Annotated in this window: 102 protein-coding genes, 1 other RNA gene and 4 pseudogenes (1 of these 107 running past the window's edge); 37 read left to right on the plus strand and 70 right to left on the minus strand. The window is 42.6% G+C overall.

The features are described 5' to 3' along the window. Window positions 1–7 precede the first annotated feature (7 nt). The gene (crr, locus tag H0913_RS12160) at window positions 8–517 is read left to right on the plus strand and encodes a PTS glucose transporter subunit IIA (RefSeq protein WP_154602688.1); all 510 of its coding nucleotides are present in this window, start codon (window positions 8–10) and stop codon (window positions 515–517) included. Between the two features lie 109 nt (window positions 518–626). On the opposite strand, the gene cysM is transcribed toward crr, so the two are convergent. The 8 genes from cysM to H0913_RS12200 form a co-directional block, all read right to left on the minus strand. Next, window positions 627–1,511, minus strand: a complete 885-nt coding sequence (gene cysM, locus H0913_RS12165; RefSeq protein WP_181477327.1) for a cysteine synthase CysM — start codon at window positions 1,509–1,511, stop codon at window positions 627–629. 81 nt (window positions 1,512–1,592) lie between these two features. Beyond that, window positions 1,593–2,681, minus strand: a complete 1,089-nt coding sequence (gene cysA / locus H0913_RS12170) for a sulfate/thiosulfate ABC transporter ATP-binding protein CysA (protein WP_154639234.1) — start codon at window positions 2,679–2,681, stop codon at window positions 1,593–1,595. A 2-nt stretch (window positions 2,682–2,683) separates the two neighbouring features. Continuing rightward, entirely contained in the window at window positions 2,684–3,544 is an 861-nt protein-coding gene (cysW, locus tag H0913_RS12175; RefSeq protein WP_036949527.1) for a sulfate/thiosulfate ABC transporter permease CysW, read from the minus strand. Next, the gene (gene cysT, locus H0913_RS12180) at window positions 3,544–4,374 is read right to left on the minus strand and encodes a sulfate/thiosulfate ABC transporter permease CysT (protein ID WP_036949525.1); all 831 of its coding nucleotides are present in this window, start codon (window positions 4,372–4,374) and stop codon (window positions 3,544–3,546) included. The genes cysW and cysT overlap by 1 nt, the downstream gene beginning before the upstream one ends. Next, complete coding sequence (gene cysP, locus H0913_RS12185; RefSeq protein ID WP_181477328.1) at window positions 4,374–5,396, minus strand: thiosulfate ABC transporter substrate-binding protein CysP; 1,023 nt, start codon at window positions 5,394–5,396, stop codon at window positions 4,374–4,376. Before cysP ends, cysT begins: the two co-directional genes overlap by 1 nt. A 225-nt stretch (window positions 5,397–5,621) precedes the next feature. Further along, window positions 5,622–6,518: a Dyp-type peroxidase gene (locus H0913_RS12190; RefSeq protein WP_036949519.1), complete on the minus strand. Its 897-nt coding sequence runs from the start codon at window positions 6,516–6,518 to the stop codon at window positions 5,622–5,624. 236 nt (window positions 6,519–6,754) lie between these two features. After that, window positions 6,755–7,339: an RpoE-regulated lipoprotein gene (locus tag H0913_RS12195; RefSeq protein ID WP_181477329.1), complete on the minus strand. Its 585-nt coding sequence runs from the start codon at window positions 7,337–7,339 to the stop codon at window positions 6,755–6,757. A 101-nt stretch (window positions 7,340–7,440) separates the two neighbouring features. After that, window positions 7,441–7,872 (minus strand): GNAT family acetyltransferase, encoded by a 432-nt coding sequence (locus H0913_RS12200; RefSeq protein WP_154602716.1) that lies wholly within the window; start codon window positions 7,870–7,872, stop codon window positions 7,441–7,443. A 136-nt stretch (window positions 7,873–8,008) separates the two neighbouring features. Here H0913_RS12200 and hemF point away from each other — a divergent pair, with 136 nt between their 5' ends. Continuing rightward, entirely contained in the window at window positions 8,009–8,932 is a 924-nt protein-coding gene (gene hemF / locus H0913_RS12205) for an oxygen-dependent coproporphyrinogen oxidase (RefSeq protein ID WP_181477330.1), read from the plus strand. A 149-nt stretch (window positions 8,933–9,081) separates the two neighbouring features. Further along, the gene (locus tag H0913_RS12210; RefSeq protein ID WP_154602682.1) at window positions 9,082–10,212 is read left to right on the plus strand and encodes a M4 family metallopeptidase; all 1,131 of its coding nucleotides are present in this window, start codon (window positions 9,082–9,084) and stop codon (window positions 10,210–10,212) included. 173 nt (window positions 10,213–10,385) lie between these two features. On the opposite strand, the gene rluF is transcribed toward H0913_RS12210, so the two are convergent. From rluF to trmJ, 22 genes are all read right to left on the minus strand, one after another. Further along, entirely contained in the window at window positions 10,386–11,264 is an 879-nt protein-coding gene (gene rluF / locus H0913_RS12215) for a 23S rRNA pseudouridine(2604) synthase RluF (protein WP_154602681.1), read from the minus strand. A gap of 127 nt (window positions 11,265–11,391) precedes the next feature. Then, window positions 11,392–12,870, minus strand: a complete 1,479-nt coding sequence (gene der / locus H0913_RS12220; protein ID WP_181477331.1) for a ribosome biogenesis GTPase Der — start codon at window positions 12,868–12,870, stop codon at window positions 11,392–11,394. Between the two features lie 129 nt (window positions 12,871–12,999). Continuing rightward, window positions 13,000–14,172 carry an outer membrane protein assembly factor BamB gene (gene bamB, locus H0913_RS12225; protein WP_154602679.1) on the minus strand — a complete coding sequence of 391 codons (1,173 nt, stop codon included), beginning with the start codon at window positions 14,170–14,172 and terminating at the stop codon, window positions 13,000–13,002. Between the two features lie 21 nt (window positions 14,173–14,193). Further along, window positions 14,194–14,817 carry a YfgM family protein gene (locus H0913_RS12230; protein ID WP_181477332.1) on the minus strand — a complete coding sequence of 208 codons (624 nt, stop codon included), beginning with the start codon at window positions 14,815–14,817 and terminating at the stop codon, window positions 14,194–14,196. Between the two features lie 10 nt (window positions 14,818–14,827). After that, window positions 14,828–16,105, minus strand: coding sequence for a histidine--tRNA ligase (gene hisS / locus H0913_RS12235; RefSeq protein ID WP_181477333.1), 1,278 nt, complete (start codon window positions 16,103–16,105; stop codon window positions 14,828–14,830). Between the two features lie 213 nt (window positions 16,106–16,318). Next, window positions 16,319–17,440 (minus strand): flavodoxin-dependent (E)-4-hydroxy-3-methylbut-2-enyl-diphosphate synthase, encoded by a 1,122-nt coding sequence (gene ispG, locus H0913_RS12240; protein ID WP_036949502.1) that lies wholly within the window; start codon window positions 17,438–17,440, stop codon window positions 16,319–16,321. Window positions 17,441–17,618: 178 nt separating this feature from the next. Continuing rightward, window positions 17,619–18,569 carry a cytoskeleton protein RodZ gene (rodZ, locus tag H0913_RS12245; protein ID WP_154602678.1) on the minus strand — a complete coding sequence of 317 codons (951 nt, stop codon included), beginning with the start codon at window positions 18,567–18,569 and terminating at the stop codon, window positions 17,619–17,621. A gap of 229 nt (window positions 18,570–18,798) precedes the next feature. Continuing rightward, the gene (locus H0913_RS12250) at window positions 18,799–19,944 is read right to left on the minus strand and encodes a bifunctional tRNA (adenosine(37)-C2)-methyltransferase TrmG/ribosomal RNA large subunit methyltransferase RlmN (RefSeq protein WP_420720246.1); all 1,146 of its coding nucleotides are present in this window, start codon (window positions 19,942–19,944) and stop codon (window positions 18,799–18,801) included. A 225-nt stretch (window positions 19,945–20,169) separates the two neighbouring features. After that, window positions 20,170–20,595, minus strand: coding sequence for a nucleoside-diphosphate kinase (gene ndk, locus H0913_RS12255; RefSeq protein WP_006658631.1), 426 nt, complete (start codon window positions 20,593–20,595; stop codon window positions 20,170–20,172). Between the two features lie 288 nt (window positions 20,596–20,883). After that, on the minus strand, window positions 20,884–23,205 hold the full coding sequence (pbpC, locus tag H0913_RS12260) for a peptidoglycan glycosyltransferase PbpC (protein WP_181477334.1): 2,322 nt from the start codon (window positions 23,203–23,205) through the stop codon (window positions 20,884–20,886). 112 nt (window positions 23,206–23,317) lie between these two features. Next, on the minus strand, window positions 23,318–28,357 hold the full coding sequence (locus tag H0913_RS12265) for an alpha-2-macroglobulin family protein (RefSeq protein ID WP_181477335.1): 5,040 nt from the start codon (window positions 28,355–28,357) through the stop codon (window positions 23,318–23,320). 240 nt (window positions 28,358–28,597) lie between these two features. After that, the gene (locus H0913_RS12270; protein WP_181477336.1) at window positions 28,598–29,050 is read right to left on the minus strand and encodes an enhanced serine sensitivity protein SseB C-terminal domain-containing protein; all 453 of its coding nucleotides are present in this window, start codon (window positions 29,048–29,050) and stop codon (window positions 28,598–28,600) included. Window positions 29,051–29,163: 113 nt separating this feature from the next. Next, window positions 29,164–30,459: an aminopeptidase PepB gene (gene pepB, locus H0913_RS12275; RefSeq protein ID WP_154602673.1), complete on the minus strand. Its 1,296-nt coding sequence runs from the start codon at window positions 30,457–30,459 to the stop codon at window positions 29,164–29,166. A gap of 242 nt (window positions 30,460–30,701) precedes the next feature. Beyond that, window positions 30,702–30,902 (minus strand): Fe-S cluster assembly protein IscX, encoded by a 201-nt coding sequence (gene iscX / locus H0913_RS12280; RefSeq protein WP_154602672.1) that lies wholly within the window; start codon window positions 30,900–30,902, stop codon window positions 30,702–30,704. A gap of 7 nt (window positions 30,903–30,909) precedes the next feature. Continuing rightward, window positions 30,910–31,242, minus strand: coding sequence for an ISC system 2Fe-2S type ferredoxin (gene fdx / locus H0913_RS12285; RefSeq protein WP_154639222.1), 333 nt, complete (start codon window positions 31,240–31,242; stop codon window positions 30,910–30,912). 2 nt (window positions 31,243–31,244) lie between these two features. Then, window positions 31,245–33,095 (minus strand): Fe-S protein assembly chaperone HscA, encoded by a 1,851-nt coding sequence (gene hscA / locus H0913_RS12290; protein ID WP_154602671.1) that lies wholly within the window; start codon window positions 33,093–33,095, stop codon window positions 31,245–31,247. 12 nt (window positions 33,096–33,107) lie between these two features. Further along, window positions 33,108–33,629: a co-chaperone HscB gene (gene hscB / locus H0913_RS12295; protein ID WP_036949485.1), complete on the minus strand. Its 522-nt coding sequence runs from the start codon at window positions 33,627–33,629 to the stop codon at window positions 33,108–33,110. 112 nt (window positions 33,630–33,741) lie between these two features. Further along, a complete protein-coding gene (gene iscA, locus H0913_RS12300; protein WP_036949483.1) occupies window positions 33,742–34,065 on the minus strand; it encodes an iron-sulfur cluster assembly protein IscA in 324 nt (107 codons plus the stop codon). Between the two features lie 204 nt (window positions 34,066–34,269). Continuing rightward, the gene (iscU, locus tag H0913_RS12305; protein WP_036949481.1) at window positions 34,270–34,656 is read right to left on the minus strand and encodes a Fe-S cluster assembly scaffold IscU; all 387 of its coding nucleotides are present in this window, start codon (window positions 34,654–34,656) and stop codon (window positions 34,270–34,272) included. A gap of 24 nt (window positions 34,657–34,680) precedes the next feature. Then, complete coding sequence (locus tag H0913_RS12310; protein WP_132495564.1) at window positions 34,681–35,895, minus strand: IscS subfamily cysteine desulfurase; 1,215 nt, start codon at window positions 35,893–35,895, stop codon at window positions 34,681–34,683. 128 nt (window positions 35,896–36,023) lie between these two features. After that, the gene (gene iscR / locus H0913_RS12315; protein ID WP_036949477.1) at window positions 36,024–36,521 is read right to left on the minus strand and encodes a Fe-S cluster assembly transcriptional regulator IscR; all 498 of its coding nucleotides are present in this window, start codon (window positions 36,519–36,521) and stop codon (window positions 36,024–36,026) included. Window positions 36,522–36,638: 117 nt separating this feature from the next. Then, window positions 36,639–37,370, minus strand: coding sequence for a tRNA (cytosine(32)/uridine(32)-2'-O)-methyltransferase TrmJ (trmJ, locus tag H0913_RS12320; RefSeq protein WP_181477337.1), 732 nt, complete (start codon window positions 37,368–37,370; stop codon window positions 36,639–36,641). Window positions 37,371–37,494: 124 nt separating this feature from the next. Between trmJ and suhB the strand changes: the two genes are divergently transcribed. Then, a complete protein-coding gene (suhB, locus tag H0913_RS12325) occupies window positions 37,495–38,298 on the plus strand; it encodes an inositol-1-monophosphatase (protein ID WP_154602670.1) in 804 nt (267 codons plus the stop codon). 82 nt (window positions 38,299–38,380) lie between these two features. Here suhB and H0913_RS12330 read toward each other — a convergent pair whose 3' ends face one another. Together H0913_RS12330 and glyA are read right to left on the minus strand one after the other, a co-directional pair. After that, entirely contained in the window at window positions 38,381–39,532 is a 1,152-nt protein-coding gene (locus H0913_RS12330) for a 3-phenylpropionate MFS transporter (protein WP_181477338.1), read from the minus strand. A gap of 129 nt (window positions 39,533–39,661) precedes the next feature. Next, on the minus strand, window positions 39,662–40,915 hold the full coding sequence (gene glyA / locus H0913_RS12335) for a serine hydroxymethyltransferase (protein ID WP_036949469.1): 1,254 nt from the start codon (window positions 40,913–40,915) through the stop codon (window positions 39,662–39,664). 350 nt (window positions 40,916–41,265) lie between these two features. Here glyA and hmpA point away from each other — a divergent pair, with 350 nt between their 5' ends. Next, a complete protein-coding gene (gene hmpA / locus H0913_RS12340; RefSeq protein ID WP_181477339.1) occupies window positions 41,266–42,465 on the plus strand; it encodes an NO-inducible flavohemoprotein in 1,200 nt (399 codons plus the stop codon). A gap of 142 nt (window positions 42,466–42,607) precedes the next feature. Here the strand turns inward: hmpA and glnB are convergent, their stop codons facing one another. The 5 genes from glnB to H0913_RS12365 form a co-directional block, all read right to left on the minus strand. After that, a complete protein-coding gene (gene glnB, locus H0913_RS12345) occupies window positions 42,608–42,946 on the minus strand; it encodes a nitrogen regulatory protein P-II (protein ID WP_004921424.1) in 339 nt (112 codons plus the stop codon). Window positions 42,947–42,958: 12 nt separating this feature from the next. Then, the gene (locus H0913_RS12350) at window positions 42,959–44,581 is read right to left on the minus strand and encodes an NAD+ synthase (protein ID WP_154602667.1); all 1,623 of its coding nucleotides are present in this window, start codon (window positions 44,579–44,581) and stop codon (window positions 42,959–42,961) included. Window positions 44,582–44,622: 41 nt separating this feature from the next. After that, window positions 44,623–45,963 (minus strand): two-component system response regulator GlrR, encoded by a 1,341-nt coding sequence (gene glrR, locus H0913_RS12355; RefSeq protein WP_154602666.1) that lies wholly within the window; start codon window positions 45,961–45,963, stop codon window positions 44,623–44,625. After that, window positions 45,960–46,649: a two-component system QseEF-associated lipoprotein QseG gene (qseG, locus tag H0913_RS12360; protein WP_232368786.1), complete on the minus strand. Its 690-nt coding sequence runs from the start codon at window positions 46,647–46,649 to the stop codon at window positions 45,960–45,962. The genes glrR and qseG overlap by 4 nt, the downstream gene beginning before the upstream one ends. Before the next feature lie 146 nt (window positions 46,650–46,795). Further along, on the minus strand, window positions 46,796–48,235 hold the full coding sequence (locus H0913_RS12365; protein WP_269749694.1) for a sensor histidine kinase: 1,440 nt from the start codon (window positions 48,233–48,235) through the stop codon (window positions 46,796–46,798). A 925-nt stretch (window positions 48,236–49,160) separates the two neighbouring features. Here H0913_RS12365 and H0913_RS12370 point away from each other — a divergent pair. The 8 genes from H0913_RS12370 to H0913_RS12405 all read left to right on the plus strand — a co-directional run bounded on the left by H0913_RS12370 (window position 49,161) and on the right by H0913_RS12405 (window position 58,832). Beyond that, window positions 49,161–50,186: a methyltransferase gene (locus H0913_RS12370; protein ID WP_181477341.1), complete on the plus strand. Its 1,026-nt coding sequence runs from the start codon at window positions 49,161–49,163 to the stop codon at window positions 50,184–50,186. Between the two features lie 248 nt (window positions 50,187–50,434). Beyond that, window positions 50,435–51,061 (plus strand): response regulator transcription factor, encoded by a 627-nt coding sequence (locus tag H0913_RS12375; RefSeq protein ID WP_154639216.1) that lies wholly within the window; start codon window positions 50,435–50,437, stop codon window positions 51,059–51,061. 47 nt (window positions 51,062–51,108) lie between these two features. Then, complete coding sequence (locus H0913_RS12380) at window positions 51,109–52,635, plus strand: MASE1 domain-containing sensor histidine kinase (RefSeq protein WP_154639215.1); 1,527 nt, start codon at window positions 51,109–51,111, stop codon at window positions 52,633–52,635. Between the two features lie 106 nt (window positions 52,636–52,741). Continuing rightward, window positions 52,742–54,067: an MFS transporter family glucose-6-phosphate receptor UhpC gene (gene uhpC, locus H0913_RS12385; RefSeq protein ID WP_154602660.1), complete on the plus strand. Its 1,326-nt coding sequence runs from the start codon at window positions 52,742–52,744 to the stop codon at window positions 54,065–54,067. A 27-nt stretch (window positions 54,068–54,094) separates the two neighbouring features. After that, entirely contained in the window at window positions 54,095–55,126 is a 1,032-nt protein-coding gene (locus H0913_RS12390) for an ABC transporter substrate-binding protein (RefSeq protein ID WP_154628982.1), read from the plus strand. 260 nt (window positions 55,127–55,386) lie between these two features. After that, entirely contained in the window at window positions 55,387–57,465 is a 2,079-nt protein-coding gene (locus H0913_RS12395; RefSeq protein ID WP_154602658.1) for an ABC transporter permease, read from the plus strand. A 16-nt stretch (window positions 57,466–57,481) separates the two neighbouring features. Then, window positions 57,482–58,522 carry a ferric ABC transporter ATP-binding protein gene (gene fbpC / locus H0913_RS12400; protein ID WP_154602657.1) on the plus strand — a complete coding sequence of 347 codons (1,041 nt, stop codon included), beginning with the start codon at window positions 57,482–57,484 and terminating at the stop codon, window positions 58,520–58,522. 130 nt (window positions 58,523–58,652) lie between these two features. Continuing rightward, window positions 58,653–58,832, plus strand: coding sequence for a hypothetical protein (locus H0913_RS12405; protein WP_154602656.1), 180 nt, complete (start codon window positions 58,653–58,655; stop codon window positions 58,830–58,832). 113 nt (window positions 58,833–58,945) lie between these two features. Here the strand turns inward: H0913_RS12405 and purL are convergent, their stop codons facing one another. Next, window positions 58,946–62,833, minus strand: a complete 3,888-nt coding sequence (purL, locus tag H0913_RS12410; protein ID WP_181477342.1) for a phosphoribosylformylglycinamidine synthase — start codon at window positions 62,831–62,833, stop codon at window positions 58,946–58,948. Window positions 62,834–63,101: 268 nt separating this feature from the next. Here purL and mltF point away from each other — a divergent pair, with 268 nt between their 5' ends. Further along, window positions 63,102–64,760 (plus strand): membrane-bound lytic murein transglycosylase MltF, encoded by a 1,659-nt coding sequence (mltF, locus tag H0913_RS12415; RefSeq protein WP_154602654.1) that lies wholly within the window; start codon window positions 63,102–63,104, stop codon window positions 64,758–64,760. Here the strand turns inward: mltF and tadA are convergent. Together tadA and leuE are read right to left on the minus strand one after the other, a co-directional pair. Further along, window positions 64,757–65,269, minus strand: coding sequence for a tRNA adenosine(34) deaminase TadA (gene tadA, locus H0913_RS12420; RefSeq protein ID WP_181477343.1), 513 nt, complete (start codon window positions 65,267–65,269; stop codon window positions 64,757–64,759). The two genes, mltF and tadA, sit on opposite strands and share 4 nt — an antisense overlap. 93 nt (window positions 65,270–65,362) lie before the next feature. Further along, window positions 65,363–66,010, minus strand: coding sequence for a leucine efflux protein LeuE (gene leuE, locus H0913_RS12425; RefSeq protein ID WP_036949445.1), 648 nt, complete (start codon window positions 66,008–66,010; stop codon window positions 65,363–65,365). A 191-nt stretch (window positions 66,011–66,201) separates the two neighbouring features. On the opposite strand from leuE, the gene H0913_RS12430 reads away from it, so the two are divergent. Then, window positions 66,202–66,651: an XRE family transcriptional regulator gene (locus H0913_RS12430; protein ID WP_154602653.1), complete on the plus strand. Its 450-nt coding sequence runs from the start codon at window positions 66,202–66,204 to the stop codon at window positions 66,649–66,651. 283 nt (window positions 66,652–66,934) lie between these two features. Continuing rightward, the gene (locus H0913_RS12435; RefSeq protein WP_154602652.1) at window positions 66,935–67,195 is read left to right on the plus strand and encodes a YfhL family 4Fe-4S dicluster ferredoxin; all 261 of its coding nucleotides are present in this window, start codon (window positions 66,935–66,937) and stop codon (window positions 67,193–67,195) included. Window positions 67,196–67,376: 181 nt separating this feature from the next. On the opposite strand, the gene acpS is transcribed toward H0913_RS12435, so the two are convergent. The 11 genes from acpS to rpoE all read right to left on the minus strand — a co-directional run bounded on the left by acpS (window position 67,377) and on the right by rpoE (window position 77,158). Continuing rightward, window positions 67,377–67,760, minus strand: coding sequence for a holo-ACP synthase (acpS, locus tag H0913_RS12440; RefSeq protein WP_154602651.1), 384 nt, complete (start codon window positions 67,758–67,760; stop codon window positions 67,377–67,379). Continuing rightward, window positions 67,760–68,491, minus strand: coding sequence for a pyridoxine 5'-phosphate synthase (gene pdxJ, locus H0913_RS12445; RefSeq protein ID WP_154602650.1), 732 nt, complete (start codon window positions 68,489–68,491; stop codon window positions 67,760–67,762). The genes acpS and pdxJ overlap by 1 nt, the downstream gene beginning before the upstream one ends. A 304-nt stretch (window positions 68,492–68,795) precedes the next feature. Beyond that, window positions 68,796–69,521, minus strand: coding sequence for a DNA repair protein RecO (gene recO, locus H0913_RS12450; protein ID WP_181477344.1), 726 nt, complete (start codon window positions 69,519–69,521; stop codon window positions 68,796–68,798). 11 nt (window positions 69,522–69,532) lie between these two features. Beyond that, window positions 69,533–70,441, minus strand: coding sequence for a GTPase Era (era, locus tag H0913_RS12455; RefSeq protein WP_036949437.1), 909 nt, complete (start codon window positions 70,439–70,441; stop codon window positions 69,533–69,535). Next, entirely contained in the window at window positions 70,438–71,118 is a 681-nt protein-coding gene (gene rnc / locus H0913_RS12460) for a ribonuclease III (RefSeq protein WP_154602649.1), read from the minus strand. The genes era and rnc overlap by 4 nt, the downstream gene beginning before the upstream one ends. 282 nt (window positions 71,119–71,400) lie before the next feature. Then, the gene (gene lepB, locus H0913_RS12465; protein ID WP_132495604.1) at window positions 71,401–72,366 is read right to left on the minus strand and encodes a signal peptidase I; all 966 of its coding nucleotides are present in this window, start codon (window positions 72,364–72,366) and stop codon (window positions 71,401–71,403) included. Between the two features lie 17 nt (window positions 72,367–72,383). Next, window positions 72,384–74,180, minus strand: a complete 1,797-nt coding sequence (gene lepA, locus H0913_RS12470) for a translation elongation factor 4 (protein WP_181478773.1) — start codon at window positions 74,178–74,180, stop codon at window positions 72,384–72,386. Between the two features lie 300 nt (window positions 74,181–74,480). Then, window positions 74,481–74,945, minus strand: coding sequence for a SoxR-reducing system protein RseC (rseC, locus tag H0913_RS12475; RefSeq protein WP_154602646.1), 465 nt, complete (start codon window positions 74,943–74,945; stop codon window positions 74,481–74,483). Between the two features lie 3 nt (window positions 74,946–74,948). Beyond that, entirely contained in the window at window positions 74,949–75,899 is a 951-nt protein-coding gene (rseB, locus tag H0913_RS12480) for a sigma-E factor regulatory protein RseB (RefSeq protein ID WP_154639211.1), read from the minus strand. Continuing rightward, window positions 75,899–76,522, minus strand: coding sequence for an anti-sigma-E factor RseA (gene rseA / locus H0913_RS12485; RefSeq protein WP_154602644.1), 624 nt, complete (start codon window positions 76,520–76,522; stop codon window positions 75,899–75,901). The genes rseB and rseA overlap by 1 nt, the downstream gene beginning before the upstream one ends. A 57-nt stretch (window positions 76,523–76,579) precedes the next feature. After that, window positions 76,580–77,158, minus strand: coding sequence for an RNA polymerase sigma factor RpoE (gene rpoE, locus H0913_RS12490; protein WP_006661282.1), 579 nt, complete (start codon window positions 77,156–77,158; stop codon window positions 76,580–76,582). Between the two features lie 429 nt (window positions 77,159–77,587). Between rpoE and nadB the strand changes: the two genes are divergently transcribed. Then, window positions 77,588–79,189 (plus strand): L-aspartate oxidase, encoded by a 1,602-nt coding sequence (nadB, locus tag H0913_RS12495; RefSeq protein ID WP_154639209.1) that lies wholly within the window; start codon window positions 77,588–77,590, stop codon window positions 79,187–79,189. A 39-nt stretch (window positions 79,190–79,228) separates the two neighbouring features. Here nadB and trmN read toward each other — a convergent pair whose 3' ends face one another. Then, window positions 79,229–79,963, minus strand: a complete 735-nt coding sequence (trmN, locus tag H0913_RS12500) for a tRNA(1)(Val) (adenine(37)-N(6))-methyltransferase TrmN (RefSeq protein ID WP_181477345.1) — start codon at window positions 79,961–79,963, stop codon at window positions 79,229–79,231. 159 nt (window positions 79,964–80,122) lie between these two features. Between trmN and H0913_RS12505 the strand changes: the two genes are divergently transcribed. The 4 genes from H0913_RS12505 to srmB all read left to right on the plus strand — a co-directional run bounded on the left by H0913_RS12505 (window position 80,123) and on the right by srmB (window position 84,818). Continuing rightward, window positions 80,123–80,854, plus strand: coding sequence for an IclR family transcriptional regulator (locus H0913_RS12505; RefSeq protein WP_181477346.1), 732 nt, complete (start codon window positions 80,123–80,125; stop codon window positions 80,852–80,854). Window positions 80,855–80,856: 2 nt separating this feature from the next. Beyond that, window positions 80,857–81,774: a formimidoylglutamase gene (gene hutG / locus H0913_RS12510; RefSeq protein WP_181477347.1), complete on the plus strand. Its 918-nt coding sequence runs from the start codon at window positions 80,857–80,859 to the stop codon at window positions 81,772–81,774. A 300-nt stretch (window positions 81,775–82,074) separates the two neighbouring features. Continuing rightward, window positions 82,075–83,280, plus strand: a complete 1,206-nt coding sequence (gltS, locus tag H0913_RS12515; protein WP_154602639.1) for a sodium/glutamate symporter — start codon at window positions 82,075–82,077, stop codon at window positions 83,278–83,280. A gap of 182 nt (window positions 83,281–83,462) precedes the next feature. After that, complete coding sequence (gene srmB / locus H0913_RS12520; RefSeq protein WP_154639208.1) at window positions 83,463–84,818, plus strand: ATP-dependent RNA helicase SrmB; 1,356 nt, start codon at window positions 83,463–83,465, stop codon at window positions 84,816–84,818. Between the two features lie 52 nt (window positions 84,819–84,870). Here srmB and H0913_RS12525 read toward each other — a convergent pair whose 3' ends face one another. Together H0913_RS12525 and grcA are read right to left on the minus strand one after the other, a co-directional pair. Continuing rightward, window positions 84,871–86,325 (minus strand): ankyrin repeat domain-containing protein, encoded by a 1,455-nt coding sequence (locus H0913_RS12525; protein WP_181477348.1) that lies wholly within the window; start codon window positions 86,323–86,325, stop codon window positions 84,871–84,873. A 160-nt stretch (window positions 86,326–86,485) separates the two neighbouring features. Next, a complete protein-coding gene (grcA, locus tag H0913_RS12530; protein WP_108478520.1) occupies window positions 86,486–86,869 on the minus strand; it encodes an autonomous glycyl radical cofactor GrcA in 384 nt (127 codons plus the stop codon). 339 nt (window positions 86,870–87,208) lie between these two features. Here grcA and ung point away from each other — a divergent pair, with 339 nt between their 5' ends. Further along, a complete protein-coding gene (ung, locus tag H0913_RS12535) occupies window positions 87,209–87,889 on the plus strand; it encodes a uracil-DNA glycosylase (protein ID WP_154639207.1) in 681 nt (226 codons plus the stop codon). A gap of 93 nt (window positions 87,890–87,982) precedes the next feature. On the opposite strand, the gene grpE is transcribed toward ung, so the two are convergent. Next, window positions 87,983–88,573 (minus strand): nucleotide exchange factor GrpE, encoded by a 591-nt coding sequence (grpE, locus tag H0913_RS12540; RefSeq protein ID WP_036949413.1) that lies wholly within the window; start codon window positions 88,571–88,573, stop codon window positions 87,983–87,985. 116 nt (window positions 88,574–88,689) lie between these two features. Here grpE and nadK point away from each other — a divergent pair, with 116 nt between their 5' ends. The 3 genes from nadK (at window position 88,690) to bamE (ending at window position 91,826) form a co-directional block, all read left to right on the plus strand. After that, the gene (gene nadK, locus H0913_RS12545) at window positions 88,690–89,574 is read left to right on the plus strand and encodes an NAD(+) kinase (protein WP_181478775.1); all 885 of its coding nucleotides are present in this window, start codon (window positions 88,690–88,692) and stop codon (window positions 89,572–89,574) included. An 85-nt stretch (window positions 89,575–89,659) separates the two neighbouring features. Continuing rightward, window positions 89,660–91,321 carry a DNA repair protein RecN gene (gene recN, locus H0913_RS12550; protein WP_154602635.1) on the plus strand — a complete coding sequence of 554 codons (1,662 nt, stop codon included), beginning with the start codon at window positions 89,660–89,662 and terminating at the stop codon, window positions 91,319–91,321. 112 nt (window positions 91,322–91,433) lie between these two features. After that, a complete protein-coding gene (bamE, locus tag H0913_RS12555; protein ID WP_036949409.1) occupies window positions 91,434–91,826 on the plus strand; it encodes an outer membrane protein assembly factor BamE in 393 nt (130 codons plus the stop codon). Window positions 91,827–92,104: 278 nt separating this feature from the next. Here bamE and H0913_RS12560 read toward each other — a convergent pair whose 3' ends face one another. Both H0913_RS12560 and H0913_RS12565 read right to left on the minus strand, forming a co-directional pair. Continuing rightward, entirely contained in the window at window positions 92,105–92,398 is a 294-nt protein-coding gene (locus H0913_RS12560; protein WP_181477349.1) for an RnfH family protein, read from the minus strand. After that, a complete protein-coding gene (locus tag H0913_RS12565; protein WP_195848748.1) occupies window positions 92,391–92,825 on the minus strand; it encodes a type II toxin-antitoxin system RatA family toxin in 435 nt (144 codons plus the stop codon). Before H0913_RS12565 ends, H0913_RS12560 begins: the two co-directional genes overlap by 8 nt. A 153-nt stretch (window positions 92,826–92,978) precedes the next feature. On the opposite strand from H0913_RS12565, the gene smpB reads away from it, so the two are divergent. From smpB to H0913_RS12585, 4 genes are all read left to right on the plus strand, one after another. Further along, the gene (smpB, locus tag H0913_RS12570; protein WP_006814817.1) at window positions 92,979–93,461 is read left to right on the plus strand and encodes an SsrA-binding protein SmpB; all 483 of its coding nucleotides are present in this window, start codon (window positions 92,979–92,981) and stop codon (window positions 93,459–93,461) included. Between the two features lie 47 nt (window positions 93,462–93,508). Then, window positions 93,509–93,872: a transfer-messenger RNA gene (gene ssrA, locus H0913_RS12575) on the plus strand. Between the two features lie 181 nt (window positions 93,873–94,053). After that, complete coding sequence (locus H0913_RS12580; protein ID WP_181477350.1) at window positions 94,054–95,295, plus strand: integrase; 1,242 nt, start codon at window positions 94,054–94,056, stop codon at window positions 95,293–95,295. Between the two features lie 265 nt (window positions 95,296–95,560). After that, complete coding sequence (locus H0913_RS12585; protein WP_181477351.1) at window positions 95,561–96,079, plus strand: hypothetical protein; 519 nt, start codon at window positions 95,561–95,563, stop codon at window positions 96,077–96,079. A 350-nt stretch (window positions 96,080–96,429) separates the two neighbouring features. Here the strand turns inward: H0913_RS12585 and H0913_RS12590 are convergent. The 4 genes from H0913_RS12590 to H0913_RS12605 form a co-directional block, all read right to left on the minus strand. Continuing rightward, a protein-coding gene (locus tag H0913_RS12590; RefSeq protein ID WP_232368787.1) for an IS3 family transposase occupies window positions 96,430–97,505 on the minus strand; the annotation gives its coding sequence in 2 pieces (ribosomal slippage) (window positions 96,430–97,250 and window positions 97,250–97,505; 1,077 coding nt in all). 420 nt (window positions 97,506–97,925) lie between these two features. Continuing rightward, window positions 97,926–98,072: a hypothetical protein gene (locus tag H0913_RS18920; protein WP_181477352.1), complete on the minus strand. Its 147-nt coding sequence runs from the start codon at window positions 98,070–98,072 to the stop codon at window positions 97,926–97,928. Between the two features lie 4 nt (window positions 98,073–98,076). Then, window positions 98,077–98,814, minus strand: a complete 738-nt coding sequence (locus tag H0913_RS12600; protein WP_181477353.1) for a hypothetical protein — start codon at window positions 98,812–98,814, stop codon at window positions 98,077–98,079. 13 nt (window positions 98,815–98,827) lie between these two features. Further along, complete coding sequence (locus H0913_RS12605) at window positions 98,828–99,556, minus strand: hypothetical protein (protein ID WP_181477354.1); 729 nt, start codon at window positions 99,554–99,556, stop codon at window positions 98,828–98,830. A gap of 491 nt (window positions 99,557–100,047) precedes the next feature. On the opposite strand from H0913_RS12605, the pseudogene H0913_RS12610 reads away from it, so the two are divergent. Both H0913_RS12610 and H0913_RS12615 read left to right on the plus strand, forming a co-directional pair. Then, window positions 100,048–100,918, plus strand: a pseudogene (locus tag H0913_RS12610) (tyrosine-type recombinase/integrase); the annotation flags it as partial. Between the two features lie 104 nt (window positions 100,919–101,022). Next, entirely contained in the window at window positions 101,023–101,607 is a 585-nt protein-coding gene (locus H0913_RS12615) for an antirestriction protein ArdA (RefSeq protein WP_181477355.1), read from the plus strand. Window positions 101,608–102,025: 418 nt separating this feature from the next. On the opposite strand, the gene H0913_RS12620 is transcribed toward H0913_RS12615, so the two are convergent. Then, window positions 102,026–102,163 carry a hypothetical protein gene (locus H0913_RS12620; protein ID WP_181477356.1) on the minus strand — a complete coding sequence of 46 codons (138 nt, stop codon included), beginning with the start codon at window positions 102,161–102,163 and terminating at the stop codon, window positions 102,026–102,028. 85 nt (window positions 102,164–102,248) lie between these two features. Then, window positions 102,249–102,506: a hypothetical protein gene (locus tag H0913_RS19000; RefSeq protein ID WP_232368788.1), complete on the minus strand. Its 258-nt coding sequence runs from the start codon at window positions 102,504–102,506 to the stop codon at window positions 102,249–102,251. A 143-nt stretch (window positions 102,507–102,649) separates the two neighbouring features. Here H0913_RS19000 and H0913_RS12630 point away from each other — a divergent pair. From H0913_RS12630 to H0913_RS12640, 3 genes and pseudogenes are all read left to right on the plus strand, one after another. Next, window positions 102,650–102,913, plus strand: a pseudogene (locus H0913_RS12630) (IS110 family transposase); the annotation flags it as partial. A gap of 408 nt (window positions 102,914–103,321) precedes the next feature. Beyond that, entirely contained in the window at window positions 103,322–103,549 is a 228-nt protein-coding gene (locus H0913_RS12635) for a hypothetical protein (protein WP_232368789.1), read from the plus strand. A gap of 527 nt (window positions 103,550–104,076) precedes the next feature. Beyond that, the gene (locus H0913_RS12640) at window positions 104,077–104,385 is read left to right on the plus strand and encodes a helix-turn-helix domain-containing protein (protein WP_181477357.1); all 309 of its coding nucleotides are present in this window, start codon (window positions 104,077–104,079) and stop codon (window positions 104,383–104,385) included. Between the two features lie 197 nt (window positions 104,386–104,582). Here the strand turns inward: H0913_RS12640 and H0913_RS12645 are convergent, their stop codons facing one another. From H0913_RS12645 to H0913_RS12665, 5 genes are all read right to left on the minus strand, one after another. Continuing rightward, the gene (locus H0913_RS12645; RefSeq protein ID WP_039855100.1) at window positions 104,583–105,200 is read right to left on the minus strand and encodes a fimbrial protein; all 618 of its coding nucleotides are present in this window, start codon (window positions 105,198–105,200) and stop codon (window positions 104,583–104,585) included. A 13-nt stretch (window positions 105,201–105,213) separates the two neighbouring features. Then, window positions 105,214–106,221, minus strand: coding sequence for a fimbrial protein (locus H0913_RS12650; protein WP_181477358.1), 1,008 nt, complete (start codon window positions 106,219–106,221; stop codon window positions 105,214–105,216). Then, window positions 106,212–108,695 (minus strand): fimbria/pilus outer membrane usher protein, encoded by a 2,484-nt coding sequence (locus tag H0913_RS12655; protein WP_181477359.1) that lies wholly within the window; start codon window positions 108,693–108,695, stop codon window positions 106,212–106,214. The genes H0913_RS12650 and H0913_RS12655 overlap by 10 nt, the downstream gene beginning before the upstream one ends. 10 nt (window positions 108,696–108,705) lie before the next feature. Then, window positions 108,706–109,407 carry a molecular chaperone gene (locus H0913_RS12660; RefSeq protein WP_181477360.1) on the minus strand — a complete coding sequence of 234 codons (702 nt, stop codon included), beginning with the start codon at window positions 109,405–109,407 and terminating at the stop codon, window positions 108,706–108,708. Between the two features lie 71 nt (window positions 109,408–109,478). Continuing rightward, a complete protein-coding gene (locus H0913_RS12665) occupies window positions 109,479–110,072 on the minus strand; it encodes a fimbrial protein (RefSeq protein ID WP_181477361.1) in 594 nt (197 codons plus the stop codon). Window positions 110,073–111,567: 1,495 nt separating this feature from the next. On the opposite strand from H0913_RS12665, the pseudogene H0913_RS12670 reads away from it, so the two are divergent. Both H0913_RS12670 and H0913_RS12675 read left to right on the plus strand, forming a co-directional pair. Continuing rightward, window positions 111,568–111,882 (plus strand): annotated as a pseudogene (locus tag H0913_RS12670) (transposase); the annotation flags it as partial. A gap of 71 nt (window positions 111,883–111,953) precedes the next feature. Continuing rightward, window positions 111,954–113,165: pseudogene (locus tag H0913_RS12675) on the plus strand (IS256 family transposase). A gap of 977 nt (window positions 113,166–114,142) precedes the next feature. Here H0913_RS12675 and H0913_RS19005 read toward each other — a convergent pair. Together H0913_RS19005 and H0913_RS12685 are read right to left on the minus strand one after the other, a co-directional pair. Further along, on the minus strand, window positions 114,143–114,352 hold the full coding sequence (locus tag H0913_RS19005) for an ATP-binding protein (protein WP_181477362.1): 210 nt from the start codon (window positions 114,350–114,352) through the stop codon (window positions 114,143–114,145). A gap of 590 nt (window positions 114,353–114,942) precedes the next feature. Beyond that, the gene (locus H0913_RS12685; protein WP_181477363.1) at window positions 114,943–115,248 is read right to left on the minus strand and encodes a helix-turn-helix domain-containing protein; all 306 of its coding nucleotides are present in this window, start codon (window positions 115,246–115,248) and stop codon (window positions 114,943–114,945) included. A gap of 46 nt (window positions 115,249–115,294) precedes the next feature. On the opposite strand from H0913_RS12685, the gene H0913_RS12690 reads away from it, so the two are divergent. Then, the gene (locus H0913_RS12690) for an IS1 family transposase (protein WP_181477364.1) occupies window positions 115,295–115,343 on the plus strand; it runs 649 nt beyond the window's last position. Within the gene, window positions 115,295–115,343 belong to an annotated coding region that runs on past the window's edge; the region does not span the whole gene.

The raw sequence follows: 115,343 nt of genomic DNA on the forward strand, positions 1-115,343 counted from the left end.
AAGGTCCATGGGTCTGTTTGACAAACTGAAATCACTAGTTTCGGAAGACAAGAGTAGCAGTGGCAATATTGAAATTATCGCGCCATTATCAGGCGAGATAGTCAATATTGAAGATGTACCAGACGTTGTGTTCGCAGAAAAAATTGTTGGTGATGGTATTGCTATCAAACCTACCGGAAACAAAATTGTCTCCCCTGTTGATGGTACTATCGGTAAAATTTTTGAAACTAACCATGCATTTTCTATTGAATCTGATGATGGTATCGAACTGTTTGTTCACTTCGGTATTGATACTGTTGAACTCAAAGGCGAAGGTTTTAAACGTATCGCTGAAGAAGGCCAATCAGTGAAAAAAGGCGACGTTGTCATTGAGTTTGACTTAGCCCTGTTAGAAGAAAAAGCCAAATCAACCTTAACACCGGTTGTTATTTCCAATATGGATGAAATTAAAGAACTGAATAAATTAAGCGGTACCGTGACTGTCGGTGAAACAGTCATTATGCGTATTAAGAAATAATTGCGCTAAACCTTCAAAAACCGCTTAATAACAAACCACCAGCGACATTTTTGCCCTGGTGGTTTTTTGTTGGGTTATCTTTTCTAAACGGTTATTTATCAAAAAACGTTTACTTATCAAAAACGCCTGTCGACAAATAGCGGTCACCACGATCACAAATAATCGCCACAATCACCGCATGAGGGTTCTCTTTTGCCACTCGCAACGCACCTGCAACTGCACCGCCTGAACTCACACCACAAAAAATACCTTCACGTTTTGCTAAAGCGCGCATCGTGTCTTCGGCTTCTTGCTGATTAATATCGAGCACAGTATCCACTAATTTGCTGTCAAAAATCCCTGGTAAATATTCAGGAGACCAACGACGAATACCTGGGATTTGGCTCTTTTCAGCGGGTTGTAAGCCCACAATTTCCACATCTTGTGATTGGCTCTTTAAGTAACGACTTACGCCAGTGATGGTGCCTGTCGTCCCCATACTGGACACAAAATGGGTAATTCGACCTGCGGTTTGTTGCCAGATCTCGGGCCCTGTGGTTTTAAAATGGGCTAACGGATTATCAGGGTTATTAAATTGGTCTAAAACCTTCCCTTCGCCTCGCTTAGCCATCTCTTGAGCTAAGTCTCTCGCCCCTTCCATTCCTACTGTCGTACTCACTAAAATAAGTTCTGCGCCATAAGCTTGCATAGACGCTTTACGCTCTTGGCTCATGTTATCTGGCATTAACAGCTTCAATTTGTAGCCTTTCACCGCGGCAATCATCGCTAACGCGATCCCTGTATTGCCACTGGTGGCTTCAATAAGCGTATCTCCCGGTTTGATCTCCCCGCGTTTTTCCGCTTCGTTGATCATCGAAAATGCCGCTCTATCTTTTACTGAGCCGGCAGGGTTATTTCCTTCAAGTTTTACCCAGATTTCCGCCTCTAGACCTTCCGTTAGCCTTTGCAAGCGAACCAACGGCGTATGACCAATAAACTGTTCCAACGTTGACACTGTGTTTTTCCTTATAATAATTTTTTATTGATTGATAATATAATTAACAATTAATTCTAAAATCAATCATCCCTTATTAATCTACGCGCTTTTAGCGAGAGAGGGGAAAAATAATGGGTCTTTACCCTGATAAATTTGTGTTTGTTGGCTGCCAAGATAGTAATTTTCTCCCCTTGTAGGAACAGTACGCGCATCCTGCCATACCACGGACAAGGTTTCCTCACCCCAACCTAAAGGTTGCACCGTTAATTGCCAAAAGTGCCCTCGGGGGCCTGATTCAATGATCCTTACTGGCAATTGGTGCTTCTCATCCATTTCTTTCTGCAAGCGAATATCCCAAGGACGAATAAACACATCGACCTCCCCTTGCTGAGCGCTCACCTGAGCGAGTGGGAAGGTAAAGTTCGCTATCTGCAGCTGTGAACCGCGGATCTGCCCAGGGATTTTGTTAACCTCCCCCATGAATTCAAGCACAAAACGGGTTTCCGGTGATTGCCAAATTTCATTAGGGGTGCCAACTTGTTCGATATGCCCTTGGCTCATCACGACAATGCGATCTGCGACTTCCATCGCTTCCTCTTGGTCGTGAGTCACAAAGACACTGGTAAATTTCAACTCTTCATGAAGTTGACGCAACCAACGACGTAACTCAATACGCACCTGTGCATCTAGCGCGCCAAACGGTTCGTCTAACAGCAAAATTTGTGGCTCTACCGCTAACGCTCTCGCCAATGCTACCCGCTGTTTTTGCCCCCCAGAAAGCTGAGAAGGAAAACGCTCAGCCAAATGGGCTAATTGCACCATCTCAAGCAGCGCCATTGCTTTTTGCTTAATCGCCGCTTTTGAAGGTCGCTGTTTTCGAGGTAATACAGTCAAACCAAATGCCACATTCTCAAACACCGTCATATGGCGAAACAGCGCATAATGCTGGAACACGAAACCAACATGCCTATCTTTTGCATGTACTTGGCTCACATCCTGACCATGGAAACGTAACGAACCGTGGCTTTGCTGCTCTAGCCCCGCAATGATACGCAACAAGGTAGTTTTCCCCGAGCCAGATGGCCCCAATAATGCCACCATTTCCCCTGAGCCGATATCCAATGAGATATTGTTCAGCACTGACGTTTTACCAAACAATTTGCCAACATGATTAATTTCGATACTCATAATTAATGGACTCCTGACTCAGTTTGCTGTCGGCTTAAATGCCATTGCAAAGCACTTTTCACAATCAAGGTAATAATCGCTAATAACGCTAAGATAGCCGCAGCCGTGAACGCGCCTACCGTATTGTAGTCTTGATGAAGCAACTCAACTTGCAGAGGCAATGTGTAAGTTTCACCACGAATAGCGCCAGATACCACAGACACCGCGCCAAACTCGCCAATTGCACGCGCATTGGTTAATACCACGCCATAAAGCAGCGCCCAGCGAATGTTAGGCAGTGTCACTCGCCAGAACATTTTCCAACCCGATGCACCCAATAATGTTGCAGCTTCATCCTCTTGGCTTCCCTGACTTAACATCAATGGCACTAACTCTCTAACGACAAATGGGCATGTCACAAAAATAGTCACTAACGCCATACCCGGCCATGAAAACATCACCTGAATATCAAAGCCTTCTAACCAACCGCCAAACCAGCTATTCGAACCGTAAAAGAGTAAATAGAGTAACCCCGCCACGACAGGCGAAACCGCAAAAGGAATATCAACTAAGGTCAATAACAGCTGGCGCCCCGGAAACTGAAAACGCGTCACCAACCATGCCAGCATCACGCCAAAAACCAAGTTAACAGGTACTGTGATCAAGGCGATAAGAATTGTTAACCCGATAGCATGGAGCATATCTGGGTTACTTAAGTTGACGAGGACTTCACCCAACCCCTTCTCAAATGCAGTAATAAAAATCCAGATAATTGGCACCACCAGCAGCAATACTGAGAAAAACAGCCCAATTCCAATAAGAGCCCATTTTCCCCAATTGATATTTCGGCGTTGAGTGACTGGAAATGGTGTGACTTGCCCCATTAATGCCCTCCTAAGCGTTTACCAAAGCGGCTTTGGATCACATTCACTGTGAATAAAAGAAGCAATGACACCGCCAAAATTACCGATGCAATCGCACTGGCGGCAGGATAATCAAACTGCTGCAATTGGCTGAAAATCATTAAGGAGACCACCTCTGTTTGCCACGCAATGTTTCCGGCGATAAAAATAATCGCCCCAAATTCACCAAGACTGCGTGTAAAAGATAAAACGGTTCCTGCAATCAGCGCAGGAGAAACTTCAGGTAACACAACGCGGCGGAACGTTTGCCAGCGTGTTGCGCCTAGTGTTTGTGCCGCTTCTTCGTATTCAGGCCCTAACTCCTCCAGTACAGGCTGAACCGTTCTGACCACAAACGGAATGCTGGTAAAGGCCATCGCGACGGCGATACCTAACCATGTATTCACCACTTTGATATCGAACTGATGCAGATACTGCCCATACCAGCCTGATGTGGCAAATAAGGTCGCGAGTGTCAGTCCCGCTACCGCGGTAGGAAGTGCAAAAGGTAAATCCACCAACCCATCTAAGAACAAACGTCCAGGAAAGCGATAGCGCGTTAAAATCCATGCCAGCAACATACCAAAAACCGCATTAAACAGGCTTGCGACCAGAGCCGCCAATAAGGTTACTTTATAAGCAGCAACCACTTGAGGGTAACTGATCACAGCCCAATACTGCTGCCATGTCATATCGGAAAGCTGCACCACAAGAGCGCTTAAAGGCAATAACAAAATCAAACAGACGAAAAACAAGCTGCTGCCTAACGTCAGTCCGAAACCGGGTAAAAACCGCTTTCCTGATTTACGCATTAACGACGACCTTGTTCCATAAGTTGATCAAATTCCCCTCCCGTAGAAAAGTGGTTATTCATCACATTGTTCCAATTGCCAAATTGTGATTCCACTGTAAATAGCTGAGTTGACGGGAATTTGCTTTTATTCGCTTCCATTACCTGCTTGTCATTCACACGGTAATTAAAGCGAGTAATAATATTTTGCGCCTCTGGGGTATAGAGGTAATTCAAGTAGGCTTTTGCCGCTTTTTCTGTGCCATTTTTTTGCACATTTTTGTCAATCCACGCGACTGGGAATTCCGCCAAAATATCGATTGGAGGCACGATCACTTCGTAGTCTGATTCGCCGTATTGGCTACGGATGTTATTCACTTCAGACTCAAAGCTAATTAAAACATCCCCTAAACCTCGCTCGATAAATGAGGTTGTTGCACCGCGACCGCCCGTATCAAACACTTCAACGTTTTTCAGGAATTGCTGCATTTTTTCGCGTGTTTTGGGGCTATCTTTCCCATTTTCTTGGTTAAACGCTCCCCATGCTGCTAGATAAGTATAGCGACCATTTCCCGACGTTTTGGGGTTTGGGAATACCAGTTTCACATCACTACGAGCGAGGTCATCCCACGTTTTAATGCCTTTCGGATTGCCCTTACGAACTAAAAACGCCATTGTCGAATAATAAGGTGAGCTGTTATTCGGCAAACGCGCTTGCCAATCCGCCGGGATTAGTTGCCCTTTATCATGAAGAATTTGCACATCGGTCACTTGGTTAAACGTCACCACATCCGCTTTTAATCCTTGCAAAATGGCCAGCGCTTGCTTTGATGACCCCGCGTGAGACTGCTTGATGGTCAGTGGATCATTAGGATTTTCCTGCGCCCACTGTTTTTCAAATTCAGGGTTTAATGCCGAAAATAGCTCTCTTGAAATATCATAGGAACTATTCAGTAATTCCGTCGCGGATAGGGATGCGCTACTCATTAACGAGAACATCGCCAAACTCGCTAAGCCTGTATTTTTAAAAATTGATTTTTTCATATGATCCCTACTTGTGACTAAACCCAAACATAATCTAAAAAACAATGTATATGTTTTGGTTATAACTTTGTAGTTATCAATCATCTTTTGATATATCAAGTTGGAATAACAAAGAGGTTATAGCAATAAGCCATAAAATTCAGAGGGAATTGAAGAAGTTAATACAATGAGGAAGGTTCATTCAAGCTGCCGCTATCCGCGACAGCTTGAATTGTCACGATAAGATTATAGAGATAATAATCTTTCAATTGATGGCGCGTAGTAATAGCTGCCAGAAACGGCTTTAGTCATGCGCAGCAGATCATCGTATTTACCGTCAGTTTCACCAAACATGCTCAGTAATTGCTGTTCAATATTATGGATCGTTGCGCAGTAGGCAATAAAGAATAAACCGTGTTTACCGCTTGCCGTGCCGTATGGCAAGCTATGGCGCATAACAGAGAGTTCTTCCCCCTCTTCTTCAATCACTACGCGAGAAACGTGAGAAGTTTTATTACGTGCATCTTCGTCTAATTCAACGCTATCGTGTTTAGTACGACCAATCATTTTCTCTTGTTCATGTTCAGAGAAACGAGACCATTTTTTTAGGTCATGCTCATAGCGCTGTACCATGACATAGCTGCCACCAATGTCATCGCCTTGATTAATCAACGTCACTTCAGCAATTTCTTCGCCTTGAGGGTTTTCTGTACCATCAATGAAACCGCTTAAATCTCTATCTTCAACCCAACGGAAACCATGAATTTCTTCAACCACTTCAATGGATGAACCAAATGCTTTTAGCGCGGCTTGCGCCAGAGAAAAGTTAATGTCATGACGTAATGACTGAATATGAATAAACATATCGCGCTGAGTTGCCGGCGCTAGCCCTTTGCCGAGCGTACGAAATGGCTTTAATTCTGGTGAAACGGCGGAGTGTCCGAGCTGCTTCCAAACATCTGAACCAAATGCAATCACGGCACCAAGACGATCATCAGGGAATTTTGCTTGTAGTTTGGTTAATTCATCAACAAAAATCTTGCACCCTGATTTCACCTCTTCGAGCGATCCGGTCACCATGGCTTCAATAAAAATACCAAAACGACTATGTTCCTTCAAAATACCACTTTGGGAATGAGACATGCATAAACCCCTTAGAATGAATAAATTACACAAACCTATACTTTAAATTAGTTTATCGCATTAATAATGATTTTCACCTTGTTTTAACGCAAGAGTTGGTCAGTCTAGAAAATATCAGAAGGGTCTGACGAGAGAAAAGGATAAATAGGAATATTATCAGTAGATTAGAACCGTAAGTTATTGCCTATTAAATCGAATAACTTACGGCCTTTCGTCCAAAATCTTAGCTAAGTAACTTATTTATGCCAAATAATTTGCGACACTTTCCATGTTTTCAACACTTCATCCGCAGGCATTAAATTCTCTGGACCTTGCCATTTCCCGCTAAATTTATAAACCACTTTGCTACTTTGCGGTGCAACACACAGTACCGTCGGCACATTATCAACCGCTTCCCCTAAGGAGCATGAGCCGTAAGCCTTCTGGTAAATGTCACTAAACTCAGTACCAATTTGGGTATCCCATTCAGTGAGCATATCAGGATCATTCACGACAATACGAGATACCGTGCCTTTTTCAGGGCCAAAGACTTCGACTTCAACGTCTAAATCTTTCATAGCTTGAAACACAGAAACCATTTCACCATTTTCAAGCTGCATACCACCACGTACTGCATAGCGGTCATCCAGTTGATTGTTAATCACATCACGATCCATTGGGGTCAAACTTGTGATTGCCCCCACGCCGGCTTCTGAAATCATCAGAGGGCTATGAAACCATGTGGATGGTGAGAATAGGCTTTTACCAGCACAACCCGATAGCATCACCGCGCCACCGAGTAGAGAACCTTTAAATAAGGTTACGAATGCGTTTTGGGACATATCATCCTCTTTAGCGGGTCATATAATGCATACTGAGACCGTTCATTTCATAAAAGATTCACGCTATTTGCTAAACCTTCAAGAAAATAATCACTGGTAGTTTAGAAATCCACTTCGTGAGTCAATCTTTTCGAATAGATCAAACGCTCAGCTTGCTCTTCTTCATATAACATTTTTTCAAACATGCAGATTGCCGAGTCAGACTCTTCGCTGACCAACAATTCAATTCTGCCACAACCACGGGCTATCAATTTTTTCTCTAAACGACTCACTAACGCATTAGCAATACCGCGCCCACGAAATTCAGGATGAACGGCTAAATACACAGCGGTACCACGAATTCCATCGTAGCCCCCCATAATGGTTCCGACCACTTCACCCGATACCTCGGCGACAAGGAAAAGATCGGCGCCGCATTGTAGTTTACGCTCAATATCTAATTCAGGATCACCTGAAATTTCATTCAATTGGCAACGTTCCCACAATGTAAGCACTTCTTCATAATCATTTTGGCGAAATATGCGTATTTCCATCATCTTGTCCGTTTGAGCTAAACTGTCTGCCATTATCACTGCTTTTGATACACAATCAATAATCAATATGCCTTTTTTACCTCAACGGGGTATACTTTACCCAATTTATTTCTCCCGACGGTTTTATTAAAAAACAATGAATTACCCAGATATTGAACGCGTGAAAGCCTATTTGCAAAGCTTGCAAGATACCATCTGCCAGAAAATCACAGAATTAGATGGCAAAGAAACCTTCCTTGAACAAACTTGGGAACGCACTGAAGGTGGCGGTGGACGCAGCCGAGTCTTAACCCAAGGTGCACTTTTTGAACAAGCCGGCGTGAATTTTTCACATATTAAAGGTGAAAAAATGCCCGCTTCAGCGACAGCACATCGCCCGGAATTAGCAGGACGTAGCTACCAAGCCATGGGCGTTTCATTAGTTATCCACCCTCTCAACCCTTATATACCGACTACACATGCCAATGTGCGCTTTTTCATTGCTGAAAAAGAAGGTGCCGATCCTGTATGGTGGTTTGGTGGTGGTTTCGATTTAACCCCCTATTATGGATTTGAAGAGGATGCAGTCCATTGGCATACCGTCGCCAATGAACTTTGCACCCCTTATGGAACAGAGGTTTACCCTAAATTCAAGCAGTGGTGCGATGACTATTTCTTCTTAAAACATCGCAATGAGCCCCGTGGCATCGGCGGATTATTCTACGATGACCTCAACCAATGGGACTTTGAGTCTTGCTTTGCATTCACTCAGGATGTCGGCAATGGCTTTTTACAAGCCTATGTACCTATTGTCGAAAAACGTCGAGAGATCCCATGGGGTGAACGAGAACGCCAATTCCAGCTTTATCGTCGTGGACGCTATGTGGAATTTAACCTTGTCTGGGATAGAGGCACACTATTTGGCTTGCAAAGCGGTGGGCGCACAGAGTCTATTTTGATGTCTATGCCACCATTAGTACGTTGGGAATATGACTATCACCCAGAAGCGGGTAGCCCAGAAGCTAAACTGTATACCGATTTTTTGATCACCGGTAAAGATTGGCTCACACACAATAAATAATACAAACTTTTGTAATTAATCAGATTTCTATCTGCTGATTTTCATAATAAAAATTAGCAGGTATTGATTTAATTACTTAATTATCATGTAGTTACAATAAAATCACAACCGTTTATGATTCCATTTCGTTAAACAAAATGGAGTTATAAATGAATCAGATACTTGGTCGTTCACTATTATCACCTAGCTTAATCTCTCACTTCTATCAAGAAAGCCAATGCAATGATTTGAAATCAACCCTATTTCATATCAATGATATTATGAGCCGCACTTACACTGAAGAAGATGCGAGCTATCAACGTCAATTATTGGCTAACGCTTGTAATATCACCGGTGGTACCTACAACCGAGTGATCCGTGATGCCCAACAACGTGTAGAAAATTACACTCACAACCACTCCAGCTTACCTATTTGCCGTCGCGAAGAGATGCCAGCTGATGAGCATATGGCACATAATGATTTCGCCGTTATTATGCGAGAAGAGGATAAGGTGGCGCCGACTGTACCGGCACATCGTGTGTTCGCAGCTATTGGACTGATCCGTTCATTCCTCAAGGAGAAACTCAATATTGACCAAATGTTTGGTTGTGATGCTGATATCAATGCGGTTATCCATTATGACAAAAACTACTCCAATGCATTTTGGAATTCTCAAGCTATTTTCTTTGGGGATGGTGATGGAACTGTTTTTGGCCCGTTCTACAACGATATTGACATAATCGCTCATGAACTTGCTCATGGATACATTAGTTCACAAGCTGATTTTGACTATGTCGATCAATCTGGTGCGTTAAATGAATCGGTGGCTGACGTTTTAGGCATCATGGCGAAACAATATGTTCTAAAACAAACTGCGACACAATCTAACTGGTTGCTGGGTGAGAATTTATTCATTGATAAGAGAAAGGGGCCGGCATTACGCTCAATGAAAGAGCCTGGTACCGCTTACTATTTCACTAAATCAAATAATGACCCACAAGTGGGACATATGGACCAATATCGCGATTTACCTCGCTATGTTGATAATGGCGGTGTGCATATTAACTCAGGTATTCCAAACAAAGCCTTCTATTTACTGGCAACAAAATTAGGTGGTTATTCGTGGGAAATAGCAGGGAAAATCTGGGTTGCAGCGGTATCGGATCCAAGCGTCTCGAATACTGCGACATTTATTGAATTTGCACAAGCAACAATTCGTTCAGCGAAAAAACTGTTTGGTGATCAAATTGAATTGGCAACACGCCAAAGCTGGCTAGATGTTGGGTTACAAGTCCAATAAAAATGAAGTGCAATTTGTGATTTTCACACCATTGTCGGCCCACAGAGAGGCTGACTTTTATCTAAATCGTTGATCTAAAATCATAATAAAAAAGGCCAAGTACACACGAGTTTTTGGTAACTCATCCTCAGCCTTTTCTCACTTCAATATCTTTTATTTCGTCATTTACCCAATTAACGTTTTTTCTTTTTACGTCCTGGCTGGGTAAATTTCTTTTTCGGCGGTTCCGCATTTGCTTTCGGCTTTTGGCTACCCGCGCCTTGTTTTCCCGTTGTTTTCCCGCTACCGCTACGTGCTTGAGGTTTCGCCGCTTTTTTAGGTTTAACATCGGACTCTGATTTTTCAATCAAATTAAACAGCTCGATAAGCTCATCATCGGTTAAGTCGCGCCACTCTCCCACAGGAATGCCCGTGAGCCTCACATTCATGATCCGCACGCGTTCTAATTTCGTGACTTCGTAACCAAAATGTTCAGTCATACGACGAATTTGACGGTTTAAACCTTGAACCAGTGTAATACGGAAAACAAACGGCGCCTCTTTTTTGACTTTACATTTCTTCGTCATGGTACCGAGAATTGGCACTCCCGCGCCCATGCCACGAATGAATTCATCGGTCACTGGCTTGTTCACTGTGACGATGTACTCTTTTTCGTGATCATTACCTGCACGTAAGATTTTATTCACTAAGTCGCCGTGGTTCGTCAGGAAGATCAAACCTTGAGAATCTTTATCTAAGCGGCCAATCGGGAAAATGCGGGTACTATGGTTGACATAATCCACAATATTATCTTTTTCGCCGCTTTCGGTGGTACTGACAATCCCAACAGGTTTGTTCAACGCTATCAAGACTAAATCTTCTTCGTTGCGTGGCTCAATTAACTGCCCATTGACCTTCACCACGTCTCCAGCAGAAACTTGGTCGCCAATGCCTGCGCGTTTACCGTTAATGAACACATTGCCTTGCTCAATATAACGATCAGCCTCACGTCTAGAGCAGATACCGCTCTCGCTAATGTATTTATTCAGGCGTGTGGTTGAATTGATTTCCATGGTTTTCCTCAGTCATTAAAACAACTTAAATTTTAGGGCTGTGGCGAGCTAACAAATAATAGTAAAAAGCCGTAACAACCTAATCGGGTTACGGCTTTAGTCTGTTTATCGCGCTAACAGTTGGCGATTAACGTTTTTTCAAGTGCTGCATCAGACGTTTACGTTTACGTAATTGGGTTGGCGTCAGTTTATTTTTCTTATCCGCATAAGGGTTTTCACCCTCTTTAAACAGAATACGAATTGGTGTTCCCATCACATTTAATGAACGACGGAAATAGTTCATTAAATAACGTTTATAGCTATCTGGTAAATCAGAAACTTGGTTACCGTGGATCACAACGATTGGTGGGTTATGCCCCCCCGCATGTGCATATTTCATCTTCACACGGCGACCACGGATCAATGGTGGCTGATGTTCATCTTCCGCCATTTTCATAATGCGCGTTAACAGCGCTGTACCAACACGACGAGTCGCGGACTCATACGCTTCTTGTACAGATTCAAACAAGTTACCTACACCGCTACCATGCAGTGCAGAGATAAAGTGAATACGGGCAAAATCCACAAAGCCAAGACGCAGTTCCAGCATATCTTTGACATGCTCGCGATCTTCCGGCTTCATGCCATCCCATTTATTCACTGCAATAACTAATGAACGGCCTGCGTTCAAAATGAATCCTAGTAACGATAAATCTTGGTCAGAGATACCTTCGCGAGCATCGATAACCAGTAAGACGACGTTAGCATCTTCGATTGCTTGTAGAGTTTTGATAACTGAGAATTTTTCTACAGTTTCAGTCACTTTACCGCGCTTACGCACCCCAGCGGTATCGATGAGAATATATTCACGCTCATCACGCTCCATTGGGATATAAATACTGTCACGGGTGGTGCCCGGCATATCAAAGACGACCACGCGGTCTTCACCAAGAATACGGTTAGTCAGGGTGGATTTGCCCACATTTGGGCGCCCTACGATAGCCAGTTTGATAGGTAACGTGCTTGGGTCGAAATCATCTTCTTCGTCTTCTGGGAACTCACCTTCCGCTTCCATCTCAGCCCAGTAGGCCGCGTTAGCTTCTTCATCAGTGAGCTCGACTTCTTCGTCTTCAACCTCAATAAAAGGTTTTAAAGAGTGCTCAATTAACTGAGTGACACCGCGACCATGAGAAGCAGCAATAGGGTAAATTTCCCCAAGACCCAGTGAATAGAAATCACCAACAACAATATTGGCATCAATACCATCCGTTTTGTTGGCAACTAAATACGTTTTTTTCTTGCGGCTACGTAAGTGCTTAGCGATGCCTTCATCAGCGGGCATTAAACCTGCTCTTGCATCTACCATGAAGAGAACAACGTCCGCTTCTTCAATCGCTTGAAGCGACTGAGCCGCCATATGGGTTTCTACGCCCTCTTCTGTACCATCGATACCACCAGTGTCGATAATAATAAATTCGTGCCCTTCAACTTCTGCACGACCATATTTACGATCACGGGTCAGACCGGGAAAGTCCGCTACAAGTGCGTCACGGGTACGGGTTAATCGGTTAAATAACGTGGATTTTCCTACGTTTGGACGCCCAACCAGCGCTACGACGGGTATCATTCTTCAGTGCCTCACAACTTTAATTAACTAATAGAATTCTGAGGCTAAACTCAGAAAACAAAAAAACGAAACGGCCCCTGTATTCAGGAACCGTTTATTTTATCGATAAATTGTCTGCTTGTCAGAAAATTAACGTGTTAACAGGTAAACTGTTCCGTTTCTTGTCTGAACCATCAGTTTATCACTCGCAATCACTGGGCGACTGTGGATCCCTGAACTGTTCAGTTTATTTTGAGCCACAAAGCCACCTGTGCTGGTATCTAACCAGTGCAGATAACCTTCTTTGTCACCTACAACAATATAGCCGTTATAGACTTCTGGTGCAGATAATCCACGGTTCAGTAACTGATCTTGAGTCCATAATGTCACGCCGTCGCTCTTACGAACAGCTAGCACACGGTCGGTTTGGTCAACTAAATACAGGGTATCGCCCGATAGCACCATATCATTGATGGAGCCTAAATCACGCTTCCATAACATTTGGCCAGAACGCATGTCCAGCGCCGCTAATGTGCCGTTATAAGCAATCGCGTACACTTTGCCATCATCAATCACAGGCGTCATATCTACATCGTTCAGACGACCAATTTCTGTTGAGCTGGTGACTAAAGAGATACGTTGTTGCCAAATCAATTGACCTTGAGACAGCAGGACTGCACTCACTCGACCGTTATCACCACCAACGATAGCCGCACCGAATGCAACCGCAGGCGCAGACTCACCGCGTAATGACAGTGATGGCGTATCCATATTCACTGTCCACTTAATCGCGCCTGTCGCTGTATCCAGTGCTTGTAATTGACCATTGCTCGTATGGATAACCACCATGTCGCCACTCACGACAGGCTTGGACAAGGCTTCGCCTGCCACTTCCACATCCCACAATACTTCACCATTTTCTTTATTTAGCGCAATAACTGTACCACGCTCAGTACCGATGAAAATTTTGTCATCAGAAATGGTCAAGCCACCAGACAGTAACGCAGATAAATTGGCAGAAAGAAAACCAGTACGTTTTGATAAATCGACAGACCACAGTTCTTTACCGCTATCAAGTTCTAGCGCTTTAACTAAGCCTTTACGATCTGCAGCGTAAATTGCTGAACCATCCCACACAGGAGAAAGTTCAGAATAGAACTGCTCAACACCATTACCGACGGATTTATCCCAAACAATAGAAGGTGTAAATTGATTCTCAACCTGTGGTAATGGCGCCATCACAATAGAATCAGTTTCGCTGGAACAACCGGCAAGTAAAGCTGAAGCAACCAGGCCTACCAAAAGAGTTTTGCGCAACTGCATAGTGTGTCGTTTCCTTTCTTCTTATGAATTAGATACGTTGTTCAATTTCAGAGTCAAAATACCTCTGAGTGATTGAGAACCTTCACTTTCTAACCCCTGAGTGTATGCAGCTTTAGCGCCGGATTTATCACCCTTATGGAGTAAAGCATCCCCACGAACATCCTGTGCCGTAGCTTGCCATGACTTACCTTGGATCTTAGCAACAGAAGCGATTGCCGCATCTGCATTACCGAGTGCAAGTTGGATACGCGCTAAACGCAGGTTAATCACATCTTGCAAATCAACGGTTTTTGCTTTCGCTAATGCGTCAGTCAGTGCTTTCTCAGCACCTGCTAAATCGCCTTTATCAGCAAAAACTTGCGCCAGTTCCAGCCCAGTCATTGAACTGTAAACGTCGTTAGTTTCTGCTGCAAATTTTTGTGCAGCTTGAATACCTTCCGCTGAACCTGAGCGTAACTGAGTATTGACGGCTTCGTATTTTGCTGCACTTTCTTGCAACACATTCGACTTGTGTGATTGCCAATAGTTCCAACCAAACACACCACCGACACCAATAACCAGTCCAACCACTAAAGCAACGCCGTTGTTAGCGAAAAAACGTTTGATCGCTTCAACTTGATCTTGTTCGTTTGTATAGACTTCCACTTGTCTCTCCTTAACCTAACAGCGTGGCGATACGCGATGCCATTAGTTGCTGTGAAATAGTTTCTTGCTCACCAGTACGTAAATCTTTCAACGTCACTTGGCTATTATTGATTTCGTCCTCGCCTAAGATCAGAGCAATTTTTGCCCCTTGCTTATCGGCACGCGCGAGCTGTTTCTTAAAGTTACCGCCGCCGTGGTTAGTCATTAAACGCAGAGTTGGCAGTTCATCACGCACTTTTTCTGCAACTAACAATGCAGCTTGTTGGCTGTTTTCACCAAAAGAAGCCAGATACACATCAGCAACGGAGGTATCTGCGGTGAACTCTGGGTTCACTTCTTGAACCAGCAGAACCATACGCTCCATACCCATTGCAAAGCCAACTGCAGGTGTTGCACGACCGCCCAATTGTTCTACCAGACCATCATAACGACCACCCGCACAGACCGTACCTTGAGAACCTAGCGCAGTTGTCACCCACTCAAATACAGTGCGGTTATAATAGTCTAAACCACGCACTAAGCGTTGGTTAACGCGGTACTTAATGCCCGCGTTATCTAATAATGTGCACAGACCATCAAAGTGTTCGCGAGATTCCGCATCCAGATAGTCAAACAGCGCTGGCGCATCATTTAATAATGCTTGAACATCTTGGTTTTTAGAATCCAGTACGCGCAGAGGATTGCTATACATACGACGTTTGCAATCTTCATCCAGCTTATCTTTGTGCTGCTCAAGGAAAGCGACCAGCGCATCACGATAATTTGCACGCGCTTCTAGTGAACCAATTGAGTTGAGCTCCAGCGTGACATGCTCGCTGATCCCAAGCGCACGCCACCAGCGCGCGGTCATTAAGATCACTTCCGCATCAATGTCAGGGCCAGCCAGACCAAAAACTTCAGCACCTAGCTGATGGAATTGGCGATAACGGCCTTTCTGTGGGCGCTCATAACGGAACATTGGCCCTAAATACCATAAGCGCTGTTCCTGATTGTACAGCAAACCATGCTCAATACCGGCACGGACGCAACCTGCGGTATTTTCTGGGCGCAGTGTGAGGCTCTCTTCATTACGGTCGTTGAAGGTATACATCTCTTTTTCAACAACGTCAGTCACTTCACCAATCGCCCGTTTAAATAACGGGGTCTGCTCTACAATCGGGGTACGAATTTCGCTAAAACCATAACCCTGTAAAATATTTTTCAATGTTGCTTCGATTTTTTGCCACACTCGAGTATCTGCTGGCAAGTAGTCATTCATGCCTCGGATGGCTTGGATATTTTTTCCCACTTTATTTCTCTATTTTCAGAATTACATAAGGTCGATTATAAGAGCGAAATGTCATCAGGTTCAATCAACAAACTACAAATCCACAGTGGAATCGGGAATTATCTGTTGATTTTGGTCGCTATGGCGTAATTTTAAGAAAAAATGACCGCGATTAACACTGCTAATCACGGTGATAAATAAAAAACTGACTCATGATGAGCCAGTTTCTAAATATTATTTATCTATCTGATTAACATTTATTCGCATGCTTTCGTCTAGCATTGCCGCTTTGGCTCGAATTTTAGCTTCTAGCTGATCAATGATATTGTCATTATCAAAGCGCTCTTTTTGACGAATACCATCTTCGTAGAATCCACTCTTGGTTTTCGCACCCGCGACACCCAATGTAGACACTTCAGCTTCACCAGGACCATTCACAACACAACCGATGATAGACACATCCATTGGCGTGATAATGTCTTCAAGTCGTTGCTCTAACGCGTTCACCGTGCCAATCACGTCAAATTCTTGGCGTGAGCATGTTGGGCAAGCAATAAAGTTAATACCGCGGGAACGAATACGCAGTGATTTCAGAATATCGAAGCCCACTTTCACTTCTTCTACTGGATCCGCGGCAAGCGAAATACGCAATGTATCCCCGATACCTTCAGAGAGCAGCATACCTAAACCGATAGCTGATTTCACGGAACCTGAGCGCGCACCGCCCGCTTCAGTAATACCTAGATGAAGTGGTTGGTCAATTTTTTGAGCTAGCAGACGATAAGAGCCCACTGCAAGGAATACATCAGAGGCTTTCACACTGACTTTAAATTGATCAAAGTTCAATCTATCCAAAATGTCCACATGGCGCATGGCTGATTCAACCAATGCTTCAGGTGTCGGTTCACCGTATTTTTCTTGAATATCTTTTTCCAGCGAGCCGCCGTTCACACCAATACGAATAGGGATATTGTAATGACGAGCGCAATCAACTACTTGGCGAATTCGCTCTTCGCTACCAATATTTCCCGGGTTGATACGCAGGCAATCAACACCGTATTCCGCCACTTTTAGGGCAATACGGTAGTCAAAGTGAATATCAGCGACCAGAGGGACATCAACTTGCTGTTTGATTAATTTAAAGGCTTCTGCGGCATCCATCGTAGGTACTGATACGCGCACAATATCCACCCCAACACGTTCAAGGGCTTTAATTTGGCGAACAGTTGCTTCGACATCGGTTGTACGGGTATTGGTCATTGATTGAACAGCGATTGGTGCGCCGTCGCCAACAGGAACATTACCGACATAAATACGGGTGGATTTGCGTCTTTTGATTGGTGATTCGTTATGCATTTTTGTTTAATTCTCCGAACATCCATGTGCTCATTTTAATACCATGGCGCTCTTTAATATCATGGCATAGTGTATGGTCATTGCTTTAACGCGCCTCACTATACACAAGAAAGCAAACTATAAACTATCACAAAGAGTGTTTTAGGATATAGTTTGCTTCTTTAATTTCGTAATCTTTTTATGCTTCTGGCAACTTAAATTTAGCAGAACGTTTTGCTTTGATGAAACGGCTTAAATCAACGTCTTTACCTTGGAATTGCACAGTCACATTGGCTGGTGCACCAATGTTTAAACGATAAGGTTGTGCACCATCAAGCTCTAATTTATCGCCGCCATTCTTCATGCCGCTAAATAAAACTTTATTGTTTGCGTCACGAATTTCTAACCAGCATTGACCCGAGAAACTTAACGTTAAACCATTACCTGTTGCGGCTGGCATATCCGTTGTTTGAGAAGCATCTGCTTGGGCTCTGTCTACGGAAGGCGTTGTTTGCGGCGCATTTGGCAGCGGGATCGTTCTCACACCTTCTGCGTCGGTATTCGTTGCTGGTTGAGTGTCGGTCAATACAGGTGCAGGATCAACCAGCGGATCGGTTTGCGCAGCGCTATTGTCAGTGACAAGTGGCATATCAACTGCAATATTATTTACGGGTTCGCTATTACTTTGTTGAACCAACGCTTCATTTTGGTTCGCCATGGTTAATAGGTCTTTCTGTTGAGCATTATGGTCTTGCCACCACCAAATACCCACCATCGCGATAAGCACAATGACGATCAGCCACGTCAATTTCATTAGCCAACCTTCGCGTTTTTTACGCTTTTTGCCTAATGAGTAGCTTTGCATTGGGGAAACATTGGGAGACTGTGCGGGAACATCACTTTTTAAGAATGGGGCAATATCGTTTTCAGTAATTCCGACCATTCGTGCATACAGACGAATATAACCACGTAAAAATGTCGGCTCTACGCCTGTAGGATGAATATCTTGTTCTATTTCCTTTACCGTACTCACTTTAAGACACAGTCGCTCCGCAACCGTTTCTTGCGTTAGTCCCATACGCTCACGCGCTCGGGATAATAATTGTCCTACAGTGATAGAAGTTTGTTCGGTATTATTTTCGATAGTCATTAGCTGGCAACACTGTTTCCAAGTTTAATAAATATAAAGCAGACTTCATGCCACTTTACCCGTCTGAGCACGTTATAGTTTTCAACAACATAGTTTCCAATAACATTGTTTTTAACAACGATAGATATTATATGCCGCTTTAACTATTGTAGGCGAACCAGGGCGTTTTGCCTAACCATAAAACGCCCCGAATTATAACCTAACTCACTGATTAGATATTATCTATATATCAGACTGATTTTACCTGGATAGGTTCCCCAGCAAGGCGTTTTTTCAAGGTACGTTTCGTTCTATCAATAACATCCCCTGCCAGTTGCCCACATGCAGCATCAATATCATCACCACGAGTCTTGCGAACTATAGTCGTAAAACCGTACTCCATCAATACCTTAGAGAAACGATCAATACGGCTGTTGGAGCTACGACCATATGGCGCTCCTGGGAACGGGTTCCATGGGATCAAGTTGATTTTGCTTGGTGTGTTTTTCAAACATTCCGCAAGTTGGTGAGCTTGCTCAACGCTATCGTTAATATGATCAAGCATCACATATTCAACCGTGACACGTCCCGCATTGGCATTGGATTTCGTTAAATAACGATTCACGCTAGCTAAGAATGTTTCGATATTATATTTCTTATTGATTGGTACGATATCATCACGCACATCATCCGTTGGTGCGTGCAGAGAAATGGCCAGCGCGACATCAATCATATCGCCTAACTTATCCAGTGCAGGAACAACACCTGAAGTGGAAATGGTCACGCGGCGTTTTGACAGACCGAAACCAAAATCATCTAACATGATCTCCATCGCAGGAACCACGTTATTTAAGTTCAATAACGGCTCTCCCATCCCCATCATCACCACGTTGGTGATAGGACGGCGACCGCTAGATTTCAGCGAACCGATGATTTTAGCCGCACGCCAAACTTGCCCGATGATTTCGGAAACACGTAAGTTACGGTTAAAACCTTGCTGCGCGGTAGAACAGAATTTACATTCCAGTGCACAGCCAACTTGAGAAGAGACACACAGTGTTGCGCGATCAGCTTCAGGGATATACACCGTTTCAACCAGTTGATCGCCAACTTTGATAGCCCACTTAATCGTGCCATCGGATGAACGTTGTTCATCAGCAACTTCAGGTGCTCGGATCTCAGCGACTTCTGTTAATTTCGCGCGCAGCACCTTGTTGATATCAGTCATTTGCTCGAAATCATCGTAGCAATAGTGGTAAATCCACTTCATCACTTGGTCTGCACGGAACGGTTTTTCGCCGAGCTCAGCAAAAAATTCGCGCATCTGCTTGCGGTTTAAATCTAGCAGGTTAATTTTTTGACCGCTTTTTTCTAGCTGCCCATTTTTTTCTGGCATAGCAGATACAGCAGAAGGAGTTGCACATTGTGCATTGGTAGTCATATCAGACATTGAGTTTGCCTCGTTATTACACTTTCGGCAGTGCGAAAAGCACGACGTAAATTGGGATTGCGATTAGTCGGGAAGACTAAAAAATAAATCACCCTGTTAACGCGATGATTAACAGGGCGACATATTGTACAAATATTATAACAATAATGCTAATGCATTATTGAGAACGCCTTAGCGTGGGCAGATTTCGTCAGCAGCGAAGAAATAGGCGATTTCACGTGCAGCAGACTCTTCTGAATCTGAACCGTGAGTTGCGTTTTCAGTGAAGCTGTCTGCATAATCAGCACGTAAAGTACCTGCTAATGCGTTGTCTGGGTTAGTTGCGCCCATCAGGTCACGGTGACGTTGGATTGCGTTTTCGCCTTCTAACACTTGTAACATGATTGGACCAGAAGTCATGAATTCAACCAGACCATCAAAGAAAGGACGACCTTTGTGCTCAGCGTAGAAGCCTTCAGCTTGTTCACGAGTCAGGTGCATCATTTTAGCCGCAACGATTTTGAAGCCTGCGCTTTCAAAACGGTTGTAAATTGCACCGATTACGTTTTTCTTAACTGCGTTTGGTTTGATGATAGAAAATGTACGTTGAACAGCCATAAATAACCTCTTAGCGATTGACTTGACTTTTACTCTTTATTCTCTGCTTTGTTTCTCTTATTTAACCCAATGTTTCCACTAGGATTTCAAGAGTGGCATATGAAGAACCAAGAATATGTGCCTGTTGTAGTTTTTTATATTGTTTCTATTCCTGATGTTAGGAAGCAGAAAAATAGGGCGTTGATTATAGGGGCTTGGATTACAATTTCCTACAGTCACATCAACATTTTGTTAATCTTTTTATAGCAAAAAATTCTAGATTTTTAATTAAGTCATCGTTTTATGCTATTACTTTACCTTAAAGTTGATAGCTGTAACCTGTCCGCTCATATCTAAGACCGATATTTGGTAGTTTCCACTTTTTTCGAGCGTCAGCAAAATTGCCCCATTTTGCTCTGTATTGTTCACTTGCTCACCGTTTAAAAACCACCATTTTTGCCCTTGTCCACCTTGCGTGAGTAAACGCAGGTCTAAACTGGTTTTTCCAGGTAAGCGCTGGAGAACCTCCCCTTCGCGGATCCCTGAAATTAAGAGTGGCGGCATTTCAAGATTTAACGGCGGACAAGCTGTATCCGGCTTAGGCAGTCGATTTACCCGTTTTTCACTTGCAGGCAGCCATGACTCTACGGTAATCGGCCATAAATGGATCTCTTTTTCTTGGGCATTTGGGCAATCTGGCGCAACTTGTAGCCCCTGCTCATTCACCCATACTTTTTGCCTGAGTCCAAGAGAGGATTCTTGATCCCGAGCCATGAGTGTTGGTGGGATCGTATTGTCTAAAATCCAGCTCAAACGGCGCTGGCGACAATTACTATCTTCTTTCAGTAATGAGGTTCCCCCCGGCCAGCAGATCACGGCTTGGCTAACACTTGCTGGCCTTGAATCTTTAGGAAGCACTTCGCGAGATTGATAAATTCGCGTCAGCAGCATGTTATTCACTTGGTTCATAATTGGGATCGCTGTGGCATAGCCGAGCTGCCCTGCAACAGGTGTCGCATCAGGGCGACCAACCCAAACGCCGATAGTATAACGAGGGTTTACACCAATCGCCCAAGCATCGCGGTAGCCGTAGCTGGTACCTGTTTTCCATGCAAGATTTGGCTGTCCCGATAAGTTAGCATCAGGGACTGGACGGGCTTCTCCTGCCATAATCCGGCGAACAATCCACGCGGCACCCGGCGACATCAACTTGCGGTCGCGGATCACATCTGTCGGTCGATAACGCAGTGGAGAAACTTCACCTTGGCGAGCAAATGCACTGTAAGCTGATACTAAGTCTTCCATTCGTGCCGCCGTTCCCCCGAGGATCAACGACAAGTTAGGTTCTCCGCCAACTGGGAAACGCAGTTCTGTGCCCACATTACGTAATTGAGCGGCAAAACGCTTACTGCCATAGACATCCAGCAGTTGCACAACAGGCAAGTTTAATGAGCGCACTAACGCATCACTTACACTAACAGGGCCATTAAAGCCGCTATCAAAGTTACCGGGGCGATAATCATTAAACCGACGAGGCACATCTTGTAACAGTGACTCGGCGTGGATCAAGCCGTCATCCATGGCCAGCGCATATAAAAATGGCTTGAGTGTTGAGCCGGGCGAGCGCCATGCACTGATCATATCCACGTGACCAAAGCGACTATCATCCTGAAAATCAATCGATCCGATATAGGCTTTCACGCTCATATCTGTATGATCAACCACCAGCAATCCTAAAGAAGTCTGCTTGGGTAATTGGTTTTTCCAGTTCATCGCCATATCTTCGAGCTGCTTTTGCAGGCTAGCATCAATGGTGGTTTCCACGATGGATTCTTGAGAATCTTTGATCATCCGGCGAGCCAGTAATGGCGCTAAATGCGGATTTTTACGTGGTGCAAGCCAGATTTGCTCTTGCTTAATTTCATTGACTTTTTCAGTACTCCAAACTTGGTATTCAGCCAATCTGTCGAGTACCTTATCTCGTGCTGCTTGCGCCCGTTCTGGGTATCTATCAGGTCTTAAACGACTTGGCGCTTGGGGTAAAACCGCAAACAATGCCGCTTCACTTGCCGTCAATTTTGCAGGAGATTTATTCAAATAAACCCAGCTAGCCGCCCCAATACCCTCAATCGTGCCCCCATAAGGCGCACGGTTAAGATACATTTCGAGGATTTCATCTTTGGAATAGTGATATTCCAACTGTGCGGTACGCCATAACTGTTTGAGTTTTCCGCCAAACGTACGCTCATGTGGGTCAATCAGCCTTGCCACCTGCATTGAGATGGTGCTGCCCCCAGAGACAATGCGCCCAGAGCTCACTAACTGCCCAGCAGCACGCATTAATGAAAATGGGTTAACCCCCGGATGCTGGTAAAAATGGCGATCTTCATAGGTTAATAACGCGTCAATATATTCTGGCGAGACCTCATCCAATTTAACGGGGAAACGCCAAATTCCTTCTTTATCGGCAAAGCGCCATAACGGAGTCCCATCCCCCGCGACGACCGTGCGTGCCATCTCAATTTGCTTGATTGGCAGCGGCCAAATTTTATCTGCGGCTAAAAAGGCCAGTGGCAATACCACGACCAAAACCAGTAGCGTCCACCCAATGCGACGTAGCCATCTCTTCATTCGTCAATATACCGAGAGTTATTATTTGTTTTTATGATACTAAAAAAAGAGGGAAACACACGCTTCCCTCTTTATCTTCATCTAGTTCAATGATTCTCTAATTTAATATTAATTAACGAACCACTTCCAACTGACCATCGGAGTAACCCGTTGCACGCCACTCTGGCACATACATGGATTCCACCTGTGGTACTGGTTTGTTATATACACCCGGCGTTACCGCGCGAGCTAAGTAAACCAGTGTAGTTGGACGATATTGTTGAACTTCTACTGCCGCAACAAAACGGTCATCACGGTATTCCATGTGACGAATTTGCGACTGCTGCATATCATCAATCATCTCTTGTAGATTTGGCGCAGATTCACTGAGGTTCGCGCTGCTATTGGCTAAGTTTTGGTTTTCCAACTCTAAGCCCGCAGGTAATAAATCCACCACCAGTGCATCAGGGACAGTTTGGTTGGCATTCACTTCCAACTTCACCACCACCATTTCGCCGCTTCTTAATCTATCGATTGAAATACGGTTGCCTTTCATATCGTAGTAACTGCGTTTGATATCCAGCACATTTGAGTATGGCTTCGGTGAACGCATCGGATAACCGACAACATTCAAGCGAGTATACAGTGTGCTGGTACCGCTGTTTTCAACACTATAACCATTTACTAGCTGTTGTTTCGTTAAGAACTCACTCACTGGTTTCTCTGAAACTAATGGTGGCTCTTGACCATTTACTAGCGCTTTCCATGGTGTTTCTGTCTCATTGGCATAGAAACGACCCGCTAAGTACAGGGCATTGCTCTCTTGAGTTGAGAAATACTTCTGCGAAGTCAGGTTGTTAGACAGCGTTTGCAGTTTTTGGTCACGGGATTTTGGCATTAAGTTATATTCATTCAGTAATGCCACGATCATCGCATCATCACGAATCGCTGAGCCGTAATCACCAATGCTGCTATAACGTGCGCTCTGTTTCTTCATACCATCAATAATGGCACTTTCACCACGCGCTTTATCACCCATCAGGTTTAATGCCACACCCAGTTGAACTAACGCTAAACCGCTGGTCGCATTGTTAGCTTGACCATAGATTTGACGCAGTGCTCCTAATGGCGCTTTTTGCTGAGTTGCTAACACTAAGCCCGCATAGGCTTGGATCGCAAAACGGGATGCGTCTGGCTGATCCGTGTACGGATAACTCACTTGGCTACCATCTTGCAGATAACTTAACAGGCGTGCGTTAGCGTTATTCAATGCACTTTGCGGTACCGAGAAACCACGCTGATTCGCTTTGTTTAAGAAATCCGTCGCATACGCGGTTAACCAATACTCTTCACGCCCCATTTTATCCCATAGAGAGAAGCTACCGTCATCACGCTGCATACTCAGTAAGTGTGGGATCCCTAACTCAATCGCTTTATGGCGGTCTGCGTCAGTTTGTGAATTAATACCCAGCTTTTGCAGTTCAGCTTGTGTAGAGAACAGTGACGGATACAGCCCGCTCACGGTTTGCTCTAAACAGCCGTATGGATACGCAAACAGTTCACGAATATAACGTGAAATTTGCAGTGGTGGACGGCTCGTTAACAGAACTTGTCCTTCCAGAGTATCTTGCTGTAAATAAGCAAAATCATTGGTTGGTAATGACCAAATTTCACCCGGCTCAATCGCGGTAGCAAATGCCACAGTTTCAGCCGGTTGTGCTGGGCGTACACCCACTTTCCAACTGTTTTTGTACTCTTTCTCCGCTTCCCCTTCGACTTTTACGCCGTTGATGGTCATGGAGACTTCACCTTCACCAAAGCCATAATCGGCACTGACTGGCAGCGTCACTGTAGTACGTTTGCCTTTGGTCAGTTCGATATCACGAGTTGGTGCGCCGTCTAATTTCACCATACCCGACGATTTAAATGTGACTGTCACATTCTGCGTGTTGTCGGTCATGTTGGTAAGATCTAACGCGAAGTAAGATTTATCGCCACTCGCCATAAAGCGAGGCATCGACATTTGCGTCACTAATGGTGCCGCAACAACAACCTTACTGTCTGCATGACCAAAATCTTTTTGGTTCCATGCCTGCGCCATTAAGCGTAATTCCCCATTAAAATCAGGGATTGCCAGCGTAATTTCGCCTTCGCCATTTTTGTCTAAGATGACTGGTTGCGCTTGTTCCGCAATGATTTGCACCTCAGTCAGAGGCTTCATACCACCACGTTCCAGAGCAGCATCTTCACCATCACCACCAAAGCGCAGGTTGGCTAACTTACCTTGACCTTCAATTAAGTGACCATACACATCATATTGGTCAACGCTGTAGCGTTTACGCCCAAAGAAAGCATCGTATGGATCTGGTGTTTTGAAATCAGTGATATTCAGGACGCCCGTATCGACCGCAGACAGCAATACGTTCACTTTTTCTGGCAGTGGCTTGCCATCTTGAGCAGTGGCTTTGATCTTCACTTTCAGATCTTCATTTGGACGCATTTTTGTTGGTGCATTCAGCGCCAATGAAATCTTACGATTTTCATCAGCTAGCGGCAGATGTAATACCCCAACAGCGCGTTTAACAGTCGCCTCTTTGGAGTCATCTCCAGGACGAACAACCACCGCAGAGATATATAAATCATGGCGCGCCCACTCTTTATTCACTGGCACTTCCACATCTAACCCACCCGCTGGGACATCAATTTCCTGCCACCATAATGGTGCACTGCTCGATTCAAGCAGAATGTAACCTTTACCTGCTTTTGGCGCTTCGATGCGGACTTTAGCTTTTTCACCCGGTAAGTATGCTGGCTTGTTCAAGCTTAATTTCACTTGGTCAGGGCGAACGGAACCGCTGCCTCCGGTATTATCTTGCCAAGAGAAGCCTGCCCAGAATTGAATGCTACTGACTAACTCATTTTCAGGGTTGGTAATTTCTAAACGGAATGAACCCCAATCCACTGGGAACGAGATCTTCGCGGTGCCATCTTTGGCGATAGAAATATTTTCATTCGCCACCACTAAATCTTTCTGATCGTAGTTAGAAACCCAACCACCGCTTTCTGACCAGCTCCAGTAGTAATCGCGACGTTCGTACACTAAACGCGCCGTCAGGTTTTCTGCGGCCAGTTTATGCCCTGCCATATCTGACATGACAATTTCAAACTCAGCTAATGAATTTTCATCGACGTTATAACGCTTCGCGTAGCGGTCTGTACGGTAATCGTAGATCTCTTTTTTCTCAAAGAGAGGACGAATACCCACCAGCTTTTTCGCTGGCCAAATCGCTTGCTCAGCACGGCGAGTCACTGGGCGACCACCTGCCTCTAATAAGCTAGCTTGCAGAACTGCCGTAATCGGAGAGCGTGTTGATTCCCAGTTGCTTTGCGGCAAGGAGATCACGGTTTCACCGCTACCATCTAAGGTTAAATCAAACTCATCCAGTTTACGCGGTAAGCCTTCTTCATTCGTCGCACCGAATTCAAAGCCCGGCAATTTCGCAACCGCTTCACGATTAGCTTTCAGCAACACTTGCCCTTGCAACTGATTATCCGCTGCTGGGGCGCCGTAGAGGTAACGACCTTTAATGTCAAAGTCAACGGGCTGCGAACTTAATACCGGCTTCTCACTGCCTGTAATATCCAGCGCCATGCGCTCTGGCATAAAATCTTCAACATTAAATTTGTAATAACGTTGTGGTGAACCATCACCTAAATCAAAACGCAGTGACCAGCCACCCGTTTCAGCATTTTTCGGGATCTCTAGCTGATACTGGTACAGGCCATCTTGTTTCTCATCCCCTTGCCATACAAAGCTCTTGTAGACTTGACCATCGGTCTTTAAGACATCCACTTTGACCGGCTGAGATTTCACTGGCTGGCCATCACCATCACGCAATAAACCATTCACTAGCAGTAATTCGCCCGGACGATATAAATCACGAGGGCCGAATACAAAGAACTGTTTTGCATAGCCTGAAGGGCCTGAAATATCAAACTCAGACAGGTCTAATGCTGGCTGAGTCAGGTCAATCATACTGGTTTGCCCTTCGTGGGTTGCCAGTAATAATTTGCCGCCAGCCAGTTTGTCTAACTGGGCATGACCGTCACCATCCGTGGTGCCTTTGGTGACTAATTGGCCTTTCTCATCCAAAATACGCAGCTCAACGCCTTTAATCGCCGAACCTTTGGCTAATGATTGAGTGAAAATATCCACACGATCATGGTAGCTATGTAATGACACGCCGATATCACTGAGTGTGAATACAGTCGCAGGGAATTGATAACTGTAGCTACCCGCTTTTTGCATGATCGCTAAATAAACGCCATCTTGCTGCAGCTCTTTGATATCTTTTAATGGCAACAGAATGGATTGGCGGGTATTTTTATCTGGGTTTAAATCGAAACGCCCTGTGTAGGCTAATTCGACTTTGTCGAGGAATTCATCGGAATACCAATATTCATAGTTACTGCGGTATTGCCACATCGCGAGGAATTGCGGTAATTGCTTTTCATCGACGCGGAAAAAATTCACGTCGATTTTATCCACGTTCAGCGCAATCACTGGCAAGCCTTGTGCAACTTTGCTTGGTAGCAAAGAGCCTTTACTTGCGAAGCCAACGGTTGGAATAATTTGTGCCGTCTGGAATTTCTTCTCAAAGCTGTTGTTAATGGTGCGTTCGTTGACCGCTTTCACTCCCGGATTAACCGAAAGGTTTAATTCTTTTGATGGCGGTAAATGGCGGAAACGTAATTCCATCTGATTATCAGATAGTTCCCAATCTCCATCCAGCTTGCCTGATTTTACATCCACCAAATTCAGATACTGACCAAAATTTTGATTCGGTTGTAAAGGCACCGAGAACGTCACGACCATGGCGCTCGCACCATCTAGCTGCAATTCTGAGGCATCCAAAATTTCCAGATCTTTCCCGGCATATTTCTTCACTAACTCTTCATTGGAAAGCTTAGGTGCAGCCTGTTTTTGTTCTGCAACGGGTGCCGTTTTAGTACTCGTTTCTGCCGCCGAGGTGGAGACATTACTCTCTTTTTTCGTGGTATCGTCAGTATTATCGCAGCCCGCTAATGCCATAACGGACGCTAAGGCTAATGCTACATAACGCTTTTTCGTTTTTAGACCCGCCAATGAAGTCCAACTTGATTGTTGTTTCATTACCGCCCCATCCCTTATTAAGTTAATTTATTATGTTCATGAAGCCCAAGAAAACCCTTGAACTTAAATACGTTGCGATGATTGAGCTTAGTGTGTAATCCGCAATAATAAGTATGCGCATTAATTGAATACATAATTTAACAGAATGTAACACCAACACCTATCAGACAAAACGGAAAAAACAGCATGAAAAAATAAAGACACGGAGAAGTCCGGTCTTTATTTTGAATAAGGAGAGAATTAGGTATTTTTGATGGGAATACTGTCGCGCAAGAAGCTGCCTAATCGGCGTTGATAAAATGGCGCAACGTGCTGGGTAATAAAGTGGCTTAACCCTTTTTCGTCTTCATTAACGATGCAAAAATCAATGGATTCATCCTCATCGATATATTCGCACGCCGTTGCACCCGCTTCTTGAATAATTTCATCGATATTTTCTGCGCCTGGGACAAATTCCAACGCTATCATCAAAATATCATCAAATTGTTCATCTTCCACTTCTTGGACCGAAACAATAAACGCGCGTCGTACGATTTTATGTTGTTTAAAAAACTCACTGAGCGCCGCTGTCAATTCTTCCGGTTCTTGTTCGAGAACACTTAATTTTAATGAAGAACCTTCCGGCACCGTGAGTTCAGTAAACTGCACATCGGATTGCGAGTCTGTTGTTAGGTTTTGGGATTGTTGCGTCATTCAATATCCTCTACAACCAAAAATAATATCGTCTAAATTCAAAAACCATTCATGTTAAAGAAAAAATCGCAGGCTGCATTGACTGCACCACTGCGATTTCATTATAACGCGAATTATTTTGATTTTTTGAGAAGTAAGTTGGCTAATGTTCTCACACCAATACCGGTTGCCCCTTCTGCCCATAAACTCACTGGTGATTTACGGTAAGTTGCTGAACAATCGATATGTACCCAGTTTTGACGGTAGTTTTCAACAAAGTGAGACAGGAAGGCTGCCGCTGTACTTGCACCCGCAGTATGCGAAGGCGCTGCAATATTGTTCAGATCAGCAAAGCCAGAAGGCAGTTGTTGACGGTGGAATTCCGCTAATGGTAAGCGCCAGAATAATTCGAACTCTTCATCTGAGGCTGACATTAATTCTGCCACGAGTTTGTCATCGAAGCTCAGTACGGAGTGGTAGTCATTACCCACGGCTGTTTTCGCAGCCCCTGTTAAGGTTGCCGCATCGATTAATAACGTTGGTTTCTCTTTGCTTGCATCGATTAAACCATCCGCTAAGACTAAACGCCCTTCCGCATCTGTGTTCATGATTTCAACAGATTTACCATTACGATAACGGATAATATCCCCTAATTTAAAGGCATTACCGCTAACCATGTTGTCTGCGATGCACAGGAATAATTTTACGCGTTTGTTTAAACCACGAGTGATCGCCAGCGCTAAAGAACCCACTAATGTTGCTGCACCGCCCATATCTGCTTTCATTGAGTTCATAGAAGCAGATGGCTTAATGCTATAACCCCCTGAATCGAAGGTAATACCTTTACCCACTAAACAGGCGAACACAGGGGCTTTCTCATCTTTACCTGGGTTGTAATCCAATGCCAGCAATACTGGAGGACGGCTAGACCCACGACCCACAGTATGGATACCTGCATAACCTTGTTCTAATAAGTCATCGCCTTTCACAATGCGGTAACTGATATCTTGAGCGCCCACTTTGCACAGTAAATCAATTGAACGCTGAGCCAATTGCTCTGGGCCTAATTCTTCTGCTGGCGCATTGATAATATCGCGAACCCAATCAATGGTATTGATGCGTTGTTCTAATTCTTTGCGATCCGCTTCTTGCAGTGCTGGCCATTCGATAGTTCTCGCCCCTTTTGGTGCACGGAAACCTTGCCAAAATGCCCAACTTTTTTCTAAGTCCCAACCTTCACCCGTTAATGAAACATTGCGAATACCTTGGCTATCTAACTTACGACCAGCACTTTGTACAGCACACAGTTTACCCGGGTGCTTAAGGTGGATAGTCATGCCTTTATCGTTTGAACTTAATAGAGCGCCTTCACCCCAGCATGGTGCTGCAGGTTCGCATGTAATCATGACTGGCATAATTTGTTTGGTCATTATTTTTCTCACTTTATCCACTAAGTTGATTATTGCGGGATCTTGAATTTAGCTTATCAGTTTCTGCTATCAATCTTTGCTAATTCGCCAACTATACCCTAAAAACAGCAATATTATTGAGTTTAGTTTCTATCAGACTAATAGGTTCTTTTGAACCATTTTATTTTCTTATGCGGTTTGTTACAGGCGAAAAAAAACCGGATGCAACCTATTCAGCGCTATCCGGTTTTTATCCACGAAAATTATTCGTACTCGTCCAGCCAGACTAACAGAATAGCTTCGAGGATTTTCTCGTTCGATTTTTGTGGGTCATCATCAAAGTCTTCTAAGTCACAGATCCATTGGTGCATATCCGTGAAACGCACGGTTTTTGGATCTGTATCCGGGTAAGCATCATAGAGCGCTTCACCGATTTCACGACTGTTTGTCCATTTTAGACTCATAGCTAACTCATTCTCTAGCATGGTTGATAGTATATTTTGGAAGATCGACAACGAGGTCTTCATCCGTAACACGTGCCTGACAGCTTAGACGGCTTTCTGGCTCGAGGCCCCATGCTTTATCTAGCATGTCATCTTCCAGTTCGCTGCTCTCTTCAAGAGAATCAAAGCCTTCACGAACGATACAGTGACAGGTTGTGCATGCGCAGGATTTTTCGCAGGCATGGTCGATTTCAATTCCATTGCGCAGTGCTACGTCTAAAATAGATTCGCCCTCTTGTGCTTCGACTACGGCACCTTCCGGACATAACGTACTATGAGGTAAAAAAACGATTTTAGGCATAATTATATCTCATCCACAGAATGGCCTGACAGCGCCTGACGAATAGATGCATCCATTCGGCGAGCGGCAAATTCTTGGGATTTCTTATCCAGTTGTTTAATTGCATTTTCAATAACAGTAGGGTCTGTGCCTTCTACTGCTTGGATTAACTCATTGACCGCATTATCAATTTCTGTCTCTTCGGTTGGAGTCAGTAAATGTGCATCTTGCTCTAATGCGCTCGTTAAACTTTCAAGCACTCTTGCCGCTTCAACTTTTTGCTCCGCTAGGCGGCGCGCATTTAAATCATCTTGCGCGTTAGTCATTGAATCTTTAATCATGGTTGAAATTTCGGTGTCAGTTAAACCGTAAGATGGCTTAACTTGAATCGATGCGGCAACACCCGTGGATTTTTCCATGGCGCTCACGCTGAGCAAACCATCGGCATCCACTTGGAATGTGACACGAATATGTGCGCCACCTGCCGCCATTGGCGGGATGTCACGCAGCGTAAAGCGGGCTAATGAACGACAATCCGAAACCATTTCACGCTCACCTTGTACAACATGAACGCTCATGGCGGTTTGCCCATCTTTGAATGTCGTGAATTCTTGTGCGCGAGCCACAGGAATGGTGGTATTTCGTGGAATGACTTTTTCTACCAAGCCGCCCATAGTTTCCAAACCTAATGATAGCGGGATCACATCCAAGAGCAGCATGTCGCTGTCTGGTTTATTCCCCACTAAAATATCCGCTTGAATTGCAGCGCCGATAGCCACGACTTTATCTGGATCGATGGAGGTTAATGGTGTTCGACCAAAAAACTCGCCCACTTTTTCACGAACTAATGGTACGCGAGTCGAACCGCCAACCATCACCACATTTAAGACATCGTCATTTTCTACGCCAGCATCTTTTAAGGCACGGCGACATGCCATTAATGTGCGTTTAATATGGGTTTCAATCAGTGATTCAAACGTTTCACGGCTAACCGTACCTTGCCAATTTGGCAGAGTGATTGTCGCGGAATCAGCGTCACTTAATGCGATTTTTGTTTCAGTGGCAATGTTCAATAATTGGCGCGTTAAATGGTGATCCCCTTGAATGGAAAGCCCCGCTTGCTGTGCAATCCACTGCGCTAATACGTGGTCGAAATCATCGCCACCTAACGCCGTATCACCACCTGTTGCCAACACTTCAAAGACACCGCGGCTCAGGCGTAAAATCGAAACATCAAACGTACCGCCACCTAAATCATAAACGGCGATCACCCCTTCTTGACCGGAATCTAAACCATAAGCAATCGCAGCCGCAGTAGGTTCATTCAGTAAACGTAAAACATGCAGACCCGCCAAACGAGCCGCATCTTTGGTGCCTTGGCGCTGAGCATCGTCGAAGTAAGCTGGAACCGTGATCACCACGCCATCCATTTCACCACCGAGAGTTTGCTCTGCACGTTTTGCCAACGTTTTTAAAATATCAGCAGAAACTTGAATAGGATCCACTTGCCCTGCCGCCGTTTGAATAAATGGCAGACCATTTTCGCTAGCTGTTAACTGATAAGGTAAATCCGGGTAACGTTTTTGAATATCAGCTAATGAACGCCCCATCATACGTTTCACTGAAATCACGGTATTGACAGGATCTTGTTCGGATAATTGTTTCGCTTCCCAACCCACAATCCGGTTATCTGCTTGATAATTCACCACAGAAGGAAGCAAATAGCGCCCTTGTTCATCGGGTAATGCCGCCGCTTCACCACTACGAACAGTGGCAATCAAAGAGTGTGTTGTACCAAGATCGATCCCGGCCGCCAATTTACGTTGGTGCGGCGCGGCGGTCATTCCTGGTTCGCTAATCTGTAATAAAGACATAATCGTTTTCTCTTAAAAGTCGTCTAGTAACCGTTCTTCGAGTTGCTCAGCTTGTTGCTGTAACTTATCGAGAAAACGCAATTTTCGGACGGTATCAGCGGCTTTTTCCCACTGCATCGCATCGAGTTCTGAAACCATCAAGGCGCTGCGCGTCTGCTGCATTTGTTTGACATTTTTCATAAAGGCAGACACCCGTTCAAGGGCTTGCGGGCTATTTTCGATGTTATCTAACTCTTCGCGTAATTCGAGTTGCTCCATCAGGAATGCGGTGTCATGCATGGTATGTTGTTCATTATTTATATCAAAACCATGTAATAACAGCATATATTCCGCGCGTTTCAGCGGATGACGAAGGGATTGATATGCCGCATTGATAGTTGCAGCATGTTGGAGTGCTTGCATTTTTTCCTGTTCTGAACAGGTTGCAAAGCGATCGGGATGATATTGTCGCTGTAATTCTTGAAAGCGATGTGTGAGTTGCTCACTGTCAATCGCGTAATTAGGGGTTAGCCCAAAAAGAGTAAAGTAATCCATAAGTGCTCAGTTTCTCGAACCGGGTACCAATGTAGCTAAGCTTAGCTAAAGATCATGTGGTCATTAACGCCACGTTAGTTACATTGGTCAAAGTCATGCTCATTTGAAGACATTATACGTGAAAACTTTCACCGCATCCGCATTCACTGTTAACGTTAGGGTTATTAAATTTAAACCCTTCGTTTAAGCCTTCTTTTACAAAATCCAGCTCAGTGCCGTCTAAATAAACCATGCTTTTGCCATCGACGATGACTTTAACACCTTTGTCTTCAAAAACGGTGTCCTCTTCATTAATTACATCAGCGAATTCAAGCACGTATGCCATTCCCGAGCAACCTGAAGTTCTTACACCCAAACGCAAGCCTTCGCCTTTACCACGATTATTCAAAAAAGATTGAATTCGTTGCGCTGCACTTTCAGTAAGAGAAATCGACATTGCAAACCTCACTTTAGAAACAAACAAGGCAGATGCTAGAAATTATTAGCATCCGCCTTCAAATCATCGGTACAACTCATTATATTTAAAGTTGCATAATAAATACATCTTTAATTAATTTGAGTTTAACTATCAGTCGTGGGCTGTCTATTTTTGTTGTTTATATGCTCTAAGGTACAGCCCTTACTTACTGATATTTATCTATTATTTGCCTTGGCGTTTGCTTTTGTAATCAGCAATAGCAGCTTTGATTGCATCTTCAGCCAGAATTGAGCAGTGAATTTTCACTGGCGGTAATTCTAACTCTTCCGCGATCGCTGTATTTTTGATTGACTCAGCTTCGTCTAAGCTTTTGCCCTTCATCCACTCAGTTACCAGTGAACTTGATGCAATTGCAGAGCCGCAACCATAGGTTTTAAAGCGTGCATCTTCGATGATACCGTCATCATTTACCTTGATTTGTAACTTCATAACGTCACCACAAGCAGGTGCACCTACCATACCGCTACCCACGCTTGGATCATTGTTATCAAATGAACCGACGTTACGTGGATTTTCATAATGATCGATAACTTTTTCGCTGTAAGCCATTTTTAAACTCCTGAAACTGTCTGATTAATGGTGAGACCATTCGATGCTGTTGAGATCTACGCCTGCTTTAAACATATCCCATAAAGGAGACAGCTCACGTAAGTGGCCGATCGCACCATGAATTTGTTTAATTGCATAGTCAATTTCTTCTTCAGTCGTAAAGCGACCGAAAGAGAAGCGAATTGAGCTATGAGCCAGTTCGTCATTCATACCTAATGCACGCAGCACGTATGAAGGTTCTAAGCTTGCAGAAGTACATGCAGAACCCGAAGAAACTGCTAAATCTTTCAGCGACATCATTAATGATTCACCTTCAACATAGTTGAAGCTGACGTTCAGAATGTGCGGCGCACCATTTTCTAAGTCACCGTTAAGGTAAACTTCTTCGATATCTTTAATACCGTTCCATAAACGTAAGCGTAAACCGCGCAGACGTTCCGATTCTTGAGCCATTTCTTCTTTAGCGATACGGTAAGCTTCGCCCATGCCCACGATTTGGTGAACAGGTAAAGTTCCTGAACGCATACCACGTTCATGGCCGCCACCGTGTTGCTGCGCTTCCAAACGGATACGTGGTTTACGACGAACATACAGTGCGCCGATACCCATTGGTCCGTACAGTTTGTGTGCAGAGAATGACATCAGGTCAACTTTTAACGCAGACAGGTCGATAGGCAATTTACCGACGCTTTGGGTGGCGTCAACGTGGAATACGATACCACGGCTACGGCATAATTCGCCGATTGTAGCGATGTCCTGAACAATACCGATTTCGTTATTCACGTGCATGATTGACACTAAAATGGTGTCTTCGCGCATTGCCGCTTCTAACTCTTTCAGGTCAATTAAGCCGTTGCTTTGAGGTGCTAAGTAAGTCACTTCAAAACCTTCACGCTCTAATTGACGGCATGTATCCAGAACGGCTTTATGTTCTGTTTTACAAGTGATGACATGCTTGCCTTTTTTCTGATAGAACTGGGCAGCACCTTTGATAGCTAAGTTATCAGATTCTGTTGCACCTGATGTGAAGACGATTTCACGAGGATCCGCATTCACTAATTCAGCGATTTGATTACGAGCAATATCTACCGCCTCTTCAGCTTGCCAGCCGAAACGGTGTGAACGAGATGCTGGGTTACCAAAATTCCCATCCATTGTTAGACATTGCATCATTTTTTCAGCAACGCGCGGGTCGACAGGCGTAGTTGCTGAATAATCTAGATAAATCGGTAATTTCATTGCTCACATACTCCAAAGGACAAGACAACTTTGCCTTTAATTTTTTAATGACCCCAAAGGTGCAAGCCGCTATAGGCTGGGCTTTTTCACCATTTGGTGATCGACTGCAATTTATAATCTATTTTATATTAGGCACGAACATTGATAATGGATTCTGGCGTAATGCCGTTCGGCATTGTTTTACGCTTTTCATTATCTTGCCTATCAGCAACATCCAGAACTTCTTGGTTCTTAACCAGCTCATCAAGGCTGATGCTGCTAAGGAAACTGGTGATTCTGTCGCTTAGGTCACGCCATAATGCGTGAGTTAAGCAGCGGTCGCCATTTTGACAACCTTCTTTATTACCCTGACAACGGGTTGCATCTACGGATTCATCGACCGCAGCAATTACTTCAGCAACAAAGATTTGGTCTGCATCACGCCCAAGCAGATAACCGCCACCGGGACCGCGAACACTAGAAACTAAATCGTTTTTACGTAAACGAGAGAAGAGTTGCTCAAGATAAGAGAGGGAGATTCCCTGACGTTCAGAAATATCAGCTAAAGGTACTGGACCAGTCTGAGAGTGTAACGCGACATCTAGCATCGCAGTTACTGCGTAACGCCCTTTGGAAGTGAGTCTCATAACATAAATACTCCGTGGTAAAATATGCAGCAATTGTGACATACCTGAGTAATTTGGTCAACTATTTACCTGACTAATTTACTCAAGTATTATGCTCACTTCACCACGGCATTAACCTCATTTTTTCGCCCATTTTTCCATTGATGTCAAAATGCCGCGAAGAATATGCAACTCTTGGGTTTCTACATGGGCACGGGTAAATAAACGTCGCAGTTTATTCATAATTAATCCCGGATGCGCCTTGCGAATAAAGCCCGATTCATTCAATACGCTTTCAAGATGAACGTAGAAACGTTCTAAATCTTCAGCCGGTGGGTATTCTACCTCATCATCGGTCGATGTTTGCGTATTTTTTTCAGCAATTGCCAAATACGCCATGCGAATCTCGTAGCTAACTAATTGAACCGCCATTGCCAAATTCAGAGAACCATATTCTGGGTTGGTCGGAATATACAAATGGTAATTACATTTTTGCAATTCTTCGTTGGTTAAACCGACACGCTCACGGCCAAAAACAATTGCGACCGGTGACTCTTTTGACTGTTCAACTGATTTAACTCCACATTCACGAGGCTCGACCATTGGCCAAGAAAGTGTACGAGAACGTGCGCTGGTACCAATAACTAATTTGCACCCTGCTAATGCTTCATCGAGAGATTTTACGATTTTTGCATTACCAATCACATCACTTGCACCCGCGGATAACGCGATAGCATGAGAATCAGGTTCAACGAGTGGGTTAACTAAATAGAGGTTTGAAAGCCCCATGGTTTTCATTGCACGAGCGGTTGAGCCCATATTGCCAGTGTGTGAGGTTTCAACAAGAACGATACGAATATTTTCTAGCATGGTTTATACGTTGTCATGAAAAATTAATCGCAAGAGTCTAACACAAAATTGCTTATTGTGACGAACATCTATATACTTTGCGTCTCTTGATTTTCGTTCTTTAACATCCCAGTGGAAAATACCCATGCATCCGATGCTTAACATCGCCATACGTGCTGCACGTAAGGCTGGTAATTACATAGCTAAAAACTATGAAGATCCTCAGAACGTAACAGTAACCCAAAAGGGTGCTAACGATTTCGTCACTAACGTTGACCGTGACGCTGAACAAATCATCGTTGATATTATTCGTAAATCTTACCCAGACCACACTATCATCACTGAAGAAAGTGGCGAGTTATTAGGCAAAGATGAAGATATTCAATGGGTAATCGATCCACTGGATGGCACCACCAACTTCACAAAACGTTTCCCTCACTTCTCAGTTTCTATCGCTGTACGCATTAAAGGCCGTACAGAGGTTGCTGCTGTCTATGACCCTATGCGTAACGAATTGTTTACTGCAGTACGTGGTCAAGGCGCTCAAATGAACGGTTACCGTTTACGTATGGCTGAGAAACGCGACCTTGAAGGCGCAGTTGTCGCAACTGGCTTCCCATTCAAACACAAGCAACACGCTCCTATCTACATGAACATCATGGGCAAAATGTTTGACCAATGTGCAGATTTCCGTCGCACGGGTTCAGCAGCTCTGGATTTATGCTATGTGGCTGCGGGTCGCGTTGACGCTTACTTCGAAATCGGTTTAAAACCATGGGATTTCTTAGGTGGCGAACTAATCATGCGTGAAGCGGGCGGGATCATGACTGACTTCGTAGGCGGTCATAACTATTTAGCATCAGGTAACTTAGTCGCAGGTAGCCCACGCGTTGTTCGCGATATTCTGGCTGCAATGAAAGATGAATTATCTGAAGCATTAAAACGTTAATTTAATCCTCGTTAAATTTGCTAAAAAGGGCGCTAGTGAAAACTAAGCGCCCTTTTTATTATTGCGTTACGGTAACTCCAGTCTAAGACTGAGCCGTCACTCTTGGTCGAATAAACAGCGCAGGCACAGCCAAGAGCGCCATCAAATAAAACACGACGCCATGTTGGTCAGGCATACGCTCATAAATATACCCCACCATAATAGTAACCACCGCAAGCCCGCCTCCAGTCGCTAAGGCAGAATAAGCCCCTTGCAACGGTATAATTTCATTTTCTTTACGCGCACTAATAAATCGCATCGCCGCTAAGTGGCAAACGGTGAAGGTTCCACTGTGTAATATTTGCACAATAATTAACACAGGCAATGCAGTAAATGCCCCCATCATTCCCCAGCGGATAATCCCACACACTGCGGATAATAAAAGTAAGTTACGGGCACTCCAGCGTCGGAATAATCGATGGCTCAGCATAAAGACGATCACTTCGGCCACCACACCCAGCGACCATAAATTACCGATCACTAAATCAGAATAACCCGCTTCTTTCCAGAACAACGAAGCAAACCCGTAATAAGCGGCATGCGCACCTTGCAATAAAGTCACACAGATTAAAAACATCAGTATATTTTTATCTGCGATCAGTTGCTTGAATGAGACTTTATTTGCACCTTCCGCTTTTGCTACTCCCGCTGGCATAATCGCAGGTTTCAACATGGCTCCCAATAATAGGGCGGCGCAGCTGATCACTAATGCGACCATTATCGAGGTATGTCCCCACACCCCAGCAAAATACCCCATTGATGACGAGCCAATAATAAAGGCAATTGAGCCCCAAACTCGGATTTTGCCGTAATCAAACGTAAATTGTTTCTGCCATGTTCCTGCTAATGAGTCCCCTAATGGCACCATAGGAGCAAAAAATAGGTTTAATCCAATCATGACAAACATCAGCCACGCCCAATGGGAGCCGAATGAAAATCCAATGGAGAAAATAAGGGAAAGCGCTGCCAGTAATCGTAATGCATTGATCAGTTTGGAAGGCTCTTTAACCTGGGGAGTGATAAACATCGCACCGAGAAAACGCGCCGCAAGTCCAATACCTAACAAAAGCCCTATCATTTCTGCATCTATTCCCTCACCTTGTAGCCACACGGACCAAAATGGTAAGAAAATACTGTAGGCAAAAAAGTAGGTAAAATAATCAATCGCTAGCCAACGCGTTGATGGAATAACCATCACTCCTCCCTTATTTTCATCTTCCCCTACTATTGAGGGGTTTAAAACGGACAACAAAAAACCCGCTTTTACCAAATGTAGAAGCGGGTTTATCGTGCTAATTCACTGCACGCTATTGGTTAATTACCATTATGCGTAAACTGGGTATTTTTTGCAGATAGCTAATACTTTCTGTTTAACAGCTTCAATGGTTGCTTCGTCATTGAGGTTGTCCAGAATATCACACATCCAGCCAGCTAGCTCGCGTGCATCTGCTTCATTGAAGCCACGACGTGTAATTGCAGGAGAACCGATACGCACACCAGAAGTGACAAATGGGCTCTTCGGATCGTTAGGTACGCTGTTTTTGTTTACCGTAATGTTTGCGCGACCCAGTGCAGCGTCAGCATCTTTACCAGTAATATCTTTGTCAACTAAGTCAACTAAGAACAGGTGGTTTTCAGTACCGCCAGACACCACTTTAAAGCCACGTTTTTGGAAAACTTCTACCATTGCTTTCGCATTTTTTGCAACTTGCTGTTGGTAAGTTTTGAACGCAGGCTCCATCGCTTCTTTCAGTGCTACCGCTTTACCTGCGATAACGTGCATCAGAGGGCCGCCTTGTGAACCTGGGAATACCGCAGAGTTCAAACGCTTATACAGGTCTTCGTCGCCGCCTTTAGCTAAAATCAGACCACCACGTGGGCCCGCTAAAGTTTTGTGTGTTGTTGTCGTAACGACGTGAGCATGTGGAACAGGGTTAGGGTAAACACCCGCCGCCACCAGACCCGCAACGTGTGCCATATCAACGAACAGGTAGGCACCGATGCTGTCAGCGATTTCACGCATTTTAGCCCAATCAACCACACCAGAATATGCGGAGAAGCCGCCGATGATCATTTTTGGTTGATGTTTTTTCGCTTGAGCCGCGATATCGTCGTAATCGATTTTACCGCTTTCATCGATACCGTAAGGAACGATGTTATACAGTTTACCGGAGAAGTTTACTGGAGAACCGTGAGTTAAGTGACCGCCGTGCGCCAGGTTCATACCTAATACAGTGTCACCTGGTTGCAGCAGCGCCATATAGACCGCAGCGTTAGCTTGTGAACCAGAGTGTGGCTGTACGTTTGCGTAGTCAGCACCAAATAACTCTTTCGCGCGGTCGATAGCTAATTGCTCAACCACATCAACGAATTCACAACCACCATAATAACGTTTAGTTGGATAACCTTCCGCATACTTATTGGTCAGCTGAGAGCCTTGAGCCTGCATAACTCGTGGGCTGGTATAGTTTTCAGAAGCAATTAATTCAATGTGTTCTTCTTGACGTTGTACTTCTTTTTCCATTGCTTCCCACAGTTGTGGGTCGTAATCTGCAATATTCATTTCACGCTTTAACATTCGCTTCTCCTGCCTCAGCAATTCAATAAGGTAACAATCAATTCAACTTAATGACTGACAGTGTAAACTCTTTTTCGTCGTTGAGATAGCCCCTAAGAAAAAATATACGCAAACGATTGCATTAATTTTTTTGCTTTCAGATACCTTTAAACAACACAAAATATAATAGCGCACATTTCAATAATACCGAGACGAATATCTAACTTTGCTAGCTACCTCTAATTTTGCGGTGAATTCCCCCACTTTTTGATGCGTTAATTATTTACATTTCCCGCTAAATATTATAAGTTGCATACAAAATACATGTTTATAAATTCATAATATTATGAAAATAATTCAGGAGTACCTGTATGCTTGACCAACAAACTATCGCCACAATTAAATCCACCATCCCTGCCATCGCAGCAACTGGTCCTAAATTAACCGCTCACTTTTATGACAGAATGTTTAAACAACATCCTGAGCTGAAAGATATTTTCAATATGAGAAATCAAACGAATGGCGATCAGCGTGAAGCCCTATTCAACGCTATTTGCGCTTATGCAGTCCATATTGAAACCCCTGAAGCGTTAATTGGCGCAGTGGAGAAAATTGCCCAGAAACATGCCAGTTTAAATATCAAACCTGAGCACTACCCAATTGTTGGGGAAAACCTGCTCGCTGCGATTGATGAGCTGCTGAGCCCAGGCCAAGAAGTGTTAGACGCATGGGGAAGAGCTTATGGCGTGCTGGCGGATATTTTCATTAACCGTGAAAGCACGATTTACCGTGAAAATGCGGTAAAGTCCGGCGGATGGGAAGGTTTACGTGAATTCAAAGTCACTAAAAAACAACCTCAAAGTGCTGTTATCACCAGTTTTGAACTCACTCCGGTAGATGGTAAAGCGGTGGCGGATTATCGTCCAGGGCAATATATTACTGTGTACCTGAATGAAAATAGTTTTGAAAATCAAGAAATTCGCCAGTATTCACTCACTACTGCGCCAAATGTGAAAACCTACCGTATTGCGGTGAAACGTGAAGAGCAAGGCACCGTTTCTGGCTTCTTACATCAAAATCTCAATGAAGGCGATATTGTTCGTTTAGCGCCACCATGCGGTGATTTTTACCTTGATGTCGAACCGAAAACGCCAGTGACTTTAATTTCTGCTGGCGTCGGCTTAACACCAATGCTCAGCATGCTTAACCACCTCACCATGCACCAACATCAAGCACCTGTGAATTGGCTACATGCTGCTGAAAATGGGGATGTACACGCTTTTAATCAAGAAGTTAGCCAGTTGATATCACAACATACCCAAGGTCATTCAGCAGTTTGGTTTAATCAACCAGCGCCACAAGATCAACTGGGTGAAGATTACCAATACCGTGGATTACTGGATTTAACACAAGTTAAAGAGAAAGTGCTTCAGCCAAATATGCAATTCTATTTCTGTGGACCTGTCGGCTTTATGCAACATGTTGGAAAGCAGTTAATTGAAATGGGTATTGCTGCTGATAACATTCATTATGAGTGTTTTGGCCCTCATAAAGTATTACCGTTAAATTAATCGCAGTTATTCATTATAGTGAATTGTTTTTAAAACTTTAGTTATAAATATTTTTTAATTTTTGCGGTAACGGACTCGCATATAAATATATTATCATCCCATGTAGGATATATTTATCCCGTTACCGCATTTTTCATTCTAGTTAAATCGCTTCTTCATCCTGCTCACCCGTACGAATACGAATGACGCGAGCGACATCATACACAAAGATTTTTCCATCACCGATTTTACCGGTTTGCGCCGTTTGCATAATAGTTTCTACACAGCTTTCAACAATATCATCCGGCACAACGATTTCAATTTTTACCTTTGGTAAAAAATCCACCATATATTCCGCGCCACGATACAGTTCAGTGTGACCTTTTTGGCGACCAAAGCCTTTCACTTCAGTCACCGTCATACCCGTGATCCCCACTTCGGCTAACGCTTCGCGCACATCATCAAGTTTGAATGGCTTTATAATTGCATCAATTTTTTTCATTTTCAGTTCCTGTTATGACCAGTTTTTACGGCCAAAACCTGAGGTAATCGGATAACGACGATCTTTACCGAAATTACGCATTGTGATCCGCGGTCCAACAGGAGCCTGACGGCGCTTATATTCGTTAATATCGACAAGACGCACAACTTTGCGAACAATTTCTCTATCAAATCCGAGCTTGATAAGGTCAGCTACAGATAAATCTTTTTCTACATAACCGTCTAAGATGGCATCTAACACATCGTAAGGCGGTAAACTATCTTGGTCTAATTGCCCTGGAGCCAGTTCCGCTGAAGGTGGTCTATCAATCACGCGCTGCGGAATTGCTGGCGATATTGTATTACGATATTTAGCCAGTTCAAAGACCAGCGTTTTTGGCACATCTTTAAGGACATCGAAGCCCCCCGCCATATCACCATACAACGTTGAATACCCAACTGCGGATTCGCTTTTATTGCTGGTCGTCAATACTAAACGGCGACGCTTATTGGACATCGCCATTAAGATCACGGCGCGACAACGAGCTTGTAAGTTCTCTTCCGTGGTATCCGGTTGAGTGCCTTCAAACAATGGTTGCAATTGCGTCATAAAAGCATCAAACATTGGTTCGATGGAGACGATATCAAACTCAACACCCAGTAATTCCGCTTGCTCTTTAGCATCATGGATGCTCATTTCAGAGGTGTAACGGAACGGCATCATAACGGCTTGAACCCGATCTTTACCGATAGCATCCGCCGCAATCGCCACAGTTAATCCTGAATCAATCCCACCGGATAACCCTAAAATCGCCCCATTAAAGCCATTTTTGTTGATGTAATCGCGGGTTGCTAACACTAATGCTTGATACACCTGCGCAATTTGAGACGCTTCAGGCTGCTTCGGCTGCTCAGTCACTAATTTCACATCTTCAAAGGTGACTGTCGCCACTTGTTCCGCAAACTCAGCCATTTGGTAGACTTGCTTGCCTTTGTTTGCTAGCACTTTCGAGCCGCCATCAAACACGAGTTCGTCTTGTCCACCGACTTGGTTAAGATAGACAATCGGTAAACCGGTACGCTGAGCATGTTCCACCAGCAGATCACTGCGAATGTGCTCTTTGTTTAAATCATACGGTGAAGCATTAATGGTGAGAACTAACTCAGCACCCGCCCCTTTCACCGCATCAATCGGCTCGTCATACCAAATATCTTCGCAAATCAGTAAACCGAGCTGATAACCTTTGAATTCCACCACGCAGGTTTTTTCCGCTGCAGTGAAATAACGAGGCTCATCAAAAACACCATAATTAGGCAGCTCTTGCTTAAAGTAACGGGCTAATAGCTTGCCTTGGTAGAAAAATGATAATGCGTTATAAATTTCATTATCTTCGTACCACGGGTGACCCACGATGATCCCGCATTGACCGCTAGCTTGTTGTAAACGTTTTAATTGCGCGGTGCAACGCTCTTCAAAATCGTGGCGGAAGAGTAAATCTTCAGGGGAGTACCCTGTTAGAGCCAACTCAGAAAACATGACAATATCAGTATTTTCAGCCTGTTCTTCAACAGTTTGCAACATACGATCGCAGTTGCCTTCGATGTCGCCAACCAGCCAGTTAAGTTGTGCCAGTGAGATATTAAGCTTACGGCTCATAACGTGTTTGTTCTCCCTTAATCCTTTAGGCTATAAAGGTTTTATTCTTTAAAATCATTCGCTTCTAAATCGTGACGCCCAAGTAATTTATAAAACTCGGTACGGTTGCGTCCCGCCATGCGTGCAGCTTGGGTCACGTTGCCTTTGGTCATCTGCAATAATTTACGCAGATAATTTAATTCGAATTGGTTACGCGCCTCCACAAAGGTCGGTAGCGCCGTATTTTCGCCTTCCAGAGCTTGGCTAACGAGGGCTTCGCTGATCACTGGAGATGTGGTCAATGCGACACACTGCTCAATCACGTTCACTAACTGGCGCACGTTTCCGGGCCAGCTTGCGGTCATCAAGCACTTCATTGCATCACTCGAAAAACTGCGCACAAAGGGTTTATGGCGGCTCGCTGCTTCACGTAATAAATGATTAGCTAATAATGGAATATCTTCCGAGCGTTCATTCAACGCAGGGATCCGCAAGTTCACCACATTCAAACGATAATAGAGATCTTCACGGAACTCGTTTTTTTCCATCGCTTTCGGTAAGTTACGGTGGGTCGCAGAAATAATGCGTACATCAATATCTAAATCGCGATTACTTCCTAGCGGGCGAACTTTACGTTCTTGTAGAACACGCAGCAATTTGACTTGCAGCGGCATCGGCATATCACCAATTTCGTCTAAAAAGAGCGTCCCACCGCTGGCAGCAAAAAACAGCCCTTCACGGCTACTGACAGCTCCCGTAAACGCGCCTTTAGCATGTCCAAACAGTTCAGATTCCAGTAATTGTTCCGGTAATGCGCCACAGTTAATTGCGATAAACGGTTTATGAGCACGTGGGCTAACTTTATGAATCGCTTGCGCTAATACTTCTTTCCCCGTACCACTTTGCCCATTAATCAGCACACTCACATCCGATTGTGCCACCATATGCGCCTGCTCAAGCAAGCGGATCATCAGCGGGCTACGAGTGACAATGCCAGCGCTCCACTCTTCATCACTCATCGGTGAGGAAGATAATGCTAACGCTTCATCAATGGCTTTATAAAGCGCATCTTTATCAACGGGTTTGGTTAAGAAACTAAACACCCCGCGCTGCGTTGCCGCAACCGCATCAGGGATCGAACCATGAGCAGTGAGAATAATCACCGGAAGATTCGGATGGGCTTTTTGCACTTCATCAAACAGCGCCATGCCGTCCATTTCATCCATGCGTAAATCGCTAATAACGAGGTCGATTTTTTCTTTCTGGAGTAATTTTAGTGCTTCAGGCCCACTTTCCGCTGTTGAGACTTTAAAACCTTCACTGCTCAAACGCATACCAAGTAATTTTAGCAGGCTAGGATCATCATCCACCAAAAGTAAGTTAGCTGACTTACGGCCGGTCATTGTGCTTTATTCTCCGAGGAATTTTGTTCGGCTGGGGCTGGCTTCGTTTCTGCTGGCGCAGCAACAGCGGCTTCATCTTCTTTTTCAACTTCATTCGCATTTTTCTTACGAGAAGAGAGCTGGCGTTCGATATCCGTTAAGTTTTCTAACTTGCGGGAAGTATTATTAAGCTCAAAACGCAGCTTGGCATTATCTTCTTTTAGACGGTCAAGCTTTGCATCCATCTCCTGCTGCATACGTTTATAACGGGCATTCGCATCTGCAAGGTTGATCACTTGAACCTGCTGCTCGCGCCACAATTGCAATAATGGGCGAATTGGCGTTGGGAAGCTCAAACTATAGGTATTGATGCTATCAAGCATTTGGCGACGTTCAGCGATTGTCGGCTCAGCTGAACCTAATAGAATGTTTTTAGTAAATGAAGTAGACCAATCATTCACTTCAATCTTTTTCGCTTCAGCACGGGCTTTGTCAGCATCCATTCTGTCCACACAGCCCATCATACGTAACCAATAGAGGGCATTTTCCTGTGAAACAGGTTCTTGATTTTCCCAAATTGATTCACAAGAAGCGTAACGGTAATCCGTGGTTTTCACTTCGGGGATAACGACTTTGGCGAGAGTTTCTAATGGTGATTGACCGTTCTTCGCCACACACCCCGTTAAAATGAGCGAGAATAAAATCATTCCCAAAGGAGTACCTACGCGGGAAGACTTAATACTTGTCCCACGGCGAATTGAGATTGTTTTTGTCTTTAACAATCTCGCTTTTGTCTTCAACAATATTGCGTTACACAATACCGTCAAAAAATTTGTAGACCTGTTTTGCATTATTATTCGTTCTCTGCGGTTAAAGGCAATTCAATTCGGAAGCAAACATCCGCGGATTTATGTGGCACTAATGATAATTCACCACCCATCTGCTTAATACAATCTTGCGCGATGCTAAGCCCTAACCCACTTCCTTTGACGGCGCCTTTTCTTTGGAGGCTGCCTTGATAGAAAGGTTCAAAAATCATATTTTGCTCAGACTCAGGGATAGGCGTGCCCGTATTGGCAACCTCAATGAGTAACTTATTCCCCGTCCTGCGGCTTGAGATCCAAATATTACCTGATTCGCCACCATAGTGCACCGCATTGGAGTAGATATTATCAATAACCCTTCCGAGTAAGGTCGGTTCTGCAAGGCAACGGTCCACCTTTAAGCGAACATCAGTGGTAATATCTTTCGCTCTTGCGGGTAAATTATGTGCATTAACAATATCTTCAATAAGCTTTTTCAAATCGACTTGCTGGGCAACGGGCGGCTCATCGACTAATTTCCGATTATAGTCAAGAAGCTGTTCAATAAGTTGCTGAAGATGCTTACTGCTCTGGTCAAGAATATCAACGACCTCTTTTTGCGAGCTAGTTAACGGACCTGCAACCTCATCCGCCAACAACTCCGTCCCTTCTCGCATACTGGCTAATGGCGTTTTCAGCTCATGGGAAATATGACGTAAAAACTCATGGCGCTGGGATTCTAACCAAGCCAATCGCTCACTTAACCAAATAATTCGCTGAGCAATGATCCGCAGCTCTCTTGGGCCTTTAAAGCGGTCAGTATCATTTTCCAGAGTCAATCCTGTTCCTAAACGGTTAATCATTCGCTCAATGATTTTAACCGGGCCGATAATCATACGAGTAAATAAGGTCACCAACAGTGCGCTTAGCAAGAAGAGGATCAGTGTTTGCCAACCAAATAATTGTCCTTTATTCGCAATGGCTTTTTGAAGCTGTTCACCGCGGCTAAAAATAACCTCTCGAGTTTGCTGAACGACAGCCGTATTTTGCGCTGAGAATTGCTCTAACACTTTAGTCGTGGCTTCCATCGGTTCATTATTTTCACAACTAATCGCTTTCAGCTTTTGCAGCCCAGTAAAGAGCCCTAGCACTTCAGGTGTCTCTGGCAAAATAGTTTTTTGGCGTTCCAGCATCTGTTCATAATCAGCAAACTGCTTTTCATACTGCGTCTGTAAGGCTTTATCTTGCAATACACAATACTGGCGATAGCTGCGCTCCATTTCCAGCGCGAGGCTACTCATCGCTTCACTGCGCCGAGCATCAAGCAGCGTAGTTTTATTGATATCCGCAGCCTGGTTACTCAATTGTTCTAGACTTTGATAAGCCTGATAAGCCAATACCAATAATGGTAAAAGGACTAACCAAAAAGCCATGACCACTAACTGCCGCAATGAGCGCGGAAAAAGACGCAATTTACTCAACGCATTCATCTCTTGCCTATTTATATGTAATTCAATGGTAGCAGAACTCCCGTTAATGCGAAAAGTGCTGTTTACATTGATGATAGATAAACCAATAGACAAATAGATAGCAATGAACATGCCAAAAAAGTAACTGAAACGTGAATGATTTCAGATAAATAGATTAAATATACCGCGATTGAATGGAAGGGTTAATTTGATAGAAAGGAATGTTGATGCCCCAGAAATGGGAAGGCGGAGGGAAGAATTGCTTCTCACCTCCGCCAGCGATACTCGGCATTACGCTTGAATGTCGATTTTTTGCATATGATTATGTCTTTCATTAAAGATAATCATATAGGTGGTGCCTCACTCCACGTGTCGCCCTGTGTTTGATAAGGCTCGAAAGCGAATATCGATGATATCGGACGGTAGGCACCTTACTTTGGCATCATTCGGGTTTTATGTGGTATGTTCCCATTTGCTAGGTTTCCCCAAGCTTGGACCTACATAAGCAATTGAATGAGCAACTAACAAACATTATGCACAACCCATGCCAACTTTTCAATGAAATTATTATTTCATTGATTTTTATATGAATTTATTTTCTTACTCATTTACATCATTTCTGAATTGCTCTGAATACAGAAAAACACCACTTACCCACCACAAATCTGTCTCCAATTTAAGACAGTGAATCCCCTCATTTTTAAATAACTTATTTATCAATAAGATAAATGTCTCCTTTTAGAGACACCAAAGATCCATGTTTGTCGCCAATATTAGACATTTAGGTTAAGTCGCATTCGGGTAACAATGAAAGCTAGTGTAACCTAGTGATCTTATTGTTTTTTATATTGGCATAGTTAATTTATAGTTTTGATGGTTTCTCCCTTCCCTACGATACTTCAAGTTCCTAATAAAAATACCCTATTCATTTATATACGGAGACTCTATGAGCTTGTCGTTATCTCACTCTTTTTCTCATCTGGAACCTGGCGTTCGATTAATTCACAAATCCGTTGGTTTTATTTTTCAGGCAGCCTTACGTGCGGCAGTAAAATTAGAGTTGGCTGAACATCTGCAAAATGGCCCTCAAACCGCTGAGCAAATCGCACAAAAAATTGATGCAAATGCCACGATGATCCATCAGATTCTACGCCTACTTGCCACGCAAAATATTTTCTCCGCTATTGATGATTGCCAATTCACGCTAACTCCGGATGCTGAATTTCTGCTAGCCGAACATCCTTATTCGATGCGAGGAGCCATCTTAATGCTTACTGACCAAACATTTTGGCTACCTTCATTATATTTCTCAGAGGTGGCTCGAGGAGAACCCGTTTTTGAACATATCTTCGGCAAGTCCTTTTTTGATTACTGGGAAAAACAAGCTAACGCCGCTGATAATTTTCATGATGGCATGGCATCACTCTCACGAATTGAAATTCCATCGATCATCGCCCAATATGCGTTCCCGGAAAATAGCGTAATCGCCGATATTGGTGGCGGAACTGGAGGGTTACTCCTCGAAATATTGAAGAACAACCCCAAAACACAAGGCATTCTCTTTGATCTGAAAGCCGTGGTTGACAAACACATTCTGCATGATTTAAACGAAGATACACGCTGGACCATTGAAAATGGCTCTTTCTTTGAAAAAGTTCCTAGTGCGGACTTTTATATCTTAAAAATGATAGCCCATGACTGGAACGATCAACAACTAGTGAAAATATTCAACGTCATCCGTAACGCCATGAAAGATGACTCAAAAATCCTACTAATTGATTACCATTTCCCACACAGTAACCACCTTCATGTTGGAAAATTAATGGGACTTTTATGCACCAACATCAACGTGGGTGCTGATGAACGTTCTAAAGAAGATTTTGAGCTGCTATTGCATCAAGCAGACTTAAAAGTCACCAACTTTATTAAAACTGACTGTGATTTATCAATTCTTGAAGCCCAAATAAGCTAATTCCTTTCTCACACTCGCTTTCACGGTATTTTAGCAGCGAGTGTATAGTCATTCACCAAAACCTATTTTATTTGATGGCAAACTCACTTCATCCCCAAATAAAATATTGCCATCCTATTTATTATCGCTATGATCCTGCGCGTTTCATTTCTGATGTACGTCAGAATTTTATGTTATTCCGCTAGCTTATCCATCCCTATATTGATATAAGACTGGCAAATGGTCTCCTACTTACTCTTAACATTACAATGATAAAAATAGCCCTTATTGATGACCATATTGTTGTTCGCTCCGGTTTTGCCCAATTACTGACGTTAGAACCTGACATTAGTATTGTGGGGCAATATGCGAGTGCGCAAGAAGCATGGCCACACCTAATTAGCCTCGATATTGATGTGGCAATTATGGATATATCAATGCCAGATGAGAGCGGTTTACAACTGCTAACCCGTTTACGTAAAAAAAAGCCCGAGTTTCGTACCATTATTTTAAGCATCTATGACACCCCTGCTTTTGTGCAAAGTGCACTTGATGCTGGCGCCAGTGCCTATCTCACCAAATGCTGCGGACCTGAAGAATTAGTCCAGGCGGTACGCTCTGTTCACCAAGGTGGATGCTACCTGTGTGCTGATGCAATGCGAGCCTTGCGCCAAACACCGCAACAAAAACAAGGTGTTCAAGAGCTCACTAACCGTGAGCGCGAAGTCTTTGATTTACTGGTGGCAGGTCTCAGTGTGAAAGTCATAGCCGAACAATTAAACCTCAGCCATAAAACAGTGCATGTACATCGCGCGAATGTTCTCGGGAAATTGCAATGCGAAAACACCATTGATTTAGTGCACTACGCCTTAGAACACAACATCATTTCTCGATAGACAGACTTTCTTTCCAGTAAGGTAACGCCCTAACAAGGTAAATAGTAATGAACAAAGCGGCTCGTTTAGGATTACAGTCTCTATTCCTATTATTTACCTACTCACTGATTTGGGTGGGATTATGGATCATCGGCTTTTATCTCAGCCAAAATAGCTTCCAAGCCACCCTATTTCTACCGCAAGCCTTACGCCTCACCTTGATGATCCTCTTATGGCGACGCTACTGGCCAACCGTTTTACTCGCTGAAGGGCTGCTGACCTACTGGCTTGCAGAAGAACAATTACTCACTCAACCTATTTTGCTGTTATCCCCAATATTGAGCCTGCTGGTTGCGATGGTTATCCAAAATATTTGGTGGCGATATACACTTTATTGGCAAAGACTTATTTTGTTACTGGCTGGTGTGGCCGCCAATAGCATACTCAATGCCTTACTGTTTGGGCTTTTATCTCAATATTCCATTAGCCAATTATTCTTAACCACATTCACAGGTGGAATTCTCCTCTCCCCCTTTGTTTATCTTATCTATGAATACTTGCATGAGCAGCACTATCATATGCTGCTCGACTACGGAACCACGGATAAGCAATTACGCACTTCATTGATTATTTGGTGTTTTCTTTTCTGTCTCGTCGGCTTAAGTGCCCAAATTTTCTTTGCCCCTGAAATTGAGCAACTGATTGTTTTATTGGTCTTTATTCCCAATATTTTTATGGCATATCGTTATGGCTGGCAAGGCGGTGTATTATCCGCATTACTGGGAAGCTTAATCATCACCTTTGCAAGACAGTTCCAAGGTGCTTTTGATGATCTCCAAGAGCTACAACTCTTTTTAAGCTCTCAAGCCCTGATTGGTATTGGATTAGGTATTGCAATCAGCCGCCAAAAGCAACTCTCAAGTAACTTACAACGCTACCGCCAGCGATTAGAAGAAGAGCTTCATGCCCGTCGTGATTTAATGCGCCAATTAGTCCACACCGAAGAAGATGTGAAGAAAGATATCGCTCGTGAACTTCATGATGAAATTGGACAAAACATTACCGCGATCCAAATCCAATCTATGTTGGTGAAAAAAACCGCGGCTAACGATTTAAGCTATAACGCTGCTAGTCAAATTAACGAGCTGGCACTACAGATCCACCAAGCCACCCGCCATCTATTGCGCCAATTACGTCCGCCTGTACTCGATGAAATGTCCCTTGAAAACGCACTCACCCATTTAATTGGTGAATTTGCTTTTAAAGAAAACAATATTCAATGTGACTTTCATTACGGATTAACTGAAACCCCAGCCAATGAAACAGTGTTATTCACCCTTTACCGTTTAGTTCAAGAGCTACTGAACAATATCAGTAAGCACGCCAAAGCCACAAAAATCCACATCTCACTAAATCAACATGGTGACTCGATACAGCTAATTGTTGATGATAATGGTGTGGGCATCCCCTTTAGCAAACGCACATCAGGCTTTGGTTTGCGTGGAATTGAGGAGCGAGTCAGAGCCTTAGGTGGCGACTGGACGCTAACGACCCAAAGTGGTACCAAAATAATTGTTAACTTGCCCACATTTTGAAATGAAATAATGAAAAACTAGGAATTATTCTTAGTCTCCTAATACCTTATCTCATCCTTTTATTTAAAAACTTCATTACATTCTGCCAAACGGGAGAAACACAATCATGACGGGTACAAGCAAACTGGATCTGGATAACAATTACCGTTTCTGGCGTCGCCGCCTGATGTTTTCCATGATCATCGGTTATGCCGCTTTTTACCTTACCCGTAAAAGCTTTAATTTTGTGATGCCCGTTATGCAGGCAGAACTGTTTTTAGACAAAAGTGATATTGGTTGGATCGCCTCAGCATTTTACCTTGCGTATGGTCTATCCAAGTTTATATCCGGTATTTTCCATGACATTACAGGCTACCGTTGGTTTATGGGGGTTGGTCTCGTAATGACAGGGATCCTCAATATCATTTTTGCCTACTGTTTATCGTTCCCTGCACTGTTAGTCGTTTGGACGTTAAACGGATTTTTCCAAGGCTGGGGTTGGCCGCCCTGTGCTCGCATTCTCACTCATTGGTACTCACGTAATGAACGGGGCTTTTGGTGGGGACTGTGGAATATCTCCATCAATCTTGGAGGAATGGCGCTACCGCTGTTAGCGGCATTGTTGGCGACCCATTACAGTTGGCAGATGGCGCTGATCGTACCGGGAATTATTGGGGTTATTTTAGGATTATGGCTATGCCGCCAGCTCCGAGGGACGCCCAAAGAAGAACATTTACCCACGGTAGGACAGTGGCGACATGATGCATTAGAGTTACGCCAAGAGCAGCTTTCTCCCCCACAATCCATGTGGGTGATTTTAAAACAAACCATTGTGTTTAACCCAATGATTTGGCTGCTCGGTTTCACCTACATTTTGGTTTATCTCATCCGTATTGGGATAAACGATTGGGGAAATTTATGGCTAACCGAAACACACGGAAGCAATTTATTAAGTGCCAATGCCACGTTAGCGCTGTTTGAATTAGGTGGTTTATTGGGCGCACTGTGCGCGGGTTGGGGTTCCGACCTCCTGTTTCGAGGACAACGCGCACCGATGATTTTGCTGTTTTCCTTAGGTCTATTCGTTTCTGTGAATGCCTTATGGTTAATACCAATTCATCACTACGGGCTATTAGCTGCATGCTTCTTAGCCAACGGTTTCTTTGTATTTGGACCACAGATGTTAGTCGGTCTAGCTGCTACAGAATATTGTCATAAAAAGGCAGCTGGAACGGTAACGGGTTATCTTGGATTGTACGCTTATCTAGGGGCGGCAATCGCAGGATGGCCGCTCTCTCAGGTGATTGCCAATTATGGTTGGTCAGGGATGTTTACCTTACTCGCCAGTGCAGCTGCTTTGATGGGGCTACTACTGATGCCTCTTTTGATTGCCAATGTCAGCAAAAGAGAGCATTTAGCCGGTGCAGTTTCACCGACACATAATAATAGTTAATCCGAAAACGTGAATAAAGGACTGACAATGAAACTTAAGACTCTCTCTACACTCGTTGCAGCAGGCTTATCTCTTGCCGCTATTACAACCACTGCAAACGCAGCGGGTCGTTTAGTGGTTTACTGTAGTGCGACCAACGCGATGTGCGAAGCGGAAACGCAAGCATTCGCCAAGAAATACGACGTTAAAACCACGTTCGTTCGCAACGGTTCCGGCAGTACTTTAGCGAAAATCGAAGCTGAAAAACGTAACCCACAAGCAGACGTTTGGTATGGCGGAACCTTAGATCCACATTCACAAGCAGGTGAAATGGATCTGCTTGAGCCGTACAAATCCCCTAACCTGTCTCAAATCATGCCGCAATTCCAAGATCCAGCTAAACGCAAAGGTAACTACTCTTCTGCGGTTTACATCGGTATCTTAGGTTTTGGTGTGAATAAAGATCGCTTAAAAGAGAAAGGGTTACCAGTTCCTACTTGCTGGAAAGACCTGACTAAGCCTGAATATAAAGGTGAAATTCAAATCGCAGATCCACAAAGTTCAGGGACTGCCTACACTGCATTGGCAACTTTTGACCAACTGTGGGGTAACGAGCAAGCCTTTGATTACCTGAAAAAACTGAACGCGAACATCTCCCAATACACCAAATCAGGTATTGCCCCTGCACGTAACGCAGCTCGTGGCGAATCTGCTATCGGTATCGGCTTCCTGCATGACTACTCTTTAGAAGTTGAAAATGGTGCGCCATTAGAGTTAATCGCGCCATGCGAAGGTACAGGCTATGAAATCGGCGGGATCAGTATTCTGAAAAACGCACGTAACATGGACAACGCAAAATTGTTCGTGGATTTCGTTCTGTCTAAAGAAGCCCAAGAACTGAGCTGGAAACAAGGTCAATCCTACCAAATCCTGACTAACACCACCGCAGAGTCTTCTCCACTGTCTCTGAAACTCAAAGACTTAAACTTAATCAACTACGATATGGATAAATACGGCGATGCTGAAGTCCGTAAGAATCTGATCAACAAGTGGGTTACTGAAGTTAAAATGAGTAAATAAGATATCGAGTGCGGCGCCTGTCGCCGCACTTTACCTGATTTGCTCACGTAGGACTCGCGAGCTTCGCGATTTAGTGTATTAGCTACTTACTATAAAAAATGATGCCAAATCAAAGAGTGTCTGCACCACGCAGACGGCTCCAGCTTGGCTCACTCATTAGAACGATAATATTAATTAAGTTTAAAATTATTTTCGTTATAAATCATGACATTAAACTAATGATTAATTAACTCAATAATAATAAACTTAGGGGAAAAACAATGCCTCAGACCTTAACCCTAACAGCCTCGAAGAAAAAGGACAGTATCTTCCTTTGGATTCTGATAGCTTGGCTGGGCTTCGCTCTGCTACCCTCATGGAGCCTCGACTACGGCTTATTCGACTCAACCCAAGATGAGATCTTAGCTGCGTATGGCTGGAGCAGTGTCAATATTAGTTGGCTATGGTATTTATTGCCTTCTATCTTACTGTTAAGACCTATTACACCGGCTGATCGTAATCAAAAATCTCGTCACTATCTTGATATCGCGGTTGCCGCTATCACGGCGGTTCTCGTCATTATTACTGCCTATTTAGAGGGTAAGGGATTAGGCTATTCCGCCATCACCTTATTTATCGCCCTTGGTATGATAATGACCCACGCCCTGACTCGTTTAGAGTGGCTGGGTGGCGACCAATTTGTTATTGGCTCCCTTATCACCGTCGTCGCACTGATTGCGCTATTTATCGTCTTTCCCAGTGTGGCAATTTTTATTCCGATGTTTACTGACGGGAACGGAGATTTTGCACCATTTGCATTTGTGGCTATTTTAACCCAGTCGCATATTGTTCAGGTGATTATCAATTCCATATTCCTCTCGTTAGCAGTGGGTGTTGGCTGTACTTTCTTTGGTCTGATCCTCGCAATTTACACCACCCGAATTGCTAAGCGTTCTGCGATTATTGGTCGCGTATTCTCGATTTTACCGATTGTGACCCCGCCGTTTGTTGTTGGTTTAGGCGTCACCTTAATGATGGGTCGCTCTGGCTATGTTACTGAATTTTTAGCCACTTACATGGGGCTAGAAAATACTAACTGGCTATACGGCTTTACCGGTATTTGGTTAGCACAGGTTCTCGCGTTCACCCCGATGTCCTTTATGATCCTCGATGGCGCGATTAAAACTATTCATCCATCACTGGAAGAAGCGTCATACACCTTACGCGCTAACCGCTACCAAACATTCTTCAACGTGTTTATGCCACTGTTGAAACCTGCACTGGCGAACGCCTTCTTAATCGTGATTGTGCAATCCCTTGCCGACTTCAGTAACCCGTTAGTATTAGGGGGTAACTTCGACGTTCTGGCGACACAAATCTATTTCTATATCACCGGTTCCCAGCTTGATTACCAAGCGGCCAGTACGTTAGGTGCTTCCTTACTTGTCTTCTCATTGCTGGTTTTCTGTGTGCAATACATGTGGATTGGTAAACGCTCTTACGTCACCGTTTCCGGTAAATCTTACCGTGGTGATGTTCAGCCGCTGCCAGTTTCATTAGTCGCTACAGTAACCACTATTCTGGGTATTTGGGTGGCGTTTAACGTCTTACTGTACGGTAGCATCTTCTACGGAAGCTTCACGGTGAACTGGGGCGTGGACTACACCTTAACACTGGACAACTTTATCAAACTGTTTGGCCAAGGTTTTGATGATGGCGCATGGCCGTCGCTGTTAGATACCTTGTTATATGCGGGTATCGCTGCACCAATCACCGCGATTTTGGGTCTGCTTATCGCGTATATTGTGGTTCGACAAGATTTCCGTGGTAAGAAAACCATCGAATTTACCACCATGTTGTGCTTTGCCGTACCGGGTACGGTGGCTGGGGTTTCTTACATCCTCGCCTTTAACGATACACCATTCTATTTAACCGGAACGGCGGCGATTGTGATTATCTCCATGACCATGCGTAACGTACCTGTGGGTATTCGTGCAGGTATCGCGGGGTTAGGCCAAATTGACAAATCGTTAGATGAGGCTTCCCTCAGCTTACGTGCAGGTTCAATGAGGACAATTTTCCACATCCTACTGCCATTATTACGCCCAGCGATTTTATCGGCACTGATCTATAGCTTTGTCCGTGCTATCACCACCGTGAGCGCCATTGTGTTCTTGGTAACGCCAGACACCCGCGTTGCGACGGCGTATATCTTGAACCGCGTTGAAGATGGTGAATACGGTGTGGCGATTGCTTACGGTTCTATTCTGATCGTGGTCATGCTCGCGATTATCTTCTTATTTGACTATTTAATTGGCGAAGCCCGTGTTTCACGTTCCAAAGCCAAAAATGCACAGTAATCATGGAGTCACTGACATGACACAGAAAAGTTTCGTTGAATTAAAAAATATAACTAAGCGCTTTGGCGACAATACGGTCATTGACGATTTAAGCCTTTCCATCCCACAAGGGAGCATGGTCACTCTGCTAGGGCCGTCTGGCTGTGGTAAAACCACCGTGCTGCGCTTAGTCGCCGGTTTAGAAAAACCAACGGAAGGACGCATGTTTATCGATGGCGAAGATGTCACCGACCGCTCTATTCAACAGCGCGATATTTGTATGGTTTTCCAATCCTATGCCCTCTTCCCGCATATGTCGTTAGGGGATAACGTAGGCTATGGATTGAAAATGCTCGGCTTGCCGAAGGCTGAAATCAAAAAACGTGTAGAAGAAGCGCTGGAGCTCGTGGACTTAGCAGGTTTTGCAGACCGTTTCGTTGACCAAATTTCCGGTGGGCAACAGCAGCGTGTTGCACTGGCTCGTGCTCTGATTTTAAAGCCGAAGGTGCTACTATTTGATGAGCCCTTAAGTAACTTGGATGCTAACTTACGCCGCAGCATGCGTGAAAAAATCCGTGAACTGCAACAGCAATTTAATATTACCTCACTGTACGTGACCCACGACCAGAGCGAAGCTTTTGCAGTTTCAGACATGGTTCTGGTAATGAACAAAGGTAAGATCATGCAGTTAGGTTCACCACAAGAATTGTACCGCCAGCCTGCTTCCAAGTTTATGGCGAGCTTTATGGGTGATGCGAACATTTTCCCAGCCACACTCAGCAGCGATTCCGTGGATATCTTTAATTATCGTTTACCGCGCCCTGCGCAGTTTATGACAGATAAAACCCAAGTCACTGTCGGTGTTCGCCCTGAAGCCATCACATTAAGCAAGCAAGGTGAAGATAGCCAACGCTGTACCATCACTCATGTGGCATATATGGGCCCGCAATATGAAGTCACGGTAGATTGGCATGGTCAATCGATGCTATTACAGATCAACGCAACGCAGCTGCAACCGTCTGTCGGCGAAGATCTTTATTTGCAAATCCACCCATACGGGATGTTTATTTTAGAATAAAGATTTTCTGTTTTAGGTATATCTTAACCGCCCGATTGGGCGGTTTTTTTTAAGCAAAAAATAGTCATAGTTGATACCATAAGCCTGAAATAGTGTAATTTTTGAACTTTTACTCATGCGAGGCTATATCATGAAAAATAATAAAGCCCCTCACCCGCAACATATTCTAAGCAAAAAACTATCAACTCGACGAATCACTAGAGGAACAAAAACAATTATAGAATTATTATCGGACTTGGATTCTAATGAAATAAAAGAACTCAATCTTCACCATGATGATTCTCAACCTATCGGAAATGAATTGATTTAAATACTCGCTATCAACCTTTTATATAATCATCTTTAATAAAAAAACACCCTATAAATCAAGCGACTTATAGGGTGTTTTGTTTTTAGCTCTAAATTAAAACAGACGTTTTAATCTCAGCCTAATTGCTTACGTGCATTACGGAAAATGCGCATCCATGGGCTATCTTCACCCCAGTTTTCTGGGTGCCAAGAGTTGCTTACCGTACGGAATACACGCTCAGGGTGCGGCATCATAATAGTCGCGCGACCATCCATTGATGTTACTGCCGTAATCCCATTCACAGAACCGTTCGGGTTCGCTGGGTATTGCTCCGTCACTTGACCGTAGTTATTCACAAAACGCATTGCCACCAGCGCGTTATTTTCTAACTGAGTTAAGTGAGCAGGTGCACGAGTTTCTACTTGGCCTTCACCGTGAGAAACCGCAATCGGCATACGCGAACCCGCCATATCTTGCAGCAGTAATGATGGGCTGTTTGCAATTTCCACTAAGCTGAAGCGCGCTTCAAAGCGCTCTGAACGGTTACGTACAAAGCGAGGCCAATACTCAGCACCAGGGATCAGGTCATGCAAGTTAGACATCATCTGGCAACCATTGCATACACCTAATGATAAAGTGTCTGGGCGGTTGAAGAAGGAGGCAAACTCATCACGAACACGGTTATTGAACAGAATGGACTTCGCCCAACCTTCACCCGCGCCTAATACGTCACCGTATGAGAAACCACCGCATGCCACTAGCGCTTGGAACTGTTCAAGAGACAAGTTACCCGCCAGTAAATCACTCATGTGGACGTCGATAGCATCAAAGCCTGCACGATCCCAAGCCGCTGCCATTTCAACATGGGAGTTAACCCCTTGCTCACGCAGCACAGCCACTTTAGGACGAACGCCAGACGCGATATACGGAGCAGCAATATCCTCTGCGATATCGTAAGTCAGCTTCACATTCAGACCCGGGTCTTGATTGTCTTTCTTCGCTTCATGCTCTTGATCTGCGCACTCTTCGTTATCACGCAGGCGCTGCATCTGCCATGTGGTTTCAGCCCAGCACTCACGCAGAGCACTACGGGAACCATTGTAAACGACCGTATCACGGCTATTAATGATCACCGCATCGTCATGAGTTGCAGAACCAAGATAGTGAACGCAGCCTGCTAAGCCCGCATCGGTAAAACATTGCTCTACATATTGACGATCCGCACCTTGGATTTGGATCACCGCGCCCAGCTCTTCATTGAACAACGCCGCTAAAGTGTCTTCATCAAATGAACTGATATCCACGTTAATACCGCAGTGACCCGCAAATGCCATTTCCACTAATGTGACAAACAGCCCGCCATCAGAACGGTCATGGTAAGCCAGTAATTTCTGCTCAGATAACAGTTTTTGGATGGTATTAAAGAAACCTAACAACAACGCTGGATCACGGACATCTGGCGCTTTATTACCTAACTGACGGTAAACTTGTGCCAGTGCAGAACCACCAAGCGCATTGTGACCTTGACCAAGGTCGATTAATAACAAGCCGTTATCTGCCGTAGTTTTCAGTTCTGGCGTGACCGTTAGACGAACATCTTCAACACGACCAAATGCACTGATAATCAATGATAATGGCGACGTCATTTCACGCTCTTCACCATTTTGCTGCCAGCGAGTCTTCATTGACATTGAGTCTTTACCCACTGGGATTGTCAAACCTAACGCTGGACACAGCTCCTCACCAACCGCTTTAACCGCTTCGTACAAGCCCGCGTCTTCCCCTGGGTGACCCGCTGCAGACATCCAGTTAGCAGACAGCTTCACGCGCTTAAGGTCTTGCACATAAGAACAAGCTAAGTTGGTCAGTGCTTCACCCACCGCCATACGCGCAGAAGCGGCAAAATCCAACAGTGCCACTGGCGTTCTTTCGCCAATAGACATTGATTCACCATAATAGCTATCCAAACTTGCGGTTGTCACCGCGCAGTCAGCGACTGGGATCTGCCATGGACCAACCATTTGGTCACGAGCAACCATTCCCGTCACAGTACGGTCACCAATAGTGATTAAGAAGGTTTTTTCTGCCACAGCCGGTAAATGCAGAACACGCTTAACAGCTTCAGTTAAATCGATAGCGGTTCTATCCAGTGATTCAGGCTCGGCTTTCAGTGTCGTCACATCACGCAGCATCTTCGGCGTTTTGCCCAGCAATACATCCAGTGGCATGTCGATAGGCTGGTTGTCAAAGTGCTCATCATTAAGGGTTAAATGACGCTCTTCCGTTGCTTCACCGATCACAGCAAATGGCGCGCGTTCACGCTCACAGATCTCTGAGAATAAGGCGAGTTGCTCTGGCGCAACCGCCATCACATAGCGCTCTTGGGATTCGTTGCACCACACTTCCAATGGGCTCATCCCCGGCTCATCATTCAGAATTTTACGCAGTTCAAAGCGACCACCACGACCGCCATCGCTCACCAATTCAGGCATTGCGTTGGATAAACCACCCGCGCCAACATCATGAATAAACAGAATTGGGTTTTTATCGCCTAGCTGCCAACATTTGTCGATCACTTCTTGGCAACGACGCTCCATTTCAGCGTTGTCACGTTGAACAGAAGCAAAATCAAGATCCGCCGCAGATTGACCAGATGTCATGGATGATGCTGCCCCGCCCCCTAGACCGATATTCATCGAAGGGCCACCGAGAACGATTAGCTTAGCGCCAACAGTAATTTCGCCTTTTTGAACGTGATCTGCACGGATGTTACCAATACCGCCTGCTAACATAATTGGCTTATGGTAACCCCGTAATTCTTCACCATTATGGCTATTGACTTTCTCTTCATAGGTACGGAAATAACCTAATAAAGCGGGACGCCCAAATTCGTTGTTAAATGCCGCACCGCCTAAAGGACCTTCCGTCATAATATCGAGTGCGGTCACAATACGCTCTGGCTTGCCAAAATCTTCTTCCCAAGGTTGCTCAAAACCCGGAATACGTAAGTTGGAAACGGAGAAGCCGACTAAACCTGCTTTTGGTTTTGCACCGCGACCTGTCGCGCCTTCATCACGAATTTCACCACCAGAACCAGTTGCAGCTCCCGGCCATGGAGAAATTGCCGTTGGGTGGTTGTGGGTTTCCACTTTCATCAAAATATGTGCATCTTCTTGATGGTAACGATAAGTACGTCCATCTGGCTCAGGGAAGAAACGACCCACTGAAGAGCCTTCCATTACTGCCGCATTATCTTTATAGGCAGACAGAACGTGATCTGGCGTTTTTTCGAAAGTATTTTTGATCATTTTAAACAGGGATTTTGGCTGTGTTTCCCCATCAATAATCCAATCCGCATTGAAAATTTTATGGCGGCAATGCTCTGAGTTTGCTTGCGCAAACATATACAGCTCAACATCCGTTGGGTTACGTTTTAACCCTGTGAATGCCTCTAATAGATAATCAATTTCATCGTCAGCTAACGCTAAGCCCATCTCTTTGTTAGCAGTATCGAGTGCTTGGCGTCCGCCTGCGATAATATCAATCACTTTCATTAGGGCAGGCTGCTGCTGAACAAATAGCGCTTCGGCTTGTTCAAAAGAGGTAAAAACCGTTTCCATCATGCGGTCATGTAACAGACTGATGACCAGATCCCACTGCTCGCTTGTCAGTGAGTCGGCTTGAATATAATAGGCAACGCCGCGTTCAATACGTTTAACCTGTGTTAAGCCACAGTTATGCGCGATATCCGTTGCTTTAGAAGACCAAGGAGAGATAGTTCCTGGGCGTGGGGTGACTAAAATCAGTTTTCCAAATGGCTCATGCTCTGCCAGAGAAGGACCATATTTTAACAAACTACTCAGTTTACCTTGCTCACTGCCACTTAATGGGGCTGATAGCTCAGCAAAATGCATATATTCAGCATAGATATCCGTTACAGGGAGCTGTTTTTCGGCAAACAGCGCCAAAAGGCGGGTAATACGAAATGCTGATAGTGCCGGTGAGCCACGCAAAATTTCCATAGTCTTAAATTCTCTCTTTTAAACGCCAGCCCTGATCATGAAAGCAGGGAAACCGGAGTCCATTATAGAGCAATGTTCATCAATACGAAACCGTTTGCGTGACTAAAAATAGAGCGATTAGTTAAATATTAATATGTGCTAAATACGATAATATTAGTTGCACCGACCATCACTGTTAGAGCAAAATACGAAACCACTGGATTTATAACCATGATTAAACAGTTTTTATTAAGCGCACAACACCAGTTCTTGCACGAGAAATAATTATTTGAATAACCTAAAAGTTAACTATTTTATTATCGTGGTCATCGCCTTACTTGCCACCATGATCATTGGTTCTAATGTCCGATGGTCGAATACGCAAAATACCCAAATAGACAAAATTATCTCTCGGGGTGAGTTACGTATCAGCGCAGTAAGTTCACCACTTATTTATATTGATGAGCAACATCAGCTACGTGGCTTCGACTACGAGCTGGCTCAGGGCTTTGCTACGTACCTAGGAATTAAACTCAAAATTATTATTCGTCCAACTATCGAGCAAATTTTCGAAGATCTCGATAACGACGATGCCGACATCGCTGTGGCAGGGCTGCTGTATAATAAAGACCGTTTGGATACTATGAAAACGGGTCCTAGCTATTTGAATGTGACTCAGCAATTGGTTTACCGTAAAGGCACCACGCGCCCAAAAACCTTTAATGACTTGAAAGGGAAATTAGTGGTTATCGCGGGGAGTACCCATGCAAGCACACTAAAAGCGCTTTCAACGCAATACCCTAATCTTAAGTGGGAAGAAAGCAGCGACTATACACCGAGTCAGTTATTAGAAATGGTGGCCGAAGGTGAGATTGACTACACCCTTGAAGACTCTATTGCCGTCTCTTTGCAGCAACGAATTCACCCGAAAGTCGCTGTCGCATTTGACTTACGTGATGAGCATGCCATCACATGGTATATGAGCCGCAAACATGACTATAGCCTAGATGCCGCCCTGCTCGACTTTTTTAATATCAGTAATCAAAATGACTCACTCGCCCGCTTGACCGAGAAACATTTTAGTCACGTCGAATCCTTTGATTATTTTGATACGATTACATTTATAAGTGCCATTAACAATAAATTACCTGATTATCAGCATTTATTTGAGAAGTATGCGGATACTGTCGAGACCGTCGATTGGAAATTATTGGCAGCTATCGCTTGGCAAGAGTCCCACTGGGATCCCCTTGCAACCTCCCCTACTGGTGTTCGTGGGATCATGATGCTTACCAAACCAACTGCGGCAACGATGGGAATTGAAGATAGATTAGACCCAGAAGGAAGCATCAAAGGTGGGGCAGCATATTTGTCGTACATCATGAAACGCTTACCCGACTCTATCGCTGAAGATGACCGTATTTGGTTTACCCTTGCAGCCTATAATATGGGCTATGGGCATATGCTGGATGTGCGTAAATTAACGCAAAAGCTGGGTGGCAACCCTGACCGTTGGCTTGATGTTAAAGCGAATTTGCCCCTGTTAACACAACCAAAATATTATTCTCAGCTCACGTATGGCTATGCCCGAGGACACGAGGCTTATCGTTATGTGGAAAATATTCGCCGCTATCATCAAAGCTTAGTGGGTTATTTGCAGAGTCAGGAGAAAAAACAGAAAACCTTAGAGATTGCGAAGAAATCTCACGTTTATGTCGTGGTACCCAATGAGAATACTCAGCTCTCATCTTATGTGATGCCTGATATGGTGCCAGCAAAATTGGAGGTCGCGCCAAAAGCGTCAGCGAATTTAGGTGTGTTTTATGCCAGTGAAAATAGTAGTGCACGAAACCACTCCCTAGGGAAATATATTCTGGCAAAACCAACACGTTCGAGTTCTATCGATAATAACGTAGCCCTACAAAAGGAAACGTCAATTGAAGACTAGTTCTCGGGGTTTTGAGCCTGTTTTTCTTGACGTCTCTGCTCTTTAATTTGTGCTCTGCGCATTCTAAAAAATTCGCTGAGCATGGATGAGCAAGTTTCTTCAAGTACACCACTCGTCACTTCAACATAGTGATTTAAACCTGGCTGCGACATGATATTCATGAAGGAGCCACATGCTCCCGTTTTAAAATCTTTCGCACCATATACGACCCGACCGATGCGGCTATGGATCATCGCCCCTGCACACATAATGCAAGGTTCTAAAGTGACATACAGTGTTGTGTCTAATAAGCGGTAATTCTGTAGCGCGGTGCCCGCTTTTTGTAAGGTAACAATTTCAGCATGGGCGGTAGGGTCGTGGTTTTCAATGGAGTGGTTCCAGCCTTCTGCCACGAGTTGGTTATCTTTGACCAATAACGCACCCACAGGGATCTCCCCGGCATCTTGAGCTTTTATTGCTAGCTCAAGGGCTTGAGCCATCCAATACTCGTCGATTTCTAATTGCGTCACTCTAACTCTAGCCTCTCATCCATCCACACTCGAAAAGTTGATTATTACGAAATGTTAAAGTGACTGCAAATTGAATCTGATATTAATCAATAACTAATTACTAAAAATGGCAAGTTTCGCAGCAAACCCCATAAAGAATGCACCTACAGTACAATTTCCCAGTTTCGCCAAAATCTGCTTTTCCCGTAAAAAGCGGGCTATCAAGTAGCCACTGAATATCAATAAGCTTAGATACAAGAAGCTAACCGTTTCTAATATAACCGCTAATACCATGTACGGAACCCAAGCATGGCTATAATTGAAGTCAATAAATTGAATAAAGAACGAGATATAGAACAAAATCGCTTTCGGGTTCGTTAAGCTAAGTACCAAAGCTCGAGTAAAGTAATTTTCTTTTCTTACTTCAATCTGCTCTACCCCTGCTGATAACGATTTTTTTTGCCAAAAGGTTGCATATAGGATTTTGCATCCTAAGTACAAAAGATAAGCAGCCCCTAAGTATCTTACGATAGTAAACAGTGTTGGAGAGGCTTTGATGACCGAGGCAACACCAATGAATGAAAGAAAAATCAGTATTGCATCACCAGTGAAAACACCGATTGCGGCACGATATCCCGCTTTAGTCCCATGTGAAGTACTTGATTTTAATACATACAATGAGTTTGGACCGGGTACAATGATGATAAGCACCAATCCCGCTAAGTAAGTCCAGAAATTCAATACCCCTAGATTTTCAAACATGACCAATTCCTAATTGTTTTTTCTTATTACTATCACAGTTAAGATCCATTGTGAATATTCTACTTTTATTAATTTTTAAATCATTTGAATATATAAAACAAACTAATAAATAACATTATTTTTAAAGTCTCTTTCATTAAATATGATTAACCCGCACTTAAGTTTTCATAATTTAAATAAGAGGAATAAACATGGCTTTTATTAGAAGAACCGTGCAAACAAATATCTTTGAAGAGTTTTACCCAACGACACTCGCATTCAATGCTGGTAAGAAAAATTATTTCTTAGGGCACTCAAAAGACAAGTCCTACATGATCTACAACATGACAGACGCAGGGAAAATCGAACCCACTGTCGTTGTACAAAAAGGGAAATTAAAAACGTACCTGCAAAATATTCAAGCCTTCTACGACACGACCCAAAACAAGCAATATTTATACGGTTATAATCTCGATGAGAAAGTTATCGATGTCTATCAAATCGCTGATAATGCCAGTATCGTGCTGATGTATTCTGAGGAGTTCACCGTTGAAGATTCTATAAAGTCAGCAACTTTCTTCATCATTAATGGTGTGCTGTGCTTCTATACGCAATCTGATAAAACTAAAAACTGGTATATCTACAACTTAATTAATTATTAATTTAATATTTTCTAATTGTCTTATCCAATAAGAGCTTAAATTTAAGCTCTTATTTTATTTTTATAAATAAAATCATCTTTATATTATTAATTCCACTTTACTTATAGACCATCCACATTGAATCACACTTAAAACTCTTGATTATTCTGCTTGTTCATTACTATTTTTTCGCTAAGTATATTCGTTCACTCACACATAATTCAGTGTCTAATTGATTTACTTCAGTGTAAAATGGCGTTCGAAAACGTATACTACTGCTTTGAATCTGATATAACTAATTGAAATGGCACTATTAATTACTAAAAAATGCATTAACTGCGATATGTGTGAACCCGAATGCCCAAATGATGCAATTTTCATGGGGTCGGAAATCTATGAAATAGATTCTAACTTGTGTACTGAATGCGTTGGGCACTATGATAAACCCACTTGCCAGTCAGTTTGCCCCATAACTAATACGATTATTACAGACCCTGAACATGTTGAATCCCAAGAACAACTCTGGGATAAATTTGTCATGATCCATCACGCCGATAAAATCTAATTTCGCAAATACGCTGAATACATTTGTTAAAGTGACGATGGCTCAGCTCTGCGATATTCAATTTTTTGTTTTACTAAAAACATCCATCCGTTGAAGCACACTTTCATTAAAGTACTATTTCATTAAAGTACTATTTCATTGAAACATTGCCGACCGAAAACAAGTCGGCAATGAGTAATGCCTACAGACTTTCAATAATCACTGTTGCAGCCGCATAGTGCCGCTCATCAGTAATCGAAACATGAAAATGCGTGGCTTTTAAATTATTGGCTAGTTTTAGCGCCTCACCGCTCAGTGAAAGTAACGGTTTACCTAGCTCATCGTTTGTGATTTCAAACTGATTAAAAGCCAAACCATTACGGATCCCCGTACCTAATGCCTTAGCCGCCGCTTCTTTCACTGCAAATCGCTTAGCAAGAAAACGCGCAGGCTTAGCTTGTTGCTGATATTGTGCATATTCATGTTCTGTTAAAATACGCTTCGCTAAGCTATCAGCGGAGCGCTCAATGACAGATTCAATACGCGTAATCTCAACAATATCTGTACCTAAACCTACAATAGCCATTATTTACGCGCTTCTGTGAGTAAGCTTTTCATGTCGGATACAGCTTGAGCTAGACCACTAAACAGAGCTCGGCCAATAATCGCGTGCCCGATATTCAGTTCATAAATTTCAGGCAGTGCTGCGATACGTTGAACATTATGGTAAGTCAATCCATGTCCCGCATTCACTTTAATGCCTTTACCCGCTGCATAGCTTACGCCATCACGAATACGACGAAATTCAAGCTCTTGCTCTTGTTCAGTTTTAGCATCCGCGTATGCGCCTGTGTGAATTTCAATAAATGGTGCCCCACACTCTTGAGCAGCATCAATTTGTTCATGATCCGCATCGATAAATAAAGAGACTAAAATACCTGCTTCGGTCAGTCGTTTTACTGCGGATGCGACTTTTTGTTTTTGCCCTGCAACATCAAGCCCACCTTCAGTAGTCACCTCTTCACGCTTTTCAGGAACTAAGCAGCAATAAGTCGGCTTAATACGACAAGCAATGTCAATCATCTCTTCCGTGACTGCCATTTCAAGGTTCATGCGCGTTTGAATGGTTTGGTTGAGTAGTTCAACGTCTCTATCGGTAATATGGCGGCGATCTTCACGTAAGTGAATAGTGATCCCGTCGGCTCCAGCTTGCTCAGCAACAAATGCCGCTTGAACAGGGTCAGGATATTGTGTTCCTCTTGCATTTCTAACAGTTGCAATGTGGTCAATGTTAACACCCAATAACAGCTCAGCCATGTTTAACTCCCTATGAATAAACAGTCACTTATTTCTTGTCTGCCATATCCTACTGCAATTTATCGTATTGGGGGAAAAAATATCTCGTTCTTCCTCGCGGATTCCAAAGCAATAATAATATTTCATCAATTACATTCATGTTTTGGGAAGCGCCTCGAAGAAAATGGATAGGACGAAAACTTTGTCTAGATTGCCTGTAATTTTGCGGTTACAACAGTCCGCAGCTGGAAAGGTATATAGTTGGAAATGCTCGCAGTAATAACAAATAGAAAAAATAGCGTCATAAAACAAAATCAATTAATTGTTATGACTTCGCCATATTCTGAGAAGGGATAATAAATTGCCTGAAGAGTTCACGGCTTTTAAGGGGTTTACCGCCAAGGTAAGGTTTCAGTGCCATGCGGGTAAACCGTTTAGCGGCTTTTAAGGTGTCCGCATCTGGGAATTCGCGTTCGGCTAACGCTCTTAATTGCTTACCCGTGAATGTGAGTTGGTCAACAATCAGGCTGCCAATAAACCCTTTTTCTTCACGGTAACGGTAGGTCATGGTGTCTGAAACTGGCTCACCACTGCCCGCACAATGTAAAAAATCTACGCCGTAACCGAGATAAGACAGCAAAGCGAGCTCGAACTGACGTAAAGCAGATTCAGGCGTGCGTTCACTTCCGGCTAAAACTTGCAAGCAATTGAGGTAATCAAAAAATAGAGATGAATACGGTGTGCCAAACTCAATAACCCGAGCGGTAAGTTCATTAAGGTATAAACCGCTATATAAAACAGTGCCACTAAGAGGGAGAGCAAGAGAGACAGGATCAGCATTGATGAGGGTTTTGATTTCACCTTTGCCACTCCAACGGATCAACAAAGGTGTAAAAGGCTGCAAGCAGCCTCTTAATGGTGAGCGGTTGCGTCTCGCACCCTTTGCTAGCAAACGAATTTTTCCTTCCCCTTCCGTGAAAAAGTCAATTAATAGACTCGTTTCACTGTAAGGACGGGAATGGAGCACAAACGCGCGTTGCCAACCACTCACAATGTCACCGATTATTTTAAATCGTCAACATAGCCCAGACTGCGCAGTGCTCTTTCGTCATCTGCCCAACCGGATTTAACTTTAACCCAAAGCTCTAAGTGAACTTTAGTTTCAAACAGACGTTCCATATCAATACGAGCTTCGGTACCAATGGTTTTCAGCTTGCTACCTTTATTACCGATAACCATTTTTTTCTGACCTTCACGCTCAACTAAGATCAGTCCGTTGATATGGTAGCCACCCTTATCCATCTCTTTAAACTGTTCAATTTCAACAGTCACTGAGTATGGTAGCTCGTCACCTAAGAAACGCATCAGTTTTTCACGAATAATTTCAGAGGCCATAAAACGCTGAGAGCGGTCTGTAATATAGTCTTCAGGGAAGTGGTGAATAGCTTCGGGGATGTGCTGCTTCACAATCTTCGCGATGGTATCAACGCCAGTGCCTTTTTCTGCACTGATTGGCACCACGTCCAAGAAATTCATTTTTTGGCTGATCATACCGATGTGTGGCAGTAAGCTGGTTTTATCCACCACATTATCAATTTTGTTGATCGCCAAAATGACTGGGCAACGCAAGCTAGATAGCTTGTTCAGCACCATTTCATCATCAGGTGTCCAATGGGTACCTTCAACCACAAAAATAACCAATTCAACATCGCCAATAGAGCTGGATGCAGCGCGGTTCATCAAACGGTTAATTGCTCTTTTTTCTTCAATATGAAGACCTGGGGTATCAACATAGATAATTTGGTAATTATCTTCTGTATGGATCCCCATAATACGGTGGCGAGTTGTCTGCGGCTTTCTCGATGTGATCGAGACTTTTTGCCCCAGTAACTGATTTAACAGTGTTGATTTCCCAACATTTGGTCGTCCAACTATGGCAACAAAACCACAGTGGGATTGTAATTCACTCATTCAATCTCCAAGATTTTCAATGCTTGTTCTGCTGCGGCTTGCTCCGCTTTACGACGGCTTGAACCTATGCCGTTAATCGGCTCTTCAATGCCGCTCACTTGGCAATGGATCGTAAATTCTTGATCATGAGCTTCACCTTTCACATGTACCACTAAATAGTTTGGTAGTGGAAGATGACGCCCTTGCAGATATTCTTGTAGCCGCGTTTTCGGGTCTTTTTGTTTATCACCCGGACTAATTTCATCCAATCTTACTTTGTACCATGCCAGAATGATCTGTTCGATAGTTTGAATATTGCTATCAAGGAAAATCCCGCCAATTAAGGCTTCAACGGTATCAGCTAAGATCGATTCTCGGCGGAAACCGCCACTTTTTAATTCACCCGGACCTAAACGTAAACATTCACCGAGTTCAAATTCACGGGCAATTTCTGCCAGTGTATTTCCACGCACTAACGTTGCGCGCATACGGCTCATATCACCTTCATCCACTTTAGGGAAACGATGATAGAGATCGTTAGCAATCACAAAACTGAGAATTGAATCACCCAAAAACTCCAGTCTTTCATTATGTTTGCTGCTAGCACTTCTATGAGTTAATGCCTGAATTAATAAATCATTTTGCTGGAATGTATATCCCAGCTTACGCTGTAATTTTTCTAACAAAGAGGGGTTCATGTGCGCCCAACCATTCTACGTTTAATAAAAAAGCACACGCAACAGACCTGTAAAATCAGCTATTTTACAAAACTGTTGCGTTTGCACTGACTTCCTCCGACCATCACCCGTAAGCAATTGATATTCGAAAAATAAATTTTATGAATTATCGGAATTTAACGAGGATAGTTAATAATTAGGAAGTCAATAATGTTTAAAACAACATTATTGTACACTGGGTAAAATAATAATGCTTATGATAATGCGAGTTTTCTCATGAAAACCCGCATTGTCTGAAATGAATTATAGAGGACCAATTCGGCTAAAGCGAATACCTGTAGGCCATTCGTTCTCTTGTTTATCTAAACTTAACCAGATAAACACCGCACGGCCCACTAAATTTTGCTCAGGAACAAAGCCCCACATACGGCTATCAGAGCTGTTGTCTCTATTATCACCCATCATAAAATAGTGTTTCTCAGGTACAATCCACTCATTAAGTGGTAAACCTGGTTGTACATATTTTGATTGAGTAATGTAGTTATTAATCGTCAAAATTTGGTGCGTAACGGTATCTAATTTCTCACTTCTACCGTATTGACGCAGTGAGTTATTCGGTAACGCTTGGTCTACTGGGATTTGATAATTACCATATTGATTATCAACCACAGAGCTATTTTCAAATACCATTGTCCATTCACTTGGCTCTAATGGGCCATAAGTAACTGGTAATTTTTCTGTGCATTTATTGTCTGCACAGTTAGGGTAAATCGTCAGCTCTTTCGCTTCTGGGTTATAAATGATTTTATCCCCCGGCAAACCAATAACACGTTTCACGAAGTCTACATTTGGCTCTTTCGGATATTTAAATACCGCGATATCTCCACGATTAGGCTTACCCGTTTCGATTAATGTGGTCTGAGTAATAGGATCTTTCAATCCATAAGAAAACTTCTCAACCAACATAAAATCACCAACTAAGAGTGTTGGCATCATCGAACCTGATGGAATTTGGAACGGCTCATAAATAAACGAACGAACAACCAAAACAATGGCTAACACAGGAAAAATTGAGGTTCCCGTTTCCAGCCACGACGGACGACGAACTGCTTTCGCGAGTTCATCTTCGTTCATTGAGCCGTTTGTTACTTCCCGCAATTTTTTAAGTTTCGCTTTACGTGCTGGCGCAAACTTAAATTTATCTAAGCACCAAATAATCCCTGTCACCAGCGTAGCCAGTGTGAGGATCAGGGCAAATGTGTTAGCCATTAAGACTCCTTGTAAACTTAGCTGTCTTTACCAACGTGCAATATAGCAAGGAACGCTTCTTGTGGGAGTTCAACGTTACCCACTTGCTTCATACGTTTCTTACCGTCCTTTTGCTTCTGTAACAGTTTCTTCTTACGGCTAACGTCACCGCCATAACATTTGGCAAGAACGTTTTTGCGCAGCTGTTTCACTGTAGAACGAGCAATAATGTGGTTACCAATTGCTGCTTGGATAGCAATATCAAACTGTTGACGTGGAATAAGCTCTTTCATTTTTTCCACCAGCTCACGTCCGCGGTACTGCGAGTTGCCACGGTGGGTGATCAGCGCTAATGCGTCGACACGTTCGTTGTTGATTAACACATCCACACGCACCATGTCTGACGTTTGGAAACGTTTGAATGAATAATCTAAAGAAGCATAACCACGAGAGGTTGATTTTAAACGGTCAAAGAAATCCAGCACCACTTCTGACATCGGAATTTCGTAGGTCAAAGAAACCTGGTTTCCGTGATAAACCATGTTGGTTTGTACGCCACGTTTTTCAATACACAGAGTGATAACGTTACCTAAATACTCTTTAGGCATCAGCATATGACACTCAGCGATAGGCTCTCTTAACTCTTCGATGTTATTCAGCGGTGGTAATTTCGACGGACTATCCACATAAACAATCTCGCCATTAGTTTGCTGAACTTCATAAACTACCGTTGGCGCCGTAGTGATTAAGTCGAGATCGTATTCACGCTCTAAACGCTCTTGAATGATTTCCATGTGCAATAAGCCAAGGAAACCACAACGGAAACCGAATCCTAATGCTGTTGACGTTTCTGGTTCATAGAACAAGGAAGCATCATTCAGGCTTAATTTACCCAATGCATCGCGGAAAGCTTCATAGTCATCAGAGCTAACAGGGAACAGACCCGCATAAACTTGAGGTTTCACTTTTTTGAAGCCCGGTAATGCTTTATCTGCTGGGTTACGAGCACCTGTTAAAGTATCCCCAACTGGGGCGCCAGTGATGTCTTTAATCGCGCACACTAACCAGCCTACTTCACCGCAGTTAAGCACATCACGGTCAACTTGTTTTGGTGTGAAAATACCGAGGCGATCCGCGTTATACACGTTGCCCGTACTCATCACTTTAACTTTGTCGCCTTTTCTCAATGTACCATTTTTAATACGGATCAGAGAAACAACACCTAAATAGTTATCGAACCAAGAGTCGATAATCAGCGCTTGTAACGGTGCATCACCATCACCTTCTGGTGGTGGAATTTCTTTCACTAAACGTTCGATAACATCTTGAACACCGATACCGGTTTTCGCAGAACAACGAACTGCATCATGGGCATCAAGACCCACAATGTCTTCAATCTCATCAGCAACACGCTCAGGATCAGCGGCTGGTAAGTCAATCTTGTTCAGGACTGGAACCACTTCCAAGTCCATTTCAATAGCTGTATAGCAGTTCGCTAAGGTTTGAGCTTCAACACCTTGCCCTGCATCCACAACTAATAATGCGCCTTCACACGCAGCCAATGAACGAGAAACTTCATAGGAGAAGTCCACGTGTCCTGGGGTGTCGATAAAGTTCAGTTGGTAAGTTTCGCCATCCGCCGCTTTATAATCGAGCGTTACGCTCTGTGCTTTGATGGTGATACCACGTTCACGTTCCAGATCCATAGAGTCTAAAACCTGAGCCGCCATTTCACGGTCAGTTAAGCCACCACAGATTTGAATAATACGATCTGACAACGTTGATTTTCCGTGGTCGATATGTGCAATGATCGAAAAGTTTCTGATGTTTTTGATTTTCAAGGTAATATCTTCTTTTAAATTGCCTTACAAAATCAGTTTTGAGCAAATTTTGCCACAAAACTAAAATGCTATGATTATCACAAGATTGCTAATTAGCAGCATTTTACATACAAGAACCCACTAACACAAAGATTCAATGTAAAACAACTGTAAACTTGCCAAAGTTGAATGAGTTACTTATTTCATTTTTCTTCGTTTTTCTTCATTTTTGAACGACTAAAAACAAAATCGCCTGTAGTAAAAAGCTTGTGTCGTGAAAGCTTAGCTACAGGCGATAATGTGAGACAATGGCATTCAACAATGTGTTTGAACGCTGATTTCGCCGGGGGGCAGTCCTATTTGTAAAACGATTGGCTGAAAATCGATTTTATTACGCCAACGTGAAGCCATTTCTCGCGCAGTGAAAAAGCCAGCAAACCCACCGAAAATTCCCGCTAATGCGACCCATACCTGCTCAAATTCAGCTAATTGAGCCAATGCGGCAAATAAAAACAATCCAACCAATGGCGTTAAATAGACTAACATCGCAGAACGCAGTAAGCTCCCTTCAGGAATACCCACTTCAATTTTTTGTCCAACAACCAAAGGCTGTTCAACTTCAATTTCCAATTCGTGCTCAGTGTTAGGCCCAATTTTATTTAAAGCATATGAACCACAAGCAGCACGAGCGCTGCAACTTCCACATCCGGCTGAAGAGCCATAACGCAATAATGCTCGCCCTTTCTGCCACCTAATCACCGTTGCCCATTCTTTTACCATGATTTACTCCCGAAACTGAATGCTACTCGCAATTAACTGGGATGTTGATAGCGGTAACTCCCCTATTATCGTAATCACATTTTGCTTTTGAGTCATGGTGTAAATTGTGCGGCGACCATTTTGCAGTGGCTGATCAAGTAAAGGACCTTTCGATGTTTTTGTCACATTAACCGAAAAGGTAAATAGCCCATCGCTGAACATTGCCGTTTCAATGATGTCATCATCGCTTAATTTTCGCGTAGAGCGAGACACTTCCTCAAAGCCTGGAGGCAGCATTCCCACCCGCCATTTAAACGATGGATTTTCGTTTTTCGGCGACACTAATAATGGTGGTAAATTTACATTACTGAGAGATTTCAATGAATCTTGTACATTCTTGCTATCTAAAACAGTCGAAATCACCCTAAACTGTTCCAGTGTTTGATTATTGTTGTCGAGTAAATCAACACGCAGTGGCAATTTAGTTTCTTCATCGATTAATAACACATAATTAAATCGAGAATTGTCTTTTGAAATAATTCGCATGACTAATGCGGGTCTATCACCAATATGCGTACGACCAGCATCGATAAAATTATAATAAGGCTGAATTTTTTGGTAATCCGCAAAAAGTACCGTAGGTAAGTTATCAATGATATGTTCACCATTTAAGCTAAACGCATCGAATCCCGGTTCAAAATAACTAATTCGGTTACCATTTTGCACTATCTCTCGGCGAGATGAATCCATCTGGATCATTTGAGAAATAGGGACTCCATTAATAATCGCGTGGCGATAGCGCACTGGAACGATATTTTGCGGATTGAATGTCATAAACGACATTTCATAGGACAGGTTCTGGGCAGCCGTTCCCATTTCTTTGAAAAGAACATCGGCATCCGTAGATGATGCCGACGCTTGATTAGACATAATCAGGCTGCCCGTCAGGCAGAAGACGGATAACCATTTATTCATTATTGCAGTTTAACCCCTGCTGATGCGGTATTTTTATCACTGTCTTGATGCGGCTGATTCAGCATTGAACGTCTTTCAATTTCATACTGTTGCAGCATGGCATTGATACGTTGATTTTGTTGCTCGATTTGCTGAGATTGTTGCTCAGTACCAAACAATTGGCTATCTGAAAGATTTAAGCTAACTGGCGCACCACGTCCGACTGGAACGGTATTAAATACAGGATCATCCACAGTAGAATCGACACTATTGCTTTGATTGTATTGTTGAACACCCACAATTACAGCGAGTGATACACATGCAGCCACACCGATTTGCGTAATTTGGCTAGCCCATGGACGAATTTTGTTCCAAAACGGGAAGCCACTCCAGCTTGCTGGCTCTGGTTGTGATTCAACAACTGCTTGAGGATTAATTCGCACCGCTTCATTTTCCAGCGCTGCCGCAACTTTACTTGCAATATCAAAATGAATGACATCGCCTGTATCATTACGCAGAGTATCACGAACAAGATGATAGCTCTCCCAACGTTGCTTTAACGTTGAATCACATGAAATGGTGTTAATGAGTTCTAAATCTAGAGCTTCACCATCCATCATTGCGGAAAGTTTCTCTCTTTGCATGCCCAATTACCTTCAGTTAATTGCTCACAGTTAAATGGTAACTCGCGACCCAACCAATTAATGTTGTTGGATCAACGGCTGAACTTTTTCATCAATTGCTTCCCTAGCCCTAAAGATCCGCGATCGAACTGTACCCACAGGGCAATCCATCACTTCGGCAATCTCTTCATAGCTTAAACCATCAAGTTCACGTAGCGTGATTGCCATTCGAAGATCTTCTGGCAGAGACTCAATGGTACGGAAAACAACTCGCTTTAATTCATCAGACAACATTAAGTTCTCTGGGTTCGAAATTTCTTTTAATGCGCCGGCGGACTCGAAGTTTTCTGCGTCGCTCGCTTCCAGATCTGACGCGGGAGGACGTCTATCTTGCGCGACTAAATAGTTCTTTGCCGTGTTGACAGCAATTCGATAAAGCCAAGTATAAAAAGCACTGTCGCCACGGAACGAACCGATTGCACGATAAGCCTTAATAAACGACTCTTGTGCGACATCAGGCACATCTGCTTGCGGTACATAACGAGAAACGAGACTTGCAACTTTATGCTGGTATTTAATCACCAGTAAATTGAAAGCTTGTTGATCGCCTTTTTGTACTTTCTCAACCAATATTTGGTCTGTCAGCTGCTCGCTCATTCCAGGAACCATCTCCTGAACACAGATTGATAATGACTTAACTTGTTCATCTTCTCCCTTCCTTAAGCAAGCCTAACTTCGAGTAATAAAAACTGATGAAGTTCAATTTATTCCAAAAATAATCGAAAATAATTTCAAAAAATGGGATCAAAGTTTCTTAATCGATCCCATTGATCCTTGTGAGCACTACCTAATAGTATACACAAAACAGGCATATCTACGGCATGATTACGTGGAATTTATTCATTCACATTGGTACTTATCATGTAGCCAATGGTTTTTTCCAAATAAACGATGATTTTCCAAATAACTAAAGTGTAGCTAAATAAAACGGTTCTTTGGGAACTCAAAATGCGATTAATACATAGTCACAGGCAGCTCGATAGGCTAACATAAAATTCTCTATAGAAACACAGCACACAAACACTTATGAACGCATCCACACAGCATGACACTGATATTTTAATCATTGGAAGTGGTGTCGCAGGATTATCAGCCGCACTCCGGCTCGCGCCCTTTCATCAAGTTACTATTCTCAGCAAAAGCACCCTCAATGAAGGTGCATCTTATTATGCTCAAGGCGGAATAGCCGCCGTTTTCGATGATACAGATAGCATTGAGTCCCATGTAAATGACACGCTTGTAGCTGGTGCAGGGATCTGTGAAAAGAGCGCCGTCGAGTTTATCGCATCAAACGCCAAACATTGTGTTCAGTGGCTCATTGACCAAGGCGTCTTATTTGATACTGAAGTCAACGAAACAGGGGAAACTCAGTATCACCTCACCCGAGAAGGCGGGCATAGCCATCGCCGCATTCTGCATCACGCGGATGCCACCGGAAAAGAGGTTGAAACCACCCTGGTTAATCTTGCTTTCGAACACCCGAATATCCAGATCAAAGAACGCTACAATGCGGTTGATCTGATCCTCGAAGACAAAACCCAACAGAACGCCCGCTCCCGCATTGTCGGTGCCTATGTTTGGAATCGCCAAAAAGAACAAGTCGAGACTATTCGAGCAAAAACTATCGTCTTAGCCACGGGTGGCGCTGCGAAAGTTTATCAATATACCACTAACCCCGATATCTCATCCGGTGATGGTATTGCCATGGCATGGCGGGCAGGTTGTCGTGTAGCGAACTTGGAATTTAACCAGTTTCATCCAACCTGTTTATTCCACCCGCAAGCACGTAATTTCTTACTCACTGAAGCTTTACGTGGTGAAGGCGCTTACTTAAAACGCCCTGATGGCAGCCGCTTTATGCCAGATTATGACGAGCGCTGTGAATTAGCACCGCGGGATATTGTTGCCAGAGCTATCGACCATGAAATGAAACGCCTCGGGGCGGACTGCATGTATCTCGACATCAGCCACAAATCCCCAGACTTTATTAAGAACCACTTCCCCACCATTTATGCCAAGTTGCTCACCTTAGGTTTAGATTTAACCCAAGAGCCGATCCCGATAGTTCCCGCAGCCCACTATACCTGCGGCGGCGTCGTTGTTGACCCAACCGGCATGACAGATATACCGAATCTGTATGCTATTGGTGAAGTGAGTTATACCGGGCTACATGGTGCCAATCGTATGGCGTCTAACTCATTACTTGAATGCCTAGTTTATGGATGGGCTGCCGCAGAAAATATTATCAAAACGATCGACGAGATCCCTGCGATTTCTGCACTCCCTGAATGGGATGAAAGCCGAGTTCATAATTCTGATGAACAGGTTGTAATTCAGCATAACTGGCATGAATTGCGCCTATTTATGTGGGATTACATGGGGATAGTAAGAACCACAAAACGACTTGAACGCGCTTTGCGTCGTATTCATTTACTTCAACAAGAAATTAATGACTATTATGCTAATTTCCGCATCTCCAACAACTTACTGGAACTGCGCAACTTAGTCCAAGTTGCAGAGTTAATGGTGCGTTGCGCCTTAGAACGTAAAGAGAGTCGCGGTTTACACTATACCTTAGACTACCCTGAGCTTTTACCCGATTCTGGTCCAACCGTTTTAACCCGCTAATATTCACCGCCTATCTGTGCATTAGCAGCAGATAGGCTTTTAATACTTAAGATAAAATGGCCGGATCAACGAAATAAACTCATCCGTATAGCTATCATCTGGTTGTTTCAACGTTAAAGACGAAATAACCGGCTCCGTCATCTTAATCGTCAACCCTAATAGCATCCGATGATATGGCGTATATGATTTATCCTGAACTTGCACGCGGTAAGCTAAATTCCAACCACTCGCCATTGCCATCGCTTCGACTTTCTCTCCCACTTCATAGGGCAATACCAAACAAAAAATACCATTTGGTGCCAAACATTGTTTAGCGCTATCTAATAATACTTGGTGAGTAAGTGTTCCGGTATAGCGCGCTTGATCGCGTTTTTCATCTCGACACGCCACCGCAGGTTCAAAATAAGGGGGGTTACTCACGATTAAATCATATTGATGGTTAGGCTGTTCGCTAAACGTAATAATGTCCTGATGGAACACTCGCAGCCGTTCAGACCATGGTGATTCATCAAAATTTTCCTGCGCTTGTAACGCTGCGGCGTCATCAAGTTCAACCGCATCAACCTGCACTTGCTCACTACGCTGAGCCAGCATTAAGGCAATTAATCCGCTCCCACTGCCTATGTCCAACGCGTATTTTGTCGCATTAAGAGGCGCCCACGCACCGAGTAATACCCCGTCAGTACCGACCTTCATCGCGCAACGATCATGGGCAACAAAAAATTGCTTGAAGGTAAACCCGCCTTTTCGATAACGCTTTTTTTGTTCGCTCATACTGCCACTCTGGTTTAAATAGGATTTGCGTGAATATTCTCAATTTCAACCCACAAATCTGCAAATTTAATCTATTTTCAATAATATTATTCTCATGTATTGAGAATATCATTTGTTAGTGATTTTTTTTACTGCTAAGTTCGAGAAAAAGGAGATGCCATGAACAGTATTAATAGAACACTAGATATCTTATCGTTTGTCACGACTTGCGCGTCTCCAATCACACCGCAAACCATCTCCAAAGAGTTAGATATTCCTCTCTCAACGGTTTATCGGCTTTTAACTATTCTCATAAACTGGGAATTTGTGACTTACTCTAAGCAATATGGCACTTATACCGTTGGTGCGCAGAGTATCAAAACTCAAGAAAAATACTATCACCACAGTTTGCTAATGACCTCGTCAAAATCAGAGTTGCACGCACTGGCCAAAAAGACCCAAGAGACTGCGGCAATTATTACCGCCAACCTACGGGAAACTATCTGTGTCGATAAAATTGATAGTGAACAAGCCGTACGCTGCTCTTTTATTGTTGGGCATGGTAATACCGTGATCCGCGGCGCTAGCGCAAAAACCCTTTTAGCCTACCGTGATGAACAGTATCAAGAATTGGTCTTCGAAACTCACGCCAAGCAGCTACACAACGATAACTATTTACAGAAATTAAAACAGGATCTGATTCAAATCCGCCAACAAGGCTATGGCATTTCTGTTGGTGAAATTGACGTTGGTGTTTTTGGCGCATCGGCACCTGTTTTTAAAGGCAACGATATTTTAGCTGTCGTCTCTGTCATGGCACCCGAATTTCGTGCCGTCAACCGCGTCGATGAGCTGATTAAAGCAACATGCCAAACGGCCCAAAATATAACAAAACTGATTAACTTGGAGTAACTATGACACAACCTTTTCAATGGCAGGGTCGTACTGATGGTGAAACACAGGAACATTTACGCATTCACCAAGTCATCAACCAACGCTCACCTGCAGAGTTTGCCATTATCGGCTTCGCTTCAGACGAAGGTGTTCGCCGCAATAAAGGCCGCCAAGGTGCTAAAGCTGGCCCTGATGCCATTCGTCGTCAACTTGCTGGGCTACCTATCCACCAGCCATTGGCTATCCGTGATGCAGGAACGGTAAGTTGTGACGATGGTGACCTAGAAACAGCTCAGCGTCGCCTATCCGATGAAATAATCTCAGTGTTAGAACTGCGTCAAAAACCCATTGTTTTAGGCGGTGGGCACGAAGTCGGCTTTGCGAGCTTTCAAGGCGTTTTCGATTTCGTTCAAAAACATCAGCCAGAAAAGACCATTGGGATTATCAATTTTGATGCGCACTTTGATTTACGTGAAGCCCCAGAAGCCACATCCGGTACACCATTTTTACAATCCTCACAACTGTGTGCAAAACATCAGCGTCCTTTTAACTACCTGTGTTTAGGCATTGCGGATCATGGCAACACCAAGGTGTTATTCGATACAGCGGATCGCTTAGGCTGCCACTATATTCGCGATAAAGCCTTAACCACAAGCTCATTACCGCAAGCAATTGAAAAAATTAAACAATTTATAAATTCTGTGGATTACCTGTATGTCACTGTGGATTTGGATGTGTTCTCTGCGGGTATCGCACCGGGAGTCAGTGCACCAGCCGCTCGAGGTATTTCTACTGAAACATTTGATGAATTATTTAGTGTCATCAAATCCAGCGGCAAGATTGCGCTGTTTGATATCGCTGAGTGCAACCCTGAATTTGATATTGATAACCACACATCAAAACTAGCCGCTTATTTGGTTTACCAATATTTATTCTAAAAACAACAAACACAATAAAACGACTGATAAACAACTTTACCTTGTCTTTCAAAATATAAATAAAAGCTTAGTCAACTAAGCAACTAGTTAAAAATAAACAGCATCGTGACCCTAACGCTGTAGCACGAAAAACAATTTTATCGTGTCTTTAACAAGACATTTATACCCTTGGATTTCGAGTTACAGCTAGGCGGTGAACGAAGGTAGCCCTAGGAGCATACATAAGTATGTAACTAGGGGACCTGAGAGAAACCAACAACGCTGTAGCTTGAAAGGCATGGTATAAATAAAGGGAAAAATATGACATTCCAAATCGACACACTCACCACCCTCTTCCTGACAGTAGTTTGCCTACTAATGGGTGTTCACCTCAAGAAGCGCATTGAATGGCTGCAACGTTTTTGTATCCCTTCACCGGTTATTGGTGGATTTTTAGTCAGTTTGCTTATCTGGGGATTAAAGTCTTTCGATTTAGCTGAGATTACGTTCGATACCAGCTTGCAATCATTCTTAATGGTGGCGTTCTTTACAACTGTTGGTATTGATGGCAGCTTCCGCGTATTAAAAAGCGGCGGACGCTTATTGATTACTTACCTGTTAATTTGCTGGACATTGGTTATTTTCCAAGACACCTTTGGTGCCGGTTTGGCGCATTTGTTAGGTATCGACCCAGTTATCGGGATCATGGCTGGCGGTGTTTCCTTAACAGGTGGACACGGTGGTGCGGCTGCCTTTGGTGGTATGGCTGAAGGTCTTGGCGTACAGTCTGCAACCGTAGCAGCGATTGCGGCTGCAACGTTTGGTCTGATTTCAGGAAGCCTATTAGGTGGCCCTATCGCAAGCTACTTAATTAAAAAACACAAAGTCACTATTCAAGCTGAAGATAATGTTGAAAGCATGAAAGTTGAAGAGAAACTGGCAGGTAAAATTGACTCTATAGACGCCCATGCATTCTTAAAAATGTTAGCGCTGATTTTAGGTGTAATGGTCGTCGGTCAATTTGCGTCTGCGCAATTCACTAAAGCCACAGGATTCTCTTTACCAAGCTATGTAGGCGCCATGATTATCGCGATTATTGTGCGCAACATTAACGACCAAGTTGAAATTGTTCGTATTAACCAAAAATCCATCAACTTAATTTCTGATGTTTCACTGGGCTTGTTCTTAACCATGGCGATGATGTCGCTTAAGATTTGGGAACTGAAAGTTATCGCGCTGCCATTATTCATCATCTTACTGGCGCAAACTATTGCCATCATCCTGTTCGTTGTTTTCGTTGTCTTCAGACTGTTAGGCAAAAACTACGATGCCGCAGTAATGTGTTCAGGCATGATGGGACATGGTTTAGGTGCAACGCCGAACGCAATGGCAAACATGTCATCGGTCTGTGAGCGCTACAAACAAGTTTCTATGAAAGCATTTATGATTGTGCCACTAAGCGGAGCTGTACTTATCGACCTCGTGGGAATTCCTTACCACACTTGGTTAATTAACATGCTCAGCTAATTCCACTTCATCCCTCTTACCAACTATACGACAGAGTTTGGTAAGAGGGAGCATTATCAGTAATGCCGCTTCCTTATATACCCCCCGCCAACAAAAACAGGTAAACTCTGCACAAAGCTGATTTTTGTGGTGAACAATTTTGCTAACCTGTTTATAATCAGCGCCCCAAATAGAGGTATATCATGACTGCATCCACTTTTTCTGAACTTGAGCTTGATGAAAGCCTGATCACCGCGCTGACCAATAAAGGTTACGAGCGCCCGACGGCGATCCAAGAAGCTGCCATCCCTCCTGCAATGGATGGACGCGACGTTTTAGGTTCAGCCCCAACCGGAACAGGTAAAACTGCGGCATTCTTATTGCCAGCCATTCAACATTTACTTGATTTCCCAAGAAAAAAATCAGGTCCGCCTCGCGTTCTGATTTTAACACCAACTCGCGAACTCGCTATGCAAGTCGCTGATCAAGCTAAAGAGTTGTGTGCACATAATCATTTAGACGTTGCCACCATTACAGGCGGCGTTGCGTATATGAACCACGCTGAAGTTTTCAGCGAAAACCAAGATATCGTCGTCGCAACCACTGGGCGTTTGCTGCAATACATTAAAGAAGAAAACTTCGATTGCCGCGCTGTGGAAATTCTGATCCTCGATGAAGCTGACCGTATGCTGGACATGGGCTTTGCGCACGATATCGAAACGATCGCAGGCGAAACCCGCTGGCGTAAGCAAACTATGTTGTTCTCCGCTACCCTTGAAGGTGAAGCGATTCGTGATTTTGCTGAGCGCTTGCTTGAAGATCCTATCGAAATTGAAGCAGATCCTTCGCGCCGTGAACGCAAGAAAATCCAACAATTCTACTATCGCGCTGACACGTTAGAACATAAAACTGCTTTACTGTGCCACCTTATCAAGCAAGAAGATGTCACCAAATCGATTGTCTTCGTGCGTAAGCGTGAACGCGTTCGTGAAGTTGTTCAATGGCTGCGTGAGGCTGGTATTGAACCTTGCTATATCGAAGGCGAAATGGTGCAAGCGAAGCGTAACGAAGCCGTTCGCCGCTTAGTGACTGGGCAAGTGAAAGTCCTCGTTGCGACAGACGTTGCTTCCCGTGGATTAGATATTGAAAACGTCAGTCATGTTTTTAACTTCGACTTACCGCGCACTGCAGATGTCTATTTGCACCGTATCGGCCGTACTGGTCGTGCTGGGCGCAAAGGTACTGCTCTTTCTTTAGTTGAAGCACACGATTTCCCTCTACTGGGTAAAATCACTCGCTACATCGAAGATCCGATTAAGATGCGCGTGGTAGATTCATTACGCCCAACAACCAAAGCGCCTTCTGAAGCGATGCTGAATAAGCCAAAACCATCTAAGAAAGTGCTGGCTAAGCGTAAAGAGAAGAAAAAAGAAGAGCAAAGCAAGAAAAAAGAAAAAGTACGCCATCGCGATAAGAAAAATATCGGTAAACGTCGCACTCCAGCTATATCATCTACAACTGCGCCATCTGCAACTGCAGATAGCAATAAAACCAAGTAAAACTCAATCGAGTGATACTGACAAAAGCGGGCTTCGGCCCGTTTTTCATTTATTAACTTAAGTTCATTAGCTTATAGACCCTCTCCCTCATAGCCCGGCTTTCATTAGTTAACGATTCTGCTTTTATCATATGATTATCTAAAATATCTCGGCAGTTATAACCCTGATTGTTTTCCATTCGCCAATCTGCACCATTCGATAATAATAATTCAGCGACATCTAAAGAGTGACTATTTAAAGCATCATGCAACGGAGTATTTCCCAAATTATCTCTCACGTTGACTATTAAACCATTACTCAGCAAAATTTCTGATTGAGCCACTCTCCCACTTTGAGCCGCTAAATGTAAAACAGTTTTTTGCTGAGCCAACTGCATTTTTTTAATTCCCTGCCCATATGGTGACTCCAATAATACTTTTATAAATTGGCTATTACCTGTACGAACAGATTGCATAGCGAGTTTATCAATATCGCAGTGCTTATTTTTCATTGAAAGTAATGCTTTAAATTCACTGATGTTTTCTTTCTTAATTGAATTTTTACAACTTTCTTGCCAATTAAAACTTTGTTTCTGCTCTACGTTAGGAAATTCACTCAACATAGAATCCGCTGTTTTATCAAATTCACCTGTAATCGCATTCCAATTATTCCATGGTTTATGTTTGCACATCATCCTAATAATCTTAACCATTGAATGTGCAATAAAGCTCCTGGCCATCAAACGGTGTGGTAACCAGTCTTTCCAAGAATTATGTTCGCTGTAAGCCATTTTGATACGGTTTCCCAACGCAGAAGGGATTGGTAACGTGTTTTGAAGTGCATCAAGCCAATCATATTGAACAGTATAAAAGCGTATCAAACCTTCATCTGCTTGTTGCTTAGCAATGTTATAATCCATTCCAATTTTATGTACTGTGTTTTGAGCAAGCCCTGAAGGACTAAATGAAATACAAGGTGATTGACTCGCCAATGCCGCTATTGATGCAAGACCTCCCCCTAGAGAGTGCCCTGTACAGATAATATTGCCTTTCACGGCTCGATATAGAATATTAGTTAACCCCACAGCCTGAAAGAATTGAGGTTCGTAATACCCTAGCCCTTGCCGAATATTGGCATAAAAATCGACAATATCATTCGTCCCCGCAAAGCAAATAATATACAGACCATTAAAACAACAAATATTTGATTGAAAACCTGTAAATTCATTATTTAAAAGTTCTGCATCTATGCCTAATTCATTAATTTTTGACGGGCTAAGTTTTTCTACTCCTTGAATATCACGCCAATTACGATGATAGGCACCTTGTGATAGTAACGCTAAAAGATAATCTTTATTCTGTGCATCTCTTCCTAAAAACTCCTCTCTTGTGACATTCTTAGGCCATTTATCTCTAAAACTGCATAATGAATCTAAAAATGTATTTTGTTGATATAAATTTAAACCTTCTTCAACAAAAGAAAGTTCGTCCTTACTTACTGTCTGCTGTATTGCTGTATTGAATGGCATAAATTCTCCCTAACAAATGCTGTATGCTGGAAGAATATTGAAATATAAATAACCAAGGGAGGAAATAATCAACTTTGTTAGAGGTAAATAAAAAAGCCATTGAGAACAATGGCTTTTAGAATTTATTAAGATAAGAGATCTATTGACCCCTTAATGTTTATTACAGGCTTTCAGTGAAAGTACGAGTAATAACGTCACGCTGCTGTTCAGGCGTTAATGAATTAAAACGCACTGCATAACCAGAAACACGGATAGTTAATTGAGGATATTTTTCTGGGTTTTTTACTGCATCTTCTAATGTTTCACGGCTTAATACGTTAACATTTAAGTGCTGACCACCTTCTACACGAACAGTTGGTTTCATTTCGAGAGGAACTTCACGGCTCTCAAAAGCACCCAGCTCATCTTTAGGAACAACCTGGCCTTCGCTATAATCTGCTTTTGCACACACGCAACGAGCTTCATTTGTCTCGCTATCGATTAACCAGAAAGAGTTCAGCAGTGCTGCATTGTCACTTTTAGTAATTTGAATACCAGTAATCATCTCGACCTCCACGTTCGAATCAGATTTTGATCAATCTTTGCTAACTGTTTTTAATCGCTGTTGATTGGATAATTGGTCTAACCAACCTGTTTATCTAATATATACCAGCTAGAACCCCTACATTCTTTGATATTTATCAAATATTTCGTATGGTAATTAACCAAACCGGTGCATCTTCATGATTTAAATCAATATTCACATTTGGATTTTTTAATTGTTTTTGTAACTTTTCAAATTAATTTGAAGCTATTTTAGAGAGTTAGCGCAGAACAACACTTTATCTATACGTCATGAACCAGTAAGCTACGAACTATAAAACACATCACTATGGAATCATTCATGTCAAATACGATGACTTGGCACGACGTAATCGGTGCGGAAAAATCACAAACCTATTTCAAAGAGACTCTCGCGTTTGTCGCAAAAGAGAGAGAAAGCGGAAAAGTAATCTACCCGCCGCAAGAAGATGTTTTCAATGCGTTTCGCTATACTGAATTAGCAGACATCAAAGTCGTTATCTTGGGACAAGACCCCTATCATGGGCCGGGACAAGCACACGGATTATCCTTTTCTGTACGTCCGGGTATTAAAGCGCCGCCTTCACTCGTCAATATGTATAAAGAGCTTGAGAAAGATATTCCTGGATTTGTCCGCCCGGAACATGGGTACCTGCTTAGCTGGGCGCAACAAGGGGTTTTACTCCTCAATACGGTATTAACTGTAGAACAAGGTAATGCGCACTCACATGCACATCTAGGCTGGGAAACCTTTACTGATAAAGTGATTCAGGCGATTAATGATCATACTGAGAGTGTAATTTTTCTTTTATGGGGCTCTCATGCACAAAAGAAAGGTCGCATTATCGATACTAAACGCCACCATGTACTTAAAGCCCCTCATCCATCCCCACTGTCTGCACATCGAGGCTTTCTAGGATGTGGTCATTTCTCAAAAGCTAATCAATTGCTTGAACAACAAGGTCGCGCACCGATTGATTGGTATCCGGTTATTCCTGAATAAACACATTCTATAGCAATAAAGCTCGCCATAGAAAAATGGGATGCTCAGCATCCCATTCGCGTTATATACCCTAAAATTATTTATGTTCTAAACTTATTTAGAAACAATTACCATTGCAGGGCGCAGCAGACGGTTATTCAAGGTATAACCCTTTTGCATTACGTTGATCACCTGACCTGCACTATGGTCTGGGGATTCAATCATGGTCATGGCTTGGTGAACTTCAGGGTTGAATGGCACATTCGCCGCATCAACAGGCTCAATACCAAACTTAGAAACGGCATCTAAGAACGTTTTCAACGTAAGATCTAAGCCTTCTAACATTGCTTTGGATTCTTCGTTGTCACGATCAGCGGCTTCAATTGCACGCTCTAAGTTATCAATCACAGGCAACAATTCATTGGAAAACTTCTCAAGCGCAAACTTGTGGGCTTTTTCAATATCTTGTTCTGTACGACGACGAATATTTTCGATTTCAGCGTGAGCACGTAACATCGCTTCGCGTTCAGTTTTACGGGAAGCTTCAAGTTGCTGTTCAAGCTCAGCAATACGCGCTGCTAACGCTTGTTCTTCGGCTTGTAAATCTGCTTGTTGAGTATCAACTTCTTGCTCTGCTTGCACTTTTTGTGTTTCATTTTGCTCAGAAGCTTGCTCATCATGCATGTTTTGTTCTTTACTACTCATGAATATCTCCGCGTATTTAGCAATAATTCTATCTATGAGAGTATTATGGGGATCTAATACAGGGATTCAAGGGAAGTCATACAACGAGGAGTTAAAAAAGTATGCAAAAGGCTAAGATGACACCATCTTCACAATTTAAAACTATCGGTATTGTCGGACACCCAAGGCACCCTGAAGCACTGGCGACCCATGAACTTATCTATCATTGGCTGATTTCAAAAAATTACCACGCAATAATTGATAAACAAGTGGCTAAGGATTTGAAATTAAAAGATGCCAATACAGGAACTTTAACAGAAATCGGTCAACAAGCCGATTTAGTCGTCGTTGTCGGAGGCGATGGCAACATGCTTGGAGCTGCGCGAATTTTATCCCGCTATAACAATAAAGTTATTGGCGTAAACCGTGGTAATTTAGGCTTTTTAACCGACCTAGACCCCGACAATGCCCTTCAACAACTTTCTTGTGTTCTTGATGGGGAATATCATGAAGAACAACGCTTTTTATTAGAAGCTCAAGTTATCAAAGCGAATCAAAAAGCCCGTAAAAGTAGCGCCATCAACGAAGTGGTTCTGCACCCAGGTAAAGTCGCGCATATGATTGAATTTGAAGTTTACATTGATGAAAAATTTGCCTTTTCGCAACGCTCAGATGGCTTAATTATTGCGACCCCGACAGGCTCAACAGCCTACTCTTTATCCGCTGGGGGGCCTATCCTTACACCAAATCTAGACGCTATTGTACTCGTGCCGATGTTCCCTCACACCTTATCGTCTCGCCCATTAGTTATCAGTAGCGACAGCAGTATTCGCTTAAAATTTTTACGCACCAATATTGATTATGAAGTCAGTTGCGATAGTCAAATTATGCTACCTATCCAGGATGGCGAAGAGGTAATTATTAAACGCAGCTCGAAGAGTCTGAATTTAGTTCATCCAAAAGATTACAATTATTTCAATACATTAAGTTCAAAGCTCGGTTGGTCTAAAAAAACTTTTTAAATTTTTCGCACTGCCTCTTTACTGTATAAAAAAACAGGTTAAACTGTATGAAAACACAGGTGTGTATTTAAACAGGAGAGCGCAGATGCTAACCCAACTAACCATCAATAATTTTGCTATCGTTCGTGAGTTAGAAATCGATTTTCGTAGCGGTATGACGACAATTACAGGTGAAACCGGTGCGGGTAAATCCATCGCTATCGATGCTCTTGGTTTATGTTTAGGTAACCGAGGTGAAGCCAACATGGTTCGCCCTGGTGCTCAACGTGCCGATCTGTGTGCCCGTTTTTCACTTTCTGACGCTCAAATGGCGGCAAACTGGCTCATTGAGCATCAACTTGATAATCAAAATGAATGCTTGCTTCGCCGTACCATCGCAACCGATGGGCGCTCTCGAGGCTTTATTAACGGTGTTTCCGTTCCCTTATCCCAATTACGTGAACTCGGTGCATTACTGATCCAAATTCATGGCCAACACGCTCACCAGTTATTACTGGATAATGACCATCAGCAATCCTTACTTGATGCTTATGCTAATCAGCAAGAATTACTCGCTCAAATGAAGCAAACGTGGCAAAAGTGGCATGAGTCTTGTCAGCAATTAGCTGTTTTTCAAAAACAGATGCAAGAGCGTGAATCTCGCCAGCAATTGCTTGATTATCATTTAAAAGAGTTAAATGAGTTCCTACCCGTTCAAGGGGAGTTTGAGGAAATTGACCAAGAATATAAGCAGCTTGCTAATCACGGGCAATTTTTAACTATTGGGCAAACAGCGGCTCAAATCCTAACTGAAAGTGACGATGCGAACGTCATCAGCCTTCTTAATACGGCAAAAAATGAGCTTTCTGATTTAGTCACTCTGAATCCTAAATTTTCAGGATTATTGGATATGCTGGAAGAAGCGGCCATCCAAGTTAGTGAAGTGAGTGATGAAATTAAACATTACTGCGATCAATACGAGTTAGACCCAAATCGCTTATTTGAATTGGAGCAACGAATTTCCAAACAAATTAGTTTGGCGCGCAAACATCATGTTACGCCTGAAGCTCTGCCTGAACTCTTTCAGCAATTAGTCGAAGAGCAAAATCAAATTGCTAATCAAAATGAAGATTGTGAAGCTTTAAATGCGCAGGTCATTGCTGATCACCAAAAAGCATTAGAGTGTGCAGAACGTTTACATCATGTACGCCTGCATTACGCACAAGAACTCAGCCAACTAATTACCAGCAGCATGCATCAACTTTCAATGCCTCATGGTCTATTCACGATTGATGTAAAATTTGTTCCTGAACATTTGCAACTCGATGGTGCCTGCAAAGTCGAATTCAATGTCACCACAAACCCGGGACAACCTCATCAAGCCTTAGCAAAAGTCGCATCAGGTGGTGAGCTATCTCGCATCGCTTTAGCTATTCAAGTGATTACCGCGAAAAAAATGGATACTCCGGCGTTAATTTTTGATGAAGTAGACGTGGGTATCAGTGGCCCAACCGCCGCTATCGTCGGGAAATTGCTCCGTGAGCTTGGCGAATCCACCCAAGTTATGTGTGTGACTCACTTGCCTCAAGTCGCAGGCTGCGGTCATCACCATTTTTATGTCAGTAAAGAAACAAACGGTGTAGAAACCGAGACTCACATGCAGTTACTGGATAAAAAATCCAGATTACAAGAACTTGCACGATTACTCGCAGGTTCTGAAGTGACAAAAAATACGTTGGCTAATGCAAAAGAGTTGCTCGCAGCTTAAATTTCGACAACTTTTTTTATCTCCTGTTGTCTTAGAGTCGATCTGGAAGGTTTTAAATTGTATCAATGTCGATTATCATTGATGTTCTGACTCCAAAAGGAATGAGATATCCATGCGTTATAAATTGTTAACTGCTGCAGCACTATCATTCGCATTAATGTCCACAGGCTGTTCAATGATGGAACGTCTTGTCTATCATCCGGATATTAACCAAGGTAACTACCTGACGGCGAAAGATGTTGCGAAGATTAAAAAAGGAATGACACAGCAACAGGTTGCTTATGCTTTAGGCACGCCAATGATGACTGACCCGTTTGGTTCTCAGACTTGGTTTTATGTTTTCCGCCAAGAGCTGGGACATGACCCAGTGAAGCAAGAAACATTGACGCTGACGTTTGATCGTAACGGTATCCTGACTGATATCAAAAACGAAAAAAACCTTGAAGCGCAACAAGCCATGGAAGCTGGTGAAGTTAAAGCATCAGAACCAAAAGCAGCGGAATAACACCCTATATAGTGCAATGCTTGAGCGTGTATGACTTGAGTATGTAAGTAGCTACCTGCCCCATTTAAATGATGGGATAACAAACAGGTAGTTACTTTAGTGCTTTTTTTCATCCCTTTATAGCTTCTTGCCAATACATAAAAGCGCCACCCTCTACGTTCTAGCCTATCAATCGACGCATCCATAGCACCCACAAAGAAAAACCTATAAATGAGATACAAAAAAACCGAGCTTTCACTCGGTTTCATATCAAATTGATTCGCTCACTGCGCAATATCTTATTTATTATTCTCTTTCGATTTTTCAGCTCGCTTGCGGCGCAACTCTTTCGGGTCGGCAATTAATGGGCGATAAATTTCGATTCTATCCCCTTCTTGAACCACATCATCCAATTTCGCTGGGCGACTATAAATGCCTACTTTATTTTTCTTTAAATCGATATCCGAACGCAGCGTTAAAATACCCGATGCAATAATTGCATCTTCAATTGTGGTTCCTTCTGCAACCTTCACAGAAAGCAAAAATTGCTTTTCAGGCAACGCATAAGTCACTTCAATATTGATATCAGACACGGTAAACGACCTTAGCACGAGAGGTAAATGCTTGAACCATATTGTTGGCCAGCTCTTTGAATATTTTACCGAATGCCAACTCAATCAGCTTATTGGTAAATTCAAAATCGAGATGAAACTCAATTTTACAGGCGTCAGCACTCAAAGGAATAAACTGCCATCCCCCAGATAGAGTTCTAAAAGGACCTTCCACTAACTGCATTTGGATACGTTTATTATCTTCCAACGCATTTTTCGTAATGAAGGTTTTGCTAATTCCCGCCTTTGAAACCTCAACCGATGCCGTCATTTCATCTGAATTCTGGCTAATAATTCGGCTTCCAACGCATCCCGGTAAAAAACTTGGATATGAAATCACATCATTCACAAGTTTATACATTTGTTCTGCGCTAAAAGGGACTAACGCAGAGCGACTAATCTGTGGCATATCAATTCCTATCCCCAAAAACTGCGCATATAATAGCACCATTGATGGGTTACTCAAAAAACAAAACCCGTGCAGGGCAAGAAATGCACAATCGCAAAAATATCAGTGTTGAACGATTTCATTCAACGCATCTTAACGTATAATGAATGAACTATGACAAAGAAAAAACCATATAAACCCGGTTCAGCAACAATTGCTATGAACAAACGTGCTCGCCACGAATATTCTATCGAAGAGGAGTTCGAGGCGGGTTTATCCCTACAAGGTTGGGAAGTTAAATCATTACGCGCGGGTAAAGCCAACATTGGTGATAGCTACGTTTTGCTGCGCGATGGTGAAGCATATCTGTTTGGTGCCAACTTTACGCCACTGACGGTCGCATCATCCCATGTAGTTTGTGACCCAACTCGCAGCAGAAAACTGCTTCTTAATCAACGTGAATTAGATACCCTTTACGGTAAAGTTAACCGCGAAGGCTATACCGTCATCGCTCTTTCCTTATATTGGAAAAACGCGTGGTGCAAAGTGAAAATTGGCGTCGCCAAAGGTAAAAAAGCCCACGACAAGCGTTCTGATATCAAAGATAGAGAGTGGCAATTAGATAAAGCACGTATAATGAAACATTCTAATCGCTAAGTCCTAGCTTTATAGAGTTATTTTCTGTTATACTGCGCTCACAACTTGGGGCTGATTCTGGATTCGACGGGATTTGCGAAACCCAAGGTGCATGCCGAGGGGCGGTTGGCCTCGTAAAAAGCCGCAAAAAAATAGTCGCAAACGACGAAAACTACGCACTAGCAGCTTAATAACCTGCTTAGAGCCTTCTCTCCCTAGCCTCCGCTCTTAGGACGGGGATCAAGAGAAGTCAAACCCAAAAGAGATCGCGTGGATGCCTTGCCTGGGGTTGAAGCGTTAAACTTAATCAGGATAGTTTGTTGATGGCGTGTCTATCCGCAGTTGGCAAATGAAATTAAAGACTAGACTAAGCATGTAGTACCGAGGATGTGGAAATTTCGGACGCGGGTTCAACTCCCGCCAGCTCCACCAAATTATCTTCTAAGGACGTCCTAGGAAGACTAAAAAGCCCGCTAACTCAATGAGTTGCGGGCTTTTTTATGTCCTACGCTGTCCTATTTTATCCCACCCAAGCTAATTCCTTTAGGCCCATTGATAGGCCCAACGAAAAGAACTAACATCTTTGTTGGGCCTAAACGCATGGAGATTTTTTATGGCAAGAAAAACTAAGCCATTAACCGATACCGAAATCAAAGCAGCTAAACCGCAGGATAAGGACTATCAGCTGTATGATGGTGATGGACTCACACTGCTAATCAAATCTAGCGGAAGCAAGTTATGGCAATTCCGTTACTACCGCCCTTATACAAAACAAAGGACCAAACAAAGTTTTGGGGCCTACCCAGCTGTCACACTTTCGGATGCTAGAAAACTTAGAGCGGAGTCTCGCTCATTACTGGCAAAAGATATTGATCCTCAAGAATATCAGAAAAATCAAATAAGAAACTCTCAAGAAGCTAAAACCAATACCTTTCAACTTGTTGCTGAACGTTGGTGGGAAGTGAAGAAGTCCACCGTCACAGAGGACTACGGTAATGATATCTGGCGTTCACTTGAACGAGATGTGTTTCCCGCCATAGGCGATATCAGCGTCACCGATATCAAAGCTCACATATTGGTTCAAGCGATACAACCGGTACAAGCCAGAGGCGCACTAGAAACCGTTCGCCGTCTTTGTCAGCGCATTAACGAAGTCATGATCTATGCTCAAAATACTGGCTTAATTGATGCCGTTCCAAGTATCAACATTGGTAAAGCTTTTGAAAAACCAAAGAAAAAAAATATGCCAAGTATTCGCCCAGAGCAGTTACCGCAACTGATGCAAACAATGCGTACAGCTAATATTATTTTGCCTACCAGATGTTTGTTTATGTGGCAGCTACTTACCATATCCCGCCCTGCCGAAGCAGCTGAAGCCCGTTGGGATGAAATCAACTTTGAAACCAAGGAATGGAAGATACCCGCAGCCAGAATGAAGATGAACCGAGAACATACAGTTCCGTTATCTGACGCTGCATTAGCTATTTTAGAACTAATGAAACCACTCAGTGGTAACCGTGAGTTTATCTTTCCTAGCCGTATCAAGCCTACCCAACCAATGAACAGTCAAACCGTCAATGCGGCTTTAAAACGTGCCGGATTCGGTGGCGTACTTGTTTCACACGGTCTACGCTCAATTGCTAGTACGGCACTCAATGAGCAAGGATTTCCACCTGACGTTATCGAAGCCGCCCTAGCCCACGTTGATAAAAACGAAGTTAGACGCGCCTATAATCGCAGTGACTACCTAGAGCAAAGACGCCCCATGATGCAATGGTGGGCTGATTTTATTGAGGAAGCAGATAGGAGGAGTATTATTGAAGGCGGGATAAGAGGGATATCGCTAGTTGGATAACTTACTATGTACCAGCTAAATTTAGCTGGTACCATAATAGCGCAGATCTATACATCATCCAGACGTCAGCTATGTACCATAAGCAGTCCTTATATACACTAAGGTAGAATTGTCTTCCGGGACAGGGCTGTCCAAATAAAACTCTAAAGTGTCTAATCTATCCGTAGTGATTCAGTATCATCTTCTACACCTTGAATTATAAAATTAGTTTAAATTGGGTGCTTAGATATCTGCATAATAACTATCAGACCCTTGTGGAGTATTTATGACGATTCTTGAAGAAATGGAAGCTGAAGCATGGCACATCCTAACAACCATCTATACGTATCAGCGGTTGATGGAAGGCCTTACCAATAGCAGTACAAGATATGAGCTTGCCAATCAGTTGGTAGCCCTCAATGCATTGTTGGAAATGTTGGTGATCCGTTTAGCGCGTCTTGCGGATAAAAGGAAAGATGTGAGATCTGTATCAATGTTTTTGAAACGCGGCTCGTCTTCTACTTCACCCGAGGCTGTGAAATTGGCAACTGAAAAGTTCCTTGCACTCGTAGAACCAGTATTAAAGATTAGGCATGAGCAGATTGCACATATGAAGCCCGGCACACTCAGTAGCTTCGAGTCTCGAGAACTTCCAAATGAAGCTCTGAGAGCAACTGAGGCTCTAATCGATCTCATTGACATTGCTAGAGATCACCCCCTGTCTTACACCTACCGAGTTGGCTCACAGGAGCCTGCCATTAATTTGAGAGCTTCAGTAGAGACTAGCGGACTAGTTAAAATCTAATAATTCATTCAAGTCTATGCTACTTTGCTGAGTTACTTTACTCGGCAAAGTAATTAGCTCCTCGTTAATAACAGATCCGACAGCACCTCAACCTTTTTGCTTAAGTGAATATGTTTTCACATTATTTCCTACTGCTTCAGTCATAATATTTATTTTTTCCTTTTGACGTCATGAGAAGGAAATATGAAGGGTGACTCTTTATTTCTGAAGAATGGCTTGTTATATTAAAAATCTCTTTTAGAATCGTAAAGGCTCCTGTAGTCAACGACACTGGATTTGGTGCTCCAATAAAACCTATCAATGATGGGGTGTAAATACCCCATTTATAACACAGTCATCTCGTAGAATATTTATGCCGCACTTCGGTACTCAAATGGCGTCATGTCATTGAGTGAATCGTGCGGCCGTTCGTTGTTGTATAGCTCAATCCAGTCTTCGGTTATTTGCTTCACTTCGTTCAGGTTGTTGAAAATGTAGCAATTGAGTACATCATCGCGATAAGTTCGGTTAAATCGTTCAATGTATGCGTTTTGATATGGGCAACCGGGTTTAATGTAATCAATCATAATGTCATGTGCTTTTGCCCAATTTACAAACACTTCCGAGGTGAATTCGCTGCCATTATCAACCCGAATTTTCTCAGGGTAACCGTGCCACTCAGCAAGTTGGTCAAGATAGCGTATGACACGCAATGACGGCATGCTGGTCGCAATATCAATACCTAAAACTTCGCGATTAAAGTCATCAATAACGTTAAATGTGCGGAACCTGACTTTGTTGTGCAAGCTGTCACTCATAAAGTCCATTGACCAAGATTTTCCCAATGCATTCGGTGCAGCTAACGGCTCTGGGTTACGGTTGGGCAGTCGCTTTTTGCCTTTGCGTCGCAGGTTCAGTTTTAGCTCCTTATAAACGCGATAAACACGTTTGTGGTTCCAACTGTGGCCTAGCTTTCGAAGGCGTTTAAAGCACTTCGGGAACCCCCACCGATAATGCTTGTCGATTAAAGCATTCAAGGCATCAATGATTTCGTCATCATCGGTCAGCTTTGGCTCGTAATAGTAAGCGGTACGACTGATACCAACCACATGACAGCACTTCACTACGCTTGCGTTATACTGCACCTGTAACTCGTGTGCCCAGACTTTCCGTTCTGCCACAAGCGCTAGAGCTTTTTTATGATGTCTTCTTGCATCTGTGACTTGAGACTCAACTCAGCATACATCTGCTTAAGTCGACGGTTCTCTTCTTCAAGCTCTTTCAAGCGGCGCACATCAGACGCTTCCATACCGCCGTATTTTTCGCGCCATTTATAAAACGTTGAATTACTGATGCCGTACTTACGACAAATATCTTTCACCGGCATACCCGCTTCGGCTTCTTTTAAAATCGCCACAATCTGGCTTTCAGTCATGCGTTTGCTCATCGTAAAACTCCTTTGTTTTAGTTTACAAGAAATTCTACGAGTGAGCTGTATTATTTTACGGGATAGTTACACTCGCGATTATGCCAGATTACATCACAACACGCGAAGGTGCGATAGGGCTGATACAAGCCAAGCTCTTTTGGGCTATCGGCCCTCAAATCATTGGCTGGTTTGTCGGGCTGATCCCTGTGTACTCTTTCTTTTATGGCTGAATATCTAATGAAAAATCGCAACCTACTTCGCTTATATCTGCTTATTTTAAGCTTATTCTTGATAACCAGTTGTTCAGAGTCGCCCAAAGAGGTTTTTATGCATCAATGTGTTAACAACAGTAATGCCTTTAATAAACAGGAATGTGAATGCGCATTCACTCTTCTGACTAAAAAATTCCCTGAAGACAAACTCGCCCAATTTATGGCATCAAAAATCAATACGGCACAATGATGATGAAAAGTCGATTTGTTCATCCGTTGAAGAACGTTTCATGTTATCATACGTGCAGTCGAACACCATGGCGTTAATGTTAAATCCTAAAATTAATGCTAAACCTAATACGAATTTTTTCATGAACTTACTCCTCTGCCATACGCATACTTAATAGAACGGTTAAGTGTCTCGCTAAGCTAGTCGTTTTGAATTCCATCTTACGTACTTTGGTTTCCATATACTGATTAACGTACTGGGCGCGCACGTCAGTACTCTTACTCAGGTCAGTCATGATGTCCGCTGCTTTAGTCCCAGTAAACGCATCACTGTGAGTTCCACAATAAGTATTGGAATTATTACCACGAACACAGAATTCAGTATACGAGGGAGCGTTTACCCCACCGATTTCTAACTTGATATTATTGTCAGTATAACGGGTGAAACGAATCACGCCGCTAAACATCGAACATAACCCAACGTCTGTAAACGCATCGCGAGTACATTGAATCGCCCAATCCGGTCTAGCCCTATCCCACCAGAAGTCTTTGGTGTAGCGTGTCTGCATGGTGTAACCCCAACCGTCCGTAAAGTTAAAGAAGTACGAACTGGGTTTACCGTTACCGACGGTGTACTCACCGGTTTGGACTATTGCTATCGTCTGGCGGTTAGTCAGTTTGTTTATATGGCCTTTAATACAGAACGTTTTCACATTCTTACCTAAAATGCCAACAAGTGATTCCGTGGTAACAGGCATAAGGGTTGGTTCTACTTTTACTTTTGTTGATTTGTACGCTGGGTGTACGACAGTGTTAGCATCTGTACATTCGAATGCTAACGTATTAAAACTAAAGAATAAAAATAAAGCGGTTAATAAACGTTTCATAAAGGATTCCCTTTTATTTTTGATTAGGTATGAGCATGTCTGCAATGAATCTTGCGAAGTAAGTGGTTTGTAATTGGTCGTCGGTAATAACCGCCTGGTCTGCTAAGTTAGTGTATTTAACGCGGACACGCTTACCGTTAGCTACACGTTCAAATAAACGGTAGGCTTCTTCCCCGGTCCAACCATCTGATACGTCGGTACACTCGGGTTTGTTTTCATCAATGCGAACACAGACCTCGCTGTGTGGTCTAACGGGTTGATTAACTTGCAGATACGCGTCGAGGTCATCGTTAAAGAGATACGCTAAAGGACGGTGTGATGTCATGCATTTCTTTGCATCACTGAAACCATCTTTCACACAAAATAAATACCACTCGGGTTTGTCTAAATTCCACCAAGGTGTATCTAAGTTATCCAATGGGAATGTTGCCCCTATTCCATCCGTAAAGTTAAATAGGTAACGTGCGGTGTTTCCTTTGTGCTGTACAACACCTTCTTGGATAACAGCAAGGACTTTACGTTTCGCTGCGCCTTTGTATGGATACCCTCGCATACAGTAGGTTTTAGATATCCCGTCCATTGGAGTTGTAACTGCGTCGCTGATTGGTTTAATCACATGACCCATATCTACTAAGGGCTCACCTTTATAACCGGGATAGTCAATTGTGTTTTCGGTAGTACATTCAAAGGCTAATACGTTCATGCTGAACAAGCTTAAAATAAATAATAAGATAATACGCATAATTAAAACTCCATTAATTTTTTATGAATAATTTGGTCTTCGTTAGTTAAGTGATGTAACCACCCTAATGGGTATGCTTCATGCTCATGCTCTCTTTTTTGTGAATGGCCAAATACATCAAAAGTATTATCCTTTTTATTGTTGTTTCGCGAGCGGGATTAATATTAAAAGTCCGAGAGGCAGACCCCGAAGTCATGCAGTAAACACTCTTCCTTTAATTAATGAAAGTGACTTATAACTAATTTCAAAACTATATCACTGAGTTGAGTGTCGATGGTGATGTTTTTTATTTTATTCATTAATGGAGGTTTATATGTTTTCAGCATTACTGGATGTTGTTGTCATTATTGTAAAAGCTATTCAAGAAAATTTAAATAAGGATTAAAAAATAACGGAGAGACCTCTCTTATGTACACAACCATAAATGAGAGGTCATGATGAATTCTTCTATTACTAATAATTCGCTTTCTACATCCCCATTCAAAACCATCGAGCAAGTTATCCCAGACACTGGCGATATGCACATTGAGGCAATAACAACCAAAGTATTACTCGCACCAATTAAAGCAGTTGCGTTAACGGGTAAAACAGAACTTGCGTCACGACTACAGCGGCGGATTAAGGCTATTTTACGTTATGCCGTCCAGCAAGGATTAATTACCTATAATCCTGCACAGGAGCTTGGTGGCGTCATTAATAATGAATAAAGTGACACATATACCTGCTCTTGACATAAAGCAAGTGCCAGAGCTGCTGATACGCATTAAACACTATCAGGGTAATCGACTAACTCAGTTAGCTTTACAACTCTCCTTACTCACTTTTGTTCGCTCCAGTGAGCTAAGGTTGGCGCGATGGGATGAAATCGATTTTGAACAAAAGTTATGGACAATTCCGGCTGAGCGAGAAGCCATAGAAGGTGTGAAATATGCTCATCGTGGGTCAAAAATGAAAACACCACAGCTTGTTCCATTATCCTCTCAAGCTTTAACTCTGCTGAAAGAAATTTATGAATATACCGGAAAAAGTACGTTTATCTTTAGTAGCGTAAAAGATGACAACAAACCGATGAGTGAAAATACGTTAAACAAAGCGATCCGTAAATTAGGGTACGACACGAAAACTGAACTTTGTTTGCATGGATTTAGGGCAATGGCGTGCAGCGCCCTTGTCGAATCCAGTCTTTGGGGGCGTGATGCCATTGAAGGGCAAATGAGTCACCAAGAACGAAATCACGTTAGGGCGGCTTATATTCACAAAGCAGAGCACATCATGGAGCGTACAAAGATGATCCAATGGTGGGCTGATTATCTTGACAGTATACAGGGTCATTTCATTATGCCTTATGAATTTGCAGCGTGATAATCACACGACTTACCTCCATTCATTTTCATATATCTCGTATTATCAAAGACCTTCCTCAATAACGTCTACACCTCACTGAACATCAATATTAGGGTTTTAATATGCACACTACTGCTACGGCTTCCCCATGCCTAAAATCTGGGGTTATTTCTGTTTTTATCACTAATCTAGGGAAATATAACGAAGGCGAACTGGTTGGCGAGTGGCTTGAGCTTCCCGTCACCTTAGAAGAGGTACAACACTGTTTAGCGCGTATTGGCATTGATGGGACTCATTATGAAGAGTATTTCTTGACCGACTATGAATCCTCCATTGATGGCCTTTCGTCCTACATCTCAGAATACAGCCTTTTAGATGAGTTGAACGAGTTAGCCACACAATTAGCCATGTTATCGCCTGATGAAATTGATCTTTATCAGGCGGCAATTGAAATCAGAGCTTCAGCGAGTTCGATTCATGATTTAATTCATTTAGCGGATAACTTGGATTCTTTCCAGCAATTAGCGGGGGTCAATAATGAATATGACTTAGGTTATTACTGGATAGAAGAAAGTGGTTGTTATGATTTAGCACAACTTGGGCATTTATCCCATTACTTTGACTATGAACGCTATGGACGTGATGTTTGCCTTGAACAAGGAGGAATTTTTCACAGTGGAGGATATGTTTATCATATAGGTGGGTAGATAGGACAACAGAATGAGAGTCAAGCCGCTTTCATCCCTTAAGGCGGGAAATAAAGAATGTCGTAGTCCCCCAATGACATCCATAAGCTAGAACGTTAATCAAACTAAACTCTATTTTAAGCCATCTTCACGGATATCCGTAAAGATGGCTATTATGGTATTCTTTTTTTATTTAACCCAAACCATTAAATGGATCTTTATCTTACTATGATGACAAATGCACTAGTAGAAGCAAGATAGCCACATATTGGCTTTCAACATAACACCCTATGCACCATCCCCCTAGGCATAAGTAGAATGGACGAGTGTTAATCAGGTGGCCTTGCGCACATTGCAGTTTCAGCTTTTGGTTGCCCTCTTCAGGGTTAAGCCATACACCACCCTAGACCGCCACGATTTGGGCTATTTTGGCCTTAAGCTATTCAGAATAGGCTTGGATACTTTGCACCACATTACTGGGCCAATGCACAATCACAGCAAGAAAAGCATGCTGTTGTTCCGGCGGCGCATGACGCAGAGCAAAACCCGCTTTTTCGGGTAATTTAATGAATGTCATTAGTTACCTGCTAATCATATCATCGTGACTCGTTATCTTATTAGTCAACTTAACCGATACTTTCATTATTGGCCGACGTTTGATGTTAAGTCGTTGGTTGAAAATATTGTGTATAAATTAACATTGCCTTCTCTTTTAAAACACCGTGAGTCACCTCAGGCTTAAAAGGGCTTTTAGCGAAAATCTCACCACTGCATAACATGATGTTAAACCCCGCAATCTCAAGTAGCTCATCATGAGAAAGGCTATAAACCATCCGACCTGATTGACTCCATACCATCGCACCGGAACACATACAACAGGGCTCACAACTGGTATACAGCGTGTACTCAGATAAATTCATGATTTTATGTAATGAACGTATCCCATCTAACTTGACTAGGCGCACAAAAGATGAGCAGTGAGGTGCGGAGCCTCATAGATTTCCGGTATCATAGTGCCCAATACGGGATGCATAAAGCTCCCTCAGACTGGAGACTCCACAACATGAAATATACACCGATTGGCGTTGATATCGCAAAGCATTTGATCCAAGTTCACTTCATTAATGAATATACAGGTGAAGTGTTTGATAAACAGATCCGTTGTCAGGATTTTCTGACGTTCTTTAGTAACCGGGAACCTTGCCTGATTGGCATGAAGGCCAGTGGAGGCTCACAGCACTGGGTGCGTAAGTTGAAAAAACAGGGTCATGAAGTGCGATTATTGCAAGGCCGTTTTGTAAAAGCATTCGTCATGTGTCACCGATCATATCAGTATCAGACCGTATTAATTGCTGACACTGATAAACATTAACGCTTAAAAAAGGGTGAATACTGAAAGGTTGCTCTGGTGGCTTGCGTGATGACAAAGACAAGCAAAACCGGAACTCACTAAAACTGAATGATTTTTTGAGCTTGAAGCTCGCAGAGGAAATGAGGTGTGAGTCAGTGGATTACATAGGGGCTCGCAGCTTTACGGCTGCAAAAAGCCGGATATAAAGCTGCAACCTACCCGTCAATGTCAAAACAATGGATGCTGTTGCAAACGGGATGCGTTCATATAATAAATCATGATTAAATACGTATTCATTTTCATGACTTTTTGCCTCAATCTTATCGCTAACGCCTTTAACACGAATGTATTTGATACCGCTATCGATAAAAGTGGTTTACACCAATGTGTAATAACCTAGCGATTACCGATAAGGATTGTCGTGTTGACGATTACCTCGAGGGACGTTATGTCGTCACGAGCACAGTGAATCTGGGCGCTAAATGCGCCTTCGTGATTGCCGAAGTGATTGATAGTCAAACAAACCAACTATTCAGTACCTCGACTGGCGATTGTGAAGACGGCCCTCTCGATACCTATTACCGCTTATCCCGTATTAACAAAAAAGTGTAACTGGATGCTTACAGCCAAGGAAAACACATTGACCATAGGAGGTTATCTTTCAATGAAACATCGCGCATTAAATAGCCTTCCTTTCGTGGGAATTATTGCTGTCGTCACGTTGAGAATTTATTACGACGAACAAACTAAACCAACTTATCGAGATTGTGTTGAGCTCAGCTCCGCTCATCTCCTGCCAATATGCTTCAGATTTATGAGCAACCCGATAGAACGTCCAAGTCTATCAACTATCAGCTCACATCAGGAAAAGAACAATTCTAGATCGCTAAACGAACAGCTGATGAACAATGGATGTTATTGGGTGATCTCCATTCATGAAAATACGCACTCACTATTACATATGTAAATTATCAGCACCTGATGATTCCAACTAAAAAAATCACTCATTCTCTATCAGACATACACAAATTAAATATTGTCGACATTGAAATTAATTGTTTTTTTAATATTTTATATATTGTATAATTTTATTATGCATTAGCATTCACTATAATCCCGTTATCAATCGAGGGTGTCACATGGACATTCATTGTTTTATTGGAATCAAGATAAAAGCAAGGCGAAAAGAATTAGGGCTCTCGGGTGCTAATTTAGCCAAAATATTAAATATTAGCCAACAGCAAATATCTCGCTATGAAAACGGAATCAACAAAATACCTTTAAATCATCTAGTTAGTATAGCTATCGCCTTAAAGTGCCCTATAGCCTGGTTCTTTCAAGGCTATATTTCTGATGAGTATTATTCAATTCAAGATAATAATATGGGTATCAAAAATCAAGAGTTAAAATATACCGCAGAAAGCGTTATCGTCCATAATAAAATGTAATTTAATATTTCATTTAAAATTATCATGGTTTTCATTACTCTTTTTGCACTATACAATCATACTGTCAAAATTTGAAATAAAATATAAAAATAACATAGCAAATTGAACGCTATGTTATTTTTATTTTATTATCTAACAATAAAAAACACTCCTAACTATACATTAGAAGTGTTTTATTTATTTTAAATTAAATATTTTTAATTATACTGTACTTCATAAGTGGCATAACTTGCCATTAAACCTGTTGTCACCGTTTTAGGGGATCCTGTTGTATACCCGATATAATATTGAAATATAGCATCCTTATTATCGGAAACTTTAGGAATGATTTTAAGCTGAGCAGGATCAGCAGGCACAATCTTATTATCTGCATCTAACGTTGTATTATTATTAATCGATAGTGCAAAATTAATATTTTGAGCTCCATCTGCTAACATATTTTTTAGCAACCCTGATGTTTCAAAATTAGTTTTAGGTACCAAGTAACCATTTGACCACGCTACACTAATTTTATTTAAATCAGCGTCAACGACTTCACCATTATGACTAATCGATTGGCACTGTGATAGTTTAATGGTAAACATTTTAGGCTTCATATAAGCCCCGCCTTCACTATTATGAATTTCAAATAATGAAATGGGAGCTAGATAAATATTCGCATCACTACCTTGATCGTTAACTGAAATCTCACAAGAAATATCAACGACTTTCCCTGCGAAATTGACCAGACCTTCATCATAATTTGCTTCCAACGCAGCGGTAGCATTTGCACAGCTCAACACAAACAGGAGCATTATCAGTAACCAGTTTTTCATTAGGTATCCCCTGTTAGTCATAAGTAATATTGAATAACATTTTAGCTTCAACTTCACCGGCAGAAATTTTTGAGCCAAACTGATAATAACGAGCGATATAATTCATACGAATTTCTTTATCTTGCGCGCTAGTTAACTCACCGACCTTATAAATTTTGCCCCATTCTAACTCTTTGTTCTTATCCGTTAGTACTTGAACACCAATCCCCTGAGCCATAGAATTTTTTGCCGCATTATCTAATACACCTTTATTTATTGGGGTATTAGGTGCTTTTGTTCCACCAAAGGTCATATTCACGGCAATAGAATCAGGGGAAATGCTGATCCCACCATTGCAAAGTAAATTAATTGGGAATTGTTTTTCACCAGTCGTTGTTCCTACACCTCTAAACTCTGTACGGTTCACCGGCGGTAAGATCACATCTTGATTTTTACCTGTGGTAATTTTACAAGAGGGTGACACGATGGTAATAGCATCCGCTGATAAATAGGTAATGATTGCAGGCTCAACCGTTTTAGGGTTATACCCATAACGGGTGTACTCCCCTTGAGTTATGCGCCCTGAGCCCGTATTTTCTGCCGTTTTGATAATTTCTAAACTAAAGGTTGAACCTGCTAAATATACGTTTAGTTGGTCCTGACTATTTCCTTTAACTTTAAATTTATCAGGATAGGTCATTGATACTGCTCCCATCCTTTTAAAACGTAATCCAATACCAGGAACGTTAGTGTTATAAACTTTATCAGCCCCTTCCGTTACTCCTGATGCCGTCACTACCGCATCAAGAAGAGTTCCGCCATAACATTTAGCCCAATATTTACCCGTTTCTTCCATTGACCAAGTTTTTGATTGGATCACGCTACCAACATCTAAATCCGGAGAAACAACTACACGACCAAACTGCATGTCAATACGCTCTGCAGCAACACTCATGTTTCTTGTACAGGTTGCATATGCAGGTATACTTGATAGCACTGCCGCCAGCGCTATCCCATTACGTAAAATCACATTTATCGACATATACTATCCTTACTGGTTCCGGCTTCCAGAGAAAATACGCACTGACCGTTATCCCATTTCACATAAGCATTTTTTGCTTCTTCATTACTAATAAATACTGTACCGCCTTGTCCAACTACACCAATTGATTCGCCTTGCTGGTTAGTCACTTCAGCGCCGAATGGCATTGGTTTTTTATCGAGACGTACAACATTAAAGGTACGATTGCGCTCAACTTTTGTGCCAAATTTTACTTTAACAATACTGCCTTCATATGGAACCACTTGTTCGGAGGTATTATTAAACACAATATCTTCAGGGCTCCCTTTAGGGTCAATTTCAATATTGTTGATGCGATAAGGTCTAACATAAGGTGCTAAAGCATAACCCCCCTTATTCACCCGCACACCCGGCGCACTTGTAATTGATGCCCCTTCAGCCCCTTCGGCTTCAATCAAAGCCATCGTCGCAGACGTATTTGGTGTAAGAACCACACCGCCCGAATGTATAACGACAGAGCCGTTAGCGCCTAAGCCATATTGCCTATAACCTTCGCCTTGGCTGTAGTTAGCATTGGTATTAACATACGGTGAACGATAACCAGTGTTCATTGCAACACTATACTCACCACCATTTGCTGCCGCAGTGTTGAGCCCGTAAGTCCAGTTATTTTCGTCATCAAATGCACCATTAACCCCAAGCTGAGTAGAGCCAAATTTTTCGTTATTAAACGTTGTATTTGATGTTAGTGTCGTGCTTCGGCTATCGCCATAATAAAGGGGAAGATTAATATTTAAGCTAATACGGTCATCTTTCTTTCCATTATTATTGTCCGAATAAACACGCATAAAGTTAATAGAATAAGAAACTCGTTGAAATTGATTGTTGTAGCTAAATTGATATTGCTTTTCCGTTCCTGAACGTTCCCAATAACTAGAGATACGCCCAGTAAAATAAAGTCCCCCAAACCCTTCAGGCAGATTTTGGTTTACCGTATAGCTAAAACCATTCTTTTCGCGCCATCTGTTATTTGCAATACCACGTTTATCATAATCAATTGCATATAATGCATCGTTTACGTTGAAGTAATCTTTCGTTGAATAACGATATGCAGCTAGCGAGATATTCGTATCTGTTTCAGTAATTAAACGGTTAAACGTTACTCGATAACTTTGACCATTATCGGTACGGTCTTTCAATGCTGTTCGTGATTGTGTAACGTCAACTGCAACAGCACCAATACCCGTATTTACACCCGTCCCAATTAAATAGGCTTGATAATCATCAAACGCAGTCACTCCACCATAGAGTGAAAAGGTATTATTTAAGCCATGTTGAATTGCTCCCTGCACAATATACGGGCGATTATGCAAACCATCAGTATCTGATTTCCCCGCAGCGACTTGGTAACGAGTAAACCCTGGGCGTAACAGTTGTGCTAACGATGAATAAGGCACGCTAAAGCTACTTTCACTACCATCTGCTTCTTTCACCGTAACATTTAAATCATTACCGTAACCCGATGGATAAACATCGTTCAATACAAACGGTCCGGGTGGTACTGAGGTTTGATAAATAATGGAACCGTTCTGACTAACAGTCACCAATGCATTACTTTGTGCGACACCACGAATTTCGGGTGCATATGATGTCATTCCATCTGGATACATGCTGTCATCAGTAGCAATTCTTGCCCCGCGTAACCCAATACTGTCAAAAAGATCACCATCCGTATAAAACTGGCCGGCAGTCACTTTTGATTTGATATCAGCAATCGGCTTTTGCAGATAGGTTTGGTTACTGTTCCAACTCGTACTTCCTGAACGCTGCCAACTTAAATTACCAATATGTTTTAGTAACCAGCCATCAACTGATAAACCTGCATTAAGTCCTAAATAAGCACTGGCATCATTTTGACCTTGAGAACCGCTAGTATGGCTATCATAATAATTGGCCATATACGCTAAATTTAACGCAGGAATACCTTTTTCCCAAAATTGCGGAGCGACATAACCACGTGATAAACGCTGCTCGTAAATTTGTGGAACTGAAATATCTAGACGTAGGTTCGAAGAACTGAAAGTATCGTTTACGTCCTTCATTGCATTCCACTCATTCAACGGGGAACAAGTAGACTCTTGCGCATTTAATTGCGGATTTAATTTTTCTGAATTAACGCCAAAATTACTCAACATAGCGGGTGTATAACAGACACCTAATTTGCCATCTTTTTGTTGAACAACATTTAAATCATAGCGACCTTTCCAATTACCGTTAGTATATACATCAACAGAGTACTTACCTTCACTGATTGCAGTCGTGTTGAAGCGTTCTAAATCAACATTATCTTTGCTGCCTACTATGAACCCACTATTAAATTCGTAGGTTGTGCTTTCAGCACTCCATGCATAAAATGTTGGCATCATACATACGGTGACGAAGCAGGTCACAGAGAGTGTATTGCTATATTTATTTATTAACTCTCGCTGTTTCATTTTTTCTATCCTATTTAGCAGTCGTTTTTACTGCTATATCCGCACCGTAATCATTGATATTGTTCAAAACAACACTTTCACCTGCTCTAATTGCTTTTTTCAATACCACTGAAGTTTGACTTTTAGGTGCTAACATTACCGCCTTATCCGTTAATCCATTTTTGCCATCGGTTGAAATTTTTGTAATGGTAATAAAAAATGGCGTAGGATTATTAATAATCAGATTATTGCCATTAGCATTCACAACTAATTGTTCTGGTGCTAATTCACGACTACCTAACCCAACAGGGCGATAGATAAATTTAAATCGAGAACGAATTGCTAGCTGTAAGAAGTTTTGATCTTCCTTTCCTGCTGTTTTTACTGTTGGTGGAATATCTAAGATATTCAGCCACCATAAACTTTCCTTATCTTGTGGGATCCCATTTTTATCCATCAATTTAATGCGTAGTGTTTGACCACCTTTTGCATCCAGACGGGATATTGGAGGTGTAATTTGAAATGGTGTTTTTATTGTATCTGGAGTTTCCGATGCATCACCGGTATCTAACCATGCTTGTGCGACCGCTGGCCTATCTGCCGTATTATTTAATTGCACGGTAATTTCTTTTTCATTTCCAGGATAAATAAATCGCGTGCCGTTAACAATAATATTATTCGCTAACGAAGATGCACTGAAAACGAAGCAGAAGAATAAAACAATTGCTTTCATTTGAACCTCTAAATAAAAGCGGCAGTAATCACTACCGCTTAGATAAATATTACTTTTGAAATAAATAAATATTATTCGTAAGTAATTTCGTAAGTTGCATAACTTTCTACGATACCAGTTGTAACATCTTTAGGCGTTGAAGTTGCATATCCTACGAAATAAGTGAAACGGCTACCGTCAGTAATTTCAGTTATTGTTGCTTTAGGTTGCTTTGCACTATTAGGATCGATTTTATTTTCTAACTTAGAGCTAGCATCTGTTGCTAAAACTAATTGTATATTTTCAGCTCCGTCCGCAGCACCAGTAACAGTGTTAGCTAAATAACCAGCATTAATACCTGAAGCACCATTTAATACGTTACCACCAGTCCAGTTAACGTTTAAAACCGTATTATCGTTAACACCTTGACATTGTGTTACATCAATAACAAATGGTTTTGCTTTTAAATAAGTATTTGCACCTGCTTCTTGAACTTCTTTTACTGAAACTGGCGCCAAATAAACTTTAGCATCACTACCTTGACCATCAACTGAAACAGTACAAGAAACGTCTGTCACTTTACCATAAAAATTAACTTGACCACCGCCTGCATTTTCAGTTGCAGCGTAAGCAGATGATGCACCAATAATTGCAGTAGCAACTGCTGTCAATAATACTTTTTTCATTATCATTTCCTAGTATGAAGGTTTTATTATTACATTTTAAAGAACTTATTTAGTATCACACTATTATTTAATAAATAATTAACACAGGGAACCGACCATATATTAAATATGGTTATACACAAATCATTCGATATAATTTAATACCTGGTAATAGTTTAATTAATAATATTGCTTTATCTCAATGAGTCCATTTTTGAATTAATAATCATAACTTGATCTATATGATTTCGAACAGAGAGTACATCAAAACTTAAATTAAATTAAATCGTTTTTTTCTCAGATACTAAGCTTTTTGATAGCTAAAAACTATCAAAAGCTTAGTTTATACAATATTACTGATTAGTTAAATTCACCAAATTACACGAATCGCGACAATACATTAAATTAATAATTTAATATCTGCATCAAGGAAAGGATTAATATTTAAAAATAAACTTAATTTGATATATTATAAAAAGCAAACCCACCAATATAACTCCAAATAAGAGCATCAAAATATTACATAGATACACTAAATTTATATATTCACCATAAATACCAGTCTAATTCGTACAGTAACGAATCAATTAAAATAAATTTATTTTATAATTTTGCCAACTCAAGATTAGTGATGTTTATCAATTCATTTATTATATAATGTATACACATCACATTTTGACTCATGACGCGCAAAAGGAGTATTCTTGTGCTTGTAGATGCAAAAACAATGATTACAGATAAAATAACCATTTTAAATGCTACAATTGGAATTTAACCTTAATCACACCCAACTAAATAGCAGAATTATTTACTTTAAAAATACATCATTTCAAAAATTATTTTTAATCCGCAATTTTATCTCTTGCTATGCGTAAAAATACTTTATTTAAAATAATCATTTTCTACTCTTTTTGTTAGTAAATTTTATCAATTAATTTAACTAGCCTTCAGTTTTACTTGATTGGATTTTATTTATTCAAATTAATTTGAAAGTGTAACTATTTGATTACTAATATTAAAAAATAATTTAATTCTAGAGTATGAGCAACTAACTGTAATACGCCAGACGACCTTAAGAATACTCCTAAAACTCACATAATGAGCATAATGAGCATAATGAGCATAATGAGCATAATGAGCATAATGAGCATAATGAGCATAATGAGCATAAACCGCGTATTATTTCACCAAACAAAATAGACATTCAAAAAAAGATTGAGCAGCATAAACAAATTATAATCTATCTAAAAATGTAGTCGTTAATTGTCAAAATAGCCATATAAAATACATTTAATTTAGGCCATAACATAAAATACACGTCACATCTTGATCATCCATAATCTCCCAAAATGAGAGCAAGGCCTCTTACCGTTTTATGTATAGTTTATTCTGTAACCAAACCTATGATCTGCTTTAATCAAACAGGACACTTTAATAATGGAATATAATCCAATTATTGAGGTGTTAAATGAAAAAACGAACAAATAGGTTTTATACCGCATAGTTTAAGCAAGAGGCGGTCGCATTAGTCACCGAGCAAGGTTATAGCTTGCCAAAAGCGGCAGATACTTTAGGGATCACCGATCAATTACTTTATAACTGGAAAGCAAAATTCGATGCTGAGCAATCTGGTAGCAGCATAAATTCTGATGAGAGAGCTGAGCTATTAAGACTTCGAAAGAAAAATAAAGAACTTAGGATGGAGAAAGAGATCTTAAAAAAAGCCAGCACTTTCCTACTAAAGAAAATCAAAAAGCTTTTTAAAACGATGAAGCAATTATTTTCACAGTTTCCCGTGCTGAAGCTCTGCAAGTTAATGAAATCAAAATGAGGAAACGTTAGGGAGTATAAAATAAACCGTGTAAATGGCATTTTAGACTCAAACCCTAAGAGGATAATAAAATGCCTATCAGTAATGAACTCATTGACCAATTACTCCAGGATTTCCACTCTCCCGAATATTTACTAGGTGAATCTGGTTTGCTTAAGCAACTCACGCAAAAACTCGCTGAGCGGGCTCTGGAAGCTGAAATGGCAATGCACCTGGGGTACGCTAAACATGCCCCTTCCGGGAATAACTCCGGTAACTCCCGCAATGGCGTATCCACCAAAACAGTGCGCTCACAACAAGGCGAGTTGACGTTAAGTGTTCCCCGTGACCGCAACTGCACCTTCGAACCTCAATTAGTGGGTAAAGGACAGAGAACGTTAAAAGGGTTCGATAACCGTATTATTTCCTTGTATGCAAGAGGGTTATCAACCCGTGATATTCAGGATCATTTCAATGAGGTCTATGGTGTTGGGGTCTCAGCGGCTTTCATTTCTCAGGTAACTAACGCCGTCATGGATGAAGTTAAATGCTGGCAAATGCGGCCCTTGGATGCGTTATATCCGATTGTTTACCTTGACTGTATTGTTGTAAAAAACCAAGACTCCGGGGTCGTCAGTAATAAATCCGTCTATCTGGCTCTGGGCATCAATCTTCAGGGTGAAAAAGAGCTTCTTGGGATGTGGATCGCCAAAAATGAAGGGGCTAAATTCTGGCTTTCAGTGATGACTGAACTGAAAAACCGGGGATTACAGGATATTTTCATTGCCTGCTGTGATGGTCTGAAGGGATTTCCCGAGGCAATTGAAGCGATTTACCCCCAAACCCAAGTACAGTTGTGCATTGTTCACCAGGTCCGTCATTCCCTGCGCTATGTGGGCTGGAAAGAACGTAAAGCGGTCGCTGCTGATCTCCGGGCTATTTACAACGCAGTTAATCTGGAAGCCGCAGAAGAGGCTCTGGAGGCTTTTGCCAGCGGATGGGATGACCGATATCCCACTATCAGCCAGTCCTGGAGGAATAACTGGTCAAGATTGATTGTGATTTTTGATTTTCCCCCGGAGATCCGCAAAGCCATCTATACCACGAATGCCATCGAATCGTTAAACGCATCCCTGCGTAAGGTGACCAAGACACGGCGGGTGTTCCCGACCGATGAATCGGTGTTCAAACTCCTGTATCTGGCACTGTATAATATCTCGGCAAAATGAACCATGCCAATCCGAAATTGGAAGCCTGCGATGACACAGTTTACGCTCATGTATGGCGATCGGATTACTCATTAACCATGAAGCCATTTACACAAAAAACTTTACAGTCCCAAACGTTAAATTACCAGCTGAATCCTTAAAGGAGGCAAAATTAAACTACCATTGACAACCTCTTCAATAACATCACTTTTTAACACTCCAAACCAGATTATCAATATTTAATTTTAATATGATTACCATGTTAAATATCGTTTACCTTTCATTGATATTTTGTTCTTTATAGTAATTTTTAGTTCATTGTCATTCCTAGTCGTCGCCCCAAATAGCATGTAAGATTTCGCCCAGTTCAACTCCCGTCTGGGCATTTTTTTATCTCATATATTGACTTAATGCAGTTAATAACTACTAAAACCATATCCACACCATCATTTGAAATATTTCATTTCTTTTTATTACATATTGAAACTTATAAATCTATTATTCTGGATAGGTCGGTAATGACGGCAGTAAGAAGAATGATAATGAAAGTTCTATATTACTACTCGCTAGCCCACTCTCCCTATCGATATATGGGCTATTTTTTTACCCTTCTTACTTCAATTTTTCGTATTGCTTACTTAGCAACCGAAAAACGTTATCAAATTTGGCACAAATATAATGCCTCCAACTAATGAGAATAAAATCAGCATAATAACTCGAAATAATTAATATTGTTGTTACTGGCAGTGTAAAAATGCTCCCCAGTACAGATGCTTTTAGCTTTTCCTTTTGTCGATAACGTCCTCACCTGATATTACATATGGTTGAGTGTGTAGCAGAGAATCTAAGATTGCGTTGTCAATAAATAAACACCGAACATTTAGCGCGAATCTGTGCCTCTTTTGCTTGAAAATAAGACTAAGGCTCCCTTTTTCATACGTCGGTTCAATAATCGGAAGAATAAGCTGGCTTACTCCCTAGTCATTAAAAGATCGCCTATTTCGTTTAAGATCAATACATGGGCATAACTTAGCTATCGCAACTGCCTTATAATCGATTTTTCTGCTTCGTTTTCATCTGTGTCCCGCCAGCTTATCTAATGGCATAAAGATGACTCTATACCCAGTATCAGTGACTGTCACTATAAGAACAACAGCAAGATGGGTTTTCCCTACATCAGATGACCTTAGTACGATCACATTCTTACAGCGTTCTACGAACGCTAGCTCTCTAGCGACATTATGCTCCCCCTCTCGCCGGAAGCTGAAGTCGAAGGACTCCAATGTTTTATTCAGGGTAAATAAGCCAGTTTCAACGCGAGATATTTGTATTTTACCTATGTTATTATCTCAAGATAAAACAATCCAATGTGTTATCGTATTCAAATAACAGCTTAGCGGACCGGATGATCGACATAGTCCAGTATAAAATGCTGAAAGCGGGCTAAAAATAGAAAAATCAAGCAGTGTGTTTAATTTTTATTGTTCTCACGTTTGGTAAGCTATCTCAATTTGAGTGGTTTTATCATCAACCAGATTGACTTCGCTGTGCTCAAAACCCAGCTTGCGAGTTTAATTTATACAAGGAAAGTATTATGCATCTTTGGAGTATTTTAGGGTTAGGGCTGTTAATTATCGTAATGATTACCTTGGTAAACTACGTGTTTCTTCGTTCGTTTGTAGGGCCGCTTTACTGAATGTTGTTCAGATAAAGAGAGATTGTTCTCCGCACAGCCCGAGGTATAGTAGCCTGGTTGCAGAAAAGGGGTCCTCTCAAATATGTGAGGTTTCCCCCTTTATTCACTGACTCACAGCGAGCTCGTTTCCCGTGCATTATGTGCGTTGATTGCGAATTTGCCTCTTTATCTTCGACTTTACTTCTCCTGTAGAACCGAGTCTAACGGATGAGGAGACACCATGTCTTCATGGTTGATTACAGACGTATCGTGATGGTTCTTTTCGGCTTGTAACTCACCCAAAAAATCGTGAATGTCAAGGGTTAAAGCATGGCAGTAATTAATGAGAGTATCTAAATCAATTTTATTGATACCGTGCTCATACCGAAATAATTGCAGATCACGTTTGTTTATTTTTTGGCGGGTATCATGCCGTTTATAGCCTTGAGAGGCGCGTTCAGCTTTCAGTTTAGCGCCCACTAAAGCAGATGGTCGTGTATTCAATCCGGTGATTAACCTGTAATATAGGGTAATTTACCGGAGAATATTCATGGCTAAAGTTGATGTAAGGTGCCCATTTTGTCAACAAACTCCCTCAG

It is taken from the genome of Providencia rettgeri (assembly GCF_013702265.1).
GTDB lineage: Bacteria > Pseudomonadota > Gammaproteobacteria > Enterobacterales > Enterobacteriaceae > Providencia > Providencia zhijiangensis.

Excerpts from the sequence above, each read along its gene's own strand:
- H0913_RS12525 (WP_181477348.1), bottom strand. The coding sequence starts at position 86,325 with ATGCCATTCAATACAGCAATACAGCAGACAGTAAGTAAGGACGAACTT.
- hutG (WP_181477347.1), top strand. The coding sequence starts at position 80,857 with ATGACACAACCTTTTCAATGGCAGGGTCGTACTGATGGTGAAACACAG.
- H0913_RS18920 (WP_181477352.1), bottom strand. The coding sequence starts at position 98,072 with ATGAAAAAATTCGTATTAGGTTTAGCATTAATTTTAGGATTTAACATT.
- rnc (WP_154602649.1), bottom strand. The coding sequence starts at position 71,118 with ATGAACCCCTCTTTGTTAGAAAAATTACAGCGTAAGCTGGGATATACA.
- H0913_RS12600 (WP_181477353.1), bottom strand. The coding sequence starts at position 98,814 with ATGAAACGTTTATTAACCGCTTTATTTTTATTCTTTAGTTTTAATACG.
- leuE (WP_036949445.1), bottom strand. The coding sequence starts at position 66,010 with ATGTTTGAAAATCTAGGGGTATTGAATTTCTGGACTTACTTAGCGGGA.
- qseG (WP_232368786.1), bottom strand. The coding sequence starts at position 46,649 with ATGATTTTATTCTCGCTCATTTTAACGGGGTGTGTGGCGAAGAACGGT.
- H0913_RS12390 (WP_154628982.1), top strand. The coding sequence starts at position 54,095 with ATGAAACTTAAGACTCTCTCTACACTCGTTGCAGCAGGCTTATCTCTT.
- H0913_RS12190 (WP_036949519.1), bottom strand. The coding sequence starts at position 6,518 with ATGTCTCATTCCCAAAGTGGTATTTTGAAGGAACATAGTCGTTTTGGT.
- H0913_RS19000 (WP_232368788.1), bottom strand. The coding sequence starts at position 102,506 with ATGAATTTATCTGAGTACACGCTGTATACCAGTTGTGAGCCCTGTTGT.
- nadK (WP_181478775.1), top strand. The coding sequence starts at position 88,690 with ATGACACCATCTTCACAATTTAAAACTATCGGTATTGTCGGACACCCA.
- H0913_RS12250 (WP_420720246.1), bottom strand. The coding sequence starts at position 19,944 with ATGCCAGAAAAAAATGGGCAGCTAGAAAAAAGCGGTCAAAAAATTAAC.
- H0913_RS12435 (WP_154602652.1), top strand. The coding sequence starts at position 66,935 with ATGGCACTATTAATTACTAAAAAATGCATTAACTGCGATATGTGTGAA.
- H0913_RS12365 (WP_269749694.1), bottom strand. The coding sequence starts at position 48,235 with ATGAATGCGTTGAGTAAATTGCGTCTTTTTCCGCGCTCATTGCGGCAG.
- H0913_RS12585 (WP_181477351.1), top strand. The coding sequence starts at position 95,561 with ATGACGATTCTTGAAGAAATGGAAGCTGAAGCATGGCACATCCTAACA.
- glrR (WP_154602666.1), bottom strand. The coding sequence starts at position 45,963 with ATGACCGGCCGTAAGTCAGCTAACTTACTTTTGGTGGATGATGATCCT.
- iscX (WP_154602672.1), bottom strand. The coding sequence starts at position 30,902 with ATGAGTCTAAAATGGACAAACAGTCGTGAAATCGGTGAAGCGCTCTAT.
- H0913_RS12405 (WP_154602656.1), top strand. The coding sequence starts at position 58,653 with ATGAAAAATAATAAAGCCCCTCACCCGCAACATATTCTAAGCAAAAAA.
- H0913_RS12200 (WP_154602716.1), bottom strand. The coding sequence starts at position 7,872 with ATGGAAATACGCATATTTCGCCAAAATGATTATGAAGAAGTGCTTACA.
- crr (WP_154602688.1), top strand. The coding sequence starts at position 8 with ATGGGTCTGTTTGACAAACTGAAATCACTAGTTTCGGAAGACAAGAGT.
- hscB (WP_036949485.1), bottom strand. The coding sequence starts at position 33,629 with ATGGATTACTTTACTCTTTTTGGGCTAACCCCTAATTACGCGATTGAC.
- gltS (WP_154602639.1), top strand. The coding sequence starts at position 82,075 with ATGACATTCCAAATCGACACACTCACCACCCTCTTCCTGACAGTAGTT.
- H0913_RS12210 (WP_154602682.1), top strand. The coding sequence starts at position 9,082 with ATGAATCAGATACTTGGTCGTTCACTATTATCACCTAGCTTAATCTCT.
- uhpC (WP_154602660.1), top strand. The coding sequence starts at position 52,742 with ATGACGGGTACAAGCAAACTGGATCTGGATAACAATTACCGTTTCTGG.
- iscU (WP_036949481.1), bottom strand. The coding sequence starts at position 34,656 with ATGGCTTACAGCGAAAAAGTTATCGATCATTATGAAAATCCACGTAAC.
- lepB (WP_132495604.1), bottom strand. The coding sequence starts at position 72,366 with ATGGCTAACACATTTGCCCTGATCCTCACACTGGCTACGCTGGTGACA.
- bamB (WP_154602679.1), bottom strand. The coding sequence starts at position 14,172 with ATGCAGTTGCGCAAAACTCTTTTGGTAGGCCTGGTTGCTTCAGCTTTA.
- cysP (WP_181477328.1), bottom strand. The coding sequence starts at position 5,396 with ATGAAAAAATCAATTTTTAAAAATACAGGCTTAGCGAGTTTGGCGATG.
- ung (WP_154639207.1), top strand. The coding sequence starts at position 87,209 with ATGTCAAATACGATGACTTGGCACGACGTAATCGGTGCGGAAAAATCA.
- recN (WP_154602635.1), top strand. The coding sequence starts at position 89,660 with ATGCTAACCCAACTAACCATCAATAATTTTGCTATCGTTCGTGAGTTA.
- H0913_RS12605 (WP_181477354.1), bottom strand. The coding sequence starts at position 99,556 with ATGCGTATTATCTTATTATTTATTTTAAGCTTGTTCAGCATGAACGTA.
- trmJ (WP_181477337.1), bottom strand. The coding sequence starts at position 37,370 with ATGCTAGAAAATATTCGTATCGTTCTTGTTGAAACCTCACACACTGGC.
- H0913_RS12265 (WP_181477335.1), bottom strand. The coding sequence starts at position 28,357 with ATGAAACAACAATCAAGTTGGACTTCATTGGCGGGTCTAAAAACGAAA.
- H0913_RS12660 (WP_181477360.1), bottom strand. The coding sequence starts at position 109,407 with ATGAAAGCAATTGTTTTATTCTTCTGCTTCGTTTTCAGTGCATCTTCG.
- hemF (WP_181477330.1), top strand. The coding sequence starts at position 8,009 with ATGAATTACCCAGATATTGAACGCGTGAAAGCCTATTTGCAAAGCTTG.
- H0913_RS12615 (WP_181477355.1), top strand. The coding sequence starts at position 101,023 with ATGCACACTACTGCTACGGCTTCCCCATGCCTAAAATCTGGGGTTATT.
- trmN (WP_181477345.1), bottom strand. The coding sequence starts at position 79,963 with ATGAGCGAACAAAAAAAGCGTTATCGAAAAGGCGGGTTTACCTTCAAG.
- H0913_RS12350 (WP_154602667.1), bottom strand. The coding sequence starts at position 44,581 with ATGAGCCGTAAGCTTAATATCTCACTGGCACAACTTAACTGGCTGGTT.
- nadB (WP_154639209.1), top strand. The coding sequence starts at position 77,588 with ATGAACGCATCCACACAGCATGACACTGATATTTTAATCATTGGAAGT.
- glyA (WP_036949469.1), bottom strand. The coding sequence starts at position 40,915 with ATGTTAAAGCGTGAAATGAATATTGCAGATTACGACCCACAACTGTGG.
- rpoE (WP_006661282.1), bottom strand. The coding sequence starts at position 77,158 with ATGAGCGAGCAGCTGACAGACCAAATATTGGTTGAGAAAGTACAAAAA.
- H0913_RS12505 (WP_181477346.1), top strand. The coding sequence starts at position 80,123 with ATGAACAGTATTAATAGAACACTAGATATCTTATCGTTTGTCACGACT.
- iscA (WP_036949483.1), bottom strand. The coding sequence starts at position 34,065 with ATGTCGATTTCTCTTACTGAAAGTGCAGCGCAACGAATTCAATCTTTT.
- fdx (WP_154639222.1), bottom strand. The coding sequence starts at position 31,242 with ATGCCTAAAATCGTTTTTTTACCTCATAGTACGTTATGTCCGGAAGGT.
- rluF (WP_154602681.1), bottom strand. The coding sequence starts at position 11,264 with ATGGAAATCAATTCAACCACACGCCTGAATAAATACATTAGCGAGAGC.
- H0913_RS12635 (WP_232368789.1), top strand. The coding sequence starts at position 103,322 with ATGTGTAATAACCTAGCGATTACCGATAAGGATTGTCGTGTTGACGAT.
- cysT (WP_036949525.1), bottom strand. The coding sequence starts at position 4,374 with ATGCGTAAATCAGGAAAGCGGTTTTTACCCGGTTTCGGACTGACGTTA.
- cysA (WP_154639234.1), bottom strand. The coding sequence starts at position 2,681 with ATGAGTATCGAAATTAATCATGTTGGCAAATTGTTTGGTAAAACGTCA.
- H0913_RS12380 (WP_154639215.1), top strand. The coding sequence starts at position 51,109 with ATGAACAAAGCGGCTCGTTTAGGATTACAGTCTCTATTCCTATTATTT.
- iscR (WP_036949477.1), bottom strand. The coding sequence starts at position 36,521 with ATGAGACTCACTTCCAAAGGGCGTTACGCAGTAACTGCGATGCTAGAT.
- grcA (WP_108478520.1), bottom strand. The coding sequence starts at position 86,869 with ATGATTACTGGTATTCAAATTACTAAAAGTGACAATGCAGCACTGCTG.
- pbpC (WP_181477334.1), bottom strand. The coding sequence starts at position 23,205 with ATGAAGAGATGGCTACGTCGCATTGGGTGGACGCTACTGGTTTTGGTC.
- H0913_RS12650 (WP_181477358.1), bottom strand. The coding sequence starts at position 106,221 with ATGTCGATAAATGTGATTTTACGTAATGGGATAGCGCTGGCGGCAGTG.
- H0913_RS12395 (WP_154602658.1), top strand. The coding sequence starts at position 55,387 with ATGCCTCAGACCTTAACCCTAACAGCCTCGAAGAAAAAGGACAGTATC.
- H0913_RS12655 (WP_181477359.1), bottom strand. The coding sequence starts at position 108,695 with ATGAAACAGCGAGAGTTAATAAATAAATATAGCAATACACTCTCTGTG.
- fbpC (WP_154602657.1), top strand. The coding sequence starts at position 57,482 with ATGACACAGAAAAGTTTCGTTGAATTAAAAAATATAACTAAGCGCTTT.
- rseA (WP_154602644.1), bottom strand. The coding sequence starts at position 76,522 with ATGCAAAGAGAGAAACTTTCCGCAATGATGGATGGTGAAGCTCTAGAT.
- rodZ (WP_154602678.1), bottom strand. The coding sequence starts at position 18,569 with ATGACTATCGAAAATAATACCGAACAAACTTCTATCACTGTAGGACAA.
- H0913_RS12565 (WP_195848748.1), bottom strand. The coding sequence starts at position 92,825 with ATGCCACAGATTAGTCGCTCTGCGTTAGTCCCTTTTAGCGCAGAACAA.
- H0913_RS12620 (WP_181477356.1), bottom strand. The coding sequence starts at position 102,163 with ATGACATTCATTAAATTACCCGAAAAAGCGGGTTTTGCTCTGCGTCAT.
- cysW (WP_036949527.1), bottom strand. The coding sequence starts at position 3,544 with ATGGGGCAAGTCACACCATTTCCAGTCACTCAACGCCGAAATATCAAT.
- acpS (WP_154602651.1), bottom strand. The coding sequence starts at position 67,760 with ATGGCTATTGTAGGTTTAGGTACAGATATTGTTGAGATTACGCGTATT.
- H0913_RS12195 (WP_181477329.1), bottom strand. The coding sequence starts at position 7,339 with ATGTCCCAAAACGCATTCGTAACCTTATTTAAAGGTTCTCTACTCGGT.
- glnB (WP_004921424.1), bottom strand. The coding sequence starts at position 42,946 with ATGAAAAAAATTGATGCAATTATAAAGCCATTCAAACTTGATGATGTG.
- H0913_RS12375 (WP_154639216.1), top strand. The coding sequence starts at position 50,435 with ATGATAAAAATAGCCCTTATTGATGACCATATTGTTGTTCGCTCCGGT.
- H0913_RS12665 (WP_181477361.1), bottom strand. The coding sequence starts at position 110,072 with ATGAAAAAAGTATTATTGACAGCAGTTGCTACTGCAATTATTGGTGCA.
- rseB (WP_154639211.1), bottom strand. The coding sequence starts at position 75,899 with ATGAATAAATGGTTATCCGTCTTCTGCCTGACGGGCAGCCTGATTATG.
- H0913_RS12330 (WP_181477338.1), bottom strand. The coding sequence starts at position 39,532 with ATGGTTATTCCATCAACGCGTTGGCTAGCGATTGATTATTTTACCTAC.
- der (WP_181477331.1), bottom strand. The coding sequence starts at position 12,870 with ATGATACCCGTCGTAGCGCTGGTTGGGCGTCCAAACGTAGGAAAATCC.
- purL (WP_181477342.1), bottom strand. The coding sequence starts at position 62,833 with ATGGAAATTTTGCGTGGCTCACCGGCACTATCAGCATTTCGTATTACC.
- ndk (WP_006658631.1), bottom strand. The coding sequence starts at position 20,595 with ATGGCTGTTCAACGTACATTTTCTATCATCAAACCAAACGCAGTTAAG.
- srmB (WP_154639208.1), top strand. The coding sequence starts at position 83,463 with ATGACTGCATCCACTTTTTCTGAACTTGAGCTTGATGAAAGCCTGATC.
- H0913_RS12370 (WP_181477341.1), top strand. The coding sequence starts at position 49,161 with ATGAGCTTGTCGTTATCTCACTCTTTTTCTCATCTGGAACCTGGCGTT.
- H0913_RS12310 (WP_132495564.1), bottom strand. The coding sequence starts at position 35,895 with ATGAAATTACCGATTTATCTAGATTATTCAGCAACTACGCCTGTCGAC.
- H0913_RS12645 (WP_039855100.1), bottom strand. The coding sequence starts at position 105,200 with ATGAAAAACTGGTTACTGATAATGCTCCTGTTTGTGTTGAGCTGTGCA.
- H0913_RS12430 (WP_154602653.1), top strand. The coding sequence starts at position 66,202 with ATGGCTTTTATTAGAAGAACCGTGCAAACAAATATCTTTGAAGAGTTT.
- H0913_RS12270 (WP_181477336.1), bottom strand. The coding sequence starts at position 29,050 with ATGACGCAACAATCCCAAAACCTAACAACAGACTCGCAATCCGATGTG.
- hscA (WP_154602671.1), bottom strand. The coding sequence starts at position 33,095 with ATGTCTTTATTACAGATTAGCGAACCAGGAATGACCGCCGCGCCGCAC.
- pepB (WP_154602673.1), bottom strand. The coding sequence starts at position 30,459 with ATGACCAAACAAATTATGCCAGTCATGATTACATGCGAACCTGCAGCA.
- grpE (WP_036949413.1), bottom strand. The coding sequence starts at position 88,573 with ATGAGTAGTAAAGAACAAAACATGCATGATGAGCAAGCTTCTGAGCAA.
- H0913_RS12580 (WP_181477350.1), top strand. The coding sequence starts at position 94,054 with ATGGCAAGAAAAACTAAGCCATTAACCGATACCGAAATCAAAGCAGCT.
- smpB (WP_006814817.1), top strand. The coding sequence starts at position 92,979 with ATGACAAAGAAAAAACCATATAAACCCGGTTCAGCAACAATTGCTATG.
- bamE (WP_036949409.1), top strand. The coding sequence starts at position 91,434 with ATGCGTTATAAATTGTTAACTGCTGCAGCACTATCATTCGCATTAATG.
- H0913_RS12640 (WP_181477357.1), top strand. The coding sequence starts at position 104,077 with ATGGACATTCATTGTTTTATTGGAATCAAGATAAAAGCAAGGCGAAAA.
- suhB (WP_154602670.1), top strand. The coding sequence starts at position 37,495 with ATGCATCCGATGCTTAACATCGCCATACGTGCTGCACGTAAGGCTGGT.
- hmpA (WP_181477339.1), top strand. The coding sequence starts at position 41,266 with ATGCTTGACCAACAAACTATCGCCACAATTAAATCCACCATCCCTGCC.
- rseC (WP_154602646.1), bottom strand. The coding sequence starts at position 74,945 with ATGGTAAAAGAATGGGCAACGGTGATTAGGTGGCAGAAAGGGCGAGCA.
- ispG (WP_036949502.1), bottom strand. The coding sequence starts at position 17,440 with ATGCATAACGAATCACCAATCAAAAGACGCAAATCCACCCGTATTTAT.
- pdxJ (WP_154602650.1), bottom strand. The coding sequence starts at position 68,491 with ATGGCTGAGCTGTTATTGGGTGTTAACATTGACCACATTGCAACTGTT.
- era (WP_036949437.1), bottom strand. The coding sequence starts at position 70,441 with ATGAGTGAATTACAATCCCACTGTGGTTTTGTTGCCATAGTTGGACGA.